The organism is Arthrobacter sp. K41, assembly GCF_059089645.1.
Genome location: NZ_JBNHEW010000001.1, coordinates 57,052 through 172,394, shown reverse-complemented (window position 1 = coordinate 172,394; position 115,343 = coordinate 57,052). Strand labels below are relative to the sequence as shown.

Sequence of the window (115,343 nt, the reverse complement as noted above, 5' to 3'; positions counted from 1 at the left end):
GCAGCGGCCTGCAAAGCCGTATACACGGGTTCGAATCCCGTACCCACCTCGGTGAAAACCATGGTTTCCGGGTCATTCCGGACAAACATGGGCGATTGGCGCAGCGGTAGCGCGCTTCCCTGACACGGAAGAGGTCACTGGTTCGATCCCAGTATCGCCCACCAAGCAAGGAAACTTGCTTCATGCAGTACGGCCGGCTGTAGCTGGAGCGTACTTCATATGCGGACGTAGCTCAGCTGGTAGAGCACCACCTTGCCAAGGTGGATGTCGCGAGTTCGAATCTCGTCGTCCGCTCTCTTATTTCCCACAATCCCATCAGCCGGGCTTCCGGTTCCGGGCGATTGGCGCAGCGGTAGCGCGCTTCCCTGACACGGAAGAGGTCACTGGTTCGATCCCAGTATCGCCCACACAGCAGCTCCCCGGAGCTGCTTTTTTCATGCCCCTTTCCTGCCGATGCAGTTGCATCCGCTGGCGGTGAACGCTCAAAGTCCCCTTTTACCTTGGCATGCCTCCCGGGCAGGGCTAGGATCTTAGGCGGAGGAGCGACCTGGCTCCGCGATTGAAGGGAGGTGCTCGTGGGACTGATTGGCGACCTAAAGGGCAAGGCTCAGGGTCTTATCCACGGCAACGAGCAGGCCATCAAGAACGGCATCAGCAAGGCCGGTGATTTTGTCGACACCAAGACCGGAGGCAAGTACTCAGGTCACGTCAGCAAGATCCAGCATGGCGCTTCCAAGCTCATTGACAAGAACGGAACTTCGGGCCAGGCACCTGCCCCCGGGCAGGTTCCGCCGGTCAACCCGGTTCCGCCGGTTGACAAGGCTCCGTAAAGGATTTGGCCAGGGCTTTGCCCTAGTACGTCAACGGGGTGCGGGTCCCGCCGGGAGGCGGCGCCCGCACCTTTGGCGTTTAACGCCCGCTCCCCCCGGCTGCGGTGGAACGTACGACGCCGGGTCCCGGCAGGGCCCGTCCGTTTACTGATATCGCGCCACGCTGAGTCCGGCTAGGACGGCTCGTGGTTTTGGCCCTCGCGGGCCAGGGCTGTAAGGCGGGAGACAGCGCGGAAGTACTTTTTCATGTACCCGCCCGTCATCATTTCCTCCGTGAACAACTTGTCGAAGGGAACGCCGCTGGCCAGGATGGGCACGTCTTTGTCGTAGAGCCGGTCCGCCAGCACCACGAACCGAAGGGCCACCGCCTGTTCGGTGATGGTATTGACGTTGCGCCACACCACCCCGTCAATGCCGTCGATCAATTGGCGGTAGCGGCTCGGGTGGACGCCGGCCAGGTGTGCAATCAGGGTGCTGAACTCGTCCTGCGCCACCGTCTTGCCGTCGAACTCCGCCTTCATGTGGGCGGACAGTTCGCTGTTCTTCAGGGGCGATGGTGCGGCCGGCAGTCCGCGGTGGCGGAAGTCCTCGCCGTCGATCCGGATCACATCGAACTGGTCTGCGAGGACCTGGATCTCGCGCTGGAAATCCACCGCCGCGAACCTGCCGTCACCCAGGGAGCCCGGCAGGGTATTGGAGGTGGCTGCCAGCTTCACGCCGGCGTCGGCAAGTTCGCGCATCAGCCGCGACATCAGCACGGTATCGCCCGGATCATCGAGCTCGAATTCGTCAATGCAGACGAGCTTGTAACCACTCAGCGCGTCCACCGTTTTGCGGAAGGACAGCGCGCCCACCAGGTTGGTGTACTCCACGAAGGTGCCGAAGGCCTTGGGCCCGGGTGCTGCGTGCCAGAGCGAGGCCAGCAGGTGGGTCTTGCCGACGCCGAACCCGCCGTCCAGGTAGATCCCCGCGCGGGACGTGTCCTTTTTGGCGAACAGTTTCTTGAACAGCCCGCCCCCGTCACCTGCCCCGACGCCCCCGGCGAAACCCTCGAGGGCACGGACGGCGTGGGCCTGGCTGGGCTGCTTGGGATCGGGACGGTAACTCGCAAAGGAGACCTCGCCGAAGCGTGGCGAGGGAAAAAATCCCTTAAGGAGCTCATCCACCGATACGGACGGAGTTCGGGCGGCAAGCTGTTCGATCTGTACCAAGGTGGTCCGTTCTGCTGGTGGTTGGTTCCCAGAAAGGATACCGGCAACCCGCCACCCGGCCCTGGTGAACCGGACCCCCGGGCCCCGCAGCGTGACCAAGGCAACATTTCCTCCTGTTAACGGAAAACGGACACCGCCGGAGGCGGTGGCTAGGGTGGGAGAAGGTCCCATGCCGGTCCCAAGGGTCGGCCGTGTTCTCGATGAAAGGCAAAAATATGTCCTACCCAGTTGAACAAAACGAGAAGTTTGCCGCCTACGCCCACCCCGAGCGCCTGGTTTCCACCGAATGGCTTGCTGCCGCCATCAATAACGGAGCCGTAGCAAAGGGCCAGCTGGTTGTGGTGGAGTCCGATGAGGACGTGCTCCTGTACGAAACCGGGCACATTCCCGGCGCCGTAAAAATCGACTGGCACACCGATCTGAACGACGAAGTCACCCGCGACTACGTCGACGGCACCGCATTCTCCGAACTGGCGTCGTCGAAGGGTATCTCGCGGGACAGCACCATTGTCATCTATGGTGACAAGTCCAACTGGTGGGCTGCCTACGCTCTGTGGGTCTTCACCCTTTTCGGCCACCAGGACGTGCGGCTCCTCGACGGCGGCCGGGACAAGTGGATTGCCGAAGGCCGCGAACTGACAAAGGACAAGCCGTCACCGGCCCGGGGTAACTATCCCGTGGTGGAGCGTGACGACACCCCCATCCGCGCCTTCAAGGAAGACGTCCTGGCGCACCTGGGCACCGGCCCGCTCATCGATGTCCGCTCCCCCGAGGAATACACCGGCCAGCGCACCCACATGCCCGCATACCCGGAAGAAGGTGCCCTACGCGGAGGCCACATCCCCACGGCAGCGTCCGTCCCCTGGGCACGCGCTGCCGCTGCCGACGGCACGTACCGCAGCCGGGAGGAACTCGATGCCATCTACCTGGGCGAAGCGGGCCTCACCGAAGGTGACGACGTCGTGGCCTACTGCCGGATCGGAGAGCGTTCCAGCCACACCTGGTTCGCCCTCAAGTACCTCCTCGGCTTCGAGTCCGTCCGCAACTATGACGGTTCGTGGACCGAGTGGGGCAATGCCGTGCGCGTTCCCATCGTGAAGGGCGCCGAGCGCGGTTCCGTTCCGCTGGCAGTGGGAGTCTAACGCGGGTGTCCCGCGTAAACTTGGACTGATGACTACTCAAGCCTTGCCTTCCGCCCTTGCAGCGATCGTGGACGACTTCCAGTCCCTGACCGAACCCGAGAGGCTGCAGCTGCTGCTGGAATTCTCCGAGGGATTGCCGGAGCTTCCTGAGCGGCTGACCAACCATCCCGAGCTGCTCGAGCAGGTTGTAGAGTGCCAGTCGCCGTTGTTCCTCACCATTGAGACGGAGAAGAACGACGGCGGGCCGGCACCTGCCGTGCGGCTCTTCTTCAAGGCCCCTCCGGAGGCTCCCACCACGCGCGGTTTCGCCGGCGTCCTGCATGAAGGCCTGGACGGACTGTCCGCTGAAGAGATCCTCTCCGTGCCCGACGATATGCCGGAGCTGCTGGGCCTGACCCGCGCCATCACGCCCCTGCGCATGCGGGGAATGACGGCGATGCTGGGCAGGATCAAACGCAAGGTTGCGGCTTCGCCCGCCATCCGCTCCTAGCTGCCAAAACATTGACGGGACGCAAAAGCGCAGCACAGGGAACTCCGGCCACCGCCGTACTGGCGGCAGCCGGAGTTCCCTTTGTGCTGCACCCCTACGCCCACGATCCCTCCGCAGCCAGTTACGGCGCCGAGGCCGCCGAGGTCCTCGGCATGGATCCCTCGAAGGTCTTCAAGACGCTGATGGTTGAGGTGGAAGGCAAGCTGGCGGTGGGCATCGTACCCGTCAGCGGCACCCTGGACCTCAAGGCCTTCGCGGCAGCCCTGGGAGCAAAGAAAGCGGCAATGGCAGACCCCGCTGCCGCCCAGCGGCGTACCGGATATGTGCTGGGCGGAATCTCCCCGCTGGGCCAGCGGCTACCCTCCCCCACAGTGCTGGACCGCAGCGCGCTGGCACTCGAGACACTATTGGTTTCCGGAGGCAGGCGCGGCCTGGACATCGAGCTCGCCCCTGGAGACCTCGTCCGCCTCACCGGCGCCGTCACCGCTCCCATCAGCTCGCTGTCCGCCCCGTAGGCCCCGGACAGGCACGGCTGATCCTCCTGCTGCGGGCCTATAATCGTTGTACCGGCGGTTCACTGCAGAAGCAGCGACGGCACTGGAAGGTCGCGGTCACCGTGGTCAAAAATCCATTCAAACACTCCCCGCATGATCCGGGCCAGGACACCGGGAAAAACCACCACACTTCCTGGCTCCGGCGCGAAGATACCGCCATCAGCCACGGAAAGAGCAGCCTCTTCTTTATTGCCCACGAAAACCCGCCACCACCATCAGTGACGTGTCTTCAAGGGCACGAGATTCTGCCGGGCGAGAGCACCTGCAGCCAGGGTCACCCCATCGGCTGAGACCACGTCCCGGTTGGTTCAGCCACTGGCGCCACCCGGACAAACAGGTCTTATTGAACCCGGTCCGCCACGGCACCGTCGGATCCTTGCCGGACCCCGCCCGGGTTCAGCCGGGGCGCCAGCTGCTGGCGCAGCCACGCCTTCACCACGTTTTCCCAGCGTTCGGGATCCACGTTCCACTCCTTGGTGTGCCGGGCATGGCTGAAGGCCTCGAAGGTGACTATTTCCGGGTTTCTTTCCGCCAGGAGCGCCGAGGGCTTATAGGGCACGTACTCGTCGTCGACGCTGTGGATGATCAGGGTGGGAGTCCGCAGTTCCACTGCACGGGACACCCAGTCCATGACCTTGAGGTCCACCGGTGCGGACAGCCCGGTGAGCCGACGCCCGAGCGGATGCCCCAGCATGAGCTGCCCGTAACGCCCCACCAGCGAGGGGATCCGGTTGAGTCGCGCATGGTGCGCCAGGACGGTCACCCAGTCGATGACCGGCGCATCCAGCACCATGGCCCTGATCAGGTGCCGGTAGCGCGACAGGTCGGCGGCCTGCAGGCAAATGGCGCCGCCCATTGACCAGCCGAACAAAACGATCTCCTCAGCTCCGTTGGCCAGCGCGTACTCAATGGCGGCTTCGACGTCACGCCACTCGGTGGAGCCCAGTCCGTAGCGTCCGTCATCCGCGGACGGCGCCAGGCCGTCGTTGCGGTAGGACACCAGGAGGCTGGTCAGGCCGAGCTCAAGGGCGGGCCCGACGGCGCGCAGCGCCTCCTGCCTGCTGGCTCCCCGTCCGTGGACCATAACCGCCCAGGTCCGTGCTGTCCCGCCGGCGCGGACCAGCCAGGCGGGCGCCTGTCCGCGGTCCACCTCAACGAGCACATCCTCCGCAGGAAGGCCGACGGCGGCCGGGTCCGGATGGACCGCACCGCTCCACCAGCCCCAGCGCGCCTTGCTGAGGTCACCCGAGTAGACCGCTTCGACCTCCCGCGCCACTGTCCGTTCGGCGGGAGAGTACGAGACGATGCGGCCGATGCGCGCATGCCCCTTTCCGCCGTCGAAAAAGAATCCGTACACGCCGTCCACCGTGGTGTCGTCGTTGGCTGCAAGGATCACTTGCTGCCTGTGGCCGTCCCGGATCACCGCGAGGACTTCCTGGTTTTCGGCGCGCTGCCTGGCCGGGGTGATGACGCGGCGGGCAAAATAGACAGCCAGCGCAGAGGAACCTGTGGCCAGCAGCCCGGCGAGGGCGCCACCGCCGATGGCCGTGCCAATGGCCCATTTCGCGCGGTGGGACAAACCGGCTCCCGGATCCTGGGAATGCGGGACCGTAGCAGGGCGGGGGCGGTGGAAAAGTGCCATGGAACTATTCTTACCGTCCCCGCACCGCAGGGCCGTATTTCCCGCGGCCTGGTGCAGGAATGCCTTGCCCGTGAAGGAGTGCAGCGCACCTGGTGCCGGACTAGGCTAGGGCCATGAGTGATCCCATCGTCATCCTGACCGAAGAACCCCTGGGGGCGGATGACCGCCTGAACATCGAGCGCCTGGTGGATGGAGCAGACACCCGGCTCGTTGTGCTGGTCCCGGGGAACACAGAGCGTCATCTGCTGGTGGACTTCCTTGAAAACCTGTCCCTGCTTGAAATTGCCAAGGCGTTCCGGGAACTCACGGCGCACGCTCCGGACCCTGCCGTGGAGCGGGCGCAGGCAGCGGAAACCCTTGCGGTATCGCTGGCGGCGCTGGGCGGGCTGGGCGCCGGCGTCAGCGGGGAAGTAGTGGACGGCGGGGCGGTGCAGGGCCTCGTTTCGAAGGTCAAGGAGACCGGCGCTTCCCAGGCCGTGGTGATCACCAGGCCGCACGCCGTGGCAGACACCTTCCACACCGACTGGGCCAACAAGGCCCAGGACCAACTGGGTCTCCCCGTCCTTCACCTGTACGCAGGTTCGGGATTTATCGGCGACTCCTGAACGTTGACAGGGCTATGAGCATCTTCGGAAACAACATCCTGGGTAACAGCATCTTCGGGAACAAGGCTGCCGATCCGGCGCCTGAGGGTCCCGCGGCCGAACCCACTGTCCATAAGAGCGACGCCGAGTGGCGGCAGGAACTCACGCCGGAGGAATACCACGTGCTCCGCCAGTCGGGGACGGAACGGCCCTTTACCGGCGAATACTGGGACACGCACACAGCCGGTGTCTACCAGTGCCGGGCGTGCGGAGCGGAACTGTTCACCAGCACTGAAAAGTTTGATTCGCATTGCGGCTGGCCCTCCTTCTGGGCTCCGCTCGCTGAGGACACGGTGCGGTACATCCACGACCGGACACTGGGGATGGAACGGATAGAGGTCCGGTGCGCCACCTGTGATTCGCATCTGGGACACGTGTTTGAGGGCGAAGGCTACGCAACGCCCACTGACCAGCGCTACTGCATCAATTCCGTCTCCCTGAAACTGGTACCGCGGGAAGAACCGCAGGTCAGCGAGCCCGGGCCGGTGCCTGAGTAACTGGAAGCGCTGGAGCTCGAGGCGCTGCAAAGCACCTCGAGCATTAGAACTTCTTTGGCATCGGCTCTTTTGAGATTAGTCCTGCTGGTTGCTTGCTACGCTCGCAAAAGATGGCAAGCAACCAGAAAGGCAGCCGACGATGACCGAAACACTGATCGCCGCTTCTACCGGAGTAACCGCGCACAACCAGCACTGGCTCCAGCTCAAAACCGCGGCTTCCGCCCTGCAATCCCTGCAGGTGAAGGACGGGTCAATTCCGGATGCCGGCGCCCGTGAAGAAGCTTCCCGGCACGTGGGCGAGATCGTGGACGCTGTCCGCGCGCTTGCCCCTGCCTTTCCACACGACGCCAGCTACCTGGACGCCGTCTGCGAAGACTTCGCCGCCTGGGAAGCGAACGGCTTCGGCGTCCCCGACTTCCTGTCGTCGCTGCTGGCCTTCCAGCCGCAGGAACAGCGCCAAAACGGGCTCCAGCACCTGGTGGTTTTCCCTATGTACACGCAGAACGGCAGCAGCAGCCGGCTGGTCGAGGCGGTCCTGATCGAGGTGATCTGGCCCGAGTTCATCGCCGGGCTGGAGGCCGGGGAATACTCGAACAAACTCTTCGTACCCATCCGCTTCCTGGACTTCACCGCCGGCTACGACACCAACTCCGCAGTGCTGTTCCCCGAGACGGTGGCTGTTCGCCAGACTCCCACCTTCACGTGGGGAGCCATCTTCGCCGACCGCGAGGCCGCCCGGTTCCGCCGTGTGCTGAAGGCAGCGGCCGAAACCACCCGCCTGGAACTCCCCGCGGGCGCGGCGGAACTGCTCGCCGACCAGGACCTGACCGAGGCCACCTTCGTGATGTGGGACCTCATCCACGACCGGACCCACATGCGCGGCGACCTGCCGTTCGATCCGTTTATGATCAAGCAACGGATGCCCTTCTTCCTGTACTCCCTTGAGGAGTTGCGCTGCGACCTGACGGCCTTCCGTGAGTCCGTCCGCATCGAAAAGGATGAGGACGCTGATCCGGAGGCGCGCCGCCACGCGAAGCTGGTGCAGTACGCCATCATCTTCGACCGGATCTTCCGCTTCGCCATCACCGGCAGCCGGGTCCGCAACTACGATGGGCTGGGCGGGCAGCTCCTGTTCGCATGGCTGCACCAGCAGCACGTCCTGCACTGGACCGACACCCGGCTCACCATCGACTGGGACGAGGTGGCGGACGCTGTCATCGCCCTGGGTGCCTCCATCGACGAGCTGTACTGGCGGTCCATCGACCGCCCCAAGAAGGCGCACTGGCTGGCCGCTTACCAGCTGATCTCGGCTACCGTTACGCCCAACCCGGCTTCGGTCTGGGCTAAGGGCCCCGAGGCGTTGGCCCTGGCCGGTCCGCCGCGCGGGCTGACGGACCAGGTGCTGGATGATGAATTTCCGCTGTCCATGTTCTACGAAGCACTGGAGAAGAAGATGCGCCCTGTCATCGAATCAACTGCCGGGATCACCGGAGCATCTGCTCTGTGACCCAAGAACCATTGGCAGGGGAATCAGCGCCGGACACGCAGGCGCCGGGGCTGAACGTGCTGGTCACCGGTGGCAGCGGGGCCTCGGGCATCGCTGTCGCCCGTGCCCTCCACAAGGCAGGGCACCGGGTGTTCACGGTCGGCTCGGACCAGGCGAGAATCAAGGCCGCAGCCGAAGAAGCGGGCGACGGCGTGACAGGACTTGTGTGCGACCTCGCCCAGCTGGACGACGTTCGGCAGCTGCGGGCAGAGGTGTCAGCGGCGGCCGGTGCTGTTGACGCCGTCATCCACCTGGTGGGCGGCTGGCGGGGGGCCAAGGGCATCCCGGACCAGACGGACGGGGACTGGGACTTCCTGGAACGCGGCGCGATCACCACCCTCCGGAACGTGTCGCGCATCTTCTTCGACGACATTGCCGGGTCGCGCTGCGGCCGGTTTGCCATGGTGTCCTCCACAGCCGTGGACAAGCCGACGGCGGCCACGGCCAGTTATGTTGCCGCCAAGGCCGCTGCAGAAACCTGGACCATGGCAATCGCGGACGGCTTTCGCAAAGCTGCCCAGCCCGACGGCCGAAAGAGCAGCGGCGCGGAGAGTGCCAGCGTGGTGAGCAGCGGCGCGGAGAGTGCCGCCGTCGTGCTGGTGGTCAAGGCCCTCGTGGACGATGCCCTGCGAAGGAACCACCCGGAACGCAAGTTCCCGGGCGCAACAGATGTCGAAGACCTGGCGCGCGCCGTCGTCGGCCTGTTTGATACCGGGGCCACCGGCCTGAACGGCAGCCGGCTGCTGCTGGCGTCCTGACTGTACTTAGACTGAAAGCGTGAGCAAAGCCATGACTACAACAGCAGAAACTGCCGCCGGAACCCGGCTGCACGATCCCACCATCCGCGGATTCGCCTCGGACAACTACTCGGGGGTTCACCCGGAGGTCCTCGCGGCCCTGGCGGCAGCCAACGACGGCCACCAGGTCTCCTATGGGGAAGATGACTACACCGCCCGGCTGCAGGAACTGATGGAGGAACACTTCGGGGCTGGCATTGAGTGCTTCCCTGTCTTTAACGGCACCGGCGCCAATGTCCTGTCGCTGCAGTCGCTGCTGCCCCGCTGGGGCGCGGTGGTGTGTGCCTCCACCGCGCACATCAACATGGATGAGAATGGTGCGCCCGAACGCATTGCCGGCATCAAGCTCCTGCACGTCCCCACGCCGGACGGCAAGCTCACGCCCGAACTGATCGACCGGGAAGCCTGGGGCTGGGGCGACGAGCACCGCGCCCAGCCGCTCGCCGTCTCCATCACGCAGACCACGGAACTGGGAACGTGCTACACCCCGGAAGAAGTGCGGGCCATTGCTGACCACGCACACGCCAAAGGCATGAAGCTCCACATGGACGGCGCCCGGCTGGCCAACGCGGCAGCCCACCTCCAGGTCCCGCTGCGGGCCTTCACCCGCGACGCCGGGGTGGACATCCTGTCCTTCGGCGGCACCAAGAACGGGCTGCTGTTTGGCGAAGTGGTGGTGGCGCTGAACCCGGAGGCTGCGCACGGGCTGGTGTACCTCCGGAAAATGAACATGCAGCTGGCGTCGAAGATGCGTTTTATGTCCGCCCAGTTCATCGCCCTCCTGGAAGGCGACCTCTGGTTGCGGTCGGCCACCCACGCCAATGCCATGGCCACCAGGCTCCGCACCGCCGTGGACAGCATTGAGGGCGTTCAGCCCACACAGAAAACCGAATCCAACGGCGTCTTTGCCGTCCTGCCCGCCGGAGTGGCAGACAGGCTGCGGAACTCCTTCCGCTTCTACGACTGGAACGAGGCTGCCGGGGAAGTCCGGTGGATGTGTTCGTTTGACACCACCGAGGAGGACATCGATGCCTTCGTTGCAGCAATCCGCCATGAACTTCAAGGCCAGGGAAACAGACAGTCCGGCTAGGCGGCGCCCGGTGACGGCGAGCCTTCCCGCCGTCACCAGCCCGGTTGCGTAACCTGCGAAGGTGAACGCACTTGACAAGGTTCCCCCGGAATTTCTTCACGCCTTGGGAACCCTCAGGAAAGCCCGGTGCCGGGAGGAACTCCACCTGGCGGAGATTCCCGCGCCGGCTCGGCTCGCGCCCTTCGCTGTGGCGCTGGGGGCGGAGGTCCTCTCACCGGGGCCCGGGACGGCCGCCACTCCCCTGCACGGCCCTGCGGCGATGGCGCTGGCCGCCGCGTCAGGAACAGCGGACGACGACGAAACTGAGCTGGCAACGGGCCGCTTCATCCTGCTCCACGACCCCGAGGGCTCCGCGGTGTGGGACGGGGAGTTCCGCATCGTCACCTACATCCGCGCACAGTTGGAGCCGGAGATGGGAAACGACGAGATGCTGGGGACAGTGGCCTGGACCTGGCTTGTTGAGGCGCTCGAAAACCACAAAGCCCCCTACCGCGCAGCCGGCGGCACTGCCACCAGGGTTCTTTCGGAAAGCTTCGGAACGCTTGCGGAACGGCCCGGGTCAATCGACATCGAGCTTCGCGCGTCCTGGACTCCGGCCACGTCGGACGTAACCGCACACCTCGAAGCCTGGTCTGACATGGTGTGCACCTTTGCCGGCCTGCCACCCCTTCCTGACGGGGTCACCCAGCTCCCGAACCGGCGCAGGAGCTAGCTGGTGGCTTGCAGTGCGGCTTGGAGCCCGGCTGTTGTGCCTTTCAGCGCGGAGCGGCGGCCAGACGGCCAACGGCCAGCCGGTAAACTAAAGGCATCATGACCCCTAACATTCCGGAAAACACCACGGCCGGTGTTCCGGCTGCTGATACCGCCCCCCACATCACGGTGGAAGGCTTTGACAGCCCCATCCCCCAAATCATCGAACTCGATTCGCCCCGCGACGGCGTTCCGCTGGTCATCGAAACGCAAGCCGGGCTGGAGCGGTGCGCGGCTGCCATCGCCGCAGGCACCGGCCCTGCAGGAGTTGACGCAGAACGGGCCTCCGGCTTCCGCTATGGACAGCGTGCCTTCCTCGTCCAGATCCGCCGCGAGGGGGCCGGGACGTGGCTGATCGATCCGGAGCCTTTCGACAACCTGGACATCATCAACGACGCCCTGCGCGGCGTCGAATGGATCCTGCACGCGGCCAGCCAGGACCTGCCGTGTCTGTCGGAACTCGGCATGTGGCCGGACAGGCTCTTTGATACTGAACTGGCAGCCCGCCTGGCAGGCCTGCCGCGGGTTGGCCTGGCTGCCGTTATCGAGCAGCTGCTGGGGTTCGGGCTTGCGAAGGAACACTCGGCCGCAGACTGGTCCACCCGGCCCCTTCCTGAGCCATGGCTGCGCTACGCAGCCCTCGACGTTGAGGTCCTCACGGAGCTGCGCGAAGAGCTGATTGAACTCCTGGAAGCTGACGGCAAGCTGGAGTACGCGGAACAGGAGTTTGCGGCCATCCTGGACGCCGGGCTCGCCCCGCCGCGTGTTGACCCGTGGCGGAAAACCTCCGGCCTCCACCAGATCCGTGACCGGCGGCAGCTGGCAGCTGTGCGGGAACTGTGGCTGGAACGCGATTCCCTGGCCCAAAAGCGGGACGTGGCCCCGGGCAGGCTCATTCCGGACTCCGCTCTGGTTGCCGCGGCCAAGGCCATGCCCTCCACCGTGCCCCAGCTGCTGGGCACTAAAGGCTTTCATGGGCGTGCCGCGCAGCGCGAGGCTCCCCGGTGGCTGCGGTGCATTGCCGCGGCCCGGGACCTGGAAGAACTTCCGCCGCTGCACCTTGCCACAAACGCGCCGCCCCCGCCGCGCGTCTGGGCAGACAGGGATCCCGAAGCTGCGGCCCGGCTGGCCACCGCCAGGCCGCTCCTGCAGGAGAAGGCCGATCAGCTGAACCTACCGCTGGAGAACCTGCTGACCCCGGACTTCCTGCGGCGGGTGGCGTGGCGGCCCCCTGCGGAGATCAGCGAATCGTCAGTCGGTGCGGAACTCCGAACCCTCGGTGCGCGTCACTGGCAGGTGCAGCTGGTGGCGCCGCTCATCACGGAAGCCTTCCTCAACCCACAGCCATTGCCGCCGAGGGAACCCCGTCCGGACGTGGCCGCTGCCGGACAGCAGGGCTGACCCTCACCCCTTGCGGCCTAAGTTACTCGCGAGTAACATCGAAAGTATTGCCGTTCAGCTGCCTGCCGCCCTGCGGCAGTGGACTGACGCCTACGTCTCGATGAGGAGTTAAACGTGAGCAACAACGGAAGCAGCGCGTCCAACCGCACTGTCCGGAACGTCGTTTTTGTCGACGGCCTCCGCACACCGTTCGGCCGGGCGGGAGAAAAAGGCATCTACGCCGGCACCCGGGCGGATGACCTGATAGTCAAGTGCCTCCGGGAGCTGCTGCGCCGCAACCCGTCGCTGCCGCCGGGACGCATTGACGAGGTGGCCATCGCCGCCACCACGCAGGCCGGCGACCAGGGCCTGACCCTCGGACGGACGGCAGCCCTCCTGGCCGGGCTCCCCAGGACTGTGCCCGGTTTCGCTATCGACAGGATGTGCGCCGGTGCCATGACGGCGGTCACCTCCACCGCCGGCGGAATCGGTTTTGGCGCCTACGACGTGGTCATCGCCGGCGGTGTGGAACACATGGGCAACCACCCCATGGGCTCGGGGGCGGACCCCAACCCGCGGTTCATGTCCGAGCGGCTCGTTGATCCAGCCGCACTGAACATGGGCAATACGGCCGAAAATCTGCACGACCGTTTTCCTTCCATCACCAAGGAGCGGACTGATGCCTATGCGGTGGCCTCCCAGAAGAAATTCGACGAGGCCCGGCGTGCGGGCCGCATCCAGCAGGACCTGGTGCCCGTAGCAACCATGAAGCCGGGCCAGGGCTGGACGCTGAACACCGTGGACGAGCCGCCCCGGCCAGGCACCACCATCGCTGACCTCGCCACCCTCCGCACGCCCTTCCGTGCCCACGGCCGCGTCACCGCCGGAAACGCCGCAGGTTTGAACGACGGCGCCACCGCCGCCATCCTGGCATCCGCCGAAACCGCCATTGAGCTGGGGCTGCCAATCCGTATGCGCCTGGTCAGCTACGCCTATGCCGGAGTTGAGCCCGAGGTCATGGGCATCGGCCCCGTTCCCGCCACCGAAAAAGCCCTGAAGAACGCGGGGCTCTCCATCGGGGACATCGGGCTGTTCGAGATCAACGAAGCCTTTGCCGTCCAGGTGCTGAGCTTCCTCGAACATTTCCGCCTTGCAGACGACGATCCCCGGGTCAACCGCTACGGCGGCGCCATTGCCGTGGGGCACCCCCTCGCCTCCTCCGGTGTGCGGCTCATGAACCAGCTCGCACGGCAGTTCGAGGAGGACCCCTCCGTGCGGTACGGCATCACCACCATGTGCGTGGGACTGGGAATGGGTGCCACCGTCATTTGGGAGAACCCTCTCCACACCGACTACACCGGAGCCCGGCAAGGGGTATCCGCCGCAACCACCGAAACCGTTTCCGAAGGAGCAGCATGAGCGCCGCAGATTTCACCCAGCTTGCCAGCCTCTTTCCTCATGAAACCGTGACGCACTCCTACGTCCAGGACATTGAACTTCCGGCCCAGGCGGGAAAACCCAGCCCCGGCACGTTCGGCCTCATCACGCTGGACAACGGCCTGGACCATTCCAAGCCCACCACGTTGGGCCCGAACACGCTGGTGGAACTCGGCACCGTACTGGAGGAACTCCGGGAGCGGGCCCGCCGCGGTGAGATCATCGGCGTGGGTGTCACCGGCAAGCCCTACTACCTTGTTGCCGGTGCCGACCTCTCCACGGTCAAGACCCTGGACAAACGCGAGCATGGTTTATGGATGGCCCAGCTTGGCCACGACGTTTACAGCACGCTGGCCAACCTGGGGGTGCCAAGCTTTGCCTTCATCAACGGCACAGCCCTCGGCGGCGGCCTGGAGATTGCCCTGCAGTCCACTTACCGGACCGTCTCCACAGGGGCCGGCGCGCTGGCGCTCCCGGAAGCGTTCATCGGCCTGGTGCCTGGCTGGGGCGGCGTGTATATCCTTCCGCGCCTTATCGGACCGGAAAACGCAGTGCGAGTCATGATCGAAAATCCGCTGAGCAACAACCGGACTTTGACCGGGCCCCAGGCCTTCGAGCTGGGTATTGCCGACGCGATGTTCGAGCCTGCGGACTTCCTGGAGCAGTCCCTTGCCTGGGCCGCGAAAGTCATCACCGGCGAAGCCAAGGCGGAACGTGCCAACGCCGTCGACCCCGCCCACCCGGACACTGCAGCACGCTGGGCCGCCGCCGTTTCTGCCGGCCGGGCCCTGGTGGAAGCCAAAACGTCCAACGCCGCACCCGCTCCGGCCAAGGTCCTGGACATCCTTGAAGCCAACCGCACCATGACCCAGGCCGAGTCCGCTGCGCTGGAGTGCGAAACCCTCGCCGGGCTGATGCAGACCGACGAGTTCCGCGCCACCGTGTACGCCTTCCTGGATTTGGTCCAGAAACGGTCCAAGCGCCCGGCAGGCGCCCCCGACCGCAAGCTGGCGCGACCGGTCACAAAGGTGGGAGTGGTCGGAGCCGGCCTCATGGCCAGCCAGCTGGCGCTGCTTCTCGCGCGGCAACTGAAGGTTCCCGTGGTGATGACGGACATCGACCAGGCCCGGGTGGATAAAGGCGTGGGTTACGTCCACGCCGAGGTGGACAAGCTGCTGGGCAAAAAGCGGATCAGCCAGGACGCCGCCAACCGAACCAAGGCCCTGGTGACGGGGTCCGTTTCCAAGGAGGTTTTCGCCGACGCGGACTTTGTCATCGAAGCCGTCTTTGAAGAGCTCAACGTCAAGAAGCAGGTGTTCGCCGAACTCGAGGGAATCGTCACCCCGGAATGCATTCTGGCCACCAACACGTCCTCCCTGTCCGTCACCGCAATGGCGAAGGACCTCCAGCACCCGGAACGGCTGGTGGGCTTCCACTTCTTCAACCCGGTGGCCGTTATGCCGCTGCTGGAAATTGTCCGTGCCCCGAGGACCGACGACGCCGTCCTGGCCACTGCATTTGAGCTTGCCAAAGAGCTGAAAAAGACGGGGGTGCTGGTCAGGGATGCCGCCGCATTTGTAGTCAACAGGATCCTGCTGCGGCTGATGGGCGAAGTCACTGCCGCTTTTGACGAAGGTACTCCCGCTGAGGTGGCGGACAACGCCCTGCGGCCGATGGGTCTGCCGATGACTCCCTTCACCCTCGGCGCCATGGTGGGGCTCCCCGTGGCCCAGCACGTCCAGGAGTCGCTGCACGCAGCCTTCGGTGACCGGTTTCCGGTGTCCGCGAACCTGCAGAAACTGATCGACAACGGCGTGAAGAGCCTGTGGGTCCCCGGCCCGGACGGCACCCGGGAGATCCCGCAGGCCACGTTGTCCCTGATGTCTTTCGGAACCAGCCCCTCCACACCGGAGGAGGTCCTGCGGCGCACCCAGGATGCCCTTGCCGAGGAAATTGGCCTGATGCTCGAAGAAGGCGTGGTGGCCGGACCCGAAGACATCGACCTGTGCATGATCCTCGGCGCCGGCTGGCCGATGTTCCTGGGCGGCATCACGCCCTACCTTGACCGCGTGGGGGCCTCCGAGCGGGTCAACGGCAAGCGGTTCCTCCCGCCAGGGGTGGCCTCCCGCCCGGCAGGCCAGTCCGTCGAAAGCTAGTCCCCACCAGCCCTACGGGCATTGCAGAGGCTTCGTCCGGCACGTTGGACGGAGCCCTTTCGCGTTACGGCGCCTATGACATCAGCCCTCCAGCAGCTGTCCGCCGTCGAGCTTCAACAGGCGGTGCGCCACGGAACGTGCGTAGGGCACGTCATGGGTGACCAGGACCACAGCGGCACCCGCTGCTGCTGCGGACCGCACAGCGGTGTCCAGGACGGCCAGGCCATTGCCGTCCAGTGCAACCGTGGGCTCGTCAAGGGCAAGGACGGAGGGCCTGCGGGCGAGGACCGTTGCCAGCGCGAGCAGCCGCTGGCCGGAGGACGGCAACTCGCCGGGGTGGTCATTGGCGGCTCCGGGCAAACCCACGGAGGCCAAAGCTGCAGCGGTTCTTTCCGCAGCCTCGTCGGCACCGAACTTCCGGTCGAGTCCGAACCGGACTTCCCGTGCGGCAGTCCGTTCGAAAAGCTGGTCGCGCGGGTTCTGGAAAAGCAGTCCCACCGACGCGGCGACCTCCCCGGCGGGCACGCCGGCAATGTTCTTCCCACCAACCAGGACGCTGCCCGATGTTGGCCGCACCAATCCGTTGAGGTGACGAAGGAGTGTGGATTTGCCCGCCCCGTTGGGTCCGGTAACGGCAACAACCTCCCCCGGCCGGAGCACGAGATCGACTCCCTGCAGGACCGGGATCCGGTGATGCCCGGCGGCCCCGCGGCTGGCTGCCTTGGCCATCCCAACCCGGCGCGGACGTCCGTGATACCCGAAGGTCACACCCCGGAGCTCCAGGACGGGCTCCGCTGCGGTGGTCCTGGACGCCTTCTGGAAATCCAGCTGCCTGATGGGCCGCCGGATCGCCTGCGGCAGACAACCGGCCGCTTGGTGCAGTTCCGTGGGCGCACCGCTGGCGGTTACCGTGCCGGCGTCGAGGACAATCCACCGGTCGGCCTCCAGCAGCACCTCATCCATCACCTGGCTGAGGACGACGACGGAAGTACCGCCGGCCACGAGCTTGCGCAGCAGAAGCACCAGTTCGCCCGTCCCGGCGGCGTCGAGGGAGGCAAAGGGCTCGTCCAGGACCAGTACCTCCGGCTCAGCTATCACAGCACAGCCGGTGGCCAGGCGGCGCAACTCTCCCCCGGACAGGGTGTCAGGGTGGCGGGACATCAGCCGGGAAAGTCCCAGCAGCCCCGCAGTACGTTCCACGGCGGCATGCATGGCTCCACGGTCCAGGCCCGCATTTTCGAGTCCAAAAGCGAGTTCTTCGGCCACGGTGGCCCTGACAGTTGACAGTGCTCCGGCGGGGTCCTGCGGCACGAACCCCACGCGGGTACCCCATTCGGCGGGGTTGAGGCGCGGGTCGCCGGCGGTACCGGTAAAGTCCAGCCTGGATCCTGCCAGTTCGAGGTGCCCCTGAAGGTGCCCGTCCCGGCCGGGTGACAGCCATCCGGCGAGAAGCCTGCCCAGCGTGGACTTGCCGCTTCCGGATCCACCAAGGATTGCCGTGAGGGTCCCGGGGGCGCAGGAGATGGCCACGTCTTGAAGGACGGGAGCGTCTTCCCCGTGGAAGGAAAAGCTGCTGATTCCTGCGCCAAGGGCAGTGGAGGTATGCACCTAGGCCGCCGCCTGCCACACGCGGGCTACTACGGCAGCCACAGCGGCCAGGAGCAAAAGGACGCGCAGCAACCGTTCGAGGGGCCGGTCCGGCACGTCCCGGTAGCTGGTGCTGGGGCCGGTGCTGCCGAATCCCCGGGCCTCGAGGGCTGCAGCGCGGGTTCCGGCGTCCTCCACCAGCGCTGAAACCAGGGGAACGGCCTGCAGCCGGAAAGCGGCCATCCGGTGCAGCAGGCCGCGCCGAATCACCAGCCCCCGCGCTTCCTGCGCCTGCCGGATACGTTCCATACGGGACGTGACGGCAGGCAGCAACGTCAGTGTGGACGCCAGCACGAAAGCAACCCGGCTCCGGACGCCCTTCGCGGACAGCGCCGCCACCAGGTCCGGAACGCTGACACTGAAGGAAAACACCAGGAGAGCCAGGACCGCAGCGCCCAGCTGCGCTGCCCTCTGGAGTACAAACGACAACCCTTCAGTGGTGATCCGCGCGGGTCCCCACGAGGCCAGCACCGTAGCCCCTTCGGGGAAAAACAGGCCGTGCAGGACCACCAGCGACAGGCACAGCGGCACCAGGACCGCAGTTGCCGCGGGCAACAGGCGGCGGAGCGTCCCGCCCCACGCCGAGACACCTATGGCGGCCGCGATCACGGCGAGGGACAGCGGCCAACTCGCTGCCGCCGTCGTGATGACCGCGGTACTGCCGGCAGCCGCGAGGGATGTCAGCGGATGCAGTCGCATGGGAAGGCGGTCAGGAACCCTGTCCGCGAGCCTTGCCGGCCAGCACCCGGTGCCGCCGGACAAACGGAAACTGCAGGCTTGCACGGCGGGGCAGGGCGTAGGCCAGTACGGCCACCACGGTGAACACGATGGCTTTGTCCATGGGGTCGGAGATGAGTGCCTGCTTGGTGATGGCGGCCAGGAGGGTGTCCCCCATGGACCGGAAGGCACTGACGATCGCTCCGGTGGCCACGCCGGATGTACCGCCGAAAACGAAGGCGGCCACCGGGGCCGAGACCACTCCGCCGATGATCCCCGTGAGGAACCCGGCGACGGGCGCGAGGTAGAAACGGCGGAAGAAACCATGCTTGGCAGCCAGCCCGGCAAGGCAACCGATCAGTGCCGCACCGGCCGCGAACGGCAGCACGGTGGGGTTGAAGAAGGACCAGACGATGCTGCTCAACGCACCGGTTGCTGCCCCGGCAGCCGGGCCGGCGAGGACCGCAATGAGGACGGTACCGATCGCGTCAAGGTAGAACGGGACCAGGGTGCTGCCGACGAACTGTCCGAGCACGATGTTCAGCACAAGGGCCACCGGGATCAGCACCACGGTTGATGTGGGCAGGGTGGGCAGGACTGCAACAACGAGGAGGACGGCGCCGGCGAGGAAACCGGACAGTGCGATCAGGGCCGAAGCGCTGCCTGGCCCGCCGGTGATGTCTGCGGGCTGGTTGAGGACCAGGTAGACGTAGGTGCCGGCGATGGCCAGGGCGCCGAGGATTTCCAGTACCCGTCGTTTGCGGGCGGCGGCCGGTGCCGGGGACGGCAGCGTCAGGGAGGGCGATGACATGGAGTTCCTTAGAGGGGTGCGCACGGCCGGCCCGGGAATCCCGGGCCGGGATGGAACGCTGCGTATGTCACCTCGGCAGCTGCGGCCAGGCAGCTGCGCCTGTCCGGTCCGCGGACTATTCTACCGGTGCACGGGCGCCTCCGCGATGGGGACCCGGTCAAGGCTCAGCCCACGCGGCGGGCCAGATTTCCGACGGCCAACACCAGCTCCCGGAAGGCAGCGCCGGGATGGTTGGCGGACACCACCCGGGCGTTCGGCGGCTGGCCCCAAAGGCCGCGGAAATCGGCGACGGTGGTGCCCATCAGCATCTTCGATCCGGTTTCCACGTCCACGGTGGCGGGGCGGGCCTCGAAGTCCAGTGTTCCTGCCGCGACGCCGGCGGCGAAGTAGTCATGGACGTGGGCCAGATAGCCTTGGTCGTAGTGGCGGTGGAACTCGAAGTAGAACCGGAGCGCATCGGAAAGGTGCCGGATCAGGGTGTTGTCGGAGCTGCTGCGCTGGCCCTCCGGCTGGTCGGGCAGCACCAGTTCCGGAACCCTTGCCCCGGCCGCCTCTGCCAGCTGCCGGACATGTTCGGGATGCAGTTCCATCCGCTCGGTGGTGTCCAGGGAACACACGATGGGCAGCTTTTCCGGCGGCAAGCCCTGGAAAGCGGCATACACTTCCTTGGCCGCGTGCGGGTCCACGTGCGTGTTCCATTCTGCGGTGGGCGTTGTGTTGCCCTGGTGGTAGAAGCTGCCGCCCATGATCACCACTTTGGCCAGCAGCGCAGGCAGTCGCGGTTCCTGCCGGAGCGCCAGCGCAAAGTTGGTCAGGGGTGCGGTGATGAGCGCGGTCAGCTCCCCCGGCCGTGCCCTGGCGTGCTCAACCCACAGGTCGACGGCGTTGCGGGGCGACACAGTGCCGGCCGGTTCGGGCAGGACTGCGTGGCCGATTCCCTGGGGGCCGTGGGTTTCGGGGGTGGTCAGCAGCGGTATGGCCAGCGGCCCGCGCGCGCCGATAGCCACTTCCACCCCCGTTCGGCCGCAGAGCTCCAGCAACGCCAGGGTGTTGCGCGCCACCTGGTCCACGTCAACGTTTCCCGGGGTTGCGGTGACGGAGACGAATTCCGTGTCATGCAGGGCGGCAAGGTAGGCAAGGGCCAGGGCGTCGTCGATGCCGGTGTCGACGTCCAGCAGGAAGGCTGTCATGGCCGGCCTAGAACAGAGCCACCTTGGGAGCGGCAGGGAAAATTTCGTCCAACTCCGCAAGGTCCTTTTCCGAAGGCAGCCAATCCGCCGATTCCGCGTTCTGGCGGACCTGCGCCGGCGTGGTGGCGCCCGCAATGACACTGGCCACGGAGGGCTGGGCCGCCAGCCAGGAGAAAGCGGCCTGGATCTCGGTCAGCCCGCGGTCCCTGGCAAAGCTGCTGAACCGGTCCAGCTGGTCCCAGTCGGCGTCGTGGACCAGGTGCTTGCGGGTGTGGCTGAGCCTGGAACCGTCCGGGGCGTGCCCGGGCGAATATTTGCCGGTCAGCAGTCCGTTTGCCAGGGGGAAATACGGCAGGACCCCCAGCCCGAACTCTTCGGCTGCCGGTGTCACCTCAAGCTCGGCCCGCCGGTCCAGGAGGTTGTAGTGGTTTTGGGTGGAGATGAAGCGGACGCTGCCGAGTTCGCGGGCCACGTACTCCGCCTGGGCGATCTGCCAGCCTGCACGGTTGGAATGCCCGATGTACCGAACCTTGCCGCTGCTGACGAGGGCATCCAGTGCGGACAGTGTTTCGTCAATGGGGGTCAGCGGATCGGGGGTGTGGAACTGGTAGAGGTCGATCCAATCGGTGGCCAGCCTCCGCAGCGAGGCCTCCACGGCCTGGACGATGTAGCGGCGTGAGCCGCGGGCACCGAAGTCCGGCCCGCTTGCGCCCTTCATGTCCATGCCGAACTTAGTGGCCAGCACGACGCCGGCACGCCGGTTCCCGAGGGCCTTGCCCAGCATCGTTTCGCTTAGTCCGGGTTCCCGGCCATAGGTGTCGGCGACGTCGAACAGGGTGATACCGGCATCCACCGCCGCGTGGACCACGGCGTTGGTGGCCTCCTGCGACTCCGTGACGGTACTGGCCCGGCCCAGGTTGTTGCAGCCCAGCCCGACGGTGGAGACGGTCAGGCCGGACTTCCCGACGCGGCGGTAGGTGGTCACGGACGCTCCTAAAGGCTGAAGGTGCTGGCGGGCTTGGCGGAGTGCTTGAGCTTGAAGTTCTGCGGATCGCTGTAGGGTGCCGCACCGATGCTGAGCTTGGTGAAGTCCAGGTCTTCGCCGCGGCTGCACACCTTGATGGCGCTGACTGCCTTGTTCACGTCGGGGCAGAGGCAGAAGATGTTGAGTTTGTAGTCCGTGAATTCGGAGCGTTCCACAGTTCCGAGTCCGCGCCAGGCAAGATGGCTGATGAGGGCGTCGGTCGCCTTTTCTTCCAGGTAGCGGTCCCTGTCGGTACCTTCCCTGGTTTTGAGCGCAAACTGGGCCACTACCCAGAACTGTTCCTCGTCCGGGATTTCGGCGTAGCCGTCCCCGGCGCACTGCACGGCAAAGGCGTCCAACAGCCCTTCGGCTGCAGCCGCATCCGGGACATCGGTTTCCTCTGTCTTGCTCTGGTGCCCCACAACTCCGTAGTTCATCAGGAACTGGTTGTAGTCCTCATCGAACCAGGCTTCCCGGAAATGGAGGGTGCCCTCTTCGTCCCGTTTGTAGACCCTGACAATTCCGCTCATGAACGTCCCTTTGTAAACCATTCGACGTCCGTGCCGTCGAAGGGTGCCTGCTGTGCCATAACGGCCTGGTAAAGCTCGTCCGCACAGGCCTCGAGAGTTTCCACCAAGGCTGCCGGGTAGTCCATGGCGACGCGGTGTTCGGCAAACTCGTCCTCGTCGTCAATGAACACGCCGCGCCCTGCTGTCCGCACCACGTCAAGGTCCATGTCGATGACATGGAACTCCGTCACGGCCGGCCGGATGGGGTGCCATTCGTGCGCTACGGCCAGGTCTATATAGATCCTCACACCACCGGGGTGCGCGTCGTCGTAGAAGGTGGCAACCCAGTCGCCCTCGCGCGGCACAAGGAGTACGGCGTCGGACTTGGTGTAGAAGGCAGCACCGGGCCGGGAGCAGAATTCATTGGTTCCCTGGAAAATCCACCAGCCATGCCGGTCCTCGCCCAGGTAGCGCCCAGGGACAACCCAATGAGCTTTGCCGTTCCACTTCCGGTTCCGTGCGACGACCAGGTGGCCGGGTTCCAGGTGCTGCGGTTCGCGGCTCGTCCCGGGCTGGTCTTCAGCTTCCGGCTCCCCCAGGACGCCCGGATACTTCAGTAGGTCCTCGCCCCTCACAGGATCGGAAGACTGCCGGTGGTGGGGTGCTGCTGGCCGGGCAGGGGACGCGCAAAGGGGACCTTTGTCCCGAGGACCTGGGCTACGACGTCGTGCGTTATCTGCTGCGCCGTAAGGCCCACGCGTTCCAGGACCTGCTTGCGGGTGCCGTGGTCGAGGAATTCGACCGGCAGGCCCACCTCGTTCAGGGCTGTGTCCACGCCTGCTGCGCGCATTTCCTGGCGGATGCGGGAGCCTACACCGCCGGCGCGGACGCCGTCCTCGATGCAGATCACCAGGCGGTGGTGGGATGCCAGGGCGATGATGGAGCGTGGAACGGGGAGCACCCAGCGCGGGTCCACCACGGTGGTGCTGATGCCTTGCGCGCCGAGGCGGTTAGCCACATCGAGGGCGAGCTCGGACATGGCACCCACTGAGATGATCAGGACATCGTTTTCGGTGGAACCGCTGGGCCTGCGGGACAGGACGTCCACGCCGTCGCTGAGCCGTTCGAGTGCTTCCACTTCGGCGCCTACGGATCCCTTGGAGAACCGGACCACGGTGGGCGCGTCGCCGATGGCTACGGCCTCCCGGAGTTCCTCGCGCAGCCTGCTGGCATCCCGGGGCGCAGCCAAGTGGAGGCCCGGGACGATCTGGACCATGGACATGTCCCACATGCCGTGGTGGCTGGCGCCGTCCGGCCCTGTCACACCCGCACGGTCCAGGACGATCGTCACGCCGGCCTTGTGCAGGGCGACGTCCATCAGGAGTTGGTCGAAGGCCCGGTTCAGGAAGGTGGCGTAGACGGCAACCACGGGGTGCAGGCCGCCGAACGCCATGCCCGCCGCGGAGGTCAGGGCGTGCTGTTCGGCAATTCCGACGTCGATGACCCGCTCCGGGTGCCGGGCCGCGAACTTGTGCAGGCCTACCGGAATGAGCATGGCGCCGGTGAGGCCGACGACGTCCTTCCGCTCATCGGCAATGGCAGCAATCTCGTCAGCGAAAACGGAGGTCCACGACTGGGCCCCGGCGGTGCCGGTGGGTTCCCCGGTTTCGGGGTCAATGATGCCCACAGCGTGGAACTGGTCCGCTTCGTGCGCCCGTGCCGGTGCGTAGCCATGGCCCTTTTCGGTCATGGCATGGACGATCACCGGGCCCGCGTAGTGCTTGGCGGTGGACAAGGCGTTCTCCATTGCCTGGAGGTTATGGCCGTCCACCGGGCCGATGTACTTCATGCCCAGGTCTTCGAACATGCCCTGCGGCGCCCACCAGTCCTTAATGCCCTTCTTCATGGCATGCAGGCTCTTGTAGGTGAACTGGCCCGCCGGCCCGCCGTCCTGCAGCTTCTTCTTCCACCAGTCCAGCGCCACCTCATAGGCAGGAGCTGTGCGGAAGGAATCGATAGTGGGGCGCAGGGAAGCGAGGTAATCGGCAAAGCCGCCCACGGTGGGGGCATAGGACCGGCCGTTGTCATTGACCACAATGACCACCCGGCGCCGCTTGTCGGCGGCGATGTTGTTGATGGCTTCCCAGGCCATGCCTCCGGTGAGCGCGCCGTCGCCCACCACGGCGACGACGTGCCGGTCGCCTTCCCCGGTGAGCTGCCGGGCGCGCGAGATGCCGTCAGCCCAGGACAGCGACGAGGAAGCGTGCGAGCTTTCGACGATGTCGTGTTCGGATTCGGCGCGGGACGGATAGCCGGAGAGGCCGCCCTCCTGGCGCAGCGTGCTGAAGTCCTGGCGGCCCGTCAGCAGTTTGTGCACATACGACTGGTGGCCGGTATCAAAGACAATGCTGTCGCGGGGAGAGTCGAAGATGCGGTGCACGGCCAGTGTCAGTTCCACCACGCCGAGGTTGGGTCCGAGATGCCCGCCCGTTTGCGAGACGTTCGTGATCAGGAAATCCCTGACCTCCGAAGCCAGCTGCTCCAGCTGTTCTTCGGACAACTCGTTCAGGTCCTGCGGATTCCGGATGGTGTCCAAGATTCCCAATGACCCCTCCTTCAGGTGGTAGACGTGCCGTTTAACTCTAACGCCTTGGTCAGCAGGACCAGACTTAGCCGCAAAGCCGAAGCCCCGGCTGGTCGGTGACCGGCCGGGGCTTCAGCAGGTGGTGCCTGCTTGGCAGTTACCGCTAGTTGGCGGAGATCTGGCGCAGTACGTACTGCAGGATGCCGCCGTTGCGGTAGTAGTCCGCTTCACCCGGAGTATCGATGCGCAGCACGGCGTCGAACGACGTCGAGCTGCCGTCCCCGGCTGTCGCGGTGACCTTGAGGGTCCTCGGCGTGGTGCCCTCGTTCAGGGCGGTGACGCCCTCCACGGAGAACGTTTCCGTGCCGGACAGGCCCAGGGTTGCAGCCGATTCACCGGCCGGGAACTGAAGGGGCAGGACGCCCATGCCGATGAGGTTGGAGCGGTGGATGCGCTCGTAGCTCTCGGCAATGACTGCCTTGACACCCAGCAGGGCAGTACCCTTGGCAGCCCAGTCGCGGGAGGAACCTGAACCGTATTCTTTACCGGCCAGGACAACCAGCGGAGTGCCGGCGGCCTGGTAGTTCTGCGCAGCGTCGTAAACGTAGGCCTGCGGGCCGCCTTCCTGGGTGAAGTCGCGGGTGAAGCCACCTTCGACGCCGTCCAGGATCTGGTTCTTGATCCGGATGTTCGCGAAGGTTCCGCGGATCATGACCTCGTGGTTGCCGCGGCGCGAGCCGTAGGAGTTGAAGTCCTTGCGCTCCACGCCGTTGGCCAGCAGGTACTGGCCCGCAGGGGTGTCGGACTTGAAGGAACCGGCCGGTGAGATGTGGTCGGTGGTGACCGAATCACCCAGCTTCAGGAGCACACGGGCGCCCGTGATGTCCTTGACCGGCTCGGGCTTGGCCTTCATGCCCTCGAAGTACGGGGGCTTCCGGACGTACGTGGAGTTCGGATCCCAGGCGAACGTGTCACCGGCGGGGGTATCAAGCGCCTTCCAGCGGTCGTCACCCTCAAAGACGCCTTCGTAGCCCTTGGCGAACATTTCCTTGTCGATCGAGGAATCGATGACCTGCTGGACCTCAACCGGGTTCGGCCAAATGTCCTTCAGGAAGACGTCGTTGCCGGCCTGGTCCTGGCCCAGTGCGTCGGTTTCGAAATCGAAGTCCATGGAACCGGCCAGGGCGTAGGCAATGACCAGCGGCGGGGAGGCCAGGTAGTTCATCTTGACGTCCGGGTTGATGCGGCCTTCGAAGTTGCGGTTGCCGGAGAGGACGGCCGCAACGGCGAGGTCGTTTGACTGGATGGCTTCCGAAACTTCGGTTTCCAGCGGGCCGGAGTTACCGATGCAGGTGGCGCAGCCGTAGCCCACGATGTAGAAGCCGAGCTTCTCCAGGTAGGGGGTCAGGCCGGACTTCTCGTAGTAATCGGTGACCACCTTGGAGCCGGGGGCAACCGACGTCTTCACCCAGGGCTTGGACGTAAGGCCCTTGTCCACGGCGTTGCGGGCCAGGACTGCGGCGGCCAGCATGACCGACGGGTTGGACGTGTTGGTGCAGGACGTGATGGATGCGATGGTGACTGCACCGTGGTCCAGTTCGAACTCGCGGCCGTCCTCCATCTTGACCGGGACGGGGTTGCTGATGCGTCCCGCTCCCCCGTGGCCCGCCGAGTATTTCGGGGGCTCGCGGTCGGTGTCGGAGATGTGGGTGGCTCCGGCGGTGAAGGAGGGCGAGTCGGAGGCCGGGAAGGTTTCTTCCAGCGATTCGTCCAGGGTACCGGCGTTGGCGTCGTGCGAGACGTAGTTCTTCAGGTCGTGCCGGAACTCGTCCTTAGCCTCGGTCAGCTCGATCCGGTCCTGCGGGCGCTTGGGGCCGGCGATGGACGGAACAACGGTGGACAGGTCCAGTTCCAGGTACTCGGAGAACTTGATCTCGCGGGAAGGATCGTGCCACAGGCCCTGTTCCTTCGCGTATGCCTCAACGAGGGCGACGTTCTGCTCCGAGCGGCCGGTGAGGCGCAGGTAATCCAGGGTGACGTCGTCGATCGGGAACATGGCAGCCGTGGAACCGAATTCCGGGCTCATGTTGCCGATGGTGGCGCGGTTGGCGAGCGGCACAGCGGCCACGCCTTCCCCGTAGAACTCCACGAACTTGCCCACAACACCGTGCTTGCGGAGCTGTTCAGTGATGGTGAGAACAACGTCCGTCGCGGTGGCACCGGCCGGAATGGAACCGGTCAGCTTGAAGCCCACAACGCGCGGGATCAGCATGGACACGGGCTGGCCCAGCATGGCAGCCTCGGCTTCGATGCCGCCGACGCCCCAGCCGAGGACGCCCAGGCCGTTGACCATGGTGGTGTGCGAGTCAGTGCCGACGCAGGTGTCGGGGTAGGCGCGCAGGGCGCCGTCAACTTCGCGGGTCATCACGGTGCGGGCCAGGTACTCGATGTTGACCTGGTGCACGATGCCGGTTCCGGGAGGAACCACCTTGAAGTCGTCAAAGGCGGTCTGGCCCCAGCGCAGGAACTGGTAACGCTCCCCGTTGCGCTGGTATTCGATCTCCATGTTGCGCTCCAGTGCGCCGGAGTTGCCGAAGGCGTCGATCTGGACCGAGTGGTCGATGACCATTTCGGCAGGTGCCAGGGGGTTCACCCGCTTGGGGTCACCGCCCAGTTCCTTGACTGCTTCACGCATCGTCGCCAGGTCAACCACGCAGGGAACGCCGGTGAAGTCCTGCATGATCACGCGTGCAGGCGTGAACTGGATTTCTGTATCGGGCTGGGCGTTGGGATCCCAGCCTGCCAAGGCGCGGACGTGATCGGCAGTGATGTTCGCGCCGTCCTCGGTCCTCAACAGGTTTTCAAGCAATACCTTGAGGCTGAACGGAAGGTTTTCTGCACCTTCAACGGAGTTCAACCGGAAAATTTCATAATCGGTTCCGGCTACATTAAGTTTGCCTTTTGAACCGAAGCTGTCCACAGTGCTCATCGCAGGACTCCTCTCGCAACAGTTTCATCTTTGTCGCGCGGTTGACCGCCTGCTAGTTAGGGAGCCCTAATTAGTGCAGGGCCCGAAAATTGCACACGGCCGGCCGTGATTACGGAGCGCGACGTGGGACTACTACCGCCATAGTAGTCGATACCAGTTGCGGCATCAGGGACCCGGGGCCAGCAGCGCCACCGTCTCCAGGTGGTGGGTGTGGGGGTAGAGGTCGAAGGCCCGAAGGCCGGCCAGCTCCCAGCCCGCCTGGCGGAAGTACCCCACGTCGCGGGCGAACGACGCCGGATCGCAGGACACGTAGGCAATGGCGCGCGGGCGGGCTGCAACAAGCTGGCCCACCACTGCCTTTCCGGCGCCGGCCCGGGGCGGATCGAGGATCAAGGCGTCGAAGTCCCGCGGTTTCTGGCGCAGGACCCGCTCGACGCGGCCCTGGACGATCTCCACCTGGGGCGCTGCGTGCAGGTTCTTGCGCGCGTCCCGGCTGGTCCCCGGGGCGCCTTCCACCGACAGGACCGACCCCGTAGCGCCCACGGCGTCGGCAAGGACGGCAGTGAAAAGGCCGGCTCCGGCGTACAGGTCCGCCACTACAGCGCCGGGGTGAAGGAAGCCGCCGCCCTGCAGGAATTCTGTGACTGCCCCCACAAGCGTCCCGGGCGCGTCGCGGTGTATCTGCCAGAACCCGGCGCCGGTGACGCGGTACTCGTGCCCGGCGGCGGATTCCTGCACCCACAGCCTGCCGCGCAACTGCTGGACGTCCTCGGTAATGGGATCGAAGGCTGCAACGGAGACGTCAGCGGGAAGGGCTGCTGCAATGGCGGCAAGACGTTTGGGCTTGGTTCCGGCGGCAGGAGCGAGCAGCACCAGGGGGCGGGAGCCATTGGCCGGAGCAGCCACCTCAACACGGTCAACACCCTGCAGGTCCATGTCCCACAGGCGCAGGTTATTGATGGCGTCAATGGCCAGCGGCATCTCCTGGATGGGGACGATCTCTGCCGAGCGGTGGGCATGCATTCCGAGCTTGCCGCCGGGGGTGACGGAGAAACTTGCGCGCGTGCGCCAGCGGAGGCCGTCCCCGCCGTCGTGCGTTGCCCCGTCCCCTGCCCCGGGCGCGGATGTGCCGCCCACCGCTTCTACGGTGCCGGTCCAGCCGTCCGGGAGCTGCCCGACGCCGGCCAGCCGGTTGAGCTGTTCCGAGAGGACCTCTGCCTTGAGGCTGCGCTGGCGGGCAAGGGTGATGTGGCCGAACTCCGCGCCGCCGACCGGCGGGTGCCCGCGGCGCCAGGCGCGGAGCGAATCCGCAGGGTGCCAGAAATGGTCCACCCGGTCCGGCGAGGCTTCAAGGATCTCGACTACGTCGGCGCGCCAGAACTTGGCTTTTTCACCGGCGTCCGTCAGCCGCGCCCGCACTTTCTCGCCCGGGATGGCGTGCCGCACAAAAATGACGCGTCCTTCGTGCCTTGCGACGCAGTGCCCGCCGTGGGCGACAGGCCCGACGTCGAGCACTACTTCCCTGCCGGTTTCTCCGGTCAGTTCCGCCTGGGTTTGGGTCTTTGTTGTCACTGAATGTCCTGCAAATTCTTTGCTTCTTCGGATGATTTGAGCTGCCAGGGAACGCTGGCCACCATGACGCCGGGCTCGAAGTGGAGCCGTGTCTTAATGCGCAGGGCGGTCTGGTTGTGGACCAGCTGCTCCCACCACTTACCCACGACGTATTCGGGGATGTAGACGACGATCAGGTCCCGCGGCGAGTCACGCCGCATCTGCTTGACGTACTCCATGATGGGGGTGACGGTCTCACGGTAGGGGCTGGCCAGCACGGTCAGCGGCACGGGAATCTCGAGCTTTTCCCAGTCGGCCACTGTCCCGGCGGTTTCTTCGGGGTCGATGTCCACCGTCACTGCGTCCAGCCTTGATGGCCGGGAAGCCCTGGCGTAGGCGAGGGCCCGGAGGACGGGTTTGCGCACATGGGACACCAGCAGCACGGCGTGCACCCGGGTGGGCAGGGCGCGCGGGGAGGAGTCTTCGTCCACTGCCAGCTCCCTGGCCACGTTGTCGTAGTGCGCCCTGATGCTCCACATGATCAGGAAGAGGACGAACATGGCGAGCAGGGCGATCCAGGCCCCCTGCTCGAACTTGGTGATCAGGACAATGACCAGGACCAGGGCGGTCATGCCGAAACCGACGCTGTTGATGGCCCGGGACCTGGCCATCCGGCGTCGGACGCCTTTGTCCTTGGCCAGCTTCAGCTGCCGGCCCCAGTGCCGGATCATCCCGAGCTGGCTGGCAGTGAAGGAGATGAAGACGCCCACGATGTACAGCTGGATGAGCCTGGTGACATCGGCGTTGAAGGCGAGGATGAGCACCAGGGCCCCGGCAGCGAGGGCAAGGACGCCGTTGCTGAAGGCCAGCCGGTCACCTCTGGTGCGCAGCTGGCGCGGAAGGTACCCGTCCTGGGCGAGGATGGATCCCAGCACCGGAAAGCCGTTGAAGGCCGTGTTCGCGGCAAACACCAGGATGACGCCGGTGGCGGCCACCACGATGTAGAAGGGGATGGATCCTGGACCGAAAATGGTCTGCGCAATCTGGCTGATGGCGGGAGTTTGGATGTAGCCCTCCGGAAGAGGGTTGCCGTTCAGCAGGAACTCCGTGGCGGGATCGAGGACTATGTGCACCTTGGTGGCGTTGGCCAGGTAGATGATCCCCGCGAGCATGGACGCCCCGATCACGCCCAGGAGCAGCAGGGTGGTTGCCGCGTTCTTGCTTTTCGGCGGCTTGAAGTTGGGGACTCCGTTGCTGATGGCTTCCACGCCGGTGAGTGCGGCGGCACCGGAGGAGAAGGCGCGCAGGAGAAGGAAGGCGCCGGCGAGTCCCACCAGCCCTTCGTCAAAGCCGGGCGCGGGCACGATGGTGAAGGCCGCGGAGGGCGCTTCCCCCAGCTGGCCGGTGGCCGCCTGGAAAATGCCCACCGCCGTCATGCCCAGGATTGAGGCCATAAAGATGTAGGTGGGCACGGCAAAAACGCTGCCGGCCTCTTTGACTCCGCGGAGGTTCACCAGCGCAAGGACCACCACGCCGATGGTGGCGATCCCGGCCTGCTGGCCGTGCAGTGCCGGAATGGCAGTGGTGACGTAGGAGGCAGCCGAGGACATGGACACGGCAACAGTCAGGACATAGTCCACCAGCAAAGCCGATGCCACGGTGAGGCCGGCGTACTTTCCCAGGTTCTCCCCCGCTATTTCGTAGTCCCCGCCGCCTGAAGGATAGGCGTGCACGTTCTGCCGGTAGGAAGCGACAACCGTCAGCAGGACCACCATGACGGCCAGGCCCACCCATGGTGAGAACGCCACCGCGCTGACGCCGGCCAGCGCCAGGGTGAGCAGGATCTCGTCGGGGGCATAGGCAACGGATGAGAGGGCATCGGAAGCATAAACCGGAAGTGCGATCCGCTTGGGAAGCAGCGTATGCGCCATCCGGTCGTTTCGGAACGGCCTGCCTACGAGCACGCGCTTGGCAGCGTTCAGTATTGTCAGCACTCCACAAAGCTAGTCTGATTCCCGGGCTGTGTCATGACGGCCCGTGGACAGCTGCCTTCCGGCGCTGACGGTAGAGTTCTAGCGGCAGGACCGTGGGAAACACACAGAGGAGATACTGGTGGCGCATTTCGTGATCATGGGATGTGGCCGGGTGGGGGCGACGCTTGCGCATACGCTCGAAGACGCCGGGCACTCTGTGGCCATCATCGACCAGGACGACCGCGCTTTCCGCAGGCTTCGCCAGGGATTCACCGGACGCAAGGTCACCGGCGTCGGGTTTGACCGCGACACCCTGAAGCAGGCAGGGGTTGCCGACGCATATGCCTTCGCCGCGGTGTCCAGCGGCGACAACTCCAACATCCTGGCCACCAGGGTGGCCAGGGAAACGTTCCATGTGCCCCACGTGGTTGCCCGGATCTACGACCCCGGCCGTGCCGAAATTTACCAGCGCCTTGGAATCCCCACGGTGGCGGCGGTGCGCTGGAGCGCCGACCAGGTACTGCGCCGCATCCTTCCCGAACAGCACCTGGCCGGGGACTTCCGGGAGCCTTCCGGGCGGCTCGTGCTCGCCGAGCTGGATCTCGACGCCGGTTGGGTGGGCCATCGGATCAGCAGCATCGAAAAGGCGGCCAATGTCCGCGTTGCGTACCTCACCCGGTTTGGTGAAGGACTTTTGCCCGACGCCGGAACCGCCTACCAGGACGGCGACACCGTCCACGCCATGCTGCAGGTGGACCGCAGCGCCCAGGTGGCCCAGATCCTGGCCAAAGCCCCCGTCAAGGAGTTCCAGTGAAGGTCGTGATCGTGGGTGCCGGCAGCGTCGGTTCGTCCATCGCCAGGGAATTGCTGGCGCACAAGCATGAAATCCTGCTGATCGACCTCAAGCCGGAGGTTATCGGACGGAGCGGACTCCGCGGGGCCCACTGGCTTGTGGGGGACGCGTGCGAGCTCAGTACGCTGCAGGGCGCCAAGGTGGAGGACGCGGACGTGGTGGTCTCCGCCACCGGTGACGACAAAGTCAACCTCGTGGTGTCGTTGCTGGCCAAAACCGAGTTTGGCGTTGGACGCACGGTGGGCCGGGTCAACAATCCCAAGAACGACTGGATGTTCAACGATTCCTGGGGCGTGGACGTTGCCGTCAATACGCCGCAGCTGATGACAGCGCTGGTGGAGGAGGCGGTGGAGATCGGCGACCTCGTGCGTCTGCTCACCCTTCAGACCGGGGTGTCCTCGCTGGTGGAGTTCACTGTTCCCCATGATTCACATGTGATTGGCCTAACCGTAGGGGAAATCCGCTGGCCGGAAGATTCCACCCTGGTGGCCATCCTGCGGGATCACGCGCCGATCACACCGAGCCGGGACGATGTCATCGACGGCGGCGACGAGCTCTTTTTCGTCACCACCATCGCCGCCGAGGACGAGCTGCGTGCCCTGCTCTCCCCCGAATCGGCGGAGCCGCAGCCGCGCCCGGGCGAAGATGCGGGGCACCTGGAGCAGCAAGGCCCGGACGACGACGGGTTCGACGGTTAAGCCGCGCGCTCAACCTTTCGCGGGGCCGTCCGCTGCCTCGTCCTCAATGGGAGCGGGCTTGGTGACGAGCCAGGCGATCCAGACGCCAAGGATATACAGCGGCGTACCCATGATGAGCCGGGTGGTCGCCAGCGCGGCGAGTCCGTCCGTCCCCATCAGGTACAGGGGTACCTGCACCACAAGCCGAAGCACCAATACGGCGACGATGATCCAGGTGCCGATCCGGTAGGCCTTGACCCTGGCAGGGTCCTTGCGCCAGTCCAGGCCCTCATTGCGGATGAACCCAAAGAGCAGCCCGGCCACGGGCCACTTGACCGCAATGGAGATCACCATGGCTACGATGTAGGCGGCGTTGGTGAAGAACCCGGGAAGGTAGAAGTCTTCGGCTTTTCCGGTGGTGTTGGCCACCCAGGCGGATATGCCGACACCCACCACGCCTGCGAGTGCCTGCGTCAGGGGACGCCGCTGCACGAGCCGCACCACGGTAAACATGGCCGCGGCAGCCAACGCGGCCACAAGGGACACCGTAAGGTCCCGCGTGATGGTGTAGGCCACGAGGAACAACAGTCCCGGAACGATGCTTTCGGCGATGCCCTGGAACCCGCCGGCGCTGCGCAGCACATCCACCCGGCCGTCATGGGTCCGGTGCAGCCCGGCTTTTGCTGCGTAGCCGGCAGCGAAGCCCGCTGCCGGGGACGGTGCCTGGCCTGTGGCGTCATCGCCGGCAGCGCCTGGCAGTTTGACTTCACCGGCGCCGTTAAGGTCCGCGCCGTTTTCCAGGCTGCCCCGGCCGTTCGACGAAGCACCGTCCGGGCCTGAGGCATTGTTCGGGCCGGTACCGGAAGGGCGGGGCGTGGACGCAGTCATTCGTTCTCCTGGCGGGACAATATCTCGTAGCGTGGGTTGAACATGGTGGGCATGCCCTCTACACGGGACACCATTCCTTTGAGCCGGACTTCGGCGCCGGCCTCGATGCCTGGGACGCGGTGCCGTCCGAGCCACACCACACGGAGCCGCCCTCGGGGTCCGGCTGCGGTTCCGGCTCCTGATTCCCGGGGGTCGGCGTCCGAGACTATGGCGCTGAAGGCTGCAGTCCTGTCGGCCGGTACGTAGGTCACCGATTCGATGCGGCCGCGGCAGACCAGCCGGCCCTTGAGCGGCAGCCGGCTGAGGGGAACATCGCCGCTTTCGTCCAGCGGAGCTCCCCCGGCTGCGGCATCAGCCAATCTGTGTGATTTCAGGACCACGTTCAGGTTCCTGAAGTGCAGGTGCAGCCGGTGGCGGCGTGGGGGTGGCGTCCTTCGGCAGCCGGAGCTGCAGCAGGTCGCGCGGCGGCATGGGGCTGTCTCCGCGGATCACAACTACCTGGCGGAACAGGGCTTCAAGGGGTTCAGCGGCCGGGCGCTCCAGTGCAGCGGCTCCACCGAGAACGCCCCGGAGGAACCACCGGGGACCGTCCACTCCTATAAAGCGCGCCGCCCGGTAGCCCTGGCTGCCATCCGGCAGCCCTGCCGGCAGCTTTGCCACGAGTTCAGTGCCGAAAGCGCCTTCGACTTCCTCAACCTGGCCGCCCTGGGCTCCCACGGACTGGCCGATCTGCTCGCGGATCTCGTCCCAGAGCCCCTCGCTCTTGGGGGCTGCGAAGGCCTGGAGCTGCAGGCTGGAGCCGTTGAGGTCCATGGTGACGGCAACGACCCGCTGGGTGGCCTCCTCCACCTCGAGCCGGAGCTGCAGTCCCTCGCTGGGTGTGATCAGGAGCGCACCCAGATCGACATAGCCATCACGGCTGCCGATTTCGGACTCGTCGAACGGGCCGTTCGAGCGAGGTCCAGGAACGGGCGCTGCCTCTTCCGCGGTCTCCGCGTCAGCGGACAGTTCCTCCGGTTCGGCTGCTTGTTCCTTCTTGGCTTTCCTGCCGAGCCCAAAGACCATTGGGTATCTCCTTAATTGGTTGCCGGTCCGGCCCTTGGGGCCCCGCCGTCGTGCTCTGTTGCCGTCCGGCATGCCTGCGCCGGTACGGAAGAAGGGTTGAGGAAGAGCTAAAGTTCAGGCGCCCGGGGCGTTGAAGCCGCCGGTAGAGCCGAAACCTCCTGTGCCACGTACAGATCCGCTCAATTCGTTGACGGGGATGAACTGCGCGTACTCCACGCGCTGGATGACCATCTGGGCAATTCTATCGCCGCGGCGCAGTTCAATACTCTCCCTGGCGTCGGTGTTCAGGAGGGTGACGGCGATCTCGCCGCGATAGCCCGCATCGACAGTTCCGGGCGCGTTCACAATGGTCAGGCCGTGCTTTGTGGCCAGGCCCGAGCGGGGATGGATCAATGCGACGAAACCTTCAGGAAGGGCAATGGCCACCCCTGTGGGAACCATCTTCCGCTCTCCCGGCTCCAGCACAACGTCCACGCGCGCACGAAGGTCGGCCCCGGCGTCGCCCGGGTGGGCGTAGGACGGGGCTTCAAGGTCCTGGTCCAGCATCTTCAGCTGAACCTGCAAGGTGGGAGCGCCCGGGGCCGCGGCGGGGCCGGCTGCGGCAGCTTCAACGGGAAAGGCATCTACTGTGGCGGGATGATCAGTCACAGTCACTCACTCTAACCCGCGTGTGGCAATCGCTCCTAGGGACGGCCTCCTGCCGGCGGCTGCACCTGGCGGGGAGGTGACGGTGGCGGGAACAGTCCCGCGCAGGAAGAAACAGCCCAAGATGAATTAGCAGGGCAAAGATGGAAAGCTTGGCTCATGCCCGAATCAAGCTCTCCCGCGCCCGTCCCCCAGAGACCGTCCACCGGGGGCGCGGTGATTTACCGGGAGAAGCTTTGGCCCAACATGTGGATCTGGATCATTGCTGCCGGCGTGGCAGGAGCCGGGATCCTGGTCTTCGCGCCCATCAGCACAGCAGCGGGTTTCACGGCCGCAGGAGTGCTTTTTGCCATCATGGCGGTACTCCTGGTTTTGTCCACTCCGGCGATCACGGTTACCGAGGATTCCTTGACAGTTGGCCGGGCCAGCATCGAGCGCCGGTTCGTGGGCGAGGTCGAGGCGTTCCGGGGCGAGGAGGCAACTGCAGAACGCGGCACCCGCTTGAACGCGCTGGCCTACCTCTGCTTCCGCGGCTGGATCGACCCTGTGGTCAAGATCGGAATTACCGATCCGTCCGACCAGACGCCGTACTGGCTGACCTCCACGCGGCGCCCGGAGGAACTCACCGCCGCCCTGTCACGCAGGTAACCTGCCTGGCCGGGCAGGATCCCGCCGTCGTGACGCCTGCACCCCGCCTTGCCTGCTGAACTGCCCTGCCAGGCTGGCTCAGCGCAAATGCCCCCGCGCCGGACCGTGTTCAGCCTTCACACTCCCTGCAGTAGAAGCGCCCGTCCTTCTCGCGTGCAATCTGGGAGCGGTGCCGGACAAGGAAGCAGGAAGAACAAGTGAACTCGTCCTGCTGCGCCGGAATCACCTGCACCGTGAGCTCTTCGCCGGAAAGGTCGGCACCCGGCAGCTCATAGCCTGCGGCAAGATCGCTTTCGTCCTCGTCCACCACCGCAACCGGTTTTTCTGACCGCCGGGTCTTCAGCTCTTCGATGGAATCCTCCCCGAGCTCTTCCTCGGACTTGCGCGGCGCATCATAATCGGTGGCCATTGTCGCTGTAACCCTCTTCCTTTGGCCCAAACCTGCGGACATCACCCTCCATAACGCCGAACGTCCCCGCTTTGTGCCCGGCCGCGGCATGCCCGCACGGGGGCCCTTCAGCCGCCCAGTACCCGGCGTTGGGCCGGAATATCGCGGCGCGCCCTGTCCCTTGAGCCAAAACAGGTTCAGCGGGTGGCAGAGTACCGACTGATAGTAATGCCAGGGTGGAGGATTTGTATGCAGGATCTACGGCTTGTAGGCGTGCACGACGACGGAGCGCATCTCCTGTTGAGCGGTGCCGGCGGCGAGATGTTCCAGCTGCCGATCGACGAAGCGCTGAGGACCGCGAGCAGGTCAGCCGCAAGGCCGCCCGCTGAGCGGCCTGCCATTCCCATGTCTCCGAGGGACATCCAGGCCCGAATCCGGGCGGGAGCGACCGCTGCGGAGGTGGCAGACCTGTCCGGCCTGCCGCTGGCCAAGGTGGAACGGTATGAAGGACCCGTTCTGGCAGAACGCGAGTATGTTGCCCAGCAGGCGCGCAAGGTGGAAGTAGCTTCACCTTCGCCCGGTCACGACATCTACAGGTCGGCCTTCGGCGACAACCCAGCCACGCTGGCGGACATGGTGGCCCACCGGCTTTCAGCCCACGGCATTGACCCCTCTACCGTCGAGTGGGATTCCTGGCGGCGCCAGGACGGAACGTGGACGGTTCAGGCGAGTTTCGAAACCAACACGGGCGGGAAGGCCGGCATCGGTGAGGAACCTCCGGCACTGTGGACTTTCAGCCCGGCCAGGAGGTCACTGCAGAACGCAAACAGGTGGGCGCAGCAGCTCAGCGAGCTCGAGCCCCTGGACGGGCCCGTACCGGCGCGCCGGCTCTCGGCGGTATCCGACCGTCCATTCGACTTCGAGGCTGACGCAGACTCGGCCCGCCCTTCGCCCGGTTCCGGGCCCGACGCCGGACAGACGGACGGCAAGGAGTCAGACGGACTCCTTGACATGCTCCGGTCGCGCCGCGGCCAGCGTCTGGGCGTCGACGAAAATTCCGACGACGCCTTGGCCCTGTTGCTGACCCACGGCGTTCCCGCAGCACACCCGCGGCCGTCGGAAGTGACCCCTGACGCAGAAGAGCACAACGACCAGCCTCAGAAAGACACACCGGAGGCGCCCGCTGCACACGGTCCGGCTGGACAAGGTGCGGCTGCACAGGACCCGGCGGCCCAGGGCAGCTCCTTCATCCGCCGGCGTGACGCCCGCCCTTCCATGCTTTCGCGCCTGAGCCTCATTCCGCCGCACCGGGACGCCCCGGATGACACTCTGAAGCTGCACGACGGCGTGAGCACCGACACCCGCGAAATCACCATTGTTGCCTCCCCCCAACGCTCCTCCGGCAGCACCTCCGAGGCTGGCCATGGGGACGCCAGCGGCACCAGTTCGGATGGTTTCACCAACAGCGGCACCAACAGCGGGTCCGCCAGTGGCGGAGGCCTGAACGAGTTGTTGGGCGGGAACCTCGGGCGCTTAGCCTCACGCAGTGAAGACGCCTCCCCCACTACCGGCCAGTTGCCGGAGACCGGCGCTCCCGAGCGCCAGCCGGGCAGGCCCAAGCGGTCCAGCGTTCCCTCGTGGGACGAGATAGTCTTCGGTACGCGGGGCGACTAACTGATAGCCCGCACGGCGTCCAAGCAGCGCAGCAGGCAACGCTCCTGTGTTGGGTTTCCGTCACAAAGCGGCTCTAACAAGCGGGTTCTTACTGCTCAGGTAGTCCCCTCGGTCCAGTACTGTATTCCGGCGAGGTGCTCCAACTCCAGCCCAATAGCCGGTCCATGAGGTTCGGCACCGGTGCCGGAGTCATTTGTGCGGGCGCGTCAGAGCGACGAAGGAGCAGCAAGCGGCAGAGGGCTGCGAACCCGGAGCATCAGGCCAGGCGCCGAAATTCAGGCCTCCGTAACTCCGGTTCCGCCTGAGCCGCGCCACAGGCACGCATCAATTTCAAAGGGCAGCAGCGGGTCCTGCTGGCCCATCAATGCGGCCCCGTGCGCGGTAACGCGTCGCATGTAGTGCCGGCGGCAGAGCGTCTCGTACCCCACCACGGGGACGTGATCCGCGGGAATCAAAACGGCGGTGGAGTCTCCCGCCATGTCCACATCGCCCACCACTACCTGCGCACCTTCGGTGACCATCACGCCGTCGACCGTTCTCGCGTTGTGGGTGGCACGGCGGCCGCACCAGCAGAGCGCCTCCACCTGGAGGACCTGCACCCGGTCGGCAAGTTCAACGAGCCGCTGGGATCCGGGAAACAGCCGGGTACGGAAGTCGGCGGTGATGCCGAACGCGAAGACGTCCACGTCAATCTCGTCCACGACTTTTGCCAGCTGTTCCACCTGCTCAGGGGTGTAGAACTGTGCTTCGTCACAAATCAGGTAGTCCACCCGCTGCCCCTGTGTGCGCCGGCGCATGACTTCCTCCCAGAAGTCAGTGCCGTCCAGCACCTCCACCGCGTCTGTTTCCAGGCCAAGCCTGCTGGAGATGCGCGATTCCCCTGCCCGGTCGTTGCGGCTGAAGCGCACTCCGCCGCGTCCCCGTGCCCGGTGGTTGTGGTCCATCTGCAGGGCGAGGGTGGACTTTCCACAGTCCATGGTGCCGGAGAAGAATACGAGTTCAGCCACGCCGGGGGCTCCTGCCGCCGGCGCTGAAGCAGAGCAGGGGAACCTCCCGCTCGGCCTTGGTGAGTGAGCCGTGCTGGCCCACCACCTCCATAGCGGTTGGGCGGACGCGCCGCGTGTCGTAAAGGGCGACGGCGTCCCGCGCCGCGATCATCACGTCGCCGATCCTGCCCTCGACGGCGGGACGGACCGCGCCGAAGAGGCCCGCTGCCAGTGCGTCTTCCCGCGTGAAGGCCCACACCTGATCACCAAAGCGTCCCCGCCATGCTGCGAGCAGCCGTTCCCGGACGTCTTCCCCTGCCCCGTTCTCAAGGTAGAGGTGGACCATCCGGGGTTCCCCGGCCGTATGCCGCACCCCTTCCACCAGCGCGGGGTCGGCGGAGAAATCGATGCGTCGCTGTTCGGGCACGTCCAGCATTCCGTGGTCGGCGGTGAGAAGGATGGTGGTGCCGGCCGGAAGGGAAGCGTTGAGCCGCTTCATGGTTGCGTCAAGCTCTTCGAGCTGGTGCTCCCATTGCTCGGACTGGCAGCCGTAGCGGTGCCCGGCCTTGTCCAGCTCGTTGAGGTAAAAGTACATAAGCGACGGACCGGCGCCGGACATCGCTTCGGCCGCGGCCTCCGTCCGGGCATGCGCTGTTGTGGCGGAGAGAAAGTTGCCGCCCCGCAGTGCAGCCCGTGTCATGGGGGAACCGCCGAACTGGGGCAGGCTCACCGTGGTGACGTTCACGTGTTCCGCCGCGCGTTCCAGCACGGTGGGAAATGGCTGCCATACCGCGGGATCAACGCCGGCGTCCCAGTTCCCGAGCAGGTTGACTACCTTGTCCTGCTCCGGGTCGAGCACGTCATAGCCCACCATGCCGTGCTGGCCGGGCGCCAGGCCGGTGCCGAAACTGGACAGGGCAGCTGCGGTGGTGGAAGGAAACGCGGAATCCAGCCAGACAGGGACCTCACCCTGCCCTGCCTGGATAACGGAGCGCAGGAAGGGTGTGTGGGCCGATTTTTGCTTCAGGAGGTTCCGGCCGAGCCCGTCCGCCAGCACCACGCAGACACGTGATGCCGCCGGCAGGCCAAGGGTGTTCGCGAACCCCTCCACGCCCAGGCTCGCCGCGGCGCTGGTGAGCACCTCCGCGACCGAGCGCTGCCCGTAGGCGGGAGCGGACGGCAGGACAACCTGGCTGCGGGGCCGGGCGGAAACAGCATGGTTCGGGTGGCGGTCTTCCGGCATCAGCGCGGCTGGTGCCCGCGGCTGAGGCGGTTCCCGAATACCCCGGCACGCGGCCGCGGCGGCAAAGATTGGACGTGTGCCTGCGGAGCCGGGGAACCGGTGTTGACGGCCCGGAGCGCGCGGGCAAAGAGCTTGGCGTCCTGGACTGCCTGCAGGCCGTCCGCCTCCGCGCTGATACGCAGGACGATGTCCTCCTGGGCGATGGTTCCGCTGTAGCCGTGGTCAGCTTCGCACTGCGGGTCACCGCAGCTCGCCGGACCCATGTCCAGCCGTTGCCCGCCCGACCAGGCGATGGAGAGCGTTAGTTCACGGACAGGATCCGATGGCTTGTAGTCCTGCGGCTGTGCGTACATGTAGCTGAGCACCACGGACCGGATCTGCGCCACAGGGACGGACTCAGTGGAAATCTGGGCCACGATCTGCTCGCCTGCCTCGTCCAGCTGCTGGTCGTCCACATGTGTAATGACCAGCATGTCTGCAGTAAGGACGAGCACCGTGATGTGGCGGCGGACCTCGGCGCGGTCGAAGTGGGTTTCCAGGTGCACCAGGTGGGCAACACAGTCGCGGCCGTCCAGGGCGTCGTCCACCACATCGGCCACGAGAAGGGGGTAAAAGCCTGCCTTCTGGAGCGCACCATCGAGGCTCTGGCCCTGCGCGCTGTGGTTGTGTGAGCTGTGGTGACGCAGTGCCGTGGTTTCATTGCCGGGCGTTTCTGGCGCCGAGGCGGGAGGCTGAGAGCTCATTCCCCCATTTTCACAGATCGGCCGGTCACTTGCTAACCGCCTCAGCCCAGCATGGCCCTGCGCGCGCTGTCCGTCCGCTTGGCGGCGTTGCCGATCCGAACGTCCGCGGCGAGGGTGGTGGCTCCCGACGTGCCGCACAGCACCGGGTTGAGCTCCACCAGGGCGATCTCGGGGTGGTTGTCCTTGAGCCAGGCGAGCCGGCCGGCCAAGTCTTCAAGGGCTTCGACATCCACGGCGGGCAGCCCCTGGTATCCGAACAGCTTTTGGGCTGCGCGGGGCCCCCGGATGAAGTCGTCGACGTCGGCAGCGGACAGCGGCGGCACCCGGTGGGACCAGTCATCCAGCAGGTTCACGGCGTCTCCGGCAAGCCCGAAGGAGATAACCGGCCCGAGCAGCGGATCCTCAATAGCCCTGAAGGTGCAGGCCTGGCCGACCGGAGCCATGCTCTGCACCTCCAGTGCCGGGTTGCCGTAGTTCGAAAGCACGCGCCGCATCTGCTGCACGTTCAGCCGAAGCGATTCGGCGTCCTGGATGTCCAGCCGCACGCCGCCGAGGTCAAGGCGGTGCCGGAGGGCGGGATCGGTGGTCTTGAGCACCACCGGCCAGCCGAGGGAGTCGGCAGCTTTAACCGCCTGGTCAGGGTTATCAAAGCCCACGGACGGCAGAACCCTAATCCCGTAGTGGCCCAGCAGCGACGCCGCGGCGGCAGGATCCAGCTTTTTCAGCTGTTCGCCTTTGACATCCTGAAGCAGGGCTTCAAGTTCCGCCCGGGCAAGCTCCGGATTGCAGCCTTCAGGTTCCACAAAATGACCCTGGTCTCGGGAGACCCATTCGGAGTAGCGCACCACGGCGGCGAGCGCGGCAACAGCGGCACCGGGATTGGAGAAACTGGGCACCCCGCACTCCGGGGACCCCAGCATCCCCTCAACGGAGATGGAAGGGTCAAGGATGCCGGTAAAGGCAGCGACGACCGGCTTTCCGGTAGCAGCCGAGCATTCAGCCAGGACTTCTGCGATGCTGTCCACCGTCAGCCCGCGTGCCGGAAGCAGGGCCGCAACAGCCGAGTGGACAGCGTCGGACCCCAGCGTCTTGAGCAGGCTGGCCCGCAGGGCGGGAAGGGCAACTGACTGGCCGGCGTCGAGGTCCACTCCGGTGACCAGCTGTTCGACGGCGAGTCCCTGGGACGTGGCGCTGTCCGCCACCACTTTGCCCAGTGCCTGCGAGTTGCTGAAGATGGCAAGTCCCGGGCCGGCGGGAAGCGGCTGGCCCGAGACCACCTGGGCGACGTCCACCAGCTGCTCGATGGTTTCCACCCGGATAACGCCGGACTGGCGCAGCATTGCATCCAGCGCCCCGGAGGGTGCCTGGGTGGTGCGGACAGCGTGCCCGGGCGGCAGCCGCAGCCCCATGGCGTCGGACTTGGCCACGATCACGGGTTTGATGCGGGCCAGCCGGCGGGCCAGCCGGGAGAACTTGCGCGGATTGCCGATGGATTCAAGGTAGAGCCCGACGGCGGTAGTCTCCGGGTCGTCCTCCCAGTACTGCATCATGTCGTTGCCCGAGACGTCGGCCCGGTTCCCGGCCGACAGGAACGTGGACAGGCCCAGCCGCCGCCGGCTGGAGGCGGCATACAGGGAGACACCGATGGCGGCGGACTGGCTGAACAGGCCGAGCCCGCCGCGCTGGGGCAGGGTGGGCGCCATCGAAGCGTTCAGCGACACCTCGGGATTGGTGTTGACGATCCCCAGGGACGCCGGTCCGATAACCCGCATGCCGCTCGCCCGGGCCTGGCGGACAAGGTCCCGCTGGCGCAACAGGCCGCGTTCGCCGTCGTCCGCGAAGCCTGCCGAGGCGACCACCAGTCCCCTGACGCCGGCTGCGGCACAGTCCGCCACTACGGCAGGGACTTCCTCGTAGGGCACGGCGACGACGGCCAGCTGGACAGGGTCGGGGACCTCGGACAGTTTGCCGAAGGACAGCATGCCGGCCAGTTCCAGCGCTTCAGGGTTGATGGCGTAGATGGGGCCGCGGAAGCCGCCTTCAATAATGTGCTCCAGGAGCTGGTAGCCCACTGTCCCCCATTTGCGGCTGGCGCCAATCACGGCAATGGACGACGGCGTCAGCAGGTCCCGCACGCTCCTCGCCTCGGCGCGGTGTTCCCGGGACTCCATCACCGCACGGGACTTCTCGGTGGGGTCGATGTTGAACTCTAGGCTGACGACGCCGTCATCGAAGTGCCGCCGGACGTCGTAGCCGGCCTCGGAGAAAACCTTCAACATCTTACGGTTTTCCGGCAGCACCTCGGCACTGAAGCGCCGGATCCCGTTTTCGTGCGCTGCGGCGGCAAGGTGTTCCAGCAGGATGGAGCCGATCCCCCTGCCCTGGTGGGAGTCGGCGATGTTGAACGCCACCTCCGCTTCGGTGGGGTCATCGAGCCGGTCATAGCGGCCGATGCCCACGATCTCGCCGCGGATGGTGATGACGAAGGCCACCCGGTCCTTGTAGTCAACTTCGGTGAAGCGCTTGAGCTCCTTGCTGGACAGCCTGGCTTTGAAGGCGAAGAAGCGCATGTAAATTGAATCCTGCGACTGCCCGATGTGGAAGGCCTGGACAGCGTCCGCATCCGAGGGGTGGATGGGCCTCAGGTGCGCTGTCCCGCCGTCGCGCAGTACGACATCGGCTTCCCAATGTTCCGGATATTCGCCGTCCCCGGGCTGATCCACCATAGGCTTAGCCTAGCCAAAAACTCCCGCAGCACCGCAGCTTGCGCACAATAGACCGATTGCACAGTACCCAGAAGGATTTACCAACCCCATGGCCCGCCGCCAAAGTACCGCCCCCGCTGTGGCTGACAGCTCCCCCTACACGGAGAACATCGTGGATATCGATGTCACCTCCGAGATGGAAGGCTCCTTCCTGGAGTACGCGTACTCGGTGATCTACTCCCGTGCACTTCCGGACGCCAGGGACGGACTCAAGCCCGTGCAGCGGCGCATCCTCTACATGATGAGCGACATGGGCCTGCGGCCGGACCGCGGCCACGTCAAAAGCGCGCGCGTGGTTGGCGAAGTGATGGGCAAGCTGCACCCGCACGGCGACACCGCCATCTACGACGCCATGGTGCGCATGGCCCAGGACTTTTCGCTGCGGCTGCCGCTGATCGACGGGCACGGAAACTTTGGCTCGCTCGACGACGGCCCTGCGGCACCGCGGTACACGGAGGCCCGCCTGGCGGCCGCTGCGCTCACCCTCACCAACCATCTCGATGAAAACGTGGTGGACTTTGTCCCCAACTACGACAACCAGCTGACCCAGCCGGAGGTCCTGCCGGCGGCGTTCCCCAACCTGCTGGTCAACGGCGCCACCGGCATCGCCGTCGGGATGGCCACCAACATGGCCCCGCACAACCTGGTGGAGGTCATCTCCGCTGCCCGGCACCTGATCGCCAACCCGGACGCAACGCTGGACGACATCATGCGCTTCGTTCCCGGGCCGGACCTGCCCAGCGGCGGGCGGATTGTGGGACTGGACGGAATCCGCGATGCGTACGCCACCGGCCGCGGGTCCTTCAAGACCCGCGCAAAGGTGGAAGTCGAGCAGCTTTCCGCCCGCCGGACCGGTTTGGTGGTCACTGAACTGCCCTACATGGTGGGCCCGGAAAAGGTCATCGAGAAGATCAAGGACGCCGTCAATGCCAAGAAACTGACAGGCATCAGCGACATCGTCGACCTGACCGACCGCAAGCACGGCCTGCGCCTGGTCATCGAACTCAAGAACGGCTTCAACCCCAACGCCGTGCTCCAGCAGCTCTACCGCTACTCCCCGATGGAAGACTCCTTCGGCATCAACAACGTCACCCTGGTGGACGGCCAGCCCCAAACCCTGGGCCTGGTGCAGCTGCTGACCGTGTACGTGGACCACCGCATTGACGTGGTGCGCCGCCGGACCGTTTTCCGGCTGGGGAAGAAAAAGGACCGCCTGCACCTGGTGGAGGGCCTCCTCATCGCCATCGTGGACATCGACGAGGTCATCCAAATCATCCGGTCGTCGGATGAAGCCGCGGCCGCCCGGGCCCGGCTGATGTCCATCTACGACCTCACCGAAATCCAGGCGAACTACATCCTGGAGCTGCGGCTCCGCCAGCTGACCAAGTACTCGCGGATTGAACTGGAGAAGGAACAGGACGAGCTGCGCCGCGAAATCGCGGAGCTGGAGGCCATCCTTGGCTCCGAGGAACGGCTGCGCACCCTTGTGTCCGACGAACTGGGCGCCATTGCTGAAGAGCACGGCACGCCCCGCAGGACCCTGCTGCTCGAATCCGAAGCCGTGTCCCCCACCGTCGCCGCCGACCTCGCCCTGAGCAACGGAAAGAAAGGCAAGGCGGCCCCGCTGGCGCTGGAAATCGCCGACGACCCCTGTTGGGCCATCCTCACCGCATCCGGGCAGATAGCGCGCACCACCAACCGGGAACCACTGGCTGAGGCCGGGCCGAGGACCAAGCATGACGTGTACACCTCCGTCGTCAAGACCTCCGCGAGGGGCGAGATCGCCGCTGTCACCTCCCAGGGGCGCATGCTCCGCCTGCAGGTGATGGACATGCCGGTCCTGCCGCCCGTCTCGGGCCTGCCCAACCTCGCCGGCGGGGTTCCGGCCAAGGACTTCATCACCCTGCTGAAGGGCGAAACCCTGGTGGCATTCGCTCCGCTGGACGAGGTGCTGGCCATTGGCACGGCCCAGGGCGTGGTGAAGCGGGTGCAGCCGGACTACCCCCTGAACCGGGAGGACTGGGAAGTCATCGCGCTCAAGGACAAGGACTTCGTGGTGGGAGTAGCCCCCGCCGGAGCGGACGATGCCGAACTGGTGTTCCTGACCAGCCAGGCCCAGCTGTTGAAGTTCGGCGCTGCAGTGGTGCGGCCGCAGGGACGCACTGCCGGCGGCATGGCAGGGATCAAGCTTGCTGCCGGTGACCGCGTGCTGTTCTTCGGCGCTGTCCAGCCCAAGGATGAGGCCGCAGTGGTGGTGACCATTGCCGGTACCACCGGCGCCCTGCCCGGCACGGCACCTGGCACGGCCAAGGTGACGGCGTTCTCGGAGTACCCGGCGAAGGGACGGGCGACCGCCGGAGTCCGGGCACACCGGTTCCTGAAGGGCGAGGACACCCTGCTGCTGGCGTGGGCCGGCCACGGCCCGGCGAAGGCATCCTCTGCGGCCGGGGTGGCACGGTCCCTCCCCCAGGAGCACGGCCGGCGTGACGGTTCCGGCGTGCCGCTGTCCCAGCCGGTGGAAGTGGTGGGCCCTGCCATGGCCTGGACTGATCCCGCTTAGACTGCTGCCATGCCTATCGTTCCTGATGAAAAGGACTGGACCTGGGTCCTGACCCGTCCGTGCCCGGAATGCTCCTTCGACGCCTCCACCGTGACGCCGTCGACAGTCCCGGGCAGTATCGACAGCATGCTCCCCCGCTGGCGTGCGGTGCTCCGGCGTCCTGATGCTGCCGAGCGCCCGGACGACCACACCTGGTCCGCCCTGGAATACGCCTGCCATGTCCGCGACGTCTTCAGCCTTTTTGACCAGCGCCTGAACCTCATGCTCGATTCGGAGGACGCCCGGTTCGACAACTGGGACCAGGACCAGACCGCCGTTGACAAGGACTACGCGAACGCCGACCCCGCGGTTGTCAGCGCAGAACTGGCGGCGGAAGGCAAGCAGGCGGCGGAGTCCTTCGCCGCGGTCCGCGAACCGCAATGGGGGCGCAAGGGGCTGCGCAGCAACGGCTCAGAGTTCACCGTCCTGACACTGTCCCAGTACTTCCTGCATGACCTGATGCACCACCTTCACGACGTGGACGGCTGATTCCCCGGAAACGACGCCGCCAGGTCCTGTCCTTGCTCCGGGGACGGCTGTCCTGAACCGGTGGCGAGCACCAGCCGGGCATCCTCTGGCCTGATGTCGGCAGGGTTATGTGTCACGAGCACCACCGTGCGGCTGCGCAAGCCCTGCCGCAGGTCTGCCAGCATGGACCGGGCCGATTCCGCGTCCAGGTGGGCGGTCGGCTCGTCCAGCAGGATCACCTCGGCCCCGGTCATGAGCGTGCGGGCCACCGCCAGCCGCTGACGCTCCCCGCCGCTGAGGAACGCGCCACCGGGGCCAATCCTGGTGTCCAGGCCCGCGGGAAGCCGCTCCAGTAGGCCAGTCAGGCCCACTGACGCAAGCGCGGCCAGCATGGTGTCGTCGCTGGTTGTTTCGGGGCTTCCGGTGTCAGAGGAAGGCCGGCCCAGCAGCAGGTTCCCGCGGATGGTTGAATCGAACAGGTGCGCTTCCTGGGGACACCATGCCGCCCGGCCGGTCACGCCGATCCGTCCCGCCGCAACCGGCAGGAAGCCAAGCAGGACCGAGAGCAGCGTGGACTTCCCCGACCCTGAGGGTCCCGTAACGGCCAGCCACTGCCCGGGCTTCGCCACGGCGTCCAGCCCGGAAAACACCGGGGCACCCCCGGGCCAGGCAGCGGCAAGCCCTGCCAGTTCGACGCCGGGAACCCCGTTAAGCCGAGCAGGCACCGCTTGCAAACCGTCACGAAGTCCACTGCCGGAACCATCCCGGACATTCTCGTCAAGGGCCCCGGACTCACTGACGCGCTGCATCACGGCCTGCAGCGCGGGGAACTGCCGCACCGCCGTCGTCATCGCTGCGAAGGGTTCCACCAGTGCAAGGAGCAGCAGAACCACCACGGCCGCCGTCGCCGGCGCGAGCTGGCCGGCCAGCACGGCGGGGCCAGCCAGCAAGGCAGCTGCCAGGGCCGCAGCTCCGCAGGCTGCGGTGGTGAAGGCCTGGCCCAACCCGTCAGCCCAGGCAGAGCGCTGGGAGGCCTTGGTGGCTTGGCGGTCCTGGTCCCGCAACACGTCCATAACGCGGGCAGACACCCCGTTGGCAAAGAGTTCGGCGCGGGCGTCCAGGGCTGCCGAAACACGGCGCAGGACTCCGGACCGGAGGAACTGCTCGGCAGTGGCGGACTTGCGGTCGCCCCACAGTGCTACTGCCGGGGCGAGCAGGAGGCCGGTGAGGCCGGCTGCGATCACGGCAGGAAGCGCCGCCGGGACCAGCAGCGAGGTGGCCAGAAAAGCCAGGGCGGCAACCGCGAGTGCTGTGACCGGCGGCAGGACAACCCGCGGAAGGAGATCGCGGACGGTGTCGACGTCGTCGATCACCGTTCCCAGGACGTTGCCGCCCTGCAGGAGCCGGCGGAGCGGCAGTGCGCGCCGGCTCAACGCTTCCCACAACCTGCCGCGCAGGCGGGTCAGTGCCGCGAACACGGCGTCATGAAGGAGGAGCCGCTCGCAGTATCGAAGCACTGCCCGGCCGATCCCAAAGAACCTCACCCCAACGATCGCGGTCAGCAGGTAGAGGATGGGCGGCTGCTCGCTAGCGCGGATGATGAGCCACCCGGACAGCCCGGAGAGGGCGACGGCGAAGACCGCCGCCAGCGTGCCCACGAGTGCTGCCGCGGCGAACTTGCCCTTCACGGGCGCCAGAAGTGCCGCGAGCAGTTGTGCTGAGCCGGGTCCGTTGACGCCACTTGTGCCGCCGCATTCATCAGGGTGTACCTTGGCTGCCGGCTCCGGCTCTTTCGCGGCCGTCTTTGGATCGCTGGAGAGGGCTGCACCAGCACCGAAGGCGGCCGCGGGTTGGGCAACCTGCGAGCTGCCGGGGAGCGGATGTGTCAGGCCGTTTCCACCCACGGGCACCAGGTGTTCCGCCAGCCCCCGGGTGCGTTCTTCATGGGCCACCAGGATGACCGTGACGTGTCCGCGGAGCTTCCTGATGGCCTCTTCCACCAATGCTGCCGACTCGTCATCCAGGTGTGCTGTTGGTTCATCCAGCAGCAGGACGGTGGCCCCGGCCTCGATCCTCGCCAGACCACGGGCCAGGGCCACGCGGCGCAGTTCCCCCGGGCTCAGCTCCGCGGGGTGCTTTGCCGCGAGGTGTCCGGCTGCAGCGCGGGCCAGGCAGGCCCTGGCGGCAGCTTCCACTGCCGTGCGCCGGTGTTCAATGGTTCCCGGCTCACTGGTACGCGGCTCAGTGGTTCGCGTGCCGGAATCACCGCCCATGTAAAGCACGATCTCATCGAGCACCGTCTCCGCCACCATGACCGGATGCTGCGGAACCCAGGCAATCCTGCTGCGGTCCAGGCCGGTGAGGGTGCCACTGACGGTGGTGCCGGCGCCATGGCCGATGGTCCCGGCAAGGACCCCGAGCACGGTGCTTTTGCCGGCGCCGCTGGGCCCGTCCAGCGCGGTGATCCTGCTCTGGGGCGCGGTGAAGGTGAGGGGGCCGACGGCGGGACGGGATCTTCCGTCATAGGTCACGGTGAGTCCGGTGACGGTTATCGGGGCACCGGGCCGGCCGGCTTTGGCAGCGGGCAGAGGCTGCGGCTCCGGCGCGTCAGTCACTGCCGTTGTTTGGGCGAGCGCCACCCGGCCGTCATCGCTGGCGTGGTGGGCGGTTCCCAGTTCGCGCAGCGGAAGGTAGCAGTCCGGCGCCAGGATCAGGGCCAGCAGGCCGGCCTCCAGGGGCATGTCGCCGTGGACCAGGCGGACGCCGATGAATACAGCCACCACGGCCACGGAGATGGTGGCGATGAGCTCGAGGGCCAGCGCCGAGAGGAACGCGGTCCGTAATGTGCCCATGGTCCGGGCCCGGTACTCCTCAGATATTTCTTCGAGTGCCTTCCGCTGGGCGGTGGCGCGGCCAAGACCCACCAGGACCGGCAGCCCCTTGGCGAGTTCCAGCATGTGCGTGGAGAGCCGGGCGAGGGAGGCCTGTGCCTCGCGGACACTGTCCTCCGTGTACCGGCCGATCAGCACCATAAAGAGGGGCACCAGCGGAACGGTCAGGACTACAACCACAGCACTGACCCAGTCGGCAAAGAGGATGCGCGCCCCCACCAGGAGCGGGATGGCCGCACAGTTCACCAGCGCAGGCAGGAACTGGGTGTAGTAGCTGTCCAGGGCATCCAGTCCGCGGGTGGCCAGGACCGCCAGTCCGCCGTCGGCTGGTCCCTCGCTCCGGACGCCGTTACGCAGTGCCCTTTCGAGCAGTCCGGACCGGAGTTCCTCCTTGATGCCCAGCGCAGCACGGCGGGCTGCAACTGCCTGCCCCCAGACCGTGAGGGACCTCAGCACCACGCCGGCCATTCCGACAGAAATCTGCTCCGCCCAGCCTGTGTCCCCGGCCGCGAGGCCGGCCAGCGCCGAGGCCACAGCATGGCCGATCAGGACCAGCGACAACGCCTTGAGGGCTGCCAGGAGTCCCAGCCAGTAAATGGCGGAGCGGGTTGCCGGGCCGGCAGGGAAACTTGGACGCATCTCAGCCCTTGGTGGTGAAGGCCCTGGCGGCGATGGCCGGCAGGAAGCTGTGGGCTTCCGGAATATGCGCGGCGCTGACCCGCCGCCGGAACACCCAGTAGGTCCAGGCCTGGTAGGCGATGACCAGGGGCAGGCCGAACGCTGCCACAACACTCATAAGGCCCAGAGTGTAGTCAGAGGATGAGGCGTTGGAAATGGTGAGGTCGAAGGCCTCGTTCAACGTGGACGGCAGTACCACCGGGAACACCGCCCCGAAGATGGAGGCCGATCCCAGGGCCAGGAAGGCGCCAAGCGCAATAAAGGCCTTGCCCTCCCTTCCCTTGCGCGCCGCGGCCCAGGCTGCACCCGCGGCGGCGACAGCCAGCAGCACCAGTGCCCAGGTCCAAAGTTTTCCTTCGAGGAACTGGATGCTGAGCGCCCAGCCCGCAATCGGCAGGAGCAGGGCGGGGAGAAGGCGGACGAACCACTTGCGCGCGCGGTGCCGCACGTCGCCGTCGGTCTTCAATGCCAGGAATGCGAGGGCGTGCACCAGGGAGAACCCCACCACGGCCAGCCCGCCCAGCACGGCGTAACCGCTGAACCATGCAAGCGGCCCGCCTTCGCGGTCCCCGTTGGCGTTCAAAGGAAGCCCGGTAGTGGTCAGCGCAAGCGCCGCACCCACGCCGAAGGCTGCGAAGAAGGACCCCAGGGCAATGGCCCAGTCCCACCGGTTCCGCCACTGGTCCGCGTCCACTTTGCCCCGGTACTCGAAGGCCACAGCGCGGAAGATCAGTGCTGCCAGGACTACCAGCAGCGGCAGGTAGAGGGCGGAGAACAGCGAGGCGTACCAGAGCGGGAAGGCGGCAAAGGTTGCCCCGCCGGCGGTCAGGAGCCACACCTCGTTGCCGTCCCAGACCGGTCCCACGGTGTTGAGCAGGACGCGGCGCTCGGTGTTGTTCCGGGCGAAAAGCTTCATCAGCATCCCGACGCCCAGGTCGAAGCCCTCAAGGAAGAGGTAGCCGGTCCACAGCACCGCGATGGCGATGAACCAGATGGTTGGCAGCAGTTCCATTCGTCGTTTCCTCTGATCTTCGTTGGCAGGCGCGGACTAATAGGCGAAGGCGAGGACGTCGTCCGCGGGTTTTCCGCTGCCCTGGCCTCGCTGGCCCGGGGTGGCATCCTCGTTTTCATCGACGGGGGCGTGCACCAGTTCCGGCATGGCGGACACCACGCCGCCCCGGATGTACTTGACCAGCAGTTTCACTTCCACTACGAGCAGTACCCCGTAGATGGCTGCCAGGGTGACGAGTGAGGCCAGCAGCTCCCCGGCGGTGACCCCGGGTGACACCGCAGCGGCGGTGAACATGAACACCTGGTCGATGCCGCTGGGGTCGGGGTTGGGGGCCACCACAAAGGGCTGGCGGCCCATTTCGGTGAAGATCCAGCCGGCGGCGTTGGCACCGAACGGGGCCAGGATTCCGAAGACGGCCAGGCGCATGAGCCACCTGGACTCGGGCACGGTTCCGTTGCGGGTCAGCCATAGTGCCACGAGGGCCGCCAGGGCGGCTATCCCGCCGAAACCGATCATCATGCGGAAGCCCCAGTAGGTGACCTCCATGACGGGGAGGTAGTCGATTTCCTGGCCGGCGCGTTCGCCGTAGATGGGGTTGTCCGGCAGGTGGGTGCCGTAAGCCTCCTTGTACTGGGGCAGGAGGCTGTTGACGCCCTGGACTTCGGTGGTGAAGTCGCCTTTGGCCAGGTAGGAGAGGATGCCGGGCACCTCGATCAGGGCAACGATGTCGTCGCAGTTCTGCGAGCCGAGGTTGCCGATGCTCAACACCGAGAAGCCGGTGCCGTCGTGGCAGGCTGCTTCCGCGGCCGCCATTTTCATGGGCTGCTGCTCGAACATCAGCTTGCCCTGGAGGTCACCGGTGAGGGCGGTTCCGGCGAAGGAGATCATGGCTACCACCGCGCCGATGCGCAGGGACCGGATCCAGACTTTGTGGTCGTTCTTGTCCCGGCCGGGAATGTCCTGGGCTTCGCCGGCGATGACCTTGCCATCGGCACCGACGGTGTCCACGCCGTCGCGACGCCTGCGCCACAGGTGGTACCACGCGATGCCGAGCAGGAAACCGCCGGCGACGGCGAGTGCGCCGAACAGCGTGTGCGGAACTGCCACCAGTGCGGTGTTGTTGGTGAAGACCGCCCAGGCATCTGTCATGACGGGCCGGCCATCAATCATTTCAACACCTACCGGGTGCTGCATCCAGCTGTTGGCCACGATGATGAAATAGGCGGAGAACACGGAGCCTATGACGGCAATCCAGAGGCACGCCAGGTGGACGGCCGGCTTCAACTGCTTCCAGCCGAAGATCCACAGGCCCAGGAACGTTGACTCAACAAAGAAGGCCAGGAGCGCCTCGAGTGCCAGCGGAGCCCCGAAGACATCGCCGACGAAGCGGCTGTATTCGCTCCAGGCCATTCCGAACTGGAACTCCTGGACGATGCCGGTGGCCACACCCATGATGAAGTTGATCAGGAAGAGCTTGCCCCAGAACTTGGTCATCCGGAGATACTCGGGCTTCCCTGTCCGGTGCCAGGCAGTCTGCATTACGGCCACCACCAGCCCCAGGCCGATGGTCAGCGGGACCATCATGAAGTGGTAGACGGTGGTGATGCCGAATTGCCACCGTGCGATTTCCAGAGCGTCCAAAGCGTCCAAGGCGGTCCCTACTGTCAGCCATGCAGGTTTTCTACGTGCTGTAGAAAGTCTAACTTCTACAAAGTGTAGAACAGCGCCGCGGGCAGTGTAAAACGCGCCGTCTGATCGATGGGTCACGCTTTTGGCGCCCACTGTGATGGCTGTTCTACTCAATGTAGAAAGTGACGGGGAATAGGGGTAAATTGGTTCCTGTAGGTGAAACACACGCATGAGTCACCGCGCTGCCTCTGCGGCTGCGGTGCGGGGAAACAAAGGAAAAAATGCAATGGCTAGTCTTGGTGAACTGGAACGGGCAGTGATGGACCTGCTCTGGGCGGGCCATGAAGCAGCCACCGCGAACACCTTGCGGGACCGGCTTGCGCAGACCTCGGCCGGCCAGGGCGGAGCAGCCGGGCACGAAGGCAAGGAACTTGCCGTCACCACCGTCCTTACCGTGCTGTCCCGGCTGGAGAAAAAGGGCCTGGTGGAACGCGAACGCGGCACCCGCCCGCACCGCTACCAGGCAGTGTCCAGCCGCGAGGAGCATACCGCTGAGCTGATGCACGAGGTTCTGGGGTCAGCTCCGGACCGCGAGGCCGTGCTGGCCCGTTTTATCGGATCCGTTTCCGAAGGTGAAGCCGAAACTCTGCGCAAACTGCTTGGCCACATCTAACGGACCATGTTCTGGGCCTCATACCTGCTGGCAGTCCTTGCGATAGTCCTGGCATGGCCGGTGCCTATCCTCCTGTCAAGGGCGCAGTGGCCCGCGCGCAGCCCTTTCACGGCCATGCTGCTCTGGCAGGCCATTGCACTGGCCGGCGGGCTGTCCATGATCGGGGCAATGCTGGTGTACGGCCTGGAGCCCATTGGTGACAATCTCCTCGCCGGCCTCCGGGCTCTTGCGGGGATGGTGCTTTTTAATGCTCCCACCACCGCGCTGGGCTTCTGGCACATCTTCGCACTGTCCGCCGCGGCCCTGCTGACGGCCCACCTGGTATTCACCCTCCTGCTGACTTATTACAAGATAGAGCGCCAGCGGCGGCGGCACCGCGAGCTTCTGGCGCTCCTGGCCTCACCGTCCGCGGAGGGAGCCGGGACGCTGGTCATCAGCCACGATTCGCCCGTGGCCTATTGCCTCCCCGGCGGCGCGCGCTCGGTGACTGTGCTCTCCGACGGCCTGATGGCAGCCCTCGAACCGGCCGAACTCCGGGCCGTCCTGATCCATGAGAACGCGCACCTGAGCCAGCGGCACCACCTGCTGCTGTGGGCCTTCGCCGCCTGGCGCCAGGCACTGCCCTGGCTGCCCACCACCCGGCTCGCCCAGGAGTCCGTCAACTCCCTGATCGAAATGCTGGCAGATGACGTCGCACTCAAGACCGAGAGCAAGGCCACGCTCATCAAGGCAATCGCGATTGTGGCCAGCGGCTCCGCCGGGACTGCCCGTGACGCCGAACTTCAGTCCGGAGCCCCGAGTCTGGCCCTTGCCGGTATCGAGTCCGCGTCCGGCTCGGATTCGGCCCGCACCACTGCCTCGCGTGTCAGCCGGCTGCTCTCCCCGCAGCCCCAGCTGTCCTCCCCGGTCCGCAGCCTGGTGCTCGCCGGCTGCGTCCTTCTGCTGGCACTGCCCACCGCACTGCTCGTGGTGCCGGGTTTGCTCGGCTGACGCGCCGCCGTCGTATTCCTGCCTGACGTCCCGTGGTCAGGCGTCGATGCGCTCCCGGTCAAGGCTGGAGGCGCCGGCGATGATGAAGTCCTTCCGCGGCGATACATCCGAGCCCATCAGGAGGTCAAAGATCTCCTCCGCCTGCTTTGCGTTCTCGATCCCCACCTTCCGCAGGGTGCGGTGGCGTGGGTCCATGGTGGTCTCGGCCAGCTGTTCAGCATCCATTTCGCCCAGCCCCTTGTAGCGCTGGATGGGTTCCTTGTACCGCTTGCCCTCCTTGGCGAGCCGGGCCAGCAGTACGTGGAGCTCGGCCTCCGAGTAGGTGTAGATCATTTCATTGGCCTTCTGGCCGGCGTTGATGACTTCCACCCGGTGCAGCGGCGGGACGGCGGCAAACACGCGTCCCTCATCGATCATGGGCCGCATGTAACGGAAGAAGAGGGTCAGTAGCAGCGTGCGGATGTGCGCGCCGTCCACATCGGCGTCGGTCATCAGGATCACCTTGCCGTAGCGCGCGGCGGCGATATCGAAACTGCGGCCCGATCCGGCGCCCACCACCTGGATGAGGGCCGCGCATTCGGCGTTCGAAAGCATGTCCCCCACCGATGCCTTTTGCACGTTGAGGATCTTGCCGCGGATGGGCAGCAGGGCCTGGAAATCCGAGGACCTCGCCAGTTTGGCGGTCCCCAGCGCCGAATCGCCCTCCACGATGAAAAGTTCGGAGCGTTCGACGTCGTCCGTGCGGCAGTCCGCAAGCTTCGTGGGCATTGAGGAGGTCTCCAGGGCGTTCTTGCGCCGCTGGGTTTCCTTGTGCACCCGGGCTGAGATCCGGGATTTCATCTCGCTGACGATTTTTTCCAGGAGCAGCGCGGACTGTGCTTTGTCGTTCCGGTTGGCAGAGGTGAGCTTCGCGGTGATCTCACGCTCCACCACCCGGGACACGATGGCGCGGACGGCTGAGGTGCCCAGGATCTCTTTGGTCTGGCCTTCGAACTGCGGCTCCGCCAGGCGTACGGTCAGGACGGCCGTAAGGCCGGCGAAGATGTCGTCTTTTTCAATTTTGTCGTTGCCGGCCTTGAGTTTGCGGGCATTGTTTTCCACTGCCTTGCGGAAGGTCTTCACCAGTGCCTGCTCAAAGCCGGACTGGTGGGTTCCGCCCTTGGGCGTGGAGATGATATTAACGAAGCTGCGGACCGTGCTGTCGTACCCGATCCCCCAGCGCAGCGCCACATCCACTTCGCAGTCGCGCTCCACCTCGGCTAGCTGGCTGTGCCCCCGTTCGTCCAGCACGGGAACCGTCTCCTTGAACTTCCCGGAGCCGTGCAGCCGCCACACGTCGGTGACGGCGGGGTCGGCGGCAAGGAACTCCACGAACTCGGAGATGCCGCCGTCGTGGTGGAAAACCTCTTCATGGGGCCCGGCCTCGCCCGGGGTTCCCGGGACCTTGCGCTCATCGCGGACCGTCAGCTTCAGGCCGGGCACCAGGAAGGATGTCTGCCGGGCCCGGGAAGCAAGCTCGTCGTAGGAAAACTTCGCGTCAGGGGTGAAAATTTGCCGGTCCGCCCAGTAGCGGATCCTGGTTCCCGTGATGCCCCGCTTAGCCTTGCCCACGACATCGAGCACTGAGTCGTCCACAAACGGGGTGAACGGGGCAGCCGGATCGGACTTCGACCCGCTGTCCTTGAAGCGCCCGGGCTCGCCCCGGCGAAAGGACATCTTGTAGGTTTTACCGCCGCGGTCCACCTCAACGTCGAGGCGGGAGGACAGCGCGTTGACCACGGACGCGCCCACCCCGTGCAGGCCGCCGGAAGCGGTGTAGGAGCCGCCGCCGAACTTGCCGCCGGCATGGAGCTTGGTGAAGACCACCTCGACGCCGGTGAGTCCCGTCTTGGGCTCCTTGTCGATGGGGATGCCGCGGCCGTCGTCGTGGATCTCCACCGAGTTGTCCGCGTGCAGGATGATCTTGATGTCGTGGCCGAATCCGGCCAGTGCCTCGTCCACAGAGTTATCGATAATCTCCCAGAGGCAGTGCATCAGGCCGCGGGAGTCAGTGGAGCCGATGTACATGCCGGGGCGCTTGCGGACGGCTTCGAGGCCCTCCAGCACAGACAGGTGCCGGGCAGTGTAATCAGAGCTTGGTGCCACTGGTGACGATCTCCTTCAGGGAGGGAAAAAGCGGGCTGGGGTCGCTCTTTCTAGGGTAGTCGGCGCGGCCCGGCAGCGCGGACTGCCACACCTTGGGCCCCGTGTGCACCGCGCCACGTGCCGCGTGCCTGGGTTCCGCTTCGCAGCCCTTGACGCAGTCTTGAGGATACGCGCACAGCGAACTTGGGCCATCCTTGCGATGGTTTTGATACGAATGCTGGTTATATAGACGTACTGATCTACTAAGGAGGCCGACATGACAACAGCAGTGGCAGACCGCACACTCAACGCACTGGACCGGTGCGATCGTTGCGGAGCTCAGGCATATGTCCGGGTTGTACTGGAGTCCTCCGGCGGTGAGCTGCTGTTCTGTGGCCACCACGCCCGTGCAGTTGAGGCAACGCTCAAGCCGTTGAGCTCGGACTGGCACGATGAGACGGGGAAGCTTCACGAGAAAGCAGCCGTGGAAATCGACTAGTTCTACTGAAGTTGTTGGGTCCCTGCCGGAAGGCAGGGTCCCAACCTTTTTAAGGGGCTCCTCCATAGGGCCAGCAAAGAATCGGAAGAGGGCCAGCAGAAAGCGGCCCACCGGTACCGCGCCTGGTGTGGGCGCGGCAGCCGGCGGGCCGCTTTTTGTGTTCTGCTTTAGTCCAGGTAATCCCGCAGCACCTGCGAACGTGAGGGGTGGCGGAGCTTGGACATGGTCTTGGATTCAATCTGCCGGATCCGCTCACGCGTGACTCCGTAGACCTTGCCGATTTCGTCTAAAGTCTTCGGCTGTCCGTCGGTCAGGCCGAACCGCATGGCCACCACGCCGGCCTCGCGCTCGGAGAGTGTATCCAGCACGGAGTGAAGCTGTTCCTGCAGGAGGGTAAAGCTCACGGCGTCAGCCGGAACCACAGCCTCGGAGTCCTCGATCAAGTCGCCGAATTCGGAGTCGCCGTCTTCGCCAAGCGGCGTGTGGAGCGAGATGGGCTCCCGGCCGTACTTCTGGACTTCCACGACCTTTTCAGGGGTCATATCCAGTTCGAGGGCAAGCTCCTCAGGCGTGGGTTCGCGGCCGAGGTCCTGCAGCATCTGGCGTTGGACGCGGGCCAGCTTGTTGATGACTTCCACCATGTGCACCGGAATACGGATGGTGCGTGCCTGGTCCGCCATGGCACGGGTGATCGCCTGGCGGATCCACCAGGTGGCGTACGTGGAGAACTTGAAGCCCTTGGTGTAATCGAACTTCTCGACCGCACGGATCAGGCCCAGGTTGCCTTCCTGGATGAGGTCCAGGAACAGCATGCCGCGGCCGGTGTAGCGCTTGGCGAGCGAGACCACAAGGCGGAGGTTGGCTTCCAGCAGGTGGTTCTTGGCACGCTTGCCGTCGTGGATGATGAATTCAAGCTCGCGCTTGTACTTCGGGTCCATGGAGCCGTCGTCAGCGGCGATCTTTTCTTCGGCGAACAGTCCGGCTTCGATCCGGAGCGCAAGGTCCACTTCCTGCTCGGCGTTGAGCAGCGCTACCTTACCGATCTGCTTCAGGTAGTCCTTGACGGGGTCGGCAGTGGCTCCGGCGGACATGACCTGCTGGACAGGTGCGTCGTCGTCATCAGCGTCGGAGTAGACAAAGCCCTTGCCCGAGCCGGCTGCTCCCTTGACGGGGTCGGCCTCGGCGTCCTCCTCGACAACGTCAGGTCCTTCAAGGACGATGTCGTCGAGGTCTTCCTCAACTTCCTCGACTTCATCGGCGTCGGCACCGGCAGATTTTCCGGCGGCCTCAGCAGCAGCCTTCGCGCCGGGCTTGGGCCCGCGCTTTTTGGGCTCGCGCTTGCCGTCCGCACCAGCTTCAGCGGCCGAAGCCTTGTTGGCTGCCCGAGTGGCGGCCCGCTTGGCGTTTGTTGCCGCCTGCTTCTGCTCAGCGGACAGTTCGTCCTGGGCGGCGGGGTCCTTCTTCGTGGAAGACGGGGTCACAGAAAACCTTTCTAGCGGTGGTCTGTGGAATCGCCATACGGGCAACACCACTATGACCCTGTCAAGTCCGTGGTGAAAACCAAGCGCCACCACGGCCGGCAGAGTCCATAAATAGAACTGCCGGAGCGGCCGCAATGTTCCCGTAAGGGTTCGCTGCGAGCACCTGATACACGGACCCAACCGGGTCTCGACCTCCATTGTCTCACGATTTCGCCAAATAAAGCCCAACCCGCTGTTCCTGCCGCCGTCACTTCATGCCGCGTCGGGGCCGAACTTCTGCCAGGCAGCCTCCTTCCGCGCGGCCCAGCCGCACAGCGTACCCCGGCGGACCATCTCGAGCAGCAGCTCTGCCAGCCGGTAGCCGGGCTCGGCTTCGAGCGCCTCCCCCAAGTACGAGGCCGAGTAGGAGCCGCGTCCGCGGCACCAGGCAATCCAGCCCCTCCCCGTCAGGGCAGCCGCTGACGGCGGTCCACCGAGCACAGCCAGGTGCTCCAGGACGTGATCAAGGGCGTCGAGGCTGGGCCAGAGGGGAACTGCAGGCTCGTGCCCCATCAGGACGTCCCCGTAACCAGGAATTCCCGCCTGGCGGCCGGAGGCGGCCAGGGCTCCACTGCAGAGGCCGGCTGCGGAGAAGGATCCGGAACCAGGCGCCTCCGCAGCTGTTGGCGCTTCTTCTGCACCGGCTTCTTCCGCAGGTTCCAGCGGACCAAACCGGGCGTCCTCGCTGAAGATTCCAAATTCTTCGGCCCCGGCTGCTGCCGCTGCTTTCCCGGCCGCTGCCATGACCAGGACAGCGTCCCGCCAGGCGGGCACCAGGAGCGTTGCCCGCAGGAAAGCATCCCGGTGTACCGACCGCCGTTGCAGGTCCCCAACCGGCCTGGCGAGCATCAGCTCCCACTGGCCCAGCACCGCGGCGAACTGCGCCCTGCTGTGCCGCCGGAGATCCAGTTGGGCCGACCACGTGGCTTCCGCCTTCAGCACAGCGGCACGGTGGAGTTCCGAAACAGGGCTGGCCGCCTGCCGGTGCCCGGGGGCCGGTCCCACGCTGCTTCCCCGGAACACCATCTCTGTGTTCAGCAGGCTGTCCTTAATTTCATGGACGGAACGCCCCGGCAAGGGACAGCAGGCTGGTCCGGTGCAGTGGACGTGCCGCCAGTACTGGTCACCGACGTTCCAGGCGTCCCTGACGGGCATCCCGGCTTCACCCAGGGCTGCTTCAAGGCTCTCGAGCAGTGCCTGGCAGCGGTCCGGCCCCACCAGCCAGCCGTTGTTGGTGTAAAAGGCCAGCAGGGTCCCGTCCGCATCTTCGTCTGCTGCAAGATACCCGCAAACTGTCCGGGCAAAGACGGCCGGATCAGCAAGGACATCCCGCCCGGGAAGATCCAGCCGCAGTGTGGCTCCCAGCCTTTTGCCGTGCAGTGTCATGGCCACGAGGCTCTCCGCCGGCCAGTATCCCAGCGAGTGCGGAATGAAACCCAGGATGTCTTCCGGGCCGCGGATTGTCAGGCGTTCTGGGAGTGTCATGGCTCCAGCATCCGCCGCCGGAGCACCCCTCGAAAGCACTGCCCGTTGGTATGTGGATACACCCGGCGGGTCCGGCGCTGTGGAGGACCAGTCAGTCCTCTGAAGCCGCCGCCCTGCTCCGCCGGGCAAGGCTTTCCCGGCGCTGGCGGGCGAGCGCGCTGCGCAGGGGCGGAACCACCACGCCCTGGGCTGCCATCTGCCGCCGGACCTTGCGGCGGCAGACCAGGGTGGCGGCAGCTCCGAAACCAAGCAGCAGGAACTGGACACTCAGTGCGATCCGGAACGGGTCCAGCCCATACAGGACACCGTTGGAGAACCCGCTGGCATAAAGCACGTCCAGCACGAGGCCAATCAGGAAGATGGCTATCAGCGCGGCAAAGAACCCGCCCACATTAACGATGCCCGTAGCGGTTCCAATCCGGTGTGCCGGGTTGAAGGTGCGGGCGAAGTCGAAGCCGATCATGGAGCCGGGCCCGCCGATCGCGAGCACCACCACCAGGCCGGTCAGCAGCCACAGCGGCGAGCGCCCGGGTGTCACCAGGACTGCGGCCCAGGCTCCGGCGGTGGCACCGGCGATCAGCAGGACCATGGTTGAACGCCGCAGCGGGTGGCGGGAAACGAAACGGCCAATGAACGGCCCCACTGCCATGGCGGTGGCAACGTACAGGGCCATGAGGGCGGCAACCGTTCCGGCATCGAGGCCCTGCCCGGACAGCAGGAACGGGTATCCCCACGTCATTGCAAATACGGTGCCGCTGAACTGGATGGTGAAGTGGCTCCATAACCCCAGCCTCGTCCCGGGCTGGCGCCAGGCGCGGGCGAGGGAGGCTCCTGTCGCCTTCAGCCCCTGCTGGGCCTGCGGCCGCTGCGTACCGGCCGGCACGTCCTGCAGGAGCAGCAGAACCAGGACAACGGCGAGTCCTGACATCCCTGCCAGCATCAGGAACGCCGGGGTCCAACCGGCGGCGTGCAGGACGAAGGCAAACGGGATGACACTGAACAGTTGGCCCAGCTGGCCGGACATACCCGTCAGCTGGGTCACGAGCGGGACCCGGGCGGGCGCAAACCAGAGTGGAATCAGGCGAATCACCGAGATGAATGTCATCGCGTCCCCGGCACCTACGAGCACCCTCCCGGCCACTCCGCCCGGAATACTGTCGGCAAAGGCCAGCTGGAGCTGGCCCAGGCCCATCAGCACGGCACCGCCGGCGATCATGGCCCGGGAACCGAACCGGTCCACCAAAAGGCCCACGGGAATCTGAAGCCCGGCATAGACCAGCAGCTGAAGGACCGTAAAGAAGGAGATGGCGGAGGCACTGGCGTGGAACCGCTCCGTGGCCTCAAGGCCCACCACCCCAAAGGACGTGCGCTGGGTGACGGCCACCAGGTACCCGAAGATGCCAATGGTCCAGATCAGCCAGGCGCGGGGTGCAGTCACCATCTCATTATGCCCGGACTGCCCTTGCCGCCCGGCAGCAGCGTGATCCGGCTGCCGGCCGGGGAATCGGCAGTGTTGTTACTGGCCGGGGTTCTCGCGTGCGAGGTAGGCCTCTACGGCAGCACCGAGGACATCCGCATTGGGCAGCTCGTCGTTCTCGTCCGCAAGAAGGGAGCGGCGGACCGTGCCTTCGGCCTTTTCGTCGTACCGGGTCTCCAGGCGGGCCACCACCTGCTGGACTTCTTCTGAGGCGTCTATCTGCTCGGCGATCTGGCGGCTGACTTCACGGCCGGCTTCGCGGAGCCTGTCCGAGGGCAGCATCAGTGACGTGGCCGCACCGAGATATTCAAGGCCTGCGACGGCGGCGGTGGGGTATTCCGCCTCGGCCAGGTAGTGCGGGACGTGAATGACGTAACCTGCCACGTTCCGGCCTGCCTCTACAAGGCGGAGCTCCAGGATGTGTCCAACAGCTGCGGGCACTTCCACGGTGGGCTTCCACACGGAGATGCCTTCGATCAGTTCCGGCCGGTTGCCGTGCACTGTCACGCCCACTGGACGCGTATGCGGTACCGGCATGGGAATGGAGTGGATCCAGGTGACCAGGTTGACGTCCAGCTTCTCAACGATGCCCACCACCGCGCGGGCAAACCGCTCCCACTGCAGGTCGGGCTCAAAGCCCGCGAGCAGAAGGAAGGGATTGCCCAGGCCGTCCTTCAGCCGGTAGAGGGCGAGCCGGGGCTCCTGGTAGTCCTGAAGGTGGTCCTCGACGAACGTCAGGTGCGGCCTCCGCGACCGGTAGTCAATCAGCTGGTCGGCGTCGAAAACTGCAACCGGTTCGGCGTCGAGCGTGTCAAGCAGTTCCGCGTTGATCTGCCTTACCACGTGACCGGCGTCGGCGAACCCGGTGAAACCCATCACCAGGTTCAGCCCACGGAGCGCCGGGCTGTGGAACAGCCCGATGTTGCTTGCATAAAGCGCATCGGGGTCCAGCAGGGAGCCGGAAATCCGTTCAAGCACGGCATGTTCCTTTCATAGGTGCGGGTGGTTACCTTCTACAACGCCGCAGGAGAGCCGCACATTCCTGCTGCGCCTGTGGCGCACCTCTCAGGAAATACACCGGCCCGGGCGGGGACGGGCTACGATCGGAACTGGCCTGCCAAACGGGCCTGCAGACACCCGGACTGCGTCCCGAACGATTGCATCCGGGCATCCATGGCAGAGCGCCGAACATGCATTCCTGCCCGAACATCTCTCGAGAATTGAGGACTGATCCCTGTGGTCAAGAATACTGAAATCAACCTTAGTACCCTCTCAAGGGACCTGAAGAAGAGCCCCAGTGACGCAGTGGTCATAGGTGTGGGTAAGGGCACTGACGGGCCGGTCCTCCTGGATAACCCCCTCACCGCCAAGTCCGCGGAGGCCCTTGCCGGCTCCCTTAAGTCCCTGGGCGTCACGGGCGCCGCCGACCAGATCGTCCGCCTTCCCGGCCTGCCCGAAACCGGCGCCGGGATCCTGGTCCTCGCCGGCACCGGCAAGGTCTCCGCAGCAGAGCCCCTCACCGGTGAGGCACTGCGCCGCGCAGCAGGTTCCGCCGTCCGCCAACTCGCCGGCCTCGCAACGGTTGTCCTGGCCCTTCCGACGGCGTCCGTTGCCGACGTCGCGGCCCTCGCCGAGGGTGCCGCCCTCGGCGCCTACTCCTTCACCGAGTTCCGGTCGTCGAAGGACGGCCTGAAGGATCCGGTCCGGAATGCGGTCATTTTCACGGAGCTCGCCGACCACGCCGAAACCGGTGCGGCACTGAAGCGTGCCCGGTTGATCGGCAAGGCCGTCAACGCCACCCGTTCACTCGTGAACCAGCCGCCCAGCCACCTCTATCCCGAAACCTTCGCCGAAGCTGCGAAGGAGCTGGCCAAGGGCCTGCCCGTTAAGGTCACCGTCTGGGACGAGAAGCGGCTGGAGAAGGAAGGCTTCGGCGGCATCATGGGCGTGGGCAAGGGCTCCGCCCGCCAGCCGCGGCTGGTCAAGGTGGAGTACTCCCCCGCCAGGCCGACGTCGAAGATTGCGCTCGTCGGCAAGGGCATCACCTTCGACACCGGGGGCATTTCCATCAAGCCGGCCCTTGGCATGGGCGACATGAAGAGCGACATGGCCGGTGCCGCCGTCGTCCTTAATACTGTCCTGGCCCTCGCCGGGCTTGGCCTGCCGGTCAAGGCGACTGCCTGGCTCTGCATCGCCGAAAACATGCCCTCCGGTGCAGCGTCCCGTCCGGCTGACGTCCTCACGATGTTCGGCGGCAAGACCGTTGAGGTCCTGAACACCGATGCTGAGGGCCGGCTGGTCATGGCGGACGGCATCGTCGCAGCCAGCCGCGAGTACCCGGACGCCATCATCGACGTCGCCACCCTCACCGGTGCACAGCTGATCGCACTGGGCAACCGCACCGCAGGCGTCATGGGCTCCGACAGCGTGACCGGTCCGCTCAAGGCCGCAGCGGACCGGGCCGGCGAACTCGTGTGGCCCATGCCGCTTCCCGAGGAACTGCGCCCCAGCATCGACTCCCAGGTAGCAGACCTTGCCAACATTGGCGAACGCCACGGCGGCATGATGACGGCTGCGGTTTTCCTGCGTGAGTTCGTGGGTAAGGGCAAGGACGGGGAGCAGATCCCCTGGGCCCACATCGACATTGCCGGGCCTTCCTTTAACAACGGAAGCCCCTATGGCTACACCCATAAGCAGGGCACGGGCTGCACCGTGCGGACCCTGGTGGCCTATGTAGAGGACATCCTGGCCGCGGCGGCCTGACACAGGTGTCCGCGCGCAGAGGCTGCGCGGTACTGCGGTGCGGGTTTGTTCCCTGCACCGCAGTACCGCGTGACTCTGGACACAAGCGCTCCACAAACGCGGCGCCAAGGTGGAGCATGGATAGGTGGTTCGCTAAGGTGAACCACGGTAGTCACAAATGCAAGAGAACAGGCCTGCTGGCATAATCACGGCAGTGTAAGTTCCAAGACCAGATGATGCGCGCAGAACGCGTCATCGTTCACGCGAGGGAGCGTTTAAGTGGCCGATCAGGCAACTGCGCAAGAATTCGACATCCTGGTACTCGGCGGCGGCAGCGGCGGGTACGCCGCCGCACTGCGGGCCGTACAGCTTGGCCTTACCGTCGGCCTCGTGGAGAAGGCAAAGCTGGGCGGCACCTGCCTCCACAATGGCTGCATTCCCACCAAGGCGCTGCTGCACTCTGCAGAACTCGCCGACCACGCCCGTGACTCCGCCAAATACGGCGTGAACGTCACCCTCGACGGCATCGACATCACCGCCGTCAACGCCTACAAAGACGGCATCATCGCCGGCAAGTTCAAAGGCCTCCAGGGCCTGATTAAGTCCAAGGGCATCACCGTCATCGAAGGTGAAGGCAAGCTCCAGGGCACCGACACCATCGTCGTGAACGGGACCGCGTACAAGGGCCGGAACATCGTCCTGGCCACCGGCTCGTACTCGCGCACCCTTCCGGGACTGGAAATCGGCGGCAAGGTCATCACCTCCGACCAGGCCCTGACCATGGACTCCATTCCCAAGAGCGTCATCATCCTGGGCGGCGGGGTTATCGGCGTCGAGTTCGCTTCCGTCTGGAAGTCCTTCGGCGTGGACGTCACCATCGTGGAGGGCCTGCCCTCACTGGTTCCCAACGAGGACGCCACCATCGTCAAGAACTTCGAGCGAGCCTTCAAGAAGCGCGGCATCAAGTTCTCCACCGGCGTGTTCTTCCAGGGCGTCGAGCAGAACAGCGACGGCGTGAAGGTCACCTTGGTGGACGGCAAAACGTTCGAAGCCGACCTGCTGCTCGTCGCCGTCGGCCGCGGCCCCGTCACGGCCAACCTGGGCTACGAGGAAGCCGGCATCACCATCGACCGCGGCTTCGTCATCACCAACGAGCGCCTCCACACGGGCGTCGGCAACGTCTACGCTGTGGGCGACATTGTCCCCGGCGTCCAACTGGCCCACCGCGGCTACCAGCAGGGCATCTTCGTGGCCGAGGAGATCGCCGGCCTGAAGCCCGTGATCGTCGAGGACATCAATATCCCCAAGGTCACCTACTCCGATCCCGAAATCGCCACCGTCGGCTACACCGAAAAGGCCGCCAAGGAGAAGTTCGGCGAGGACCAGGTACAGACCCAGGAGTACAACCTGGCCGGCAACGGCAAGAGCTCCATCCTGGGCACCTCAGGGCTGGTCAAGCTGGTCCGCCAAAAGGACGGCCCCGTGGTGGGCGTCCACATGATCGGCGCCCGCATGGGCGAGCAGGTTGGCGAGGCCCAGCTGATCGTGAACTGGGAAGCCTACCCGGAGGATGTTGCCCAGCTGGTGCACGCCCACCCCACCCAGAACGAGGCCCTGGGCGAAGCCCACCTGGCACTCGCTGGCAAGCCGCTTCACGGCTAGTCTCCCCCCAGCACCAAAGGGCCTGGTGCACCCGGCACGAAATGCCGGGTGCATTAGGCTGGCCAACAAGGCAGCAATCATCCGCACTAAAGATCAATAAGGAGAACGGGGACGACATGTCTGAATCCGTTAACTTGCCCGCCCTCGGTGAGAGCGTCACCGAAGGAACCGTCACCCGCTGGCTCAAGCAGGTAGGTGACCGGGTAGAGGTGGACGAGCCGCTGCTCGAAGTATCCACCGACAAAGTAGACACTGAAATCCCCTCTCCTGTCGCTGGCGTGATTGAGGAAATCCTGGTTGCCGAGGACGAGACCGCCGAGGTCGGCGCTCCCCTGGTCCGCATCGGTGACGGCTCCGGCGGCGGCGCCCCCGCCGAAGAAGCCCCCGCAGCAGCACCCGCTGCAGCTCCCGCGGAAGAAGCCCCCGCAGCAGCACCCGCTGCAGAAGCTCCCGCAGCAGCACCGGCCCCTGCACCTGAGGCACCGGCCAGCGGCGGCGAAGGACATGAAGTTACCCTTCCGGCGCTGGGCGAAAGCGTCACCGAAGGCACCGTCACCCGCTGGCTGAAGGCCGTGGGCGACTCCGTGGAGGTTGACGAGCCGCTCCTGGAAGTCTCCACGGACAAGGTTGACACCGAAATCCCGTCGCCGGTGGCTGGAACTCTCCAGGAAATCCGCGTCAACGAAGACGAAACAGCGGAAGTCGGCTCCGTCCTGGCTGTCATCGGTTCAGGTGCAGCTGCTGCCCCGGCAGAAGCACCCTCCACCGAGGCACCGGTCCAGGAAGCCCCCAAGGCTGAAGCACCCGCCCCCGCACCGGCACCGGCACCTCAGGCTGCACCGGCTCCGGAAGCACCCAAGGCTGCACCGGCACCGCAGGCTGCTCCCGCCCCCGCTGCGGCCCCGGCCGCAACCGAGGCCGCACCAGCCAACGGTGGATCCGAGTCCGGCTATGTCACTCCCCTGGTCCGCAAGCTGGCCAACCAGCACGGCGTGGACATCGCATCACTGTCAGGCACAGGAGTAGGCGGACGCATCCGCAAGCAGGACGTCATCGCTGCCGCCGAAGCCAAGTCCGCGCCCGCCGCAGCCCCCGCAGCCGCGCCGGCCGCGTCAGCCCCGGCCGCTTCCAACGCCGCTGTTTCTTCCCTGCGCGGCACCACGCAGAAGGCTCCCCGCATCCGCCAGGTCATCGCCCGGCGCATGCGCGAGTCCCTCGAGGTCTCCACCCAGCTGACCCAGGTGCATGAAGTGGACATGACCAAGGTCGCCAAGCTGCGCCTCAAGGCTAAGAACTCGTTCCAGGCCCAGAACGGCGTCAAGCTGACCTTCCTCCCGTTCATCGCCAAGGCTGTGGCTGAGGCGCTCAAGCAGCACCCCAAGCTCAACGCTGCCTACGACGAGGGCAAGCAGGAAATCACGTACCACAACGCTGAGCACCTGGCCATCGCCGTCGACACCGACAAGGGCCTGCTGGTCCCGGTTATCTCCGACGCGGGCAACCTGAACCTGGCCGGACTGGCTGCCAAGATTGCCGACGTTGCGGGCCGCACCCGTGATGGCAAGATCGGCCCGGACGAGCTGTCCGGCGGTACCTTCAGCATCACCAACATCGGTTCGGTGGGCGCCCTGTTCGACACTCCCATCATCAACCAGCCGCAGGTGGGCATCCTGGGAACCGGCGCCATCGTCAAGCGCCCCGTGGTGGTGGCCGATGAGAACGGTGACGATTCAATCGCCATCCGCTCCATGATGTACCTGTCCCTGACGTACGACCACCGCCTGGTGGACGGCGCCGATGCGGGCCGTTTCCTCCAGACGCTGAAGGCACGCCTTGAGGAAGGCGCCTTCGAAGCGGACCTCGGGCTGTAACGCGTCACAACGCACGACGGCGGTGCAGGCAGCGGTGGGAAACCACCGCAAGGCCTGCACCGCCGTCGCCGGTTAACGCACGTGCGCCCGCCCCCGATGCTGAACTACTACAAGCCGTAGAAGGACTGGCTACACTGGTCCCATGAACATCGTTTATAACACCGTGGTCTTCCTGCACATCATTGGCGCCGCCATGATCGTCGGCATCTGGATCGGCCAGATGAAAAAGCCCACCGTCCACCCGCGCCAATTTGACGGCGCCATGCTCCAGCTCCTCACCGGCGTAGCCCTGATGGGACTGATCCCGGCCCTGGACATGGACGCCAACTACGCCAAGCTCGGCATCAAGTTCGCCATCGCCCTTGCCGTCGGCGTCCTGGCCTTCATCGGCCGCCGGAAGTACAAGGCAGGCGAGGACATCAGCAAGGGCCTGGCGCACAGTGTGGGCGGCCTCGGGCTCCTGAACATCGCCATCGCCACTATCTGGCAGTAATTACCCCAAGTTGCGGCCTCACGACGGCGGCGCTCCCCTTTGGGGGGCGCCGCCGCCGTCGTCTTACGCCATGGGGTCATAATCCACCAGAAGCGGACAGCGGGTGCACGCTTCCCGTGAAGTCCCTAGGATGGGAAACGGCGGGGCGGGCACCGGCCTGACCCCGGTTCGAAACAACCTTGAGGAGTGGACATGGCAGCAACACGTTCAGCAAATGCAGTATGGAACGGCAACCTGACGGAGGGTGCCGGAAGCACCAGCCTCGCCACCTCAGGCCTGGGAACGTTCGACGTCACCTGGAAGGCGCGTACCGAGGCGGCCAACGGCAAGACCAGCCCGGAAGAACTGATCGCAGCAGCGCACGCTGCCTGCTTCTCCATGGCTTTCAGCAACGAGCTGGCCAAGGCCGGCCACACCCCGGAGGAAGTACGTACCAAGGCGGACGTGACGTTCGTGCCGGGCACCGGCATCACCGGCAGCCACCTGACCGTCTCCGCCACAGTGCCGGGTATTTCTGAAGACGAATTCCAGAAGATCGCCGGCGAAGCCAAGGTGGGCTGCCCGGTTTCCGGCGCCCTCGCCAGCATCGACATCACCATGGACGCCACCCTGGAGTCCTGATCCGGCCTCTTCGGACAAGAAATATGGCCCTGCCTGGCCGGAGTTCTCTGGCCAGGCAGGGCCCTTTTGTTGTTTGCGGGCCGCCGGCTACCCCTGTTGGCGCGCCGGAAGCGGCGCGGGACGCAGCCGGCGGTACCCCTCCCGGGCAGGCGGGCGGTCGGTAGGAAGCTCCTGAATCATCTCCTTCAGTGCCCCGATGCCGTATTCAAGCTGCGGATCCCGCCCGGCGGCGTAGGCGTGCGGCGGGTAGGTGACCTCGATGTCGGGGTCGACGCCGTAGTTTTCGACGCTCCAGCCCACACCGCCGCCGAACCACGTGGCGTAGCGCGGCTGGGTGACACCCGTGCCGTCGGCCAGGGCGAACCTGTTGTCGATGCCCACCACGCCGCCCCAGGTGCGCGTTCCGATCACGGGTCCGATGCCCCGCAACTTGGAGACCTGGGTGATGATGTCGCCGTCGGATCCGGCAAATTCGTCGGCAAGGATAATGACCGGCCCGCGCGGCGCGTGGTGCGGATACGTGCGGGGCTTTTCGCCCCGCGGCATGCTCCAGCCGGTGACCTTGCGCCCGATCAGTTCGGCCACCAGCTGCGAGGTGTGGCCGCCGCGGTTCCGCCGCACGTCCACAATTAGCCCGTCCAACGCTGTTTCGGTGTCGAGGTCGCGGTGGAGCTGGGCCCAGCCGTTGGCCATCATGTCCGGGATGTGCAGGTAGCCGAAGCTGCCGCCGGAGGCCTCCCGGACGGTCCGCCGGTTGGAGGCAACCCATTCCTGGTACCGCAGGCGTTCCTCGTCCTTGACGGGTACGACGGCCACGCGGCGCTGCCTGCCGGTGCCTCCGGCGTGTGCTGCACCGTTGAGGAGCGTCAGCTCCACGGCCCGGCCCGCCGCGCCCACCAGCTGCATGGCAGGGGTTACGGTTCCGGAGAGAGGAACGCCGTCGATGGCCAGCAGGATGTCACCGGCTTTTGCGCCGACGCCCGGACGTGTCAGGGGCGAGGTGGCCAGGGGGTCCGAGGATTCGCCGGCGAGGATGCGGGTGATTTCCCAGCCGGCGGGCGTGAGCGCGAGGTCAGCCCCGAGGCGGCCCTGCCCGTGGCTGCCGTTCTCCGTGACCGGTGCGGGCCGGACGTACGCGTGGGAGGTTCCCAGTTCGCCGTGAAGTTCCCACAGCAGGTCCACCAGGTCGTCATGGGAGCCCAGGCGGTCCACCAGTGGACGGTAGCGCTTGAGGATGGACTCCCAGTCCTGTCCTGCCATGTCTTCGGTCCAGAAGAAATCTCGCTGCAGCCGCCATGCCTCGTCGAAGGCCTGGCCCCAGACGCTGAGCGGGTCCATCATCACCCGGATCCGGCCAAGGTCCACCTTGACCAGCTCGCCCGAGTCTTCATCAGCCTTCTTGTCGGCCGGGACAACACTGACCTTCTTGTCCGAGATCAGCACAACCTTCGTCCGGTCACCGGAGAGCCGGAAGCTGTCCAGGGACTCCACCAGGGTGGACTGCTTCCGCCGGGCGAGGTCGAACCGGGCAAGGCTGGGACGGGCATCCTTGTCTTCCTGGCTGGCTTTGCCGTCACCGGTGACGCCGGCCAGTGCCCAGTCGAGCCACAGCAGTGCGCCTTCGGTTGCCTTAAGGGACGTGTAGTTGCCCTGGGGCACGGGAACACCGATGACGCGGTGGGCGAGCCCGTCCGCGTCCACGTTGACTTCCGCGGCCGCTGACGCTGCGTCCTGCTTCGGTTCCCCGTCGCCGGTATCTGCCTCGTCCATCGCGTCCTGGTCCACGGAAGGACCAAAGGGCGACGGCGTGTCGGCGGCCAGTGCCACGAGGTAAGGCTTGATGGGGCTCGGGAAGGACAGGTCAAAGGAGTGACCGTCGTACACGGGGTCGAAGCTGCGGTTGGAGAGGAAAGCCAGGAACTTGCCGTCAGGGGTGAAGGCCGGTGACGTGTCGCAGAAGCGGCCATCAGTGACGTCCACCGGGTCGGCCTTGGAATCGGTCACCTTTGCCAGCCGGAGCCGGCTGCGGGAACCGAAGGAGGTTACCGGTTCGGACCAGACCAGCCATTGCGAATCCGCCGACCAGGCCAGGTCAGAGATGGTGCCCTCCCCAATGCTGGCCACGAGTGCCAGTTCTCCGGTCCGGGTGTTGGCCGTGTATACCTCGCCGAAGGACGTGCCCAGGGCAAGCCAGCTGCCGTCCGGGCTCGCCTCCAGCGAGCTGGTGCGGGTGGGGCCGGGGAAGGCGATGCGGGTTGCTGCTGCCGGATCCGGCACTGCGGCGGCTGTGGGTGCATTCTCGGGGGCGACGTCAGCCTGTTGGTCGTCCCTGGCAGGAGCCGGACCGGCTCCTGCCAGGACGGCAGCCCCGGCGGCCGGAACGGGCTGGGGCAAGGCTGCCTCGGCCTCGGCCTTGCCCGGCGTTGAAGGGGAGTCGCTGCCGGGGTCTCCGACAGGCGGCACGGACGTCCCCAGGGCGGCTGCGGCGGCTGCGGCGGCTGTCCCGGGTACCGGGGCGGCGACGTCCTTAATGTACAGCGCCTCAACGCCGTCGTGATCCGCCACGTAGGCCAACCGCCCGTTGCGCAGTGGCCTGGGTAGCCGGGCGCGGACGCCCGGCGAAGCTTCGATGATGCGGGACGGCCCGTCCTTGTGCCGCAGCCAGTGGATGGTGCCGTGCGCTTCGATGGCACTGGCGGCCCCAGTGGCATCCGGGACCGCAGCGCCAAGATGCTTGGTGGTGTTGAGCAGTGTGGGGCGCCGCGACTGGGAGGCGGACCCCAGGCTGATGTCCAGCCGCTCGGCGTCAGCTTCCAAACTGGAAAGCATCCAGAGCTCACCGGCGGATTCGAAAATGACGCGCTTGCCGTCGCTGGCGGCATGCCGGACATAGAAGTCCTCGTGGTCCGTGTGCCTGCGCAGGTCCTTGCCGTTCGGGAGGACTGAGTACAGGTTGCCATAACCTTCATGGTCGGACAGGAACGCGATCCGGCCATCAACCCACATGGGATCGGCAAGGTTTCCGTCAAGCTCCGGCAGCAGCCGTTCAAATTCGCCGTTGCCGTCATTGTCCAGCCAAAGCTTTCCAGCTGTGCCTCCACGGTAGCGCTTCCACCAGGCCGGCTCGCGGGAGAGCACGCTGCCCACCACCACCGGGCGCTCATCCCCCACTTCAGGACCAAAGGCAACAGACTCCACCGGCCCGAACGGCATTTCCTCCGCCCAGCCGCCCTCAAGGGGGACACTGTAGGCGTGCGTGTGCCGGCTCTCAGCCTGGCGGAAGGCGCTGATGACCACCACGGAGCCGTTCGCGGTAAAGCCTTTGACCTTGGTGGTGCTGTGGCCAAAGTACGTGAGCTGCCGGTAGTCGCCGCCGTCCACCGCCGCAGAGACAACTTCCGGCGCCGTTCCCTGTACCACCGTCCACACCAGCCGCTGTCCGTCCGGGGTGAAGCGGGGGTTGCGGGCCGGAAGCTGGAGCGAGGAGACACGCCAGGCGCGGCCGCCGCCCAGAGGCGCAATCCACACGTCGTCCTCGGCCACAAAAGTGACCAGATCGCCGTGCAGGTGCGGGTAACGGAAGTAGCTCGAAGATGTCATCGTTTGATCATAGTCAGCCCCCGGTTAACCCTGTTGGAGGTGCCGCGGGCGCGCCAGCCGTGGTGTGATGGACCCCATGCGCATAGTCATCGCCGGCGCCTCCGGGCTGATCGGAACCCACATGTCAGCGGCCTTCCGCGGTGCCGGCCACGAGGTCGTGTCCCTGGTCAGGCGCGAGCCGGCGTCGGCGATGGAAGTACGGTGGAACCCCGCCGCGGGCGAATTGGAACCGGCGGCGCTTGCCGGTGCGGGGGCCGTCATCAATCTGTCCGGCGCGGGCATCGGGGACAGGCCATGGACACGCAGTCGGGTCAAGGAGCTTTTCAGTTCCCGGGTGGACTCCACACGGACGCTTACACGGGCGATGCGGCAGCTCGACTCACCACCGCCTGTCTTCATCAGCCAGTCCGGGTCGGGTTACTACGGCGATGCCGGGAACACTGTGCTGCGTGAGAATGCTCCCCAGGGAACCGGGGCCCTCGCCAGTATCTGCGGGGAGTGGGAGGCTGCAGCTGCCACCGCTCCGCAGGGTGTCCGCGTAGTGGTTCCGCGGACCGGGGTGGTCCTCAGCCGTTCCGGCGGCGCCCTGGGCAGGTTGCTTCCGCTGATCCGGCTGGGTGTTGGCGGACCCTTCGGCAATGGCCGCCAATACTGGCCCTGGATAACGCTGCCGGATGTCTCGGCAGCTTTCCTCTTCCTGCTGGAATCCCCACTGACCGGTCCGGTCAACCTTTGTGCCCCCGAGGATGCCGACGTGAACGCCCTGGTGGCTGAGCTGGCCAGGGCGCTGCACCGTCCCGCTGCCCTGCGCGCGCCGGCCCCGGTGCTGCGCCTGGTGATGGGCGACTTGGCTGACGAACTGCTCCTCGCCAGCCAGCGCATGGAGCCTGCCCTTTTGTCCTCTGCGGGTTTTTCCTGGCAGCACCCGACTCTCGCCCAGGCCGCGCAGTGGGTGGCGGGCGGAAGGTAGGGGCTCCTTTTGCAGGAGCGCAGGGTCAGCCGGTGCCGGGAAGGATCTCGCTGACCCGCCACCTGCCGTCCACCGAGACCAGCACCACGCGGAGCCGCTGCCCGGCCGCGGCTGCTCCCGTTGCCATCACATCGCCCTGGCCATCCGTTTCCTCATAAGCGGAAGAGGCCGAGGTAACAGCAACTACCGTGCGGGTCCCGTTACCGCCCTCCTCCGCCTGCACCTCTGTCAGCGTGGTGGAAAATCCGGACAGCCTGCGGCCGGATTCCCGCAGCTGTGCGCTGATTCCGAGATCAGCAGCCGCTGCACCCGAGCCATGCTGGTTCACCTCGTCCAGGAGTTCCAGCTGTCCTCCTCTAAAAGCCAGTGATCTCAGAAGCGCGAGGCCCTGGACAGCTACCGCCGGATCCGGGGACGCTGCCTGCTGCCTTGCAGCCTTTACCGCAAGGGCATGCTGGTCCATTTCGGCAGGAGCGGACTCGCCGGCAGCGGCGGTACCCGGGCCGGCGGTCGGAGGCCCCGACAGCGCAACGGGACCGGCGAAGGTGACACCTCCACCGGAGAGCCACCAGGCGGCAGCAACTGCCGCGGCGGCTGCACCGGCAAGAATGCTGCGCCGCAGCTGCCGGCTGCCCCTGGGCTGGGCGTGGCGTCCTGTCCTGAGGGCGTCCGGGGAAACGCGGGGCTTAAGCATCTTCGGCTCGGGAAAGGGCAGCTTTTCCGGGGGAACGAACGGGCGTGCCCACTTTGCCGTCGTAAGCCTTCGCCGCAACCCCCTGATCCTCCCGCCGAGCCGGCTGCCGGGGCTTGCCGGCACATGCAGGCGGGTTACCAGTTCCGGCACAACGGTGGGGTGGACCGCCGGTGCAAGGTCCAGCGGCAGGGGCTCCGCGCTTCGGTAGACCGCCGTGGCCATGGCAGCGGCGGTGGGCCGGAGCCGGCGGTCTTCGTTCAGTCCGGACTCCAAGGCAGCCGCCAGTTCCTGGGGGACCCCGGGAAGCAGGATGGTTAGGGGCGGCCGGTCCGCGGTGCGCTGCGGAGGCCGGCCCGTCAGGCAAAACCAACCCAGGGCGGCAGCAGAATAGACGTCGCGTTCAGGTTGCAGCCCGGCACGCACTGCGTCCACCGGCGCCGGGTCCATGAATCCCGGGGTGCCCGCACCGGCCCCAGGGGCAGGATCGCCCAGCATCCGGGCAATGCCGACATCGGAAAGCATCGGCTTACCCTGGCCCGTGAACAGCACGTTGCCCGGGGAGACGTCCGCGTGCGTGAACCCCTTGCCGTGCAGATACGCCAGGACCTGGAAAATGGGCGTCAGCACCGTCACCGTTTCCCCCACAGTCAGCTTCCCCCTGGCAGCTACCAGGCTGGCCAGGGACCCGCCGGGCGCATAATCCATGATGAGTGCGGCACGGCCTTCCACGCCGCTTGCCAGCGGCACCGTGTCATGGGCTTTGATGAGATGCGGGTGATCGAGGACCGACAGGATGCGGATCTCCCGGCGGATCACTTCTTCAGTCATCGCTGCACCGCGCGAAGACCTGCGGGCCGGCGGGCGGAAGCACTTGAGGGCGAACTCCCGGCCGCTGCGTTCCTCCCTTGCCAGCCATACCGAGGCACTGCCGCCGCGTCCCAGCAGCCGTCCTATGGCGTAGCCGGACACCGTCATCCCCTGAAGATCTTCCATGCCCCATGTCTAGTCGAATCCAACTTTGCGTGCAGAAGTTATCCACAGGCTTCGGACAGAGGCGCACGGCTCGCGCACGCACGGTGAGCTTAAGCACTAAACCCGGCCTGTGGCCGCCCAAGGTCTAAGCTGGATGCCATGACTCTTGAGTTTTCACAGCTGGGTCTTGCTCCGGACTACGTCGACTACACCCGCGGTTGGGCCATTCAGAGTGAACTCCATGACAGCGTCGTCGCCGGAAAGGCCCCGAGCACTGTCCTTTTCCTTGAACACGCCCCCGTGTACACGGCGGGCAAACGAACTGAGGACCACGAACGCCCTTTCGACGGCACGCCGGTGGTTCCGGTGGACCGCGGCGGCAAACTGACCTGGCACGGACCCGGCCAGCTGGTGGGTTATCCCATAATCAAACTGAAGAATCGGGCAGGGATTCGCGACTACGTTGAACGCCTCGAGTCAGTCATTATCACCGTCCTCGGGGACTACGGCATAGCGGCTGTGCGGATCGCGGGCCGGGCAGGGGTATGGATCGAAGCGGACGGGAAAGGTCCGGACAGGAAGATCGCCGCTATCGGCATCCGTGTTCATGAGGGCGTCACCATGCACGGGTTTGCCATCAACTGCAACAACGACCTCGCCCCGTACACGCAGATCATTGCCTGCGGTATTACTGACGCCGGGGTCACAACCATCGCCCAGGAAACCGGTTATGACGTCGCCCCTGCTGACCTCGTTTCCAGAATCACCGAAGAACTGCGCAAGAATGAAGACGCCCTGGTCGCTACCCACGAAGGAGCTCTACTGTGACATTGGCACCTGAAGGCCGGAAGATGCTGCGGATCGAGCAGCGCAACTCGGCTGTCCCGGTGGAGCGGAAGCCGGAGTGGATCAAGGCCAAGGTCCAGATGGGCCCGGAGTTCGTGGGCCTGAAGAACCTGGTCAAGAAGGAAGGCCTGCACACGGTGTGCGAGGAGGCCGGCTGCCCCAACATCTTTGAGTGCTGGGAGGACAAGGAAGCCACGTTCCTGATCGGCGGGTCCGAATGCACCCGGCGGTGTGATTTCTGCCAGATCGATACCGGCAAACCGTCACCGGTGGACCGGTTCGAACCCACCAAGGTCGCCCGGTCCGTGCAGTCAATGCAGCTGCGCTACGCCACCGTCACCGGCGTGGCCCGCGATGACCTCGAGGACGAGGGAGTGTGGCTGTACGCCGAAACGGTCCGCAAGATCCACGAGCTGAACCCCGGCACCGGCGTTGAACTGCTGATCCCGGACTTCTCCGGCAAGCCCGAGCACATCGCTGCGATCTGCGATTCCCGGCCCGAGGTGTTCGCGCACAACGTCGAGACCGTGCCGCGGATTTTCAAGCGGATCCGGCCCGCGTTCCGCTACGAGCGGTCTCTTGATGTGATCACGCAGGGCCGGAAGCTGGGCATGGTGACAAAGTCCAACCTGATCCTGGGCATGGGCGAAACCCGCGAGGAAATCTCCGAAGCCCTCCGGGACCTGCACGAGGCCGGTTGTGACCTGATCACCATCACCCAGTACCTGCGCCCGAGTGAGCGGCACCTGCCGGTGGACCGCTGGGTCAAGCCGCAGGAATTCGTGGACCTCCAGGACGAGGCCGCCGAGATCGGCTTCCTCGGCGTCATGTCCGGGCCGCTGGTCCGGTCCTCCTACCGGGCCGGCCGGCTCTGGGCCACCGCGATGCGGAAGAAAGGCTGGGAAATCCCCGCCGAACTGGCCCACATCGAGTCCTCCGGCACCACCCGCCAGGAAGCCAGCTCACTGCTCGCAGCGCATTCCTGACCCTCTAAACGCGTCTCCCCGAAGGGCCGGCACCGGAGAACTCCGGTGCCGGCCCTTCGGCTTTGGTCACGTAGAATTGAGGCACTATGGCGAAATCCCCTGATTCCAGCAACCCCACTCCTGCGGGCTCAAGCGCAGTGAAACGTGGCTTCTTCTCCCGCAAGCCGAAAGAAGCAAAGGTCAAGAAACCAAGCCGGCTAAAGCAGATCGGTGAGGTCTTCAACATGACCCGCCGCCACGACCCCATGGTTCCGTGGCTTATGCTGCTGGTTTTCCTCGGCGTTGTTGCTGTCAGCTTCCTCGTGGGCTTCTGGCTGGACAACTGGATCACCGGCTTGATCATCGGCATCCCGCTGGGCCTGCTGGGCGCCACGCTGATTCTCTCCCGCCGCGCCGAACGCGCGGCCTTCGCCCAGATTGAAAACCAGCCCGGCGCGTCGGGCGCTGCACTGGGAACCCTGCGGCGCGGCTGGATCACCGAGGAACAGCCCGTCGCCGTCAACCCCCGCACGCAGGACGCCGTGTTCCGCGCCATCGGACGCCCCGGCGTCGTGCTGGTCAGCGAAGGTCCCACGCACCGGGTAAAGCCCCTGCTGGAGGCAGAGCGCAAGCGCCTTGCGAGGATCCTGCCCAACGTCACCGTGCACGTCATCGAAAGCGGCCGCGGCGAAGGCCAGGTTCCCATCAGCCAGGTGGCCAAGAAGATGGGCAAGCTCAAGAAGGAACTGACCAAGCTTGAGGTCAACGCCGTATCCAAGCGCATTGCTTCGCTGGGCAACAAGCTCCCCATCCCCAAGGGAATTGACCCCTACAAAGCCCGTCCCAACCGCGGACGCTGAAGCAAGCGCCCCGGTTCCGGCACCTGCCGGAACCGGGGCAATTTTTTGACCGGCCAGTGCCCAACGACAGGACAGAACACAGTGGAACAGGACCAGCTGCAACAGGACCAGGTGCAATCCCCCGTGAGGAACGCCGTCCTCCGCGCTTTCCGCATTCTCGCGATCGCCGAAGCATTCAGCTGGGCGGCGCTGCTCGCCGGCATGTACTTCAAGTGGATTGCGCGAACCACGGAGGTTGGTGTGCAGGTAGCAGGGCCCATCCACGGTGCGTTGTTTGTGGGTTACGGGATTGCGGCCCTGATGCTCTGGCGGCTGCAGCGCTGGCCGTTCCCGGTGGCCCTGTTTGCCGGCCTTTCCGCAATCTTCCCGTTTGCCACGCTCTGGTTCGAGCGATGGGCGGGCAAACGCGGATACCTTGCCGCTGCGGCCGCAAGTGCTCCCGCAGCGAAGGAAGCAAGCCGCGTCTGAACACGCTGCTTCTAGCGGCGCAGGAGCAGCGTGTTCATAGCCTTGTCGTGGAGGCCGCGGTGGTCCGGGTCGAAGATAACGGCGGGAACCACCAGGCAGAGCAGCACCGACCTCACCAGCGCAGCGAGCGGTCCGGGGGCTCCTCCGCCGGCCTTCAGCACGTGGATGCCGGCCACGCGGTGGCCGATGCTGTAACCCAGCGTTCCCACCAGGAGGATTTGTTCGACGGCGAAAATCGCCAGGGTGGCCCACGCGTCGCCGGCAAAGGCGTAGTTGCTGATCAGCAACGCGACGCCCCAGTCGATCATAATGGCGATGATCCGGCGCCCGGCGCGGGCAATGGAACCCGGTCCGGACTCCGGCAACCCAAGCCTTTCACCGGGATACTTCGAGATGCCCGAGGTGTCAGGGCCGGTGAGCCAGGAGCCAATGTCTTTGCGATCTACCACCGTCCAAGTTTACCCGGGCAGGCGCAGCCCAGAGTGTGGAAGCAGTTAGACCACAGTGTGGACTGCCGATAGCGTAGCCCTAACAGGGCATTCTGTAACCTGCCCGAAACAATGTGGACACGGACGGGAAATGCCGCGTCCATAGGCTGTTAGCAGTTTCAAGCAAATCCCCCGGCAGGTGCTCAGAGCAGGGAAACCTTGTGTTTTCCCTGCCTTCGGATTGCGCTGGATCAGATGGCTTTCACGCCAGATATTTACATATGCGTTAGGAGCATAGATGTTCACCACTGCGGACGAAGTCCTCAAGTTCATCAAGGACGAAGATATTAAGTTCGTCGATATCCGCTTCACGGATCTGCCGGGTGTCCAGCAGCACTTCAACGTGCCGGCCAAGAGCGTTGACGCCGACTTCTTCATCAACGGCCAGCTCTTCGACGGATCCTCCATCCGCGGCTTCCAGGGCATCGCCGAATCCGACATGCAGCTGATTCCGGACGTCACCACCGCGTTCCTGGACACCTTCCGCATGGAAAAGACCCTCGCGCTGAACTTCTCGATCGTCAACCCGCGCACGGGCGATCCTTACCACCGCGATCCCCGCGGCGTGGCTGAAAAAGCCGAGGCCTACCTCGCCTCCACCGGCATCGCCGACACCGCTTTCTTCGCACCCGAAGCTGAGTTCTTCGTCTTTGACAACGTCCAGTACCAGTCCTCCCCGCAGGGCAGCTTCTACAAGATCGATTCCGAGGAAGCCCACTGGAACACCGGCCGCGAGGAAGAAGGCGGAAACCTCGGCTACAAGACCCCCGTCAAGGGCGGTTACTTCCCGGTCTCCCCCACGGACAAGCAGGCCGACCTGCGCGATGCCATGTGTGTCGCCCTGGACGAAGCCGGCCTTGAGGTTGAACGCAGCCACCACGAAGTTGGTTCCGCCGGCCAGGCTGAGATCAACTACAAGTTCACCACCCTGACCCACGCTGCCGATGACCTGCAGAAGTTCAAGTACGTCATCAAGAACACCGCGGACGCCTGGGGCAAGTCGGTCACCTTCATGCCCAAGCCGGTCTTCGGTGACAACGGCTCCGGCATGCACTGCCACCAGTCGCTGTGGAACGGTGGCGAGCCGCTGTTCTACGACGAGAAGGGCTACGCCGGCCTGTCCGACACCGCCCGCTGGTACATCGGTGGCCTGCTCAAGCACGCTTCCGCCGTCCTGGCCTTCACCAACCCGACGGTGAACTCCTACCGCCGCCTGGTTAAGGGCTTCGAGGCTCCGGTCAACATGGTTTACTCCCAGGGCAACCGCTCCGCCGGTATCCGTATCCCCATCACGGGCAGCAACCCCAAGGCCAAGCGCATCGAGTTCCGCGCACCGGACCCCTCCTCCAACCCGTACCTGGCATTCGCTGCCCAGCTGATGGCCGGCATCGACGGCATCCGCAACCGCATCGAACCGCCGGCACCGATCGACAAGGACCTCTACGAGCTCCCTGCCGAAGAAGCCAAGGACATCCCCAAGGCTCCGGGCACCCTCGAAGAAGCCCTCGAGGCCCTGGCCGAGGACAACGAGTTCCTGCAGGCCGGCGGGGTGTTCACCCAGGACCTGATCGACACCTGGATCGAGTACAAGTACGAAAACGAGATCCGTCCGCTGTCGCTGCGCCCGAACCCCTACGAGTTCGAGCTCTACTACGGCGTCTAGCTGGATCAAGCGGGTGAAGCGGGCATAGTCCGCAGGCAGTCCGCTGGAATGGAATTACTGCAAGGGCCGGTCCCCACGGGACCGGCCCTTGCAGTTCCCGGGCGAAAATGATCCGTCAGCCGGCAAGCGCGCCGGTCCCGAACCAGCCGGGATCGGCAATTTTGTCAGCGGCCATCCCGGCAGGATCCGCCGGCCCTCCCGCCGCGGAACATTGTTCACAGCGGCCAACGAACTGATGCGGGCAATCCATCGGATCCAGCCCGTCCTCGGTGTGTACTGTGATTCGCATGGCACCTGCCGCTTTCTGGGCCGGCACGCCGGCTTCCCCGTTCAGCAATCCTGGTGCCGGCGGAGGCTGGAGGGGCTACCGAACTTCCAACCTGCCGGCACTCATATCTAACCGTTCCCGACGGTTCCGAACACCAGTAGGCTGTACTCGCCTTTTGCAGGGGCGCCTACGCGTGCCCCGGCCCGGCCACCGGCGGCTGTAGGTGGGGATCCAGCTCCAGACGTGCTGAGACCGGGAGCCGGATCCCCTGACAAGTGCCCCCCGAGACGAAGACTGTGGAAGCCTTCCCCCCAACAAGGTTTGAAGAACACCGCCAATCCACATAATCAAGCAATCCGGGGCTGAGCGCAATGCCGGACCGCCTGGCCTATGCCCGGCCGGACCGGCCGAAGCTCCTGAACATGATGCGCTGGGGTCCTGCTGAGCCCCCGGAGTACTGCCCGCGGTCTTCGAATCCAGCCTTGCGGTAGGCGGACAGTCCCGCCGGGTTCGCCTCGTTGACGGAAAGAACGACGCCGGTCTCACCAGTCCCGTGCCGGTCGCTGAGTTTTGCCGCGGCCGCCACGGCGGCGGCAGCACCCAGCGGACCGAGCCCCTTGCCCTGTTGCCGCCGGTCTATCAGGAAACCCCGCAGCAACCAGGCTGAATCGTCGTCCCGCCAACCCGCAAGCCGGGCTGCCCCGGCCTGCAGGGTGAGGACGCCCACGGCGAGGCCGAGGGACTCTATGACGTACGGACGCCGGGACTCCTCGGCCAGCCCTGCAAGGGCCATCCTGAGCGGATCGCCCACGAACCGCTCCTGGCCCGGCGCAAGTTGCAGTTCCGCCACTGCGCCGAGCTGAATGGCGCGGGCGTCGTCGTCGAGGTCCCGCAGCGGGATCAGCCACACACCGGCATTCACAACCTTCAGGACGGCGCCCCGGCGTGCGGACTGGAGGAAAAGGCCGGGGCCGCGGAGAAGTCCGCGCAGCGCCCCGGACCCTTGACGGGGAGGTTGACGCGGATATGGGTGGTCATGGGCTCAAGCTAGCACCGGGCCCCTGGCACGTGCCAGCCGCCCGCCGGGGACAACGGCGCGAACGCCACGCTAATGGCCGTAAAAAACCCGTTCAAAAACGGCTCTGGCACGGCGGCTGACCCGAAGGTAGTCCTCTTCCAGGACCGCGGCCTGGCCGGGCTCGTAGCCGCACCAGCGCGCCACCGCTTCCAGGTCGCGCCGCGAAGACGGAAGCAGGTCCGAGGCCTTGCCGTTCCAGATGACGTTGGCGGACCTGATCCGGCTGGCCAGGCGCCAGCCCGACGCCAGCAGGTCGGCGTCGTCCCTGGCCAGCAGACCGGCTTCGGTTGCGGCTTGGAGGGCTTCAATGGTGGAGGTGGTCCGCAGCTCCGGGTGTTTGCCGGCGTGCTGGAGCTGCAGAAGCTGGACCAGCCACTCCACGTCGCTAAGCCCGCCGCGGCCGAGCTTAAGATGCCGTGCAGGGTCCGCGCCGCGGGGCAGGCGTTCAGATTCCACCCTTGCCTTGATCCGCCTGATTTCCCGAACGTCCTGCCCCGAGACCGACTCCGGATACCGGATGGGGTTGATGAGTTCCAGGAAGTCCGCGGCCAGGGCGTCGTCACCGGCCATCGGCCGGGCGCGCAGCAGCGCCTGCGCCTCCCAGATGAGCGACCAGCGCCGGTAGTACTCAGCGAAGGAATCAAGGGAGCGCACCATCGCTCCGTTTTTACCCTCCGGGCGCAGGTCGGCGTCCACCTGCAGCACCCGTTCGGCCATGATCGCCGGTTTCAGGGGCTGGGTCAGGAGGCTGGAAACCTTGGTTACGATCCGTGTTGCCTGCTCCTGCGCCTCCGCCTCGGAGAAGCCCGGCAACGCCCGGTGGACGTACATGACGTCAGCGTCAGACCCGTAACCGATCTCGCGCCCGCCCTGCCGGCCCATGGCAACCACCAGGACAGCGGTCTTCAACGGACCTTTGGCGGATACAACGCCTTCGGCAACGCGCAGGGCGCCCAGTACCGCCGCCCGGTCAGTGTCCGCCAGTGCCGCTCCCACCTGATCCTGGTTCAGCAGCCCGGCAGAATCGGCGATCGCGATCCGGAGAGTCTCCCGCCGCCTGATCAAGCGAATCAGACGCATGGCGCTCTCCGGGTCAGCATGCCTGGACATCTTGGAGGTAATTTCCTGCCATTGGGCCTCGAAGCTGACCGGGACGAGGTCCTTGTCATGGCCAAGCCACGCCACCGATTCGGGAGACACTTCCAGCAGGTCCGCGATCAGCCGCGAATTGGAAAGCACATGGCACAGCCGCTCAGCAGCCGCCTTGGAGTCACGGAGCATCCCCAGATACCAATGGGTGGTTCCCAAAGCCTCGCTGACCCGGCGAAAGGCGAGCAGGCCGCCGTCGGGATCCACTCCTTCAGCAAGCCAGTCGAGCAGGATGGGCAGCAGCTGGCGCTGCAGCGCTGCGCGGCGGCTGACGCCGGCGGTAAGAGCCTCCATGTGGCGCATAGCGCCCTTCGGGTCCCGGTAACCGAGGGCGGCGAGCCGGCCCTGCGCTGCTTCCGGGGTAAGCCTGGCGTCCTCGCTGCTGAGTTTCGCGGCGGTGTTGAGCAGGGGCCGGTAGAAGATCCGCTCGTGAAGCTCACGTACTGAGCGCTTGGTCTTCTGCCACGCGGCCAGCAGGGCGTCCGGGTGCGGGCGTTCATTGGAAAACGGCCCCAGCACGGCCTTGGCCAGCGCGCGCAGCGCGGGCTCTCCCACCGGCATCAGGTGTGTCCTGCGCAGCTGGAAGAGCTGGATGCGGTGCTCCAGCAGCCGCAGGTACCGGTACGCGTTGTCGAAGGCGGCAGCATCGGTGCGCCCAATGTAACCGCCAGCGGAAAGTGCCGCGATGGCGGAGGTGGTGTCCCGACGCCGCAGGGATTCGTCGGACTTGCCATGGACCAGCTGGAGCAGCTGGACCGTAAACTCAACGTCCCGGAGTCCGCCGCGGCCCAGCTTGATTTGCCGTTGTTCCTCCGCCTGCGGAATATGCTCCGTGACCCGCCGGCGCATGGCCTGCACGGACTCAACGAACCCGTCGCGGCCGGCTGAGCTCCAGATCAGCGGCGCAATGGCGTCCTCGTACTGTTGGCCAAGGGCAGCATCGCCGGCGATGGTGCGGGCCTTCAGCAGCGCCTGGAACTCCCAGCTTTCGGCCCACCGCTCGTAATAGGACCGGTGTGAAGCCAGGGTGCGCACCAGCGGCCCCGACTTCCCCTCGGGCCGGAGGTTTGCGTCCACTTCCCACAGCCCGGGTTCCCGGGCCACGGAGGAAATTGCCCGCGATATGCCGCTGGCCAGGGCCGTGCCGATGGTGCTGGCCTGCGCATCCTCCAGGCTGCCGGCATCCACTACGTAGATCACGTCGACGTCGGAGATGTAGTTCAGCTCCCGGGCCCCGCATTTGCCCATGCCGATGACCGCCAGGCCAATCTCGGCCACCTGCGGGCCGCTGAACTGGCCGGCAGCCTCCGCGCGCGAGACAGCGAGTGCGGCCTCCACCGCTGCGCCGGCAAGGTCTGCCAGTTCCCCGCCCGCCAAGGGAAGGAAGTCCAGCGGATCGGCAGCGCAAAGATCCTTCACCGCAAGGTCCACCAGTCCCCTGCGGTACGCGGTCCGGAGAGCTGCGTAGGCTTCCACGCCGGTGACAGCGGCAACGGGCCGGGCGGCACGCGGATCAGCGCCTACGGACGCAAGGAGTTCCGCGCGCAACTTCGCCGGATCCGCCTGCAGCGGCTCGGGGCTGGGCCGGACCTTGAAGGCGTCGAGGTGTTCCGGATGGCGGATGAGGAACTCCCCCAGTGCCTCCGAAGCACCCAGCACGCGGTAGAGCGGTTCACTCGTTTCCGGATCTGCTCCGGCCAGCTCCCGAAGGTCCGGATGCTTTTCGATCAGCCGCACCACGGACTGCAGGGCGGTGTCCGGGCTGGCCGCCATCTGCAGCCCCGCAAAGAGGCGGTCCTCATCCAGTCCTTCGAGCTCACGGGCAGCGAGGAACCGCTCGGCCTTCTCCAGATCACTGAAGCCGGCCGAGATCAGTCGCCGCGCGAGGCTCACCGCCACCTCCTAGAGGATGGCCAGGTTGCGCTGCAGCTCGTAGGGCGTCACCTGGAGCCGGTAGTCCTGCCACTCGGCCCGCTTGTTGCGCAGGAAGTGTTCGAAGACCTGCTCGCCCAGGATCTGCGGCAGGAGTTCGGACTCCTCCATGGTGCGGATGGCGTCATGCAGGCTGGCGGGAAGGGGATCATGCCCCATCGCGCGGCGCTCGGCCGAGCTGAGCGACCAAACGTCGTCCTCGGCGGCCGCAGGCAGGTCGTAACCGCCTTCGATGCCCTTCAGGCCGGCCCCAAGGAGGACCGCGTAGGCAAGGTAGGGGTTGGCTGCGGAATCGATCCCGCGGTACTCGATCCGCGCGGACTGGCCCTTGCCCGGCTTGTAAAGGGGAACCCGGACCAGGGCGGAGCGGTTGTTGTGCCCCCAGCTCAGGTAGCTGGGGGCTTCGCCGCCGCCCCACAGCCGCTTGTAGGAGTTGACGAACTGGTTTGTCACGGCAGTGAATTCAGGTGCGTGCTTGAGGATGCCGGCAATGAACTGGCGGGCGGTCTTGGACAGCTGGAATTCCGCGCCGGCCTCGTAAAAAGCGTTCGTGTCACCCTCGAACAGGGAGAAGTGGGTGTGCATGCCGGATCCCGGGTGCGCGGTGAAGGGCTTGGGCATGAAGGTGGCGTACGTCCCCTGCTGGAGCGCCACTTCCTTGATGATGGTCCGGAACGTCATGATGTTGTCCGCCGTTTGGAGGGCATCCGCGTAGCGCAGGTCGATTTCGTTCTGCCCGGGTCCTGCCTCGTGATGGCTGAACTCCACGGAGATACCCACGGATTCGAGCATGGTCACGGCCGTGCGGCGGAAATCCTGGGCCACGCCACCGGGAACGTGGTCAAAGTAGCCGCCTTCGTCAACGGGCACCGGCGCGCCGTCCGGCCCCGGTTCCTGGGACTTGAGGAGGTAAAACTCGATCTCGGGATGCGTGTAGCAGGTGAACCCCATGTCGGCCGCCTTGGCGAGGGTGCGCTTGAGGACGTTGCGGGGATCTGCCGTGGAGGGTTCGCCGTCCGGCGTGAGGATGTCGCAGAACATCCGGGAGGTCTGCTCGGTCTCGCCGCGCCACGGCAGGATCTGGAAGGTGGACGGATCCGGCTGCGCGAGCATGTCGGACTCAAACACGCGGGCGAGGCCTTCAATGGCTGAACCATCAAAACCGAGGCCTTCTTCGAAAGCGCCTTCCACTTCCGCGGGCGCCAGAGCCACGGACTTGAGTGAACCCACGACGTCGGTGAACCACAGACGCACGAAACGTACGTCGCGCTCTTCGATTGTGCGCAGGACAAACTCTTGCTGGCGGTCCATTAGTGGCCTCTTCTCCGGTCAACGTCCATGCCCCGGTCGCAGAAAGCCGGCAGCAGTTCACAATCACTGTACTAAGCAATTGACGCCGGTGCTGGAGCCTGCCGGCCGCGTAACACAGCGTTAACACGAAGGGCGGGGAATCGCGACGCCGGCGGCCGCGGACCGGACCGCCGCCAATCTTCCCCTATGGCGTGAATCACCGCTGAGGTTGACGCTGCCGGTGGCTAGGACCGCGGGTGTCGCACTACGCTCATGCCATGGCCTCAAGCAACAGTTCCGACCAAAGCATGTCCGCCGACGTCCCCGCCCCCTATGGCAGCGGTCCCGGCCAGGGCGTCCCGCCGGCCCCGGAACGGAAGCCGGCCAAAGTGCGGATCCACCACCTCCAGCAGGCCAAGAACGAGGGCACGAAGTTTGCGATGCTCACAGCCTATGAGCAGTACACGGCCGAAATCTTCGACGCCGCCGGCATCGAGGTGCTCCTGGTGGGCGACTCCGCGTCGAACAATGTCTTCGGCAATGAGACCAGCCTTCCGGTCACCGTCGATGAACTGCTGCCCCTGTGCCGGGCAGTGGCGCGATCTGCCAGGCGGGCCCTTATTGTGGCCGACCTGCCGTTCGGAAGCTACGAAGTTTCCCCCGAGCAGGCCGTTGCCGCCGGCGTCCGGTTCCTGAAGGAGGGCCTGGCGCACGCCGTCAAGATCGAGGGCGGGAAGTACTACGCGCCCACAGTCCGGGCCATGGTGCAGGCAGGCATTCCCGTGATGGCTCACATCGGCTTCACACCGCAAAGTGAACACGCGCTGGGCGGCTACCGTGTCCAGGGCCGCGGCGACGACGCCCAGCGCCTGATCGACGACGCCGTTGCCCTGGCCGAAGCCGGCGCCTTCAGCGTGCTGATGGAGATGGTGCCGGCGGAGACTGCGGCAGCTGTGGACAGAGCCGTCACCGTTCCCACTGTGGGCATCGGCGCCGGCAAGGAAACCACGGGTCAGGTGCTGGTCTGGCAGGACATGGCCGGACTGCGCGGCGGCCGGATGGCCAAGTTCGTCAAGCAGTACGCGGACCTGCGCAATACGCTCCTGGACGCAGCCGCCTCTTACGGGGAGGATGTCAGGTCCGGCCAGTTCCCCGGGCCCGAGCACTCCTTCTAGCCCAAGGGTCCGGCAGGCAGGCCGGCGGCGCTGGCCTGCCTGCCGCCGGCCTTCAGTCGTCGTCGTCCTTTTCCCAGGCTTCATTGCGGGCGCGGACCTTCTCCAGGGCGTGTTCCGCTTCCTCCCTGGTTTTATAGGGCCCGATCAGCTGGCTCCAGTCGGAGAGCCGGTCCTCCTCGACCTCGTGGGTTTTGATGTTGTACCAGTACTCAGTCATCCCTTGTTCCCCGTTCCCGCAGGCAGGGAAGCTGCGGCGTGACGCGCGTAACTTAAACCACTGCGCGCGGCAGACGCGGCTCCCGGTTGTTAGGCCTTCTGTGGTGCCTTATATGATCAATCTATGCCTTCCCTTGCCTCGACTGCACCCATCGGCACCCTCACCCCGGGAACCGTCAGCCCGCAGCGTCCCGTACCGGCGTCCATCGCCCGCCCCGAGTATGTCGGCAAGCCGGCACCGGCGAAGTTCACCGGTTCCGAGGTCAAGTCCGCTGAAACCATCGAGAAGATCCGCGTCGCCGCCAAAATCGCCGCGCAGGCCATCGTGGAGGTGGGTAAGCACATTGAGCCGGGCGTCACCACCGACCAGCTGGACAAGGTGGGCCACGAATTTCTCCTTGACCATCACGCGTATCCTTCCACCCTGGGGTACCGCGGGTTCCCCAAGTCGTTGTGCTCGTCCCTGAACGAGGTCATCTGCCACGGCATCCCGGACACCACGGTGGTCAACGACGGTGACATCCTCAATATCGACATCACGGCCTTCATCGACGGCGTCCATGGCGACACCAATTACACCTTCCTCGTCGGAGATGTTGACGAGGAGTCCCGCCTGCTGGTGGAGCGGACGCAGGAATCCCTGAACCGGGCCATCAAGGCCGTTGCCCCGGGCCGGGAGATCAATGTGATCGGCCGCGCCATCCAGTCGTACGCCAAGCGCTTCGGCTACGGTGTGGTCCGGGATTTCACCGGACACGGCGTAGGTGAAGCCTTCCACACCGGGCTCATCATCCCGCATTACGATGCCGCCCCCGCCTACAGCACGGTCATGGAGCCCGGGATGGTGTTCACTATCGAACCGATGCTGACCCTGGGCACCGTGGAGTGGGACATGTGGGCCGATGACTGGACTGTTGTCACCCGGGACCGCAAGCGCACTGCCCAGTTTGAGCACACCCTCCTGGTCACCGAGTCCGGCGCGGAGATCCTTACCCTGCCCTGACCCGTGCCGTCCAGCGGTACCGGCCCGGCACCTGCCATCGGCAGGCCGCCGGCCAAGCAACACCCCGGGGCCGGCTGCCGGCCGCCCCTTCCCTGCCCGCCCCTGCCACGAACGGAAACCCATTGGCCAAGAAGGACGAAAAGTCGCACAAGAACGCCCCGCTGATCGGCATCGACATCGGAGGCACGGGAATCAAGGGCGGCATCGTCGACCTCAAAAAAGGCAAACTGCTGGGTGAACGGTTCCGCGTTCCCACTCCGCAGCCTGCCACCCCCGAAGCGGTTGCCGAAGCAGTGGCCCTGGTGGTCTCCGAACTCTCGGCCCGCCCCGAAGCCCCTGCTGCCGGTTCCCCGGTAGGGGTCACCTTCCCCGGCATCATCCAGCACGGTGTGGTCCACTCCGCCGCGAACGTGGACAAAAGCTGGCTCAACACGGACATCGACGGCCTCCTGACGGCGCGCCTGGGCCGTCCGGTGGAGGTCATCAACGACGCCGACGCTGCCGGGCTTGCTGAGGCCCGGTACGGTGCGGGCGCGGGCGTTGCCGGCACCGTCCTGGTAATCACCCTCGGAACCGGCATCGGTTCAGCCTTCATCTTCAACGGCCAACTCGTACCCAACGCCGAACTGGGCCACCTGGAAATTGACGGCCATGACGCCGAAACCAAGGCCTCCGCCGTGGCCCGCGAGAGGGACGGCCTGACATGGGACGAGTACAGCGTCCTGCTGCAGCGTTACTTCTCCCACGTCGAGTTCCTGTTCTCTCCCGAACTGTTTATCGTTGGCGGCGGCATCTCCAAGCGTGCGGATGAGTATCTGCCCAACCTCAAGCTGCGCACGCCAATCGTGCCGGCAGTCCTGCGGAATGAGGCCGGCATCGTGGGCGCTGCCATCGAAATCGCACTGAAGCATAAGCTCGCGAAGTAGCGGGGGCGCCTCAGCCGGTCCGGGATGGGGCGGCTTGGCGGCCACCGGTGCCGGCGGGGGCACCGGTGCCCCCATCGCCAGGCGCCTTGAGCGCGGGCGTGGTGCCGGTGGTGGCTGCGGCTTCCCCTCCAGTGCCACCACCGGAGCTTATAAGGGGCTCTTTTCGGAGCTTTTGGCGCCGTTCGCGCCCTCTGCAGCTTCCTGGCGGAGCAGGGCAATGGCGGTTTCGAAGTCCTCGAGGGATTCGAACGCCTGGTAGACACTCGCGAAGCGAAGGTAGGCCACCTTGTCCAGCTTCTGCAGGGGGCCGAGGATAACGAGTCCCACCTCGTGGGCGTCAATTTCCGCGGCGCCGGAGGAGCGGATCTGCTCTTCGACCTCCTGGGCGAGCAGCGCGAGGTCGTCCTCGCTCACCGGGCGCCCCTGGCAGGCTTTGCGGACACCGTTGATGACCTTGCTGCGGCTGAAGGGCTCCCCTACGCCGGAACGCTTGATCACGGACAAGCTGGTGGTTTCCACCGTGGTGAAGCGGCGTCCGCACTCGGGGCACTGGCGGCGCCGGCGGATGGCCGAGCCGTCGTCCGCCATGCGGCTGTCAACTACCCGGGAATCGGGATTGCGGCAGAACGGACAGTACATGGCGTCCCTTCTTTCGCTGGCTCTTCTTCGCTTGGTGGACGGTTGCTTGTCCAAGCCGCAGGCAAGGCAAGGCTCTGCCCGCAGCGACTTCAGTTTACGTCCGGCACGGAGCTAATCACAACCCTGTAATTACTACATGTTGTGGTGGGCACTACTACATGACGGTGCCTGCCGGCTCTGCGCGCTCAGGAGAAGCGGGCGGTAACTGCCTTGCCGTGGGCCGGAAGGTCTTCCGCGCCGGAGAGGCTGACAATGTGGCCGCTTACTTCCGCCAGCGCCTCCCGGCTGTAGTTCACCACCTGGATGGCCCGCAGGAAGGTTGTGACGTTCAGGCCTGACGAGAAAGCAGCTGTACCGCTGGTGGGCAGTACGTGGTTGGAGCCGGCGCAGTAGTCCCCGAGGCTCACGGGGCTGAAATCACCAACAAAGATGGCACCCGCGTTACGGATCCTGGCGGCCACTGCCGCGGCATCGCGGGTCATGATCTCCAGGTGCTCGGCCGCGTAGGCGTCACAGGCAGCGATGCCCTGTTCCAGGCCGTCTACCAGGACCACCCCGGATTGCGGGCCGGACAGCGCTTCCCGGACCCGGGCGGAGTGCTTGGTGGCCGTCGCCTGCCGGTCCAGCTCCACCCGGACGGCGGCGGCAAGGTCCTCCGACTCTGTGATCAGCACTGAGGCTGCCTTGGGGTCGTGTTCGGCCTGGCTGATCAGGTCCGCGGCAACCAGGGCAGGCTTCGCCGTGGAGTCCGCCAGGATGGCAATCTCGGTGGTCCCGGCTTCGGAGTCGATGCCCACCGCCCCCTTCACCAGACGCTTGGCCGTCGCAACGAAGATGTTGCCCGGGCCGGTCACTACATCCACCGGTTCCAGTGCCGGGCCGGCCTCCGCTGCGGTCACTCCATAGGCGAAGGCTGCGATGGCCTGGGCACCGCCGATGGCGTACACCTCGGTGATGCCCAGCAGGGCGGCGGCGGCAAGAATGGTGGGATGCGGCAGGCCGCCGAACTCCTTTTGCGGAGGCGACGCCAGAGCTATCGACTCCACCCCGGCGGCGAGGGCCGGAACAACGTTCATGATCACGGAGGACGGGTAGACGGCCAGTCCCCCGGGCACGTAGAGACCCACGCGAGCCACCGGTACCCAGTTCTGGCTCACCAGCGCGCCGTCGCCAAGCTGGACTTCCACGTCGCGGGGACGCTGGCCGTCCGCGAACCGCCGTGCCCTGCTGATGGATTCCTCCAGCGCCCGCCGGACGGCGGGGTCGAGCTGCTGCAGCGCCTCCGCGAGGGCCTCCCGCGGGACCAGCGGGTGCTCTTGCGCCACTCCGTCGAAGCGAAGGGCGAGCTCTCCGAGTGCCTCGAAGCCCCGCCGGCGTACAGCAGAGATGATGTCAAGGACCTTCTCTTCGGCGTCGACCATGGTCTGGCCCTGCGCGCGCGGCACGGCGGCGCGAAGTTCCGCGAGGGTCAGGTTCCGGCCGCGAAGATCAACAGTGCGGAAGTTCACAGTGGCGGCGGGGGTGGCGGGAAAGCCCGAAGAAATGGTCACCGCACTATTTTACGGGCCCGAAGGCAACGTGCCGCGTCCGCCCGGCCCGGCCCTCGTCCTTCCCTCCGCTGTCCTTCTGTCCGAGGAGGTGCATCAGCTCCAGCACAAAGACGGATACGGCAGTCGCAGCGGGCCACAGCAGCAGCACGGGCAGGGAGCGCAACGAAAACGCGATGCTCGCGTTGGCCGAGGCATCCACCGCGGGCCCCCACAGCAGGGCTGAGAGCAGGCCCGCCTGCCAGGCAAGGACAGCGCCGCAGAAAGCCCCGGCCAGCCCCATCAGCAGGGCGGCCTGCGGATCCTGGCGCTTTTTGTCCGCCACAAACACGGCCAGCAGGCACCCGGCAAAGACGAGGATCGCGGCCAGCGTGAGGTCCCTCGGCAACCAGACCAGCGGATTGGTTCCGGCCGCCAGGCCGGGATCCCGGGTGATCAGGTTCAGGCCGCCGGGAGCCAGGAGCCACCAGAGGATTCCCGCGGGCACTCCCGCCGCTGCCGGGACCGCGAGCATGGCCCAGGGCAGTCGCGTACGTGTGCGGCGGGTTGGTTTCGTCATGCAACAAACCTTAACAAATGTTCCGCCGGGGCAACGGCCGGACGTGGGGCTTCAACTGATTCCCTGCCTGGCCAACCGGCCCATAGGCTTAGAGGAGAACATGCATCCACCCACGATCAGGAGTTCCCGTGACCGCAAATGACGTGCCGTTCGAGCGGACGTTCAGGGAGATGTTCCGCCGCCATGCCGCGGGTGTTGCCATCATCACGGTCAATTACCAGGACAGCCCGTTCGGATTTACCGCCACTTCCGTAGCATCGCTGTCAGCGCAGCCACCCCGTTTCACCTTCAACATGGCCCGCAGTTCCCGGTCCTGGCCCGCCGTGGCGAACACCACCTACCTCGGCGTCCACATGCTGGGGCTGGAGAACCTGCAACTCGCTGACAGGTTCGCAGGGGCCGGCAACCGGTTTGAAGGCGACCACTGGGACGTCGGGCCGCACGGTGTACCCGTACTGAAGGACGTGGCCGGCTGGCTGATCGGCGAGGTGCAGATGCGCCTTTCCTTCGAGAACAACGCAGTTGTAGTGGTTCAGGTGGTGGACGGCCAGGTAGGCGGGGACGGGTTGCCCCTTCTTTACCACGGGGGCGCCTACAGCCAGCCCGCACCCCTCGACTACGAGATTTAGAAGGCCCACCCTGCCGCCCCGTCTGGCCAGTCAGGGCTGGCGCCCCGGCCTGGCGTAAAGACGTCACCCGACGACGGCGGAAAGTTTCCGCCGTCGTCCGGCCGGCGTCGGTCAGGCGTCCAGGCAGGCGGGGCCGAGCAGTACCTTCAGGTCACCAAAAAGGGACGGGCTCGGGTTCACGCGGAGGTGGACCGGCAGGCCCATGATTTCAGTCCGGGTGTCGCCCTGCAGGTGCAGGCGCACTTCGGAGTTCCCGCGGTGCGTCCGGAGCACATCGCCCAATTCAGTGACCACTGCTTCCGTGGCTTTGTGGGTGGGCATAGTGATCACCAGCGGTCCGTTCAGCCCTTCGCTCAGGTCCGGCACCGACAATTCCATGCAGTTAAGGGTGATGGCGCCGTCGTCCCGCTTCTGCAGGCGGCCCTTGACCACCACGATCAGGTCCTCTGCGAGCACCGAGGCGATGGGTCCGTAAACCTGGCCGAAGAACATCACTTCCATGGAACCGCCGAGGTCCTCGACCTCTGCCCGGGCGTAGGCGTTGCCGCTGGCCTTCGCGATGCGCCTGCTGAGCGAGGTGATCATGCCGGCGATGGTGATGATGGCGCCGTCCTGCGGCCCGTCCTCGCCCAGTACGGACGTGATGGTCATTTCGGCGTGCTGGCTCAGCACCCCTTCGAGGCCCTGCAGCGGGTGGTCCGAGACATAAAGTCCCAGCATGTCCCGCTCAAAGGAAAGCTTGTCCTTTTTCTCCCACTCCGGCAGGTCTGGAATCTCGATGCTGAGCGATGACTCCGATTCGGCTTCCTCGAAGCCGGCGAAGAGGTCGAACTGGCCGATCGCTTCATTCCGTTTAAGCGTGATGACCGAATCGATGGCCTCTTCATGGATCATGGCCAGGGCGCGGCGGTGATGGCCCAGGGAGTCGAAGGCACCGGACTTGATCAGCGATTCAATGGTCCGCTTGTTGCAGACCACCGCGGGCACCTTCATCAGGTAGTCCTTGAAGGACGTGTAGGCGCCCTCACTCTCGCGGGCAGCCACCATGGCTTCCACCACATTAACGCCGACGTTGCGGATGGCCCCCATGCCAAAGCGGATGTCGTTGCCGACCGGAGTGAAGTTCAAAGCCGACTCGTTGACGTCCGGCGGGAGCACGGTGATACCCATGCGCCGGCATTCATTGAGGTAGATGGCGGACTTGTCCTTGTCATCGCCCACGGACGTGAGCAACGCGGCCATGTACTCCGGGGCGTAATGGGCCTTGAGGTACGCGGTCCAGTAGGAGATCACTCCATATGCCGCTGAGTGGGCCTTGTTGAACGCGTAGTCGGAGAAGGGCAGCAGGATGTCCCAGAGGGTCTTCACGGCCTCCATGGAGTAGCCGTTGTCCTGCATGCCCTGGGAAAAACCGGCGAACTGCTTGTCCAGCTCGGATTTTTTCTTTTTGCCCATGGCGCGCCGGAGGATGTCTGCCTGTCCCAGCGAGTAACCGGCGAGCTTCTGGGCCACGGCCATCACCTGCTCCTGGTACACAATCAGGCCGTAGGTTCCGCCCAGGATCTCCGCGAGCGGTTCCTTCAGTTCGGGGTGGATGGGGATGACTTCCTGGATCCCGTTCTTGCGCAGCGCGTAGTCCGTGTGGGCGTTGGCACCCATCGGCCCCGGCCGGTACAGGGCGAGCACTGCCGAGATGTCTTCGAAGTTGTCAGGCTTCATCAGCTTGAGCAGGGAGCGCATCGGCCCGCCGTCGAGCTGGAACACGCCCAGGGTGTCACCGCGGGCCAGCAATTCGTAGGACGGGGCGTCGTCGAGTTCCAAGGACTCCAGGTCCAGGTCGATGCCGCGGTTCATCTTGATGTTTTCCAGGGCGTCGGAAATGATCGTGAGGTTCCGCAGACCCAGGAAGTCCATCTTGATCAGGCCCAGGCCCTCGCAGGTGGGGTAATCGAACTGCGTGATCACCTGGCCGTCCTGGATGCGGCGCATGATGGGGATGACGTCGATGATCGGGTCCGAGGACATGATTACACCGGCGGCGTGGACGCCCCACTGCCGCTTCAGCCCCTCGATGCCCAGCGCGGTCTCGAACACCTTGGCCGCTTCGGGGTCCGTGCTGACCAGTTGCCGGAAGTCACCGGCTTCGCCGTAGCGCTTGGCTTCCGGGTTCTGGATATCGGCCAACGGAATGTCCTTGGCCATCACAGCCGGGGGCAGTGCCTTGGTCAGCTGCTCGCCCATGCTGAAGGGGTACCCCAGCACGCGTGAGGAGTCCTTGAGGGCCTGCTTCGTTTTGATGGTTCCGTAAGTGACGATCATGGCCACGCGCTCATCGCCGTACTTGCGGGTCACGTAGTCGATGACTTCAGAGCGGCGCCGGTCATCGAAGTCGACGTCGAAGTCAGGCATGGAGACGCGGTCCGGGTTCAGGAACCGCTCGAAGATGAGTCCGTGGCGCAGCGGGTCAAGGTCGGTGATGCGCATGGCGTAGGCCACCATGGACCCCGCACCGGAACCACGTCCGGGACCCACGCGGATGCCGTTGTTCTTGGCCCAGTTGATGAAGTCCGCCACCACCAGGAAGTAGCCGGGGAACCCCATGGAAGTAATGACGCCAAGCTCGTAGTCGGCCTGCGCGCGCACTTCGTCCGGAACGCCGCCGGGATAGCGGTACTCCAGGCCCTTGGCCACTTCCTTGACCAGCCAGGAGGTCTCGTCCTCCCCCGGCGGGCAGGGGAACCGCGGCATGTAATTGGCGCCGGTGTTGAAGGAAACCTCGCACCGTTCGGCGATGAGGAGGGTGTTGTCGCAGGCCTCCGGGTGGTCCCGGAACAGCTCCCTCATCTCCTGCGGCGACTTCAGGTAGTAACCGCTGCCGGAGAAGGCGAAGCGGGAACCGCCGTTGTCGTACGTGGGTTCCAGGAGGGTGGAACCGGACTGGATGGCCAGCAGCGCCTCGTGGGCTTTGGCGTCGTGCTCGTGCGTGTAGTGGAGGTCATTGGTGGCGACGAGGGGAAGGTTCAGGTCCTTGGCCAGGCGGAGCAGGTCACCGGTGACGCGGCGTTCAATGTCCAGGCCATGGTCCATCAGTTCGCAGAAGTAGTTCTCGGCACCGAAGATGTCGCGGAACTCGGAGGCCGCTTCCAGCGCTTCGCGGTATTGGCCCAGCCGCAGGCGGGTCTGCACTTCCCCTGACGGGCAGCCCGTGGTGGCAATGAGCCCTTCGGAGTAGGTGTTGAGCAGCTCACGGTCCAGGCGTGGCCACTTGCCGAATACGGCGTCCAGCGAGGCGATGGAGGACGCCCGGAACAGGTTCCGCATGCCTGCGTTGTTGTAGCTGAGCAAGGTCATGTGGGTGTAGGAGCCACCGCCGGAGATGTCGTCCTTGCGCTGGTGCTCCTCGCCCCAGCGCACACGGCTTTTGTCGCCGCGGGCCGTTCCGGGCGTCACGTAGGCCTCGACGCCGATGATCGGCTTGATCCCCTTGTCCGTGGCCTTCTTCCAAAAGTCGAAAGCACCGAAGAGGTAGCCGTGGTCCGTGGTGGCGATGGCGGGCATGCCCAGCCGTTCGGTTTCGTCGAACAGCTCGCCGAGCCTTGCGGCACCGTCCAGCATTGAATACTCGGTGTGGTTGTGGAGATGGACAAACGAGTCGTTGCTGGAAGTCACCGGACTATTCTATGCGCCGGGCACCCCTGCCGCAGGTCAGGCCCGCCCGGACTCCAGCACTTCGAGGGCAAACGCAAGGTCCTGCGGGTAGTCACTGATGACCCGGACGGGATCTCCCGTCACCGGGTGTTCGAAGCCGAGCTCGCGGGCGTGCAGCCACTGCCGGGTCAGGCCGAGCGTGGCAGCGAGGCGGGGGTCAGCGCCGTAGGTGAGGTCACCGGCGCACGGATGGCGCAGGGCCGAGAAATGCACGCGGATCTGGTGGGTGCGGCCGGTCTCCAGGTGCACTTCCACCAAACTGGCCTTGCCGAACGCTTCCACCACTTCGTAGTGGGTGACCGAAGGGCGGCCGTCCTCGATGACTGCGAACCGCCAGTCATGCCCCGGGTGGCGGCCGATCGGTGCGTCGATGGTGCCGGTCAGCGGGTCGGGCAGGCCCTGGACCACTGCGTGGTAAACCTTGTCCACGGTGCGTTCCTTGAATGCCCGCTTCAGGGCAGTGTAGGCGCGTTCAGATTTGGCCACCACCATCGCTCCCGAGGTTCCGACGTCGAGCCGGTGGACAATTCCTGCCCGCTCCGGCGAGCCGGAGGTGGAGATGCGGTACCCGGCGCCGGCCAAACCGCCCACAACGGTGGGACCCACCCAGCCCGGAGAGGGATGGGCGGCAACACCAACGGGTTTGTCCACAACGACGAAATCGTCGTCGTCCAGCAGGATCTTCAGGCCTTCCACAACTTCCTCCACGACTTCCAGGGGGTCACGCCGTTCCGGCAGGCTCACCTGAAGGACGTCTCCGGCTACCAGCTTTGCTGACTTTCCCAGCGCTTTGCCTTTGCTGAGGACGTTGCCTTCAGCGATAAGGGTGGCCGCAAGTGAGCGCGAGATGCCCATCAGTGCAGCAAGGCCGGCGTCGGCGCGGGAACCGGCATACTCTTCTGCGACGACGATGCGTTCAGGCATCGCCGGGCTTTTCCTTGTGGCCGGACGTCAGCCGGGTTCCGTCCAGGGAGATTCCGCGCAGTGTCAGGATGCAGATGATGGTGACGGCCGAGACGACAGCGGAGTCGGCGATGTTGAAGATCGCGAAATTCGGCAGCTGGATGAAGTCGACCACGTGGCCCATGCCGAAGGACGGCTCCCGGAAAAGCCTGTCGGTGAGGTTGCCCAGGGCGCCGCCGAGCAGCAGTCCGAGGGCGAGCGACCACCATTTCGAGCCCAGCTTGCGGACCTGGAACAGGATGGCCACAGCAACCGCGGCCATGATGATGGAGAACACCCACGTGACATTTTCTCCGATGGAAAACGCAGCCCCGGAGTTCCGGATGAAGTACCAGTGCAGCAGCGGCGGAAAGACCGGAATCCGCTCGCCTTCCACCATGGTGGAAGTAACCCAGATTTTAGTCAGCTGGTCCAGGACATAGGCGAAAGCTGCGACTCCCACAAAGAGGGACAGCAGTACGGCCTTCCGGGGGCGCTGCGAAGGCGGTACGGGGCGGGCGGGGTCGGCGGCGAGTTCGTCAGTCATGGTGCTTTCATCTAAGAAACCTGGTTCAATGCCAAAAAGCCGGTGGCCGAGGAATCTCCAGCCACCGGCTTTCAGAATACGTGCTTGCCGGACTAGTTGGCTTCGCTGACTTCCGGCGTAGCCACTGAACCGCGGGCGTCCAGGTCGCGGAGCTGGCCTTCGATGTAGGCCTTCAGGCGTGAACGGTAGTCGCGTTCAAACCCGCGCAGCTGCTCAACCTTGCGCTCCAGCACGGAACGCTGCTGTTCGAGGGCACCCAGGATCTTGCGGGACTTCTCCTGGGCATCGTTGACGAGGCTGCTGGCTTCGATCTGCGCTTCGGCGATGATCTTGTCCTTCTGCGCCTGTCCGTCTGCAACGTGGCGGTCATGCATCTGCTGGGCCATGGCCAGCAGGCCGGCGGCGGACTCGGCTGAAGCGGTGGAGGCGACCGGAGCGGCGGCGACGGGAGCGGCAGCCACCGGAGCAGCCGGCTGGATGTCCTTCTTCTTGCGCTCTTCGGCGGCCTTGGCTTCGGCTTCAGCCTTCTCGCGCGCTTCGTCCTTGTCGGACTTGACGGGTGCGGGGACCTTCTCCACAACGGGGGCGGCGGCGGAGCTGGCCGGAACGCTCGATCCGGCTTCGGAGAGCTTCTTGCGAAGTTCGTCGTTTTCCTGGTTCAGGCGGCGGAGTTCAACAACGATCTCGTCCAGGAAGTCATCAACTTCATCCTGGTCGTAGCCTTCGCGGAACTTGGTCGGCTGAAAGCGCTTGTTGACAACGTCTTCTGGCGTCAAAGCCATCTGGTCACCTCACTGGTCTGGTTAGTCAGTAGGCCTTCCGGCCGTCAAAACTACGGTACCTAAAGTTGGACTGGTTCCTCTAATTCAACACTGCGGTGTCAAACGCGAGTTTTCTTCGCATTGCATGGGTGGTTCCCGCGGGTTCCATCCGGGTGCGCTGCTGGGTCTATCGGGTGGATCAGGCGAGGCCTCTGGTGATCCCCATGGCAATACTGACGCCGATGAAAAGGACCAGGAAGCCCAGGTCCAGGGAGATGCCGCCAAGGCGCAACGGCGGGATCAGCCGGCGCAATCCGTTGAGCGGCGGGTCCGTGATGGAGTAGACGGCATGGGCAACCACCAGGGCTGCTCCGCGTGGGCGCCACTCCCGTGCGAACATCTGGACCCAGTCGAATACCAGGCGGATGATCAAGGCCACAAAGAACAGCAATAGCGCGAGATAGACAAGCCCGAAAACAATTCCCATGACTTAATTCATATCTCCATGTCCATAGTGGTGGTTACTGCGACGCCCGGCCGATGCTTCTTGTCTATTTCAGCACAGATGCCAGGCAGGTGTGTCCCTGCCTGGCATCGCTCAGGTGGTCCGGCTAGCTTTGGTTGAAGAAGCTGGCCTGGGTCTCGCTGACTTTTTTGTCATCGCCAATGACCTCGACGTACGAGGGCGAGAGCAGGAACACCTTGTTGGTGACCCGTTCGATGCTCCCGCGCAGCCCGAAGACCAGGCCGGCAGAGAAATCCACCAGGCGCTTGGCGTCGGCCTCGCCCATGTCCGTCACATTCATGATGACCGGGATTCCATCCCGGAAGCTTTCGCCGATGAGCTTGGCATCGTTGTACGAGCGCGGATGGATGGTGGTGATCTGGCGGAGACCGCTGGTCTCCTCGCGGCTCGAGGCCGCGCGCTTGATGGGGGTCACTGGGGCGCGGTATTCCTCTTCGGGGGTGTAGGACGTCTCGCGGCTGACCTCACGGACGGGTGCAGGTGCACGGCGATCCTCGCGGTCAGCTTCCATCGTTTCGTCCTCATCCTTACGTGTGGTCTGTTGCTCGGACTCGTAGTGTTCATCGCCGTCGGCGAGCCCAAGATAGATCATTGTCTTGCGCAGAGCGCCGGCCATGGTCGACTCCTAATCGTGTCCGTAAGCGGGCCGCCCAATGGCTTGACAGCACTGGAGTCCCCCGCCCATCACTTCCAATAGCCCCGACGCTACCCCACGGGGGGACGCGATCCGAGAATATCGGAGCCGATTCGCAGGTGTGTCGCTCCGAACCGGATGGCTGCTTCCAGGTCCTGGCTCATGCCTGCCGAAATGCCCGTGGCCTCGGGATACTCCGCCACCACTCCGGCTGAGACGGCGGCAAGCTTTTCGAAGGCGGGCTCCGGCGGGGCACCCAACGGAGCCACCGCCATCACCCCGGCAAGTTTGAGGCTGCCCGCTGCCGCTATCCGTTCGGCCAGCATCCCGACGTCGCCGGGGGCCGCGCCGCCCCGGTGGGTTCCGGCGTCGTCCTCCAGGCTGACCTGGATGAAGCACTCCAGCGCCGCCCGTCCGGCCGTGTCCTGCTGGGCCTGCGCTGACTTGGCCAGCGCCTCGACAAGCTGCGGCCGGTCCACGGAGTGCACGGCGGCGGCGTACCGGACCACTGACTTGGCCTTTTTGGTCTGCACCTGGCCCACAAAGTGCCAGGCCAATCCGCAGTCGGCGAGCTGTTCCGCCTTGGCGGCCGCTTCCTGGTCACGGTTTTCGCCCACGTCGGTAACACCAAGCGCAGCGAGCCGTCTGATGTCCTCCGCCGGGTGGAACTTGGTGACCACGATCAGGGTGGGGAGGTTGCCTCCGCGGCCCGCCGAAGCTGCTGCGGCAGTGATGCGGCCTCGGACCGCATTGAGCCGGCTTTTCAGCTCCTCGAGGCGGGGGTCCGCCCCTGCTCCGCCATCAGTCATGGCACCACACCACGCCTGCGAAGCGCCCGGTGTTCCTGTTCCGGCGGTAGGAAAAAAGCGACTGTGTCTCAAGGGTGCATGGTCCGTTGTACTCCACGCCTACGCCCAGCTGCTCCAGCTGGCTCCGGGCACCGGCGGGCAAATCCAGCCCGGGAGTGTCCCAGGAGGTTGTGCTCCGCGCCGCAGGCACAACCGCTGCCACCTCGGCCTGCATCCCGGCAGGCACCTCATAGCAGTTCCCGCAAATTGACGGCCCGAGCCAGGCGCGGATGCCGAAGGCGCCAAGGGATTCCATCCGCCCCACAGCGGCCGGAATCACCCCGCTGGCAAGGCCGGGCCGGCCCGCGTGCACAGCGGCGAGGACCGGCCCTTCCGCTGACTCCCCTGCCAGCAGGACAGGAATACAGTCGGCAACCATGACTGCCAGCGGAAGCCGGCGCGAAACCATCGCGTCCGCTTCTGGCGCCGCACTTCCTTGAGCCATGACCGCCACGGTGCTGCCGTGGACCTGGTTCATGAAGCGCAGGTCGTGCGGAGCGAGGCCGATGGAACGTTCAAGGTCCCGCCGGCGCCTGCCCACTTCTGCGGGATCGTCGCCCACGTGCAGTGCGAGGTTACCCGCAGCAGCGTCGGTGAAGCCTACGGACACTCCAGGCCGGACTTCGGCACGCCAGTGGAACAATCCGGCGCCTACTTCAGGAAGTCGGGGACATCCAGGTCATCCGAGTGGCTGCCGGAGAGGTCCGGCTCCACGACGGAGGGGAGGTCGACGTCGAAGCCTGAGTCAGCGGGAACAGCGGAGGGACGCTGCTGGCCCCAGTTGCTGAGCCCTGCTGCGCCGACTCCTGCGTGGACCGGCTGCGCGTTCAGGGAGTGGTTGCCGGCGGAAGGAGCCTGGGCAGGCGCCGGAGCGACAGCGGCGGCCGGCCGCTGCGGGGCTACCTGCGGCTGTGACTGGTCCATGGACGGCGAGGTGGCCTTGACGTCGTCGAAGCCGGCAGCGATGACCGTCACGCGGGCTTCATCGCCGAGGGCATCGTCGATGACGGCGCCGAAGATGATGTTCGCTTCCGGGTGCGCCACTTCCTGGACCAGGCGTGCGGCTTCATTGATCTCGAACAGGCCGAGGTCCGAGCCGCCCTGGATGGACAGGAGCACGCCGTGGGCACCATCGATGGACGCTTCCAGCAGCGGTGAGGCGATGGCCAGCTCAGCGGCCTTGACGGCGCGGTCTTCGCCCCGGGCGGAGCCGATGCCCATGAGGGCAGAACCGGCGCCCTGCATGACGGACTTCACGTCCGCGAAGTCAAGGTTGATCAGGCCCGGGGTGGTGATGAGGTCAGTGATGCCCTGGACACCCGAGAGCAGCACCTGGTCAGCGGAACGGAAGGCGTCCAGAACGGAGACGTTGCGGTCGCTGATCGAGAGGAGGCGGTCGTTCGGGATAACGATCAGGGTGTCCACTTCGTCGCGGAGGGCGTCGATTCCGGCCTCGGCAGAGCCCGCGCGGCGGCGGCCTTCGAACGTGAACGGGCGGGTTACCACACCGATGGTCAGGGCGCCGAGGGACCGGGCAATGCGGGCGACGACAGGAGCGCCGCCGGTGCCGGTTCCGCCGCCCTCGCCGGCGGTGACGAAGACCATGTCGGCGCCGCGGAGCACTTCCTCGATCTCGTCTGCGTGGTCCTCTGCTGCCTGCTTGCCCACCTCGGGGTTCGCGCCTGCCCCGAGGCCACGGGTCAACTCGCGTCCCACGTCGAGCTTGACGTCGGCGTCGCTCATCAGCAGGGCCTGGGCGTCAGTGTTGATGGCGATGAACTCAACACCCCGGAGGCCGACCTCGATCATGCGGTTGACTGCGTTCACGCCACCGCCGCCGATGCCGACGACTTTGATGACGGCCAAGTAATTCTGCGGAGCTGCCACGTTACGTGTCCCTTGTTCGTGTCCTATTGCGAAATCTGATGAAGAGCTTAGCGACTGAAACCCTAACCTTCGAGTTGAAGGTTATAGTTATGTCAAGTAACTCATGTCTGTGACGGTATTTCCTCTGGTACCCACATTCAATAACCGGCTCCGCGTGTCGGATTAATACCGGAAAGAAAGCACTCAGCGGGTCACCGGATGCCGGGGCACACTTACGTCGTACACCTTAACCGGGTTTTTGGGATCCGCCGGAACCTTGAGCAGGGCGGCCAGCACTTTGGCCTTGAGTTCCTTCTCCCCCGCGTTGCCCCAGATGATCGTTTGACCGTCCACGAGCTTCAGTTCCACCGCGTCCACTGACTGGGCGGAAGCGTTGGACAGTTTCGCGAGCACATCTGCCGGCAGCGCCCCCAGCACGTCGGCGGTGGCGCGGAAGAGGTCCTTGCCGACGGTACCGGCGCCACCGTCAATCACGGGCAGCGAGACGGATGCGGGATCTGCGGTTGCCGCCAGCTGGATGCCCTCCACGTCCACCAGCTGGTACTGCTCCCCCTGCTTGACCAGCGCCACCGGCACGCGTTCGCGCACCGCCACGGCAAGGCCGGACGGCGGACGCGCCTCGGCTGAGACGGACTTGACCTGGACCAGGGGTTCGAGGAGGCGCCCTACCTCCTCGTCCGTAACCTGTGGCAGGGGCTTGCCGCGCAGGGGTTCCAGCGCGGCCTGGACCTGGGCGGGCGTCAGCAGGCGTGTCCCCGAGACGGAAATAGTGTCAACGGCGAGGACCGGGGTGAATACCGCTGCGGCCAGCAGTCCTGCTACAAGGGCAACCAGCACTGCCGCCACGGTCAGTACATGGCGTTTTCGCCGCTTGCCCTTGGGCTCGGGAAAGGCCAGGACGTTGCCGGCCGGGCCTGCCGTGGCAGCGGAGGATGACGCCAACTTGTCCTTGCCCCGGCGCATGAACGGGGTATTTGTGGCCTCTTTGGCTGGCTCCTGAAGTTGCTCAACCGGGCGGGAGGCAGAAATAACGTCGGAGCCGCTATCGGCAGCAACGTCTGCCTTGGCAGCACCCGGGGTTCGGCCGGCCGGAGCTCCGGCCGCAGGGCGCCGGCCGGTGGATGCGTATGTGGGGCGGCGGGAGCTAGGCACGCAGCGCCTCGACGATCAGCGGCCCGTACGCGGTCACATCGCCTGCACCGGCCGTGAGGATGATGTCGCCGGCACCGGCGGCGGCGGCGAGGGCAGCTACGGCCGCGTCGGCCCGGACCAGCCGCCCGCCGTCGTCGAGGTGGTCTGCGATGAGCTGGCTGGTGACACCGGGGATAGGGTCTTCTCGTGCCGGGTAGATGTCCAGCACCCAGGCAGTATCGGCAAGGTTCAATGCTTCTGCGAACTCCCGGGCGAACTCGCGGGTCCGGGAGAACAGGTGCGGCTGGAAGAGGACATGCACTTTATGGCTGCCGGCCACGGAGCGGGCTGCGGCCAGGGCTGCCCGGACTTCGGTGGGATGGTGGGCGTAGTCGTCGAAGACCCGCACGCCCCGCGCCTGGCCCTTCAGCTCAAAGCGCCGCGAAGCCCCTGAGAACTGGGCCAGGGCGCCGGCAGCCACGGCCGGCTCCACGCCGAGCTCAAGGGCCGCGGCAAAGGCGGCCGCCGCATTGAGGGCATTGTGCCTGCCCGGGACCTGAAGCTCGAGCGGAAAGCGGCCGGACGGCGTGGACACCGCAACGTCTCCCGGGCCGCCGTCGTGCAGCACAAGCTCTGCCTCACCGCCCGTCCCGTACAAAACAACACGGGCATTGCCCCGCGCCCGGGTGCGTTTTGCCAGGGCCAGTGCCCCTGGATCGTCGGCGCAGGCGATCAGTACGCCGTCGGCCGGAAGCAGCTCAGTGAAGCGGTCGAAGGATTCGTAGACTGCCCCGGCAGTGCCGTAGTAGTCCAGGTGGTCCGGCTCCACATTGGTGACCACGGCAATCCTGGGCCGGTAGTTGAGGAAGGAGCCGTCGGATTCGTCGGCCTCAGCCACGAAGATCGGGGAGGTTCCGGAGGCGGCATTGACGCCGAGGGCAGGCACGTTGGCACCGATGGCAAAGGAAGGGTCCAGGCCTGCCCCCTGCAGCAGGACCGCGACCATGGAAGTGGTGGTGGACTTGCCATGGGTTCCGGCGACGGTCACCACCACGTCCCCGCCCATGGTTGCCGCGAGGGCAACAGACCGGTGCAGCACCGGCACTCCTGCTTCCCTGGCCGCCATCACTTCGGGGTTGTCCGCCTTGATGGCTGAGCCTGCCACCACAGTTTGTGCGTCGGCAAGGTTGGCACCGTCGTAACCGACGGCGATGCGCGCCCCGGCAGCAGAGAGGTCCGCCATAACGGGAAGGTCCTTGGCATCGGAACCGCTGACCTGCACGCCGCGGGCCACCATGATCCGGGCGACGGCGGACATGCCCACGCCGCCGACGCCGACGAAGTGGACCTTGCCCAGGGACGCGAGGCTGGGGATGGTGTCGGAGGTCATGCGGATACCGCTTCCAGGACGAGGCCGGCCATGCGCTGGTCGGCGTTGCGGATACCAAGTCGGTAGGAGTTTGCTGCCATGGTGGCGAGGCGGGGCTGGTCGGTGACGAGGGGAACCAGTTCGTTGCCCACCCACTCAGGGGTGAAGCTCCGGTCTGCGACAAGCACGGCGCCGCCGGCGGCTACGAGTCCTGCCGCATTGAGGGCCTGTTCACCGTTGCCGATGGGCAGCGGCACCAGGACGGCCGGCACGCCGACGGCCGCGATCTCACAGACGGTCGCGGCGCCGGAGCGGGCAAGCAGCACATCGGCGGCGGCGTAGGCCAGCTCCATGCCGTCGATGTACTCCACCTGGCGGTAGCCTTCGGCGGCCAGCGGCAGGCCGCCGTCGTCCAGAACCGACTTGCCGCGGCCGGTGATGTGCAGGGTTTGGATTCCTGCGGCTGCGAGCTGCCCGAGGGAGGCTGTGATGGTGCGGTTGATGCTTTGCGCGCCAGATGATCCGCCCGTGACGATCAGCGTGGGCTTCCCAGCATCCAGTCCGAGGGCCTCCCGTGCCGCGGTCCGCGCAGCTGCCCGGTCGAGGCCCGAAATCTCGGTGCGCATCGGCATGCCCACGTGCAGGGCTCCCTTCAGCGGGGTGCTGTCAAAGGCTACTGCCACACGCTTGGTGAACATCGCGCCCACCCTGTTTGCGAGCCCGGGACGGATGTTTGCCTCATGGATCACGATCGGGATGTTCCGTTTTCGTGCGGCCAGGTACATGGGCGTGCACACATAACCTCCGACACCCACCAAAACGTCCGCGCGGGCGTTGTCCAGGACGGCGCCGGCCTGCCGGACGGCGCCGCCGAGCCGTCCGGGAAGCCGAAGGAGATCCACGGAGGGCTTCCGGGGAAGGGGCACGCGGTCGATGGTGGCCAGCTCAACCCCGGCGGCGGGCACCAGCCGGGTTTCCATTCCTGCAGGTGTTCCGACGGCGAGGATGGCGGCGCCGGGTACTGCGGTGCGGATGGCAGCGGCGATGGCCAGGAGGGGGCTGATGTGGCCGGCGGTTCCGCCGCCCGCCAGGACGATGGAGGGATTTGGGGAATTCATGTGGGGCTTAGGCACGCTTTCTTGCAGTCTTTTTCCTGGGCGCGGCCGCTGTGGCCGGCTTCGCCTTGAACTTCAGCATCCGTTTGGGCCGGATGGCCGGGGCCATCTGCTCCCGGGCCAGGGAAAGCACCACGCCGATGGCACACAGTGACATCAGCAGGGCGGACCCGCCATAGGAGATGAAAGGCAGCGGCACACCGATAACGGGCATCAGGCCTGTCACCACGGACATGTTCACGGTGGCCTGACCGAGCAGCCACACCATGATGGTGCCGGCCAGGACACGGTGGAACATGCCCTCCTGTGCCACCACCACGCGGTAGATGGCCGCGCCGAGGATGGCGAAAAGGATGAGTACGACGACGGTGCCCACCAGACCGAGTTCCTCGCCGATGATGGCGAAGATGAAGTCGTTGTGGGCTTCGGGGATCCAGCTGTATTTCTGCCGGCTTTGCCCAAGGCCCACGCCAAACCAGCCACCGGAGGCCAGGCCGTAGAGGCCGTTGGTGGCCTGGTAGTTGGCGTCGATGCCGTCGGCGCAGGACTGCCCGGTCCACCAGGACGTGATGCGGCACATGCGGTTCGAGCTGGTCACGGCCATGACACCGGCCAGGACAGCTCCGAAAAGTCCTGCAATACCGAAGAGGTAGAGCGGAGCCCCGGCAAAGAAAAGCGCGGCCGCGGTGATCATCATGATGATCATGGCCGTTCCGAGGTCGTTGCCCACCAGGACCAGGCCAACGATGATGATGGCCATAGGCACGGCGGGAACTGCCACGTGCTGCCACTTGCTGAGCAGCTTTCCCTTCATGGCCAGGACCGTGGCCATCCAGAGGGCCAGGGCGAGTTTCGATGCTTCCGACGGCTGGAAGGTGATACCGCCGAGGTCGATCCAGTTCTTGTTGCCGTTGACCTCGTCACCCACCACCTGGACGAGGATCAGGAGGACCAGCGCCGCCCCGATTGCCGGCCAGGCGAGCCGTTTGAGCCAGATGACGTTGATCCGGGACAGCACGAACATGGTGAAGATGCCGATGGCGGCAAACATGCCCTGCTTCAGGGCATCTCCGTAGGGCGACTTTCCGGCGGCAATGGATTCGACGCTGGAGGCTGAGAGCACCATCATGATGCCGATGGCGGTCAGTGCGAGGGTTGAGCCCAGAATGAGGTAGTACGTAGAGCCGTTCCGGGAGGTGCCGTTCCCTTCCAGTGCGGACCAGAACCTGCGGTACATCGTTCGGAGCCTGGCTGCGGCCGCCGCCGGCCGCGGGCCGGCTGTTGCCGAGGAACCCGGGCGTGGCTTGCCGCTCTGCTGTCCAACCGGCTGCTGCTGCTTCGCTGGCTGCTGGCGCATTGGCGTGCTGGCCATTGTTACTCCTCGCCAATCTGTGCCTGCCCTTCCACCAGCCCGCGGACAGCTTTGATGAAGGTGTCGCCACGGTGGGCATAGGAAGAGAACTGATCCATGGAAGCAGCCGCCGGAGCCATCAGCACAGTGTCGCCTGAGGCGGCGAGCTGCGCTGCTGACGCTACGGCCCTGGCCATTACCGTCTCACCAGGTACGGAAGAACCGGATGGGACGGCGCCGGCCGCCGCGGCAGTCTGCACCATTTCAGTTTCGCCTGCGGCCGGGGTTATCACGGGGACATCGGGCGCGTGTCGCTGGAGGGCCTCGGTGAGGGCAGTTGTATCGCTTCCGATCAGCACTACGGCTTTGAGCCGCTGGACGTTTTCCCGGACCAGATCGTCATAGGTCACACCCTTGGAGAGTCCGCCGGCGATCCAGACGACGTTGCTGAACGCAGCCAGCGAGGCAGCCGCCGCGTGGGGATTGGTGGCCTTGGAGTCGTTCACCCAGAGGACACCGTTGTGGCGGGCCACGGGCTGGATGCGGTGGTCGCCGGGGATGTAGTCCTGAATGCCCTGCCGGACGGCTTTTGCCTCTACGCCATAGGCGCGCACGAGTCCGGCGGCTGCCAGGGCGTTGGCCACCATGTGCCGCGGGGCGAATGCACCGAGGTCGCTCATGGAGGCGAGTTCGGCGGCGCTGTCCTTGCGTTCGGCAATGAACGCCCGGTCCACGAGCAGTCCCTCCACCACGCCCAGCATGCTGACGGCCGGGGTGACGGTGGTGAAACCGACGGCGCGGCAGCCCTCCACCACGTCGGCATTCTCCACCATGCGCTCGGTTTCAATCTGCTCGGCGTTGTAGATGCAGGCCTTTTGCGTCTGTTCATAAACCCTGGCCTTGTCCGCCAGGTAGGAATAGTAGGAGCCGTGCCAGTCCACGTGGTCCTCTGCAACGTTCAGGCAGACACTGGCGACCGGTGAGAGGGACTGCGCCCAGTGGAGCTGGAAGCTGGAGAGTTCCACAGCGAAAACGTCGTATTCCACGGGGTCCCTGAGGGCATCGAGGATGGGGGTGCCCACGTTGCCGACGGCGATCGCCTTAAGCCCGGCGGCGCGGAGCATCGACTCGGTAAGGCCAACGGTGGTGGTCTTTCCGTTGGTTCCCGTGATGGCAAGCCAGTCGGCCGTCTTCCGGCCTTCCCGCACCCGCACCCGCCAGGCCAGTTCGACGTCGCCCCACACCGGTATGTGGGCCCTTGCAGCAGCGGCCAGGAGGGCCTGGTCCGGGCGCCAGCCAGGCGAGGTCACGATCAGTTCGGGAAGTTCACCGTCGATCCGGGGGATGCGCTGTACCGCGTCCTCGCCGAGCAGGACATCAGCTGCGCCAACGATCCTGAGGGTTTCCGCGTGGGCCTTGGCAGTATCGGTCGTGGCAGCGTCCACCACAACCACCCGGGCACCGAGTTCGATAAGGGTATCGGCCGCTGCAAAACCGGAGACCCCGATTCCGGTCACGGCTACGCGCAGCCCCGACCAGTCGGAGTCCCAGGTGGTGAGGTTTTCGAGTCGGGGGGAAACGGTCACAGCAGCACAACCCATTCAGCGTAGAAAATCCCAAGCCCGGCGGCGACGAACAGCCCGCAGAGGATCCAGAACCGGACCACCACCGTTACTTCCGCCCAGCCCTGCAGCTCAAAGTGGTGCTGCAGGGGGGCCATTTTGAAGACGCGTTTTCCGCCGGTGGCCTTGAAGTAGCCCACCTGGATAATGACGGACAGGGTGATCAGGACGAACAGGCCGCCGATGATGCCCAGCAACAGTTCGGTACGGGACAGGATGGCGAAACCTGCGATGGCGCCGCCAATGGCCAGCGAGCCGGTGTCACCCATGAAGATTTTGGCCGGTGAGGTGTTCCACCACAGGAAGCCCACCAGCGCGGCGCTCATGATGGCTGCCAGCAGCGCGAGGTCGAGGGGATCACGGACGGAATAGCAGCCGCCGCCGGCCTCACGGGGTGAGCCGCACGCCTGGTTGCTTTGCCAGATCCCCATCAGCGTATAAGCGCCGAAGACCATTACGGCGGCACCTGCGGCGAGCCCGTCAAGGCCGTCGGTCAGGTTTACGCCGTTGGTGGCGGCGGTGACAATCAGGTTCGACCACACCACGAACAGGATGGCCCCAAGGACGGTTCCGCCGAAGGCAAGGTCCAGCCAGGGCAGGTCACGGACCAGCGAAATCTTTGTGGAGGCGGGCGTGACACCGGCCCGGTTGGGGAAGTTCAGGGCGAGTACCGCAAAGATGATGCCGACGGCTGCCTGCAGGATCAGCTTTGCCTTGGCATTGAGGCCGAGGCTCCGCTGGCGGGAGATTTTGATGAAGTCATCCAGGAACCCCACAAGCCCCATTCCCACCATGAGGAACAGCAGGATAAGGGCAGACGCGGACGGGCCCGAAGAGCCCGGGTTCAGCATCAGCATGATCAGGTGCGTGAGGCCGTAGCTGAGCAGTACCGCCGCCACCACCACGGTCCCGCCCATGGTGGGCGTGCCGCGTTTGGTGTGGTGCGAGGTGGGACCGTCGTCCCTGATGAACTGGCCGTAGCCGCGGCGGACCAGAAGCCGGATGAAGAGCGGGGTCCCTACGAGGGCGAACAGGAGTGCCAGGCCCGCGCCGATCAAAAGTGCAATCACAGCAGAGTGCTCCTTTCATCGGCGGTGCTGGGGGTTTGTCGGGGTAATGCTATCCGATCGCCCAAATGGCGAAGCCCCACGCTGTTCGAGGACTTGAACAGCACCAGGTCCCCGGGCTGCAGCTCAGCGTCCAACAGTTCGTAGGCCTCTTCCACTGTTTCAGCGAAAAGGCATTCGTCGCCCCAGGACCCCTCCTGCACCGCTGACACGTACAGTGCACGTGCTTCCCGGCCCACCACCAGCAGCCGGGAGATATTGAGCCGGACCACCTGGGTACCCACGGCGGTATGTTCGCGGATGGAGTCCTCGCCGAGTTCGAGCATTGCTCCCAGCACGGCCCAGGTACGCCTGCCCCGGCCCAGGTCCGCGAGTGTCCTCAGGGCGGCCCGCATGGATTCGGGGTTGGCGTTGTAGGCGTCGTTGATGACGGTGACGCCGTCCGGACGCTCGGTGCGCTCCATGCGCCACCGGCTGGCGGCGGTCTGGCTGCTGAGGGAGGACGCTATGTCCTGCCCGGAAACACCCGCAGCCCACGCTGCTGTGGCAGCGGCCAAAAGGTTGCCCACGTGGTGTGCGCCGATAAGGCGGCTGCTCACGTGCAGGCCGGCTTCGCTGTCCGGCAGCTGAAGATCGAATTCAGGGTGGCCGGCGGCATTGGTGTCGGCGTTCACTGCCTGGACGGCGGCGTCTTCGCGGCCTTCTGCCGAGAAGCCCAGGACCTGCGCCGAGGTGCGCGCGCGCATTGCGGCCACCCGCTTGTCGTCGAGGTTTATCACGGCTGTGCCGGCCGGGGCTAGGGCCTCGACAAGTTCACCCTTGGCCCGGGCGATGTTCTCCACTCCCCCGAATTCGCCGGCGTGTGCTGTGCCGACGGCGAGCACCACGCCGATGTCAGGTTTGACCATGTCCGCGAGGTACTGGATGTGGCCAATTCCGGTAGCGCCCATCTCGATCACCAGGTAGCGCGTCTCTGTTCCTGCGCGGAACACGGTCAGGGGGACACCGATTTCACCGTTGTAGGACCCTTGCGGCGCCACGGTGTTTCCCTGTGTGGCCAGGATGCCGGCGAGCAGGTCCTTGGTGGTGGTTTTCCCGGCCGAGCCGGTGATACCCACGACCGTAAGTTCGCTGCCTTGCCTGGCGCGGGCAGCCCGGATCCTGCGCACGGCCTCGGCGGCCAGGGCGCCCATGGCAAGGACGGCATCCTGGACCAGCACCGAGGGGTAGGGTGTTCCGCCCGGTGCGGACACCGGCCGCTCCACGAGGGCAAGGGTGGCGCCTGCTGTAATGGCAGCTGCCACGTAGTCATGGCCGTCCGCGTGCTCACCCGGCTTTGCAACGTAGAGCGAACCCGGAGTGGCTTCGCGTGAGTCCGTGACCACCGAAAGGGGCGTGATCCCGGGATCGGCGTCCAGGCGCCCGTTAGTGATTTCGGCGATCTCCGCCGCAGTAAATGCAATCATCTCGGTCTAGGACTCTATCCGGTCGTCTTGGAGAACGTTGAATCCCCTGGCTGTCAAGGCGCTGCGCAGTTCCACCCGGTCGTCGAGGGCAAGGTTGACGCCTTTGACCTCCTGCCACACCTCATGGCCCCGGCCGGCCACCAGGATAGTGTCCTCCGGCCGGGCCAACTCCACGGCATGGCGGATGGCGTCGGCGCGGGGGAAGACTTCCAGGACTTCACACACCAGGGAGTCCTTTTCCTTTGCTTCCCTGGCTCCGGCCAGGACGTCCGCGCGGATAGCGGCGGGATCTTCATCGTGGGGGTCGTCATCGCTGATGATCACGGTATCCGCGAGCCGCGCCGCGATGGCGCCCATGGCGGGGCGTTTGCCCTGGTCACGCTGGCCGGTTGCACCGAACACGACGATAAGGCGTGACCCCTGCTGCGGGGACCGTACGGCCTCGAGGGCACGGGCCAGGGCGTCGGTGTTGTGGGCAAAATCCACCACCGCGGCCGGCCGCCTGGAGACCAGCTGCATGCGTCCGGGCACCGCTACTGTGAAGGGGTCGTGCTCGTCCAGTGCCGCTTGCAGCGCGGCGGCGTCCACGCCTGCCGTCAGGACCATCACTGCGGCCAGCGCCGCATTGGCTACGTTGAAGCTGCCGGGAAGTCCGGTGTGCACAGTGAGCATGGCGCCGTCCGGGCCGCTGAGGGTGAATTCCGTGCCGAGGCCGCGCGCGGCGGTAGCCGTCACAGTCCAGTCGGCAGTGGTTCCGGCGGTCGTGGAGAGGGTGGTGACCGGCACCTCAGTGGCACCGGCGAGACGGCGGCCCCATTCGTCGTCGACCGTCACAACGGCAGCGCGGGCGCGGCGCGGGGTGAAAAGCTCCGCTTTGGTGGCGAAATAGTCGTCCATGGTGTGGTGCAGGTCCAAGTGGTCCTGCGTGAGGTTGGTGAAGCCTGCAACGTCGAAAAGCACTCCGTCCACCCGCTGGAAGGAGATGGCGTGGGACGAGACCTCCATGGCGGCGGCGGTCAGTCCCCTTTCCCGCATGAGGGCCAGCAGCGCGTGCACGTCGGTGGATTCGGGCGTGGTGAGCAGGCTCGGGATGGGGTCGCCGCCGGCATGTATCTCGATGGTGCCGATAAGACCGGTCTTCCGGCCGAGGGCGCGCAGCAGCGAGTTGATGAAGTAGGTGGTGGTGGTTTTCCCGTTGGTGCCCGTGACGCCAAACAACTGCGGCTGGGCGCCGCCCGGCTGGCTTTGATAGATCAAGGCGGACAGTGGACCCACCACGTTGCGGGGCGAGTCCACGATGATTACCGGTACCTGCACCTCGGTGGAGAGCGCGAGCAGCCTGGCTCCGGCATCGTCGGTGAGGACGGCAACGGCTCCCCCTTTGATGGCCTGCGGCGCAAAATCCGCGCCGTGGCGTGCCGCGCCCGGAAGGGCGACGTAGAGGTCACCCTGTTCGACTGTCCGCGAGTTCAGCGAAATTCCGGTGACTTCCACTTCAGCGGCCGGACCGGGAACCGCTACGTCGATGGCATCGCCGATGCTTGCCAGCCGGACCGCTTCTACAGTTGACGGGCGGAAGCGGCTTTGGCCGGCGGGTCCCTCCGGGACGGCGAGGCTATCGGACGGATTGAGGTCAGACAAGGAATCTCCGATGGTGCTAGTGGATCGGGCCCGGCATGGATGAACCGGTGGTGCTGCTGGTTGGCTGTTGCGGGGGTGCTACTTGGCGAACTGGGGAAGCCTGGCCGGTTCGCCGGTGGACGGCTGGACATTGTAGGTCCGCAGCGCCTGGCTCATGACGGACCGGAAGACCGGCCCGTTGGTAATCCCGTAGATGCTGCCCTTGGGCCGCTGGAGTACCACCTCCACAATAAACCGCGGATCATCCATTGGTGCCATGCCCACCATGGAGGCGGTGTAGCCGCAGAACCCGGACTTGCCGTCGTCGCAGGGGGATTCAGAGGTGCCCGTCTTTGCGCCCACGCGGTAGCCGTCGATGGCAGCGTCCTTGATTTGGCCCTCCGTCACGGCGCTTTCCAGTATGTCCCGGACCTGCTGGGCCGTGTTCTCCGAGACGACCTGCCGCGACGGTGCGGCGGGCACCTTTTCCTCGCTTCCGTCCGGGGAGACGTGGGCGTCGATCAGCCTTGGCTGGAGCATCACGCCGTCGTTGGCGATGGATTGGAATGCCCGTACCGTCTGGAGGGTGGACTGGGACACGCCCTGCCCGAACAGCACGGTGTATTCCTGGCGCCCGTCCCACTGCTGCCAGGGCGTGAGGATGCCGGAGGCCGTGGCAGGAAGCCCGATGTCCGGCGCCTCGCCGATGCCGAACCTCTTCAGCCAGTCGTACCGCTGCTCCTTGCTGAGGCGCTGGCCGGCCATGACAGTGCCGGTGTTCATCGAGTAGCCCAGGATGCCCGCGAGGGTGCGCTCCTCGGTTCCGTGGGCGAAGGAGTCGCTGAAGGTTTGGCCGTCCACGGTGTAAGTGGGCCCCAGGGTGAATGAGTCGAGCGGCTTGGCCTTTCCCTCTTCAATGAGGGCTGCCGCGGTCATCATCTTTTCAACAGAGCCGGGCTCGTATGCAGCCGTGACTGCGCGGACACCGCGATCCTTGGCGGCCACCCGGCCGGGGTCGTTGGGGTCGGGGGAATTGGTGTCGGCCATCGCCACCAGGTCCCCGGTCTTGGCGTCCATCACGATGATGACGCCCCACTCTGCGTCGAGCTTGTCCGACTGGCTTTGAATGGCCTGCTGCGCAAAATACTGCAGGTCCGAGTTGAGCGTGAGCTTGATGTCCTTACCGTCCTGCGGCGCTGTGAGCTCATCCACTCCCACGGGGATGCGCAGGCCGTCGGCGCCGATTTCAAAAAGGCGTTCGCCGTCAGCGCCCTTCAGCAGTTCGTCCTGGGTCTGTTCTATGCCGGCCTGGCCAGTAGCGCCGTCGGCCATGAACCCGATGATGCCACCGGCGACGGAACCGTTGGGATAAACCCGCTTACTGACGCCTTCGGTGACGATGCCGGGGATCTGGAGCTGGGAGATCCGGTCCTCAATGTCCGGCTTTACGTCCTTGGCAACGATGTAATAGGGCTGCCCGCCGGTGACGGCGTCCCGGACAGCGTCCTTTTCCATGCCCAGCGCGGCGGCGAGCTCGGTGAGGCCCTGGTCACGGCTGACATCCACCAGCTTCTCTTTGCCGTCCACCGTGTCCAGGCGCTTGAAGGTTTCGGTTTTGGTGTTGACGCGCTGGTCCACCACC

Annotated in this window: 97 protein-coding genes and 4 tRNA genes (2 of these 101 only partly in view); 41 read left to right on the top strand and 60 right to left on the bottom strand. The window is 65.7% G+C overall.

Translation table 11 applies throughout. The features are described from left to right. The 5 genes from AC5RTE_RS00775 to AC5RTE_RS00755 form a co-directional block, all read left to right on the top strand. Positions 1-49: transfer RNA gene (locus tag AC5RTE_RS00775), tRNA-Cys, on the top strand (it extends 22 nt beyond the left edge of the window). A 40-nt stretch (positions 50-89) separates the two neighbouring features. Continuing rightward, a tRNA-Val gene (locus AC5RTE_RS00770) sits at positions 90-164 on the top strand. 57 nt (positions 165-221) lie between these two features. Continuing rightward, positions 222-294 (top strand) — tRNA-Gly (locus AC5RTE_RS00765). A gap of 41 nt (positions 295-335) precedes the next feature. Continuing rightward, positions 336-407, top strand: a tRNA-Val gene (locus AC5RTE_RS00760). Between the two features lie 168 nt (positions 408-575). Continuing rightward, complete coding sequence (locus AC5RTE_RS00755; RefSeq protein WP_494039516.1) at positions 576-830, top strand: antitoxin; 255 nt, start codon at positions 576-578, stop codon at positions 828-830. 173 nt (positions 831-1,003) lie between these two features. On the opposite strand, the gene zapE is transcribed toward AC5RTE_RS00755, so the two are convergent. Further along, positions 1,004-2,041 (bottom strand): cell division protein ZapE, encoded by a 1,038-nt coding sequence (gene zapE / locus AC5RTE_RS00750; RefSeq protein ID WP_494039515.1) that lies wholly within the window; start codon positions 2,039-2,041, stop codon positions 1,004-1,006. A gap of 215 nt (positions 2,042-2,256) precedes the next feature. On the opposite strand from zapE, the gene AC5RTE_RS00745 reads away from it, so the two are divergent. The 3 genes from AC5RTE_RS00745 to ybaK are packed head-to-tail and all read left to right on the top strand — an operon-like array spanning position 2,257 to position 4,188. Further along, positions 2,257-3,183, top strand: coding sequence for a sulfurtransferase (locus AC5RTE_RS00745; protein ID WP_494039514.1), 927 nt, complete (start codon positions 2,257-2,259; stop codon positions 3,181-3,183). 28 nt (positions 3,184-3,211) lie between these two features. After that, positions 3,212-3,673, top strand: a complete 462-nt coding sequence (locus AC5RTE_RS00740; RefSeq protein WP_494039513.1) for a SufE family protein — start codon at positions 3,212-3,214, stop codon at positions 3,671-3,673. Positions 3,674-3,684: 11 nt separating this feature from the next. Further along, complete coding sequence (gene ybaK / locus AC5RTE_RS00735; RefSeq protein ID WP_494039512.1) at positions 3,685-4,188, top strand: Cys-tRNA(Pro) deacylase; 504 nt, start codon at positions 3,685-3,687, stop codon at positions 4,186-4,188. 59 nt (positions 4,189-4,247) lie between these two features. Here the strand turns inward: ybaK and AC5RTE_RS00730 are convergent, their stop codons facing one another. Together AC5RTE_RS00730 and AC5RTE_RS00725 are read right to left on the bottom strand one after the other, a co-directional pair. Next, positions 4,248-4,424, bottom strand: a complete 177-nt coding sequence (locus tag AC5RTE_RS00730; RefSeq protein ID WP_494039511.1) for a hypothetical protein — start codon at positions 4,422-4,424, stop codon at positions 4,248-4,250. A 143-nt stretch (positions 4,425-4,567) separates the two neighbouring features. Continuing rightward, positions 4,568-5,869, bottom strand: a complete 1,302-nt coding sequence (locus tag AC5RTE_RS00725) for an alpha/beta hydrolase family protein (RefSeq protein ID WP_494039510.1) — start codon at positions 5,867-5,869, stop codon at positions 4,568-4,570. A gap of 113 nt (positions 5,870-5,982) precedes the next feature. Here AC5RTE_RS00725 and AC5RTE_RS00720 point away from each other — a divergent pair, with 113 nt between their 5' ends. From AC5RTE_RS00720 to AC5RTE_RS00680, 9 genes are all read left to right on the top strand, one after another. Continuing rightward, positions 5,983-6,474, top strand: a complete 492-nt coding sequence (locus AC5RTE_RS00720; RefSeq protein WP_494039509.1) for a hypothetical protein — start codon at positions 5,983-5,985, stop codon at positions 6,472-6,474. Between the two features lie 14 nt (positions 6,475-6,488). Then, the gene (msrB, locus tag AC5RTE_RS00715; RefSeq protein WP_494039508.1) at positions 6,489-7,010 is read left to right on the top strand and encodes a peptide-methionine (R)-S-oxide reductase MsrB; all 522 of its coding nucleotides are present in this window, start codon (positions 6,489-6,491) and stop codon (positions 7,008-7,010) included. A gap of 139 nt (positions 7,011-7,149) precedes the next feature. Continuing rightward, positions 7,150-8,517 (top strand): DUF6421 family protein, encoded by a 1,368-nt coding sequence (locus AC5RTE_RS00710; protein ID WP_494039507.1) that lies wholly within the window; start codon positions 7,150-7,152, stop codon positions 8,515-8,517. Further along, positions 8,514-9,314, top strand: a complete 801-nt coding sequence (locus tag AC5RTE_RS00705; protein ID WP_494039506.1) for an SDR family oxidoreductase — start codon at positions 8,514-8,516, stop codon at positions 9,312-9,314. The genes AC5RTE_RS00710 and AC5RTE_RS00705 overlap by 4 nt, the downstream gene beginning before the upstream one ends. 31 nt (positions 9,315-9,345) lie before the next feature. Next, complete coding sequence (locus AC5RTE_RS00700) at positions 9,346-10,443, top strand: threonine aldolase family protein (protein ID WP_494039505.1); 1,098 nt, start codon at positions 9,346-9,348, stop codon at positions 10,441-10,443. Between the two features lie 61 nt (positions 10,444-10,504). Continuing rightward, complete coding sequence (locus AC5RTE_RS00695; RefSeq protein WP_494039504.1) at positions 10,505-11,155, top strand: DUF3000 domain-containing protein; 651 nt, start codon at positions 10,505-10,507, stop codon at positions 11,153-11,155. Between the two features lie 98 nt (positions 11,156-11,253). Beyond that, the gene (locus AC5RTE_RS00690) at positions 11,254-12,594 is read left to right on the top strand and encodes an HRDC domain-containing protein (RefSeq protein ID WP_494039503.1); all 1,341 of its coding nucleotides are present in this window, start codon (positions 11,254-11,256) and stop codon (positions 12,592-12,594) included. A gap of 114 nt (positions 12,595-12,708) precedes the next feature. Further along, a complete protein-coding gene (locus tag AC5RTE_RS00685; RefSeq protein WP_494039502.1) occupies positions 12,709-13,992 on the top strand; it encodes a thiolase family protein in 1,284 nt (427 codons plus the stop codon). Then, complete coding sequence (locus tag AC5RTE_RS00680; protein ID WP_494039501.1) at positions 13,989-16,166, top strand: 3-hydroxyacyl-CoA dehydrogenase NAD-binding domain-containing protein; 2,178 nt, start codon at positions 13,989-13,991, stop codon at positions 16,164-16,166. Before AC5RTE_RS00685 ends, AC5RTE_RS00680 begins: the two co-directional genes overlap by 4 nt. Positions 16,167-16,247: 81 nt before the next feature. Here AC5RTE_RS00680 and AC5RTE_RS00675 read toward each other — a convergent pair whose 3' ends face one another. The 11 genes from AC5RTE_RS00675 to AC5RTE_RS00625 all read right to left on the bottom strand — a co-directional run bounded on the left by AC5RTE_RS00675 (position 16,248) and on the right by AC5RTE_RS00625 (position 31,182). Then, a complete protein-coding gene (locus AC5RTE_RS00675; protein ID WP_494039500.1) occupies positions 16,248-17,774 on the bottom strand; it encodes an ABC transporter ATP-binding protein in 1,527 nt (508 codons plus the stop codon). After that, a complete protein-coding gene (locus tag AC5RTE_RS00670) occupies positions 17,775-18,512 on the bottom strand; it encodes an energy-coupling factor transporter transmembrane component T (RefSeq protein ID WP_494039499.1) in 738 nt (245 codons plus the stop codon). A gap of 10 nt (positions 18,513-18,522) precedes the next feature. Next, positions 18,523-19,341, bottom strand: a complete 819-nt coding sequence (locus AC5RTE_RS00665; protein ID WP_494039498.1) for an ECF transporter S component — start codon at positions 19,339-19,341, stop codon at positions 18,523-18,525. Positions 19,342-19,505: 164 nt separating this feature from the next. Then, complete coding sequence (locus AC5RTE_RS00660; protein ID WP_494039497.1) at positions 19,506-20,531, bottom strand: nucleoside hydrolase; 1,026 nt, start codon at positions 20,529-20,531, stop codon at positions 19,506-19,508. Between the two features lie 7 nt (positions 20,532-20,538). Continuing rightward, positions 20,539-21,516: an aldo/keto reductase gene (locus AC5RTE_RS00655; RefSeq protein ID WP_494039496.1), complete on the bottom strand. Its 978-nt coding sequence runs from the start codon at positions 21,514-21,516 to the stop codon at positions 20,539-20,541. An 8-nt stretch (positions 21,517-21,524) separates the two neighbouring features. Then, positions 21,525-22,085, bottom strand: a complete 561-nt coding sequence (locus AC5RTE_RS00650) for a hypothetical protein (RefSeq protein ID WP_494039495.1) — start codon at positions 22,083-22,085, stop codon at positions 21,525-21,527. Continuing rightward, entirely contained in the window at positions 22,082-22,699 is a 618-nt protein-coding gene (locus AC5RTE_RS00645; RefSeq protein WP_494039494.1) for a DUF402 domain-containing protein, read from the bottom strand. Before AC5RTE_RS00645 ends, AC5RTE_RS00650 begins: the two co-directional genes overlap by 4 nt. Then, positions 22,696-24,669, bottom strand: a complete 1,974-nt coding sequence (dxs, locus tag AC5RTE_RS00640) for a 1-deoxy-D-xylulose-5-phosphate synthase (protein WP_494039493.1) — start codon at positions 24,667-24,669, stop codon at positions 22,696-22,698. Before dxs ends, AC5RTE_RS00645 begins: the two co-directional genes overlap by 4 nt. 142 nt (positions 24,670-24,811) lie before the next feature. Beyond that, a complete protein-coding gene (locus AC5RTE_RS00635) occupies positions 24,812-27,637 on the bottom strand; it encodes an aconitate hydratase (protein ID WP_494039492.1) in 2,826 nt (941 codons plus the stop codon). Positions 27,638-27,802: 165 nt separating this feature from the next. Next, positions 27,803-29,209, bottom strand: a complete 1,407-nt coding sequence (locus tag AC5RTE_RS00630) for a class I SAM-dependent RNA methyltransferase (protein ID WP_494039491.1) — start codon at positions 29,207-29,209, stop codon at positions 27,803-27,805. Continuing rightward, the gene (locus tag AC5RTE_RS00625) at positions 29,206-31,182 is read right to left on the bottom strand and encodes an APC family permease (RefSeq protein WP_494039490.1); all 1,977 of its coding nucleotides are present in this window, start codon (positions 31,180-31,182) and stop codon (positions 29,206-29,208) included. The genes AC5RTE_RS00630 and AC5RTE_RS00625 overlap by 4 nt, the downstream gene beginning before the upstream one ends. 118 nt (positions 31,183-31,300) lie before the next feature. On the opposite strand from AC5RTE_RS00625, the gene AC5RTE_RS00620 reads away from it, so the two are divergent. Together AC5RTE_RS00620 and AC5RTE_RS00615 are read left to right on the top strand one after the other, a co-directional pair. Beyond that, positions 31,301-31,975, top strand: coding sequence for a potassium channel family protein (locus AC5RTE_RS00620; RefSeq protein ID WP_494039489.1), 675 nt, complete (start codon positions 31,301-31,303; stop codon positions 31,973-31,975). Next, positions 31,972-32,712: a potassium channel family protein gene (locus AC5RTE_RS00615; RefSeq protein WP_494039488.1), complete on the top strand. Its 741-nt coding sequence runs from the start codon at positions 31,972-31,974 to the stop codon at positions 32,710-32,712. The genes AC5RTE_RS00620 and AC5RTE_RS00615 overlap by 4 nt, the downstream gene beginning before the upstream one ends. Positions 32,713-32,721: 9 nt before the next feature. Here AC5RTE_RS00615 and AC5RTE_RS00610 read toward each other — a convergent pair whose 3' ends face one another. The 4 genes from AC5RTE_RS00610 to dut form a co-directional block, all read right to left on the bottom strand. Beyond that, positions 32,722-33,579, bottom strand: coding sequence for a DUF3159 domain-containing protein (locus AC5RTE_RS00610; RefSeq protein WP_494039487.1), 858 nt, complete (start codon positions 33,577-33,579; stop codon positions 32,722-32,724). Continuing rightward, the gene (locus AC5RTE_RS00605; protein WP_494039486.1) at positions 33,576-33,938 is read right to left on the bottom strand and encodes a single stranded DNA-binding domain-containing protein; all 363 of its coding nucleotides are present in this window, start codon (positions 33,936-33,938) and stop codon (positions 33,576-33,578) included. The genes AC5RTE_RS00610 and AC5RTE_RS00605 overlap by 4 nt, the downstream gene beginning before the upstream one ends. Continuing rightward, positions 33,931-34,644 (bottom strand): DUF3710 domain-containing protein, encoded by a 714-nt coding sequence (locus tag AC5RTE_RS00600; RefSeq protein ID WP_494039485.1) that lies wholly within the window; start codon positions 34,642-34,644, stop codon positions 33,931-33,933. Before AC5RTE_RS00600 ends, AC5RTE_RS00605 begins: the two co-directional genes overlap by 8 nt. 114 nt (positions 34,645-34,758) lie before the next feature. Continuing rightward, complete coding sequence (gene dut, locus AC5RTE_RS00595; protein WP_494039484.1) at positions 34,759-35,292, bottom strand: dUTP diphosphatase; 534 nt, start codon at positions 35,290-35,292, stop codon at positions 34,759-34,761. Positions 35,293-35,448: 156 nt separating this feature from the next. On the opposite strand from dut, the gene AC5RTE_RS00590 reads away from it, so the two are divergent. Then, entirely contained in the window at positions 35,449-35,937 is a 489-nt protein-coding gene (locus AC5RTE_RS00590; protein WP_494039483.1) for a DUF3093 domain-containing protein, read from the top strand. Positions 35,938-36,046: 109 nt separating this feature from the next. On the opposite strand, the gene AC5RTE_RS00585 is transcribed toward AC5RTE_RS00590, so the two are convergent. Then, entirely contained in the window at positions 36,047-36,346 is a 300-nt protein-coding gene (locus tag AC5RTE_RS00585) for a DUF4193 domain-containing protein (RefSeq protein WP_494039482.1), read from the bottom strand. A 228-nt stretch (positions 36,347-36,574) separates the two neighbouring features. Here AC5RTE_RS00585 and sepH point away from each other — a divergent pair, with 228 nt between their 5' ends. Continuing rightward, positions 36,575-37,999, top strand: coding sequence for a septation protein SepH (sepH, locus tag AC5RTE_RS00580; protein ID WP_494039481.1), 1,425 nt, complete (start codon positions 36,575-36,577; stop codon positions 37,997-37,999). Positions 38,000-38,274: 275 nt separating this feature from the next. On the opposite strand, the gene AC5RTE_RS00575 is transcribed toward sepH, so the two are convergent. The 4 genes from AC5RTE_RS00575 to AC5RTE_RS00560 are packed head-to-tail and all read right to left on the bottom strand — an operon-like array spanning position 38,275 to position 43,697. After that, positions 38,275-39,006 carry a thymidine kinase gene (locus AC5RTE_RS00575; protein WP_494039480.1) on the bottom strand — a complete coding sequence of 244 codons (732 nt, stop codon included), beginning with the start codon at positions 39,004-39,006 and terminating at the stop codon, positions 38,275-38,277. Continuing rightward, the gene (locus AC5RTE_RS00570; protein WP_494039479.1) at positions 38,999-40,228 is read right to left on the bottom strand and encodes an alkaline phosphatase family protein; all 1,230 of its coding nucleotides are present in this window, start codon (positions 40,226-40,228) and stop codon (positions 38,999-39,001) included. The genes AC5RTE_RS00575 and AC5RTE_RS00570 overlap by 8 nt, the downstream gene beginning before the upstream one ends. Beyond that, a complete protein-coding gene (locus tag AC5RTE_RS00565; protein WP_494039478.1) occupies positions 40,228-40,971 on the bottom strand; it encodes a DUF5998 family protein in 744 nt (247 codons plus the stop codon). The genes AC5RTE_RS00570 and AC5RTE_RS00565 overlap by 1 nt, the downstream gene beginning before the upstream one ends. A gap of 41 nt (positions 40,972-41,012) precedes the next feature. Further along, on the bottom strand, positions 41,013-43,697 hold the full coding sequence (locus AC5RTE_RS00560; RefSeq protein WP_494039477.1) for a bifunctional acetate--CoA ligase family protein/GNAT family N-acetyltransferase: 2,685 nt from the start codon (positions 43,695-43,697) through the stop codon (positions 41,013-41,015). Positions 43,698-43,785: 88 nt separating this feature from the next. Here AC5RTE_RS00560 and AC5RTE_RS00555 point away from each other — a divergent pair, with 88 nt between their 5' ends. Together AC5RTE_RS00555 and AC5RTE_RS00550 are read left to right on the top strand one after the other, a co-directional pair. Further along, positions 43,786-46,296: a DNA gyrase/topoisomerase IV subunit A gene (locus tag AC5RTE_RS00555; RefSeq protein WP_494039476.1), complete on the top strand. Its 2,511-nt coding sequence runs from the start codon at positions 43,786-43,788 to the stop codon at positions 46,294-46,296. Between the two features lie 9 nt (positions 46,297-46,305). After that, positions 46,306-46,824: a DinB family protein gene (locus tag AC5RTE_RS00550; protein WP_494039475.1), complete on the top strand. Its 519-nt coding sequence runs from the start codon at positions 46,306-46,308 to the stop codon at positions 46,822-46,824. Here AC5RTE_RS00550 and cydD read toward each other — a convergent pair. From cydD to AC5RTE_RS00535, 3 genes are read right to left on the bottom strand one after another with little or no spacing between them, the layout of a single operon-like run. Beyond that, positions 46,806-50,333 carry a thiol reductant ABC exporter subunit CydD gene (cydD, locus tag AC5RTE_RS00545; protein ID WP_494039474.1) on the bottom strand — a complete coding sequence of 1,176 codons (3,528 nt, stop codon included), beginning with the start codon at positions 50,331-50,333 and terminating at the stop codon, positions 46,806-46,808. The two genes, AC5RTE_RS00550 and cydD, sit on opposite strands and share 19 nt — an antisense overlap. Position 50,334: 1 nt before the next feature. Next, a complete protein-coding gene (cydB, locus tag AC5RTE_RS00540) occupies positions 50,335-51,384 on the bottom strand; it encodes a cytochrome d ubiquinol oxidase subunit II (protein WP_494039473.1) in 1,050 nt (349 codons plus the stop codon). A 36-nt stretch (positions 51,385-51,420) separates the two neighbouring features. After that, positions 51,421-53,025 carry a cytochrome ubiquinol oxidase subunit I gene (locus AC5RTE_RS00535; RefSeq protein ID WP_494040122.1) on the bottom strand — a complete coding sequence of 535 codons (1,605 nt, stop codon included), beginning with the start codon at positions 53,023-53,025 and terminating at the stop codon, positions 51,421-51,423. 274 nt (positions 53,026-53,299) lie between these two features. Between AC5RTE_RS00535 and AC5RTE_RS00530 the strand changes: the two genes are divergently transcribed. Both AC5RTE_RS00530 and AC5RTE_RS00525 read left to right on the top strand, forming a co-directional pair. Further along, entirely contained in the window at positions 53,300-53,686 is a 387-nt protein-coding gene (locus AC5RTE_RS00530) for a BlaI/MecI/CopY family transcriptional regulator (RefSeq protein ID WP_494039472.1), read from the top strand. A gap of 6 nt (positions 53,687-53,692) precedes the next feature. Next, positions 53,693-54,676 (top strand): M56 family metallopeptidase, encoded by a 984-nt coding sequence (locus AC5RTE_RS00525; RefSeq protein WP_494039471.1) that lies wholly within the window; start codon positions 53,693-53,695, stop codon positions 54,674-54,676. Between the two features lie 36 nt (positions 54,677-54,712). Here the strand turns inward: AC5RTE_RS00525 and AC5RTE_RS00520 are convergent, their stop codons facing one another. After that, positions 54,713-56,821: a DNA gyrase/topoisomerase IV subunit B gene (locus AC5RTE_RS00520; RefSeq protein ID WP_494039470.1), complete on the bottom strand. Its 2,109-nt coding sequence runs from the start codon at positions 56,819-56,821 to the stop codon at positions 54,713-54,715. A gap of 256 nt (positions 56,822-57,077) precedes the next feature. On the opposite strand from AC5RTE_RS00520, the gene AC5RTE_RS00515 reads away from it, so the two are divergent. Beyond that, a complete protein-coding gene (locus AC5RTE_RS00515) occupies positions 57,078-57,299 on the top strand; it encodes a DUF7455 domain-containing protein (protein WP_013600696.1) in 222 nt (73 codons plus the stop codon). Positions 57,300-57,466: 167 nt separating this feature from the next. On the opposite strand, the gene AC5RTE_RS00510 is transcribed toward AC5RTE_RS00515, so the two are convergent. The 4 genes from AC5RTE_RS00510 to AC5RTE_RS00495 all read right to left on the bottom strand — a co-directional run bounded on the left by AC5RTE_RS00510 (position 57,467) and on the right by AC5RTE_RS00495 (position 62,759). Beyond that, the gene (locus tag AC5RTE_RS00510; RefSeq protein WP_494039469.1) at positions 57,467-58,780 is read right to left on the bottom strand and encodes an RNA polymerase sigma factor; all 1,314 of its coding nucleotides are present in this window, start codon (positions 58,778-58,780) and stop codon (positions 57,467-57,469) included. 252 nt (positions 58,781-59,032) lie between these two features. Further along, positions 59,033-60,304, bottom strand: coding sequence for a DUF4192 family protein (locus tag AC5RTE_RS00505; protein WP_494039468.1), 1,272 nt, complete (start codon positions 60,302-60,304; stop codon positions 59,033-59,035). Between the two features lie 91 nt (positions 60,305-60,395). After that, positions 60,396-61,742: an MFS transporter gene (locus tag AC5RTE_RS00500; RefSeq protein ID WP_494039467.1), complete on the bottom strand. Its 1,347-nt coding sequence runs from the start codon at positions 61,740-61,742 to the stop codon at positions 60,396-60,398. Between the two features lie 78 nt (positions 61,743-61,820). Continuing rightward, a complete protein-coding gene (locus AC5RTE_RS00495; protein ID WP_494039466.1) occupies positions 61,821-62,759 on the bottom strand; it encodes a proteasome assembly chaperone family protein in 939 nt (312 codons plus the stop codon). 258 nt (positions 62,760-63,017) lie between these two features. On the opposite strand from AC5RTE_RS00495, the gene AC5RTE_RS00490 reads away from it, so the two are divergent. The 5 genes from AC5RTE_RS00490 (at position 63,018) to AC5RTE_RS00470 (ending at position 69,170) form a co-directional block, all read left to right on the top strand. Then, positions 63,018-64,544 (top strand): leucyl aminopeptidase, encoded by a 1,527-nt coding sequence (locus AC5RTE_RS00490; RefSeq protein ID WP_494039465.1) that lies wholly within the window; start codon positions 63,018-63,020, stop codon positions 64,542-64,544. A 258-nt stretch (positions 64,545-64,802) separates the two neighbouring features. Beyond that, positions 64,803-66,185, top strand: coding sequence for a dihydrolipoyl dehydrogenase (gene lpdA, locus AC5RTE_RS00485; protein WP_494039464.1), 1,383 nt, complete (start codon positions 64,803-64,805; stop codon positions 66,183-66,185). A gap of 116 nt (positions 66,186-66,301) precedes the next feature. Then, the gene (gene sucB / locus AC5RTE_RS00480) at positions 66,302-68,056 is read left to right on the top strand and encodes a 2-oxoglutarate dehydrogenase, E2 component, dihydrolipoamide succinyltransferase (RefSeq protein ID WP_494039463.1); all 1,755 of its coding nucleotides are present in this window, start codon (positions 66,302-66,304) and stop codon (positions 68,054-68,056) included. A gap of 142 nt (positions 68,057-68,198) precedes the next feature. Further along, positions 68,199-68,549 (top strand): hypothetical protein, encoded by a 351-nt coding sequence (locus tag AC5RTE_RS00475; RefSeq protein ID WP_494039462.1) that lies wholly within the window; start codon positions 68,199-68,201, stop codon positions 68,547-68,549. A gap of 192 nt (positions 68,550-68,741) precedes the next feature. Continuing rightward, positions 68,742-69,170 carry an OsmC family protein gene (locus tag AC5RTE_RS00470; protein WP_494039461.1) on the top strand — a complete coding sequence of 143 codons (429 nt, stop codon included), beginning with the start codon at positions 68,742-68,744 and terminating at the stop codon, positions 69,168-69,170. A gap of 87 nt (positions 69,171-69,257) precedes the next feature. Here AC5RTE_RS00470 and AC5RTE_RS00465 read toward each other — a convergent pair whose 3' ends face one another. Next, positions 69,258-72,770 carry a S41 family peptidase gene (locus AC5RTE_RS00465; RefSeq protein WP_494039460.1) on the bottom strand — a complete coding sequence of 1,171 codons (3,513 nt, stop codon included), beginning with the start codon at positions 72,768-72,770 and terminating at the stop codon, positions 69,258-69,260. Between the two features lie 76 nt (positions 72,771-72,846). On the opposite strand from AC5RTE_RS00465, the gene AC5RTE_RS00460 reads away from it, so the two are divergent. Next, positions 72,847-73,740: a TIGR01777 family oxidoreductase gene (locus tag AC5RTE_RS00460; protein WP_494039459.1), complete on the top strand. Its 894-nt coding sequence runs from the start codon at positions 72,847-72,849 to the stop codon at positions 73,738-73,740. 25 nt (positions 73,741-73,765) lie between these two features. Here AC5RTE_RS00460 and AC5RTE_RS00455 read toward each other — a convergent pair whose 3' ends face one another. Then, positions 73,766-75,427, bottom strand: coding sequence for a serine/threonine-protein kinase (locus tag AC5RTE_RS00455; RefSeq protein WP_494039458.1), 1,662 nt, complete (start codon positions 75,425-75,427; stop codon positions 73,766-73,768). Positions 75,428-75,565: 138 nt separating this feature from the next. On the opposite strand from AC5RTE_RS00455, the gene lipB reads away from it, so the two are divergent. The 4 genes from lipB to AC5RTE_RS00435 all read left to right on the top strand — a co-directional run bounded on the left by lipB (position 75,566) and on the right by AC5RTE_RS00435 (position 78,545). Beyond that, complete coding sequence (lipB, locus tag AC5RTE_RS00450) at positions 75,566-76,234, top strand: lipoyl(octanoyl) transferase LipB (RefSeq protein WP_494039457.1); 669 nt, start codon at positions 75,566-75,568, stop codon at positions 76,232-76,234. Further along, the gene (gene lipA, locus AC5RTE_RS00445) at positions 76,231-77,238 is read left to right on the top strand and encodes a lipoyl synthase (RefSeq protein WP_494039456.1); all 1,008 of its coding nucleotides are present in this window, start codon (positions 76,231-76,233) and stop codon (positions 77,236-77,238) included. Before lipB ends, lipA begins: the two co-directional genes overlap by 4 nt. A gap of 86 nt (positions 77,239-77,324) precedes the next feature. Then, the gene (locus AC5RTE_RS00440) at positions 77,325-78,077 is read left to right on the top strand and encodes a DUF4191 domain-containing protein (RefSeq protein WP_494039455.1); all 753 of its coding nucleotides are present in this window, start codon (positions 77,325-77,327) and stop codon (positions 78,075-78,077) included. An 81-nt stretch (positions 78,078-78,158) separates the two neighbouring features. Then, complete coding sequence (locus AC5RTE_RS00435; RefSeq protein ID WP_494039454.1) at positions 78,159-78,545, top strand: DUF3817 domain-containing protein; 387 nt, start codon at positions 78,159-78,161, stop codon at positions 78,543-78,545. Positions 78,546-78,556: 11 nt separating this feature from the next. On the opposite strand, the gene AC5RTE_RS00430 is transcribed toward AC5RTE_RS00435, so the two are convergent. After that, the gene (locus AC5RTE_RS00430) at positions 78,557-78,994 is read right to left on the bottom strand and encodes an RDD family protein (RefSeq protein WP_494039453.1); all 438 of its coding nucleotides are present in this window, start codon (positions 78,992-78,994) and stop codon (positions 78,557-78,559) included. A 277-nt stretch (positions 78,995-79,271) separates the two neighbouring features. Here AC5RTE_RS00430 and glnA (AC5RTE_RS00425) point away from each other — a divergent pair, with 277 nt between their 5' ends. Beyond that, on the top strand, positions 79,272-80,696 hold the full coding sequence (glnA, locus tag AC5RTE_RS00425; protein WP_494039452.1) for a type I glutamate--ammonia ligase: 1,425 nt from the start codon (positions 79,272-79,274) through the stop codon (positions 80,694-80,696). A gap of 115 nt (positions 80,697-80,811) precedes the next feature. Here glnA (AC5RTE_RS00425) and AC5RTE_RS00420 read toward each other — a convergent pair whose 3' ends face one another. From AC5RTE_RS00420 to glnA (AC5RTE_RS00405), 4 genes are all read right to left on the bottom strand, one after another. Next, positions 80,812-80,985 (bottom strand): hypothetical protein, encoded by a 174-nt coding sequence (locus AC5RTE_RS00420; RefSeq protein WP_494039451.1) that lies wholly within the window; start codon positions 80,983-80,985, stop codon positions 80,812-80,814. 367 nt (positions 80,986-81,352) lie between these two features. Continuing rightward, positions 81,353-81,886: a GNAT family N-acetyltransferase gene (locus tag AC5RTE_RS00415; RefSeq protein WP_494039450.1), complete on the bottom strand. Its 534-nt coding sequence runs from the start codon at positions 81,884-81,886 to the stop codon at positions 81,353-81,355. 186 nt (positions 81,887-82,072) lie between these two features. Continuing rightward, positions 82,073-85,084, bottom strand: coding sequence for a bifunctional [glutamine synthetase] adenylyltransferase/[glutamine synthetase]-adenylyl-L-tyrosine phosphorylase (locus tag AC5RTE_RS00410; RefSeq protein WP_494039449.1), 3,012 nt, complete (start codon positions 85,082-85,084; stop codon positions 82,073-82,075). 9 nt (positions 85,085-85,093) lie between these two features. Next, positions 85,094-86,434 (bottom strand): type I glutamate--ammonia ligase, encoded by a 1,341-nt coding sequence (gene glnA / locus AC5RTE_RS00405; protein ID WP_494039448.1) that lies wholly within the window; start codon positions 86,432-86,434, stop codon positions 85,094-85,096. 257 nt (positions 86,435-86,691) lie between these two features. Here glnA (AC5RTE_RS00405) and panB point away from each other — a divergent pair, with 257 nt between their 5' ends. Then, positions 86,692-87,588 carry a 3-methyl-2-oxobutanoate hydroxymethyltransferase gene (gene panB, locus AC5RTE_RS00400; RefSeq protein ID WP_494039447.1) on the top strand — a complete coding sequence of 299 codons (897 nt, stop codon included), beginning with the start codon at positions 86,692-86,694 and terminating at the stop codon, positions 87,586-87,588. Between the two features lie 52 nt (positions 87,589-87,640). Here the strand turns inward: panB and AC5RTE_RS00395 are convergent, their stop codons facing one another. Next, entirely contained in the window at positions 87,641-87,805 is a 165-nt protein-coding gene (locus AC5RTE_RS00395) for an SPOR domain-containing protein (protein ID WP_494039446.1), read from the bottom strand. Positions 87,806-87,928: 123 nt separating this feature from the next. Between AC5RTE_RS00395 and map the strand changes: the two genes are divergently transcribed. Together map and ppgK are read left to right on the top strand one after the other, a co-directional pair. Continuing rightward, positions 87,929-88,807 carry a type I methionyl aminopeptidase gene (gene map / locus AC5RTE_RS00390; RefSeq protein ID WP_494039445.1) on the top strand — a complete coding sequence of 293 codons (879 nt, stop codon included), beginning with the start codon at positions 87,929-87,931 and terminating at the stop codon, positions 88,805-88,807. Positions 88,808-88,929: 122 nt separating this feature from the next. Continuing rightward, positions 88,930-89,733 carry a polyphosphate--glucose phosphotransferase gene (gene ppgK / locus AC5RTE_RS00385; protein ID WP_494039444.1) on the top strand — a complete coding sequence of 268 codons (804 nt, stop codon included), beginning with the start codon at positions 88,930-88,932 and terminating at the stop codon, positions 89,731-89,733. 147 nt (positions 89,734-89,880) lie between these two features. On the opposite strand, the gene nrdR is transcribed toward ppgK, so the two are convergent. The 3 genes from nrdR to AC5RTE_RS00370 form a co-directional block, all read right to left on the bottom strand. Then, positions 89,881-90,372: a transcriptional regulator NrdR gene (gene nrdR / locus AC5RTE_RS00380; protein ID WP_494039443.1), complete on the bottom strand. Its 492-nt coding sequence runs from the start codon at positions 90,370-90,372 to the stop codon at positions 89,881-89,883. Between the two features lie 185 nt (positions 90,373-90,557). Further along, positions 90,558-91,922, bottom strand: coding sequence for a histidinol dehydrogenase (hisD, locus tag AC5RTE_RS00375; RefSeq protein ID WP_494039442.1), 1,365 nt, complete (start codon positions 91,920-91,922; stop codon positions 90,558-90,560). A 4-nt stretch (positions 91,923-91,926) separates the two neighbouring features. Beyond that, positions 91,927-92,478: a hypothetical protein gene (locus AC5RTE_RS00370; protein ID WP_494039441.1), complete on the bottom strand. Its 552-nt coding sequence runs from the start codon at positions 92,476-92,478 to the stop codon at positions 91,927-91,929. Between the two features lie 128 nt (positions 92,479-92,606). On the opposite strand from AC5RTE_RS00370, the gene AC5RTE_RS00365 reads away from it, so the two are divergent. Continuing rightward, a complete protein-coding gene (locus AC5RTE_RS00365) occupies positions 92,607-93,107 on the top strand; it encodes a flavin reductase family protein (protein ID WP_494039440.1) in 501 nt (166 codons plus the stop codon). Positions 93,108-93,218: 111 nt separating this feature from the next. Here the strand turns inward: AC5RTE_RS00365 and dnaE are convergent, their stop codons facing one another. The 18 genes from dnaE to AC5RTE_RS00275 all read right to left on the bottom strand — a co-directional run. Beyond that, on the bottom strand, positions 93,219-96,776 hold the full coding sequence (gene dnaE / locus AC5RTE_RS00360; RefSeq protein WP_494039439.1) for a DNA polymerase III subunit alpha: 3,558 nt from the start codon (positions 96,774-96,776) through the stop codon (positions 93,219-93,221). Between the two features lie 36 nt (positions 96,777-96,812). Next, positions 96,813-97,739, bottom strand: coding sequence for an RluA family pseudouridine synthase (locus AC5RTE_RS00355; RefSeq protein WP_494039438.1), 927 nt, complete (start codon positions 97,737-97,739; stop codon positions 96,813-96,815). Continuing rightward, positions 97,732-98,304, bottom strand: a complete 573-nt coding sequence (gene lspA, locus AC5RTE_RS00350; RefSeq protein ID WP_494039437.1) for a signal peptidase II — start codon at positions 98,302-98,304, stop codon at positions 97,732-97,734. The genes AC5RTE_RS00355 and lspA overlap by 8 nt, the downstream gene beginning before the upstream one ends. 92 nt (positions 98,305-98,396) lie before the next feature. Continuing rightward, on the bottom strand, positions 98,397-99,086 hold the full coding sequence (locus AC5RTE_RS00345) for a DivIVA domain-containing protein (protein WP_494039436.1): 690 nt from the start codon (positions 99,084-99,086) through the stop codon (positions 98,397-98,399). 178 nt (positions 99,087-99,264) lie between these two features. Then, a complete protein-coding gene (locus AC5RTE_RS00340; protein WP_050055518.1) occupies positions 99,265-99,552 on the bottom strand; it encodes a YggT family protein in 288 nt (95 codons plus the stop codon). A 124-nt stretch (positions 99,553-99,676) separates the two neighbouring features. Then, positions 99,677-100,207, bottom strand: coding sequence for a cell division protein SepF (locus AC5RTE_RS00335; RefSeq protein ID WP_494039435.1), 531 nt, complete (start codon positions 100,205-100,207; stop codon positions 99,677-99,679). Positions 100,208-100,296: 89 nt separating this feature from the next. Beyond that, positions 100,297-101,034, bottom strand: a complete 738-nt coding sequence (locus AC5RTE_RS00330) for a YggS family pyridoxal phosphate-dependent enzyme (RefSeq protein ID WP_494039434.1) — start codon at positions 101,032-101,034, stop codon at positions 100,297-100,299. Beyond that, the gene (locus AC5RTE_RS00325) at positions 101,027-101,716 is read right to left on the bottom strand and encodes a purine nucleoside phosphorylase YfiH/LACC1 family protein (protein WP_494039433.1); all 690 of its coding nucleotides are present in this window, start codon (positions 101,714-101,716) and stop codon (positions 101,027-101,029) included. The genes AC5RTE_RS00330 and AC5RTE_RS00325 overlap by 8 nt, the downstream gene beginning before the upstream one ends. Before the next feature lie 8 nt (positions 101,717-101,724). Then, a complete protein-coding gene (gene ftsZ, locus AC5RTE_RS00320; RefSeq protein ID WP_494039432.1) occupies positions 101,725-102,960 on the bottom strand; it encodes a cell division protein FtsZ in 1,236 nt (411 codons plus the stop codon). A gap of 183 nt (positions 102,961-103,143) precedes the next feature. Beyond that, positions 103,144-104,112 (bottom strand): cell division protein FtsQ/DivIB, encoded by a 969-nt coding sequence (locus AC5RTE_RS00315; protein ID WP_494039431.1) that lies wholly within the window; start codon positions 104,110-104,112, stop codon positions 103,144-103,146. Beyond that, positions 104,105-105,481: a UDP-N-acetylmuramate--L-alanine ligase gene (gene murC, locus AC5RTE_RS00310; RefSeq protein WP_494039430.1), complete on the bottom strand. Its 1,377-nt coding sequence runs from the start codon at positions 105,479-105,481 to the stop codon at positions 104,105-104,107. The genes AC5RTE_RS00315 and murC overlap by 8 nt, the downstream gene beginning before the upstream one ends. After that, on the bottom strand, positions 105,478-106,578 hold the full coding sequence (gene murG, locus AC5RTE_RS00305) for an undecaprenyldiphospho-muramoylpentapeptide beta-N-acetylglucosaminyltransferase (protein WP_494039429.1): 1,101 nt from the start codon (positions 106,576-106,578) through the stop codon (positions 105,478-105,480). Before murG ends, murC begins: the two co-directional genes overlap by 4 nt. Positions 106,579-106,585: 7 nt before the next feature. After that, complete coding sequence (gene ftsW / locus AC5RTE_RS00300) at positions 106,586-107,947, bottom strand: putative lipid II flippase FtsW (protein ID WP_494039428.1); 1,362 nt, start codon at positions 107,945-107,947, stop codon at positions 106,586-106,588. Positions 107,948-107,949: 2 nt separating this feature from the next. Next, a complete protein-coding gene (gene murD, locus AC5RTE_RS00295; protein ID WP_494039427.1) occupies positions 107,950-109,527 on the bottom strand; it encodes a UDP-N-acetylmuramoyl-L-alanine--D-glutamate ligase in 1,578 nt (525 codons plus the stop codon). After that, positions 109,509-110,618, bottom strand: a complete 1,110-nt coding sequence (gene mraY / locus AC5RTE_RS00290) for a phospho-N-acetylmuramoyl-pentapeptide-transferase (RefSeq protein ID WP_494039426.1) — start codon at positions 110,616-110,618, stop codon at positions 109,509-109,511. Before mraY ends, murD begins: the two co-directional genes overlap by 19 nt. After that, positions 110,615-112,081: a UDP-N-acetylmuramoyl-tripeptide--D-alanyl-D-alanine ligase gene (locus tag AC5RTE_RS00285; protein WP_494039425.1), complete on the bottom strand. Its 1,467-nt coding sequence runs from the start codon at positions 112,079-112,081 to the stop codon at positions 110,615-110,617. Before AC5RTE_RS00285 ends, mraY begins: the two co-directional genes overlap by 4 nt. 6 nt (positions 112,082-112,087) lie before the next feature. After that, positions 112,088-113,722, bottom strand: a complete 1,635-nt coding sequence (locus tag AC5RTE_RS00280; RefSeq protein WP_494039424.1) for a UDP-N-acetylmuramoyl-L-alanyl-D-glutamate--2,6-diaminopimelate ligase — start codon at positions 113,720-113,722, stop codon at positions 112,088-112,090. 78 nt (positions 113,723-113,800) lie between these two features. Beyond that, positions 113,801-115,343, bottom strand: partial view of a peptidoglycan D,D-transpeptidase FtsI family protein gene (locus AC5RTE_RS00275; RefSeq protein ID WP_494039423.1) — the 3' portion only. It continues 260 nt past the right edge of the window; the window shows 1,543 of its 1,803 coding nt (coding positions 261-1,803); the start codon falls outside the window, past its right edge; its stop codon occupies positions 113,801-113,803.

Coding starts and splice junctions, on each gene's coding strand:
- lipB (WP_494039457.1), top strand. CDS start 75,566: ATGACTCTTGAGTTTTCACAGCTGGGTCTTGCTCCGGACTACGTCGAC.
- cydB (WP_494039473.1), bottom strand. CDS start 51,384: ATGGAACTGCTGCCAACCATCTGGTTCATCGCCATCGCGGTGCTGTGG.
- AC5RTE_RS00565 (WP_494039478.1), bottom strand. CDS start 40,971: ATGAGCTCTCAGCCTCCCGCCTCGGCGCCAGAAACGCCCGGCAATGAA.
- AC5RTE_RS00455 (WP_494039458.1), bottom strand. CDS start 75,427: ATGGAAGATCTTCAGGGGATGACGGTGTCCGGCTACGCCATAGGACGG.
- AC5RTE_RS00505 (WP_494039468.1), bottom strand. CDS start 60,304: ATGACACTCCCAGAACGCCTGACAATCCGCGGCCCGGAAGACATCCTG.
- panB (WP_494039447.1), top strand. CDS start 86,692: ATGGCCTCAAGCAACAGTTCCGACCAAAGCATGTCCGCCGACGTCCCC.
- murD (WP_494039427.1), bottom strand. CDS start 109,527: ATGGGTTGTGCTGCTGTGACCGTTTCCCCCCGACTCGAAAACCTCACC.
- AC5RTE_RS00340 (WP_050055518.1), bottom strand. CDS start 99,552: ATGGGAATTGTTTTCGGGCTTGTCTATCTCGCGCTATTGCTGTTCTTT.
- AC5RTE_RS00665 (WP_494039498.1), bottom strand. CDS start 19,341: ATGTCATCGCCCTCCCTGACGCTGCCGTCCCCGGCACCGGCCGCCGCC.
- AC5RTE_RS00585 (WP_494039482.1), bottom strand. CDS start 36,346: ATGGCCACCGATTATGATGCGCCGCGCAAGTCCGAGGAAGAGCTCGGG.
- nrdR (WP_494039443.1), bottom strand. CDS start 90,372: ATGTACTGTCCGTTCTGCCGCAATCCCGATTCCCGGGTAGTTGACAGC.
- AC5RTE_RS00465 (WP_494039460.1), bottom strand. CDS start 72,770: ATGACATCTTCGAGCTACTTCCGTTACCCGCACCTGCACGGCGATCTG.
- AC5RTE_RS00670 (WP_494039499.1), bottom strand. CDS start 18,512: ATGCGACTGCATCCGCTGACATCCCTCGCGGCTGCCGGCAGTACCGCG.
- AC5RTE_RS00690 (WP_494039503.1), top strand. CDS start 11,254: ATGACCCCTAACATTCCGGAAAACACCACGGCCGGTGTTCCGGCTGCT.
- AC5RTE_RS00440 (WP_494039455.1), top strand. CDS start 77,325: ATGGCGAAATCCCCTGATTCCAGCAACCCCACTCCTGCGGGCTCAAGC.
- AC5RTE_RS00555 (WP_494039476.1), top strand. CDS start 43,786: ATGGCCCGCCGCCAAAGTACCGCCCCCGCTGTGGCTGACAGCTCCCCC.
- AC5RTE_RS00610 (WP_494039487.1), bottom strand. CDS start 33,579: ATGACTGCGTCCACGCCCCGCCCTTCCGGTACCGGCCCGAACAATGCC.
- AC5RTE_RS00710 (WP_494039507.1), top strand. CDS start 7,150: ATGACCGAAACACTGATCGCCGCTTCTACCGGAGTAACCGCGCACAAC.
- AC5RTE_RS00470 (WP_494039461.1), top strand. CDS start 68,742: ATGGCAGCAACACGTTCAGCAAATGCAGTATGGAACGGCAACCTGACG.
- AC5RTE_RS00725 (WP_494039510.1), bottom strand. CDS start 5,869: ATGGCACTTTTCCACCGCCCCCGCCCTGCTACGGTCCCGCATTCCCAG.
- sucB (WP_494039463.1), top strand. CDS start 66,302: ATGTCTGAATCCGTTAACTTGCCCGCCCTCGGTGAGAGCGTCACCGAA.
- AC5RTE_RS00650 (WP_494039495.1), bottom strand. CDS start 22,085: ATGAGCGGAATTGTCAGGGTCTACAAACGGGACGAAGAGGGCACCCTC.
- AC5RTE_RS00525 (WP_494039471.1), top strand. CDS start 53,693: ATGTTCTGGGCCTCATACCTGCTGGCAGTCCTTGCGATAGTCCTGGCA.
- cydD (WP_494039474.1), bottom strand. CDS start 50,333: ATGCGTCCAAGTTTCCCTGCCGGCCCGGCAACCCGCTCCGCCATTTAC.
- sepH (WP_494039481.1), top strand. CDS start 36,575: ATGCAGGATCTACGGCTTGTAGGCGTGCACGACGACGGAGCGCATCTC.
- AC5RTE_RS00460 (WP_494039459.1), top strand. CDS start 72,847: ATGCGCATAGTCATCGCCGGCGCCTCCGGGCTGATCGGAACCCACATG.
- glnA (WP_494039452.1), top strand. CDS start 79,272: ATGTTCACCACTGCGGACGAAGTCCTCAAGTTCATCAAGGACGAAGAT.
- AC5RTE_RS00720 (WP_494039509.1), top strand. CDS start 5,983: ATGAGTGATCCCATCGTCATCCTGACCGAAGAACCCCTGGGGGCGGAT.
- AC5RTE_RS00680 (WP_494039501.1), top strand. CDS start 13,989: ATGAGCGCCGCAGATTTCACCCAGCTTGCCAGCCTCTTTCCTCATGAA.
- AC5RTE_RS00740 (WP_494039513.1), top strand. CDS start 3,212: ATGACTACTCAAGCCTTGCCTTCCGCCCTTGCAGCGATCGTGGACGAC.
- AC5RTE_RS00590 (WP_494039483.1), top strand. CDS start 35,449: ATGCCCGAATCAAGCTCTCCCGCGCCCGTCCCCCAGAGACCGTCCACC.
- AC5RTE_RS00745 (WP_494039514.1), top strand. CDS start 2,257: ATGTCCTACCCAGTTGAACAAAACGAGAAGTTTGCCGCCTACGCCCAC.
- ftsW (WP_494039428.1), bottom strand. CDS start 107,947: ATGGCCAGCACGCCAATGCGCCAGCAGCCAGCGAAGCAGCAGCAGCCG.
- AC5RTE_RS00475 (WP_494039462.1), top strand. CDS start 68,199: ATGAACATCGTTTATAACACCGTGGTCTTCCTGCACATCATTGGCGCC.
- AC5RTE_RS00700 (WP_494039505.1), top strand. CDS start 9,346: ATGACTACAACAGCAGAAACTGCCGCCGGAACCCGGCTGCACGATCCC.
- AC5RTE_RS00660 (WP_494039497.1), bottom strand. CDS start 20,531: ATGACAGCCTTCCTGCTGGACGTCGACACCGGCATCGACGACGCCCTG.
- AC5RTE_RS00600 (WP_494039485.1), bottom strand. CDS start 34,644: ATGGTCTTTGGGCTCGGCAGGAAAGCCAAGAAGGAACAAGCAGCCGAA.
- lspA (WP_494039437.1), bottom strand. CDS start 98,304: ATGACTGACGAACTCGCCGCCGACCCCGCCCGCCCCGTACCGCCTTCG.
- AC5RTE_RS00285 (WP_494039425.1), bottom strand. CDS start 112,081: ATGATTGCATTTACTGCGGCGGAGATCGCCGAAATCACTAACGGGCGC.
- msrB (WP_494039508.1), top strand. CDS start 6,489: ATGAGCATCTTCGGAAACAACATCCTGGGTAACAGCATCTTCGGGAAC.
- glnA (WP_494039448.1), bottom strand. CDS start 86,434: ATGGACCGCCAGCAAGAGTTTGTCCTGCGCACAATCGAAGAGCGCGAC.
- AC5RTE_RS00635 (WP_494039492.1), bottom strand. CDS start 27,637: ATGAGCACTGTGGACAGCTTCGGTTCAAAAGGCAAACTTAATGTAGCC.
- murC (WP_494039430.1), bottom strand. CDS start 105,481: ATGACCTCCGACACCATCCCCAGCCTCGCGTCCCTGGGCAAGGTCCAC.
- AC5RTE_RS00560 (WP_494039477.1), bottom strand. CDS start 43,697: ATGGTGGATCAGCCCGGGGACGGCGAATATCCGGAACATTGGGAAGCC.
- murG (WP_494039429.1), bottom strand. CDS start 106,578: ATGAATTCCCCAAATCCCTCCATCGTCCTGGCGGGCGGCGGAACCGCC.
- AC5RTE_RS00550 (WP_494039475.1), top strand. CDS start 46,306: ATGCCTATCGTTCCTGATGAAAAGGACTGGACCTGGGTCCTGACCCGT.
- AC5RTE_RS00345 (WP_494039436.1), bottom strand. CDS start 99,086: ATGGCTTTGACGCCAGAAGACGTTGTCAACAAGCGCTTTCAGCCGACC.
- map (WP_494039445.1), top strand. CDS start 87,929: ATGCCTTCCCTTGCCTCGACTGCACCCATCGGCACCCTCACCCCGGGA.
- AC5RTE_RS00570 (WP_494039479.1), bottom strand. CDS start 40,228: ATGCCGGAAGACCGCCACCCGAACCATGCTGTTTCCGCCCGGCCCCGC.
- AC5RTE_RS00370 (WP_494039441.1), bottom strand. CDS start 92,478: ATGACGAAACCAACCCGCCGCACACGTACGCGACTGCCCTGGGCCATG.
- AC5RTE_RS00530 (WP_494039472.1), top strand. CDS start 53,300: ATGGCTAGTCTTGGTGAACTGGAACGGGCAGTGATGGACCTGCTCTGG.
- AC5RTE_RS00420 (WP_494039451.1), bottom strand. CDS start 80,985: ATGCGAATCACAGTACACACCGAGGACGGGCTGGATCCGATGGATTGC.
- AC5RTE_RS00335 (WP_494039435.1), bottom strand. CDS start 100,207: ATGGCCGGCGCTCTGCGCAAGACAATGATCTATCTTGGGCTCGCCGAC.
- AC5RTE_RS00515 (WP_013600696.1), top strand. CDS start 57,078: ATGACAACAGCAGTGGCAGACCGCACACTCAACGCACTGGACCGGTGC.
- AC5RTE_RS00395 (WP_494039446.1), bottom strand. CDS start 87,805: ATGACTGAGTACTGGTACAACATCAAAACCCACGAGGTCGAGGAGGAC.
- AC5RTE_RS00330 (WP_494039434.1), bottom strand. CDS start 101,034: ATGACTGATGGCGGAGCAGGGGCGGACCCCCGCCTCGAGGAGCTGAAA.
- AC5RTE_RS00355 (WP_494039438.1), bottom strand. CDS start 97,739: ATGCCTGAACGCATCGTCGTCGCAGAAGAGTATGCCGGTTCCCGCGCC.